The sequence below is a fragment of the Stenotrophomonas sp. 116085_Sma genome (assembly GCF_056479585.1).
The window spans coordinates 1,632,468-1,744,532 of the sequence record NZ_CM151057.1; the positions used below are offsets into that span (position 1 = coordinate 1,632,468).

104 protein-coding genes (2 of these 104 running past the window's edge) are annotated in these 112,065 nt (G+C 66.6%); 50 read left to right on the forward strand and 54 right to left on the reverse strand.

What is annotated here, in order from left to right; genetic code table 11:
* Both cydD and cydC read left to right on the forward strand, forming a co-directional pair.
* Window positions 1-791, forward strand: partial view of a thiol reductant ABC exporter subunit CydD gene (gene cydD / locus ACZK0Z_RS07575; protein WP_197632410.1) — the final stretch only. 955 nt of this gene lie to the left of the window's left edge; 791 of the gene's 1,746 nt are visible here — the last part of the coding sequence; its start codon lies beyond the left edge, outside the window; its stop codon occupies window positions 789-791.
* Window positions 788-2,461: a thiol reductant ABC exporter subunit CydC gene (cydC, locus tag ACZK0Z_RS07580; RefSeq protein ID WP_478449517.1), complete on the forward strand. Its 1,674-nt coding sequence runs from the start codon at window positions 788-790 to the stop codon at window positions 2,459-2,461. Before cydD ends, cydC begins: the two co-directional genes overlap by 4 nt.
* Window positions 2,462-2,561: 100 nt before the next feature.
* Here the strand turns inward: cydC and ACZK0Z_RS07585 are convergent, their stop codons facing one another.
* From ACZK0Z_RS07585 to ccmA, 11 genes are all read right to left on the reverse strand, one after another.
* Window positions 2,562-2,906: a DUF1294 domain-containing protein gene (locus ACZK0Z_RS07585; RefSeq protein ID WP_111202851.1), complete on the reverse strand. Its 345-nt coding sequence runs from the start codon at window positions 2,904-2,906 to the stop codon at window positions 2,562-2,564.
* The gene (gene metX / locus ACZK0Z_RS07590) at window positions 2,907-4,019 is read right to left on the reverse strand and encodes a homoserine O-acetyltransferase MetX (protein WP_197632412.1); all 1,113 of its coding nucleotides are present in this window, start codon (window positions 4,017-4,019) and stop codon (window positions 2,907-2,909) included. It abuts the gene before it with no gap.
* A 136-nt stretch (window positions 4,020-4,155) separates the two neighbouring features.
* The gene (locus ACZK0Z_RS07595; protein ID WP_197632413.1) at window positions 4,156-5,145 is read right to left on the reverse strand and encodes a tetratricopeptide repeat protein; all 990 of its coding nucleotides are present in this window, start codon (window positions 5,143-5,145) and stop codon (window positions 4,156-4,158) included.
* Entirely contained in the window at window positions 5,139-5,588 is a 450-nt protein-coding gene (locus ACZK0Z_RS07600; RefSeq protein WP_106550050.1) for a cytochrome c-type biogenesis protein, read from the reverse strand. Before ACZK0Z_RS07600 ends, ACZK0Z_RS07595 begins: the two co-directional genes overlap by 7 nt.
* A gap of 4 nt (window positions 5,589-5,592) precedes the next feature.
* Window positions 5,593-6,210: a DsbE family thiol:disulfide interchange protein gene (locus ACZK0Z_RS07605; RefSeq protein ID WP_197632414.1), complete on the reverse strand. Its 618-nt coding sequence runs from the start codon at window positions 6,208-6,210 to the stop codon at window positions 5,593-5,595.
* A gap of 8 nt (window positions 6,211-6,218) precedes the next feature.
* Entirely contained in the window at window positions 6,219-8,138 is a 1,920-nt protein-coding gene (locus ACZK0Z_RS07610; protein WP_197632415.1) for a heme lyase CcmF/NrfE family subunit, read from the reverse strand.
* Window positions 8,139-8,600, reverse strand: a complete 462-nt coding sequence (gene ccmE, locus ACZK0Z_RS07615) for a cytochrome c maturation protein CcmE (protein ID WP_049430568.1) — start codon at window positions 8,598-8,600, stop codon at window positions 8,139-8,141.
* Window positions 8,597-8,785 (reverse strand): heme exporter protein CcmD, encoded by a 189-nt coding sequence (ccmD, locus tag ACZK0Z_RS07620; protein ID WP_197620328.1) that lies wholly within the window; start codon window positions 8,783-8,785, stop codon window positions 8,597-8,599. Before ccmD ends, ccmE begins: the two co-directional genes overlap by 4 nt.
* The gene (ccmC, locus tag ACZK0Z_RS07625) at window positions 8,782-9,552 is read right to left on the reverse strand and encodes a heme ABC transporter permease CcmC (RefSeq protein ID WP_197620329.1); all 771 of its coding nucleotides are present in this window, start codon (window positions 9,550-9,552) and stop codon (window positions 8,782-8,784) included. Before ccmC ends, ccmD begins: the two co-directional genes overlap by 4 nt.
* Before the next feature lie 43 nt (window positions 9,553-9,595).
* Entirely contained in the window at window positions 9,596-10,291 is a 696-nt protein-coding gene (gene ccmB, locus ACZK0Z_RS07630; RefSeq protein WP_049430573.1) for a heme exporter protein CcmB, read from the reverse strand.
* Complete coding sequence (gene ccmA / locus ACZK0Z_RS07635) at window positions 10,288-11,031, reverse strand: heme ABC exporter ATP-binding protein CcmA (RefSeq protein WP_458998525.1); 744 nt, start codon at window positions 11,029-11,031, stop codon at window positions 10,288-10,290. Before ccmA ends, ccmB begins: the two co-directional genes overlap by 4 nt.
* 82 nt (window positions 11,032-11,113) lie before the next feature.
* Here ccmA and ACZK0Z_RS07640 point away from each other — a divergent pair, with 82 nt between their 5' ends.
* The 3 genes from ACZK0Z_RS07640 (at window position 11,114) to ACZK0Z_RS07650 (ending at window position 13,609) form a co-directional block, all read left to right on the forward strand.
* Entirely contained in the window at window positions 11,114-12,262 is a 1,149-nt protein-coding gene (locus ACZK0Z_RS07640; protein ID WP_197620224.1) for a pyridoxal phosphate-dependent aminotransferase, read from the forward strand.
* Between the two features lie 14 nt (window positions 12,263-12,276).
* A complete protein-coding gene (locus ACZK0Z_RS07645) occupies window positions 12,277-13,083 on the forward strand; it encodes an amidohydrolase (RefSeq protein ID WP_197632417.1) in 807 nt (268 codons plus the stop codon).
* A 91-nt stretch (window positions 13,084-13,174) separates the two neighbouring features.
* Window positions 13,175-13,609 carry a hypothetical protein gene (locus ACZK0Z_RS07650; protein ID WP_049430579.1) on the forward strand — a complete coding sequence of 145 codons (435 nt, stop codon included), beginning with the start codon at window positions 13,175-13,177 and terminating at the stop codon, window positions 13,607-13,609.
* Here ACZK0Z_RS07650 and ACZK0Z_RS07655 read toward each other — a convergent pair.
* A complete protein-coding gene (locus ACZK0Z_RS07655) occupies window positions 13,596-14,726 on the reverse strand; it encodes an MFS transporter (protein WP_197632418.1) in 1,131 nt (376 codons plus the stop codon). The two genes, ACZK0Z_RS07650 and ACZK0Z_RS07655, sit on opposite strands and share 14 nt — an antisense overlap.
* A gap of 90 nt (window positions 14,727-14,816) precedes the next feature.
* Between ACZK0Z_RS07655 and ACZK0Z_RS07660 the strand changes: the two genes are divergently transcribed.
* The gene (locus tag ACZK0Z_RS07660; RefSeq protein ID WP_197620227.1) at window positions 14,817-15,590 is read left to right on the forward strand and encodes an AraC family transcriptional regulator; all 774 of its coding nucleotides are present in this window, start codon (window positions 14,817-14,819) and stop codon (window positions 15,588-15,590) included.
* 50 nt (window positions 15,591-15,640) lie between these two features.
* On the opposite strand, the gene ACZK0Z_RS07665 is transcribed toward ACZK0Z_RS07660, so the two are convergent.
* Genes ACZK0Z_RS07665 through ACZK0Z_RS07675 form a run of 3 tightly spaced genes read right to left on the reverse strand, consistent with a single transcriptional unit; the run spans window position 15,641 to window position 19,065 of the window.
* Window positions 15,641-17,278 carry a pseudouridine synthase gene (locus ACZK0Z_RS07665; RefSeq protein WP_197620228.1) on the reverse strand — a complete coding sequence of 546 codons (1,638 nt, stop codon included), beginning with the start codon at window positions 17,276-17,278 and terminating at the stop codon, window positions 15,641-15,643.
* The gene (gene scpB, locus ACZK0Z_RS07670) at window positions 17,271-18,146 is read right to left on the reverse strand and encodes an SMC-Scp complex subunit ScpB (RefSeq protein ID WP_197620229.1); all 876 of its coding nucleotides are present in this window, start codon (window positions 18,144-18,146) and stop codon (window positions 17,271-17,273) included. The genes ACZK0Z_RS07665 and scpB overlap by 8 nt, the downstream gene beginning before the upstream one ends.
* A gap of 13 nt (window positions 18,147-18,159) precedes the next feature.
* Window positions 18,160-19,065, reverse strand: coding sequence for a segregation and condensation protein A (locus ACZK0Z_RS07675; RefSeq protein ID WP_049430585.1), 906 nt, complete (start codon window positions 19,063-19,065; stop codon window positions 18,160-18,162).
* A gap of 374 nt (window positions 19,066-19,439) precedes the next feature.
* On the opposite strand from ACZK0Z_RS07675, the gene ACZK0Z_RS07680 reads away from it, so the two are divergent.
* The 10 genes from ACZK0Z_RS07680 to ACZK0Z_RS07725 all read left to right on the forward strand — a co-directional run bounded on the left by ACZK0Z_RS07680 (window position 19,440) and on the right by ACZK0Z_RS07725 (window position 33,292).
* The gene (locus ACZK0Z_RS07680) at window positions 19,440-19,739 is read left to right on the forward strand and encodes a YciI family protein (protein WP_049430587.1); all 300 of its coding nucleotides are present in this window, start codon (window positions 19,440-19,442) and stop codon (window positions 19,737-19,739) included.
* Between the two features lie 20 nt (window positions 19,740-19,759).
* On the forward strand, window positions 19,760-20,011 hold the full coding sequence (locus tag ACZK0Z_RS07685) for a BolA family protein (RefSeq protein WP_197632419.1): 252 nt from the start codon (window positions 19,760-19,762) through the stop codon (window positions 20,009-20,011).
* Window positions 20,012-20,160: 149 nt separating this feature from the next.
* On the forward strand, window positions 20,161-21,198 hold the full coding sequence (locus ACZK0Z_RS07690; protein WP_012480808.1) for a LacI family DNA-binding transcriptional regulator: 1,038 nt from the start codon (window positions 20,161-20,163) through the stop codon (window positions 21,196-21,198).
* Window positions 21,199-21,274: 76 nt separating this feature from the next.
* Window positions 21,275-24,331, forward strand: a complete 3,057-nt coding sequence (locus ACZK0Z_RS07695; RefSeq protein WP_049430593.1) for a TonB-dependent receptor — start codon at window positions 21,275-21,277, stop codon at window positions 24,329-24,331.
* A gap of 249 nt (window positions 24,332-24,580) precedes the next feature.
* Window positions 24,581-26,185 (forward strand): glucoamylase family protein, encoded by a 1,605-nt coding sequence (locus ACZK0Z_RS07700; RefSeq protein ID WP_049430595.1) that lies wholly within the window; start codon window positions 24,581-24,583, stop codon window positions 26,183-26,185.
* A gap of 4 nt (window positions 26,186-26,189) precedes the next feature.
* A complete protein-coding gene (locus ACZK0Z_RS07705) occupies window positions 26,190-27,530 on the forward strand; it encodes an extracellular solute-binding protein (protein ID WP_197632421.1) in 1,341 nt (446 codons plus the stop codon).
* Window positions 27,527-28,408, forward strand: coding sequence for a carbohydrate ABC transporter permease (locus ACZK0Z_RS07710; protein ID WP_005410323.1), 882 nt, complete (start codon window positions 27,527-27,529; stop codon window positions 28,406-28,408). Before ACZK0Z_RS07705 ends, ACZK0Z_RS07710 begins: the two co-directional genes overlap by 4 nt.
* Window positions 28,405-29,241: a carbohydrate ABC transporter permease gene (locus tag ACZK0Z_RS07715; protein WP_049430599.1), complete on the forward strand. Its 837-nt coding sequence runs from the start codon at window positions 28,405-28,407 to the stop codon at window positions 29,239-29,241. The genes ACZK0Z_RS07710 and ACZK0Z_RS07715 overlap by 4 nt, the downstream gene beginning before the upstream one ends.
* A complete protein-coding gene (locus ACZK0Z_RS07720; RefSeq protein ID WP_459004503.1) occupies window positions 29,238-32,405 on the forward strand; it encodes a discoidin domain-containing protein in 3,168 nt (1,055 codons plus the stop codon). Before ACZK0Z_RS07715 ends, ACZK0Z_RS07720 begins: the two co-directional genes overlap by 4 nt.
* Before the next feature lie 2 nt (window positions 32,406-32,407).
* Window positions 32,408-33,292 carry an endonuclease/exonuclease/phosphatase family protein gene (locus tag ACZK0Z_RS07725; protein WP_049430603.1) on the forward strand — a complete coding sequence of 295 codons (885 nt, stop codon included), beginning with the start codon at window positions 32,408-32,410 and terminating at the stop codon, window positions 33,290-33,292.
* Between the two features lie 163 nt (window positions 33,293-33,455).
* On the opposite strand, the gene ACZK0Z_RS07730 is transcribed toward ACZK0Z_RS07725, so the two are convergent.
* Complete coding sequence (locus ACZK0Z_RS07730; RefSeq protein ID WP_197632423.1) at window positions 33,456-36,698, reverse strand: Rne/Rng family ribonuclease; 3,243 nt, start codon at window positions 36,696-36,698, stop codon at window positions 33,456-33,458.
* 407 nt (window positions 36,699-37,105) lie between these two features.
* On the opposite strand from ACZK0Z_RS07730, the gene ACZK0Z_RS07735 reads away from it, so the two are divergent.
* Entirely contained in the window at window positions 37,106-38,080 is a 975-nt protein-coding gene (locus tag ACZK0Z_RS07735; RefSeq protein ID WP_029550681.1) for an RluA family pseudouridine synthase, read from the forward strand.
* A gap of 182 nt (window positions 38,081-38,262) precedes the next feature.
* On the opposite strand, the gene zupT is transcribed toward ACZK0Z_RS07735, so the two are convergent.
* The 3 genes from zupT to ACZK0Z_RS07750 all read right to left on the reverse strand — a co-directional run bounded on the left by zupT (window position 38,263) and on the right by ACZK0Z_RS07750 (window position 39,934).
* Window positions 38,263-39,072, reverse strand: a complete 810-nt coding sequence (zupT, locus tag ACZK0Z_RS07740; RefSeq protein ID WP_197632424.1) for a zinc transporter ZupT — start codon at window positions 39,070-39,072, stop codon at window positions 38,263-38,265.
* A 98-nt stretch (window positions 39,073-39,170) separates the two neighbouring features.
* On the reverse strand, window positions 39,171-39,587 hold the full coding sequence (locus tag ACZK0Z_RS07745) for an energy transducer TonB (protein ID WP_049429105.1): 417 nt from the start codon (window positions 39,585-39,587) through the stop codon (window positions 39,171-39,173).
* The gene (locus ACZK0Z_RS07750; protein ID WP_049429106.1) at window positions 39,584-39,934 is read right to left on the reverse strand and encodes a 4a-hydroxytetrahydrobiopterin dehydratase; all 351 of its coding nucleotides are present in this window, start codon (window positions 39,932-39,934) and stop codon (window positions 39,584-39,586) included. Before ACZK0Z_RS07750 ends, ACZK0Z_RS07745 begins: the two co-directional genes overlap by 4 nt.
* Before the next feature lie 90 nt (window positions 39,935-40,024).
* Between ACZK0Z_RS07750 and ACZK0Z_RS07755 the strand changes: the two genes are divergently transcribed.
* Window positions 40,025-40,624 (forward strand): NfuA family Fe-S biogenesis protein, encoded by a 600-nt coding sequence (locus tag ACZK0Z_RS07755; protein WP_049429107.1) that lies wholly within the window; start codon window positions 40,025-40,027, stop codon window positions 40,622-40,624.
* Between the two features lie 10 nt (window positions 40,625-40,634).
* On the forward strand, window positions 40,635-42,398 hold the full coding sequence (locus tag ACZK0Z_RS07760; RefSeq protein ID WP_197632425.1) for a hypothetical protein: 1,764 nt from the start codon (window positions 40,635-40,637) through the stop codon (window positions 42,396-42,398).
* Between the two features lie 184 nt (window positions 42,399-42,582).
* Here ACZK0Z_RS07760 and ACZK0Z_RS07765 read toward each other — a convergent pair whose 3' ends face one another.
* Together ACZK0Z_RS07765 and ACZK0Z_RS07770 are read right to left on the reverse strand one after the other, a co-directional pair.
* Entirely contained in the window at window positions 42,583-42,996 is a 414-nt protein-coding gene (locus tag ACZK0Z_RS07765) for a barstar family protein (protein WP_049429109.1), read from the reverse strand.
* Window positions 42,996-43,448 carry a guanyl-specific ribonuclease gene (locus ACZK0Z_RS07770; protein ID WP_049429119.1) on the reverse strand — a complete coding sequence of 151 codons (453 nt, stop codon included), beginning with the start codon at window positions 43,446-43,448 and terminating at the stop codon, window positions 42,996-42,998. Before ACZK0Z_RS07770 ends, ACZK0Z_RS07765 begins: the two co-directional genes overlap by 1 nt.
* A 220-nt stretch (window positions 43,449-43,668) precedes the next feature.
* On the opposite strand from ACZK0Z_RS07770, the gene ACZK0Z_RS07775 reads away from it, so the two are divergent.
* A complete protein-coding gene (locus ACZK0Z_RS07775) occupies window positions 43,669-44,280 on the forward strand; it encodes a superoxide dismutase (RefSeq protein WP_005410310.1) in 612 nt (203 codons plus the stop codon).
* Between the two features lie 189 nt (window positions 44,281-44,469).
* Here ACZK0Z_RS07775 and ACZK0Z_RS07780 read toward each other — a convergent pair whose 3' ends face one another.
* Entirely contained in the window at window positions 44,470-45,318 is an 849-nt protein-coding gene (locus ACZK0Z_RS07780; protein WP_049429110.1) for an endonuclease/exonuclease/phosphatase family protein, read from the reverse strand.
* 162 nt (window positions 45,319-45,480) lie between these two features.
* On the opposite strand from ACZK0Z_RS07780, the gene ACZK0Z_RS07785 reads away from it, so the two are divergent.
* Window positions 45,481-47,046 carry a POT-type proton-dependent oligopeptide transporter gene (locus ACZK0Z_RS07785; RefSeq protein ID WP_049429111.1) on the forward strand — a complete coding sequence of 522 codons (1,566 nt, stop codon included), beginning with the start codon at window positions 45,481-45,483 and terminating at the stop codon, window positions 47,044-47,046.
* A gap of 7 nt (window positions 47,047-47,053) precedes the next feature.
* Window positions 47,054-47,680: a rhomboid family intramembrane serine protease gene (locus ACZK0Z_RS07790; protein ID WP_010486760.1), complete on the forward strand. Its 627-nt coding sequence runs from the start codon at window positions 47,054-47,056 to the stop codon at window positions 47,678-47,680.
* Between the two features lie 55 nt (window positions 47,681-47,735).
* On the opposite strand, the gene ACZK0Z_RS07795 is transcribed toward ACZK0Z_RS07790, so the two are convergent.
* Entirely contained in the window at window positions 47,736-47,897 is a 162-nt protein-coding gene (locus ACZK0Z_RS07795; protein ID WP_005413966.1) for a hypothetical protein, read from the reverse strand.
* Between the two features lie 209 nt (window positions 47,898-48,106).
* On the opposite strand from ACZK0Z_RS07795, the gene ACZK0Z_RS07800 reads away from it, so the two are divergent.
* From ACZK0Z_RS07800 to cfa, 3 genes are read left to right on the forward strand one after another with little or no spacing between them, the layout of a single operon-like run.
* The gene (locus tag ACZK0Z_RS07800; protein ID WP_197633619.1) at window positions 48,107-48,409 is read left to right on the forward strand and encodes an N-acetyltransferase; all 303 of its coding nucleotides are present in this window, start codon (window positions 48,107-48,109) and stop codon (window positions 48,407-48,409) included.
* Window positions 48,410-48,446: 37 nt separating this feature from the next.
* The gene (locus ACZK0Z_RS07805; RefSeq protein ID WP_049429120.1) at window positions 48,447-49,328 is read left to right on the forward strand and encodes a DUF3298 and DUF4163 domain-containing protein; all 882 of its coding nucleotides are present in this window, start codon (window positions 48,447-48,449) and stop codon (window positions 49,326-49,328) included.
* 19 nt (window positions 49,329-49,347) lie between these two features.
* Window positions 49,348-50,463 (forward strand): cyclopropane fatty acyl phospholipid synthase, encoded by a 1,116-nt coding sequence (cfa, locus tag ACZK0Z_RS07810; protein ID WP_049429113.1) that lies wholly within the window; start codon window positions 49,348-49,350, stop codon window positions 50,461-50,463.
* Between the two features lie 106 nt (window positions 50,464-50,569).
* Here the strand turns inward: cfa and ACZK0Z_RS07815 are convergent, their stop codons facing one another.
* Entirely contained in the window at window positions 50,570-52,738 is a 2,169-nt protein-coding gene (locus ACZK0Z_RS07815; protein WP_049429114.1) for a M3 family metallopeptidase, read from the reverse strand.
* A gap of 130 nt (window positions 52,739-52,868) precedes the next feature.
* Between ACZK0Z_RS07815 and ACZK0Z_RS07820 the strand changes: the two genes are divergently transcribed.
* Entirely contained in the window at window positions 52,869-53,348 is a 480-nt protein-coding gene (locus tag ACZK0Z_RS07820) for a glutathione peroxidase (RefSeq protein ID WP_049429115.1), read from the forward strand.
* A 94-nt stretch (window positions 53,349-53,442) separates the two neighbouring features.
* Here the strand turns inward: ACZK0Z_RS07820 and ACZK0Z_RS07825 are convergent, their stop codons facing one another.
* From ACZK0Z_RS07825 to ACZK0Z_RS07845, 5 genes are all read right to left on the reverse strand, one after another.
* Window positions 53,443-54,222 (reverse strand): ferredoxin--NADP reductase, encoded by a 780-nt coding sequence (locus ACZK0Z_RS07825; protein ID WP_049429116.1) that lies wholly within the window; start codon window positions 54,220-54,222, stop codon window positions 53,443-53,445.
* A gap of 80 nt (window positions 54,223-54,302) precedes the next feature.
* On the reverse strand, window positions 54,303-56,174 hold the full coding sequence (locus ACZK0Z_RS07830; protein ID WP_197633620.1) for an ATP-binding cassette domain-containing protein: 1,872 nt from the start codon (window positions 56,172-56,174) through the stop codon (window positions 54,303-54,305).
* A 125-nt stretch (window positions 56,175-56,299) separates the two neighbouring features.
* Window positions 56,300-57,115 carry a hypothetical protein gene (locus ACZK0Z_RS07835; RefSeq protein ID WP_019336725.1) on the reverse strand — a complete coding sequence of 272 codons (816 nt, stop codon included), beginning with the start codon at window positions 57,113-57,115 and terminating at the stop codon, window positions 56,300-56,302.
* 89 nt (window positions 57,116-57,204) lie between these two features.
* Window positions 57,205-57,654, reverse strand: coding sequence for a carboxymuconolactone decarboxylase family protein (locus ACZK0Z_RS07840; RefSeq protein WP_197633621.1), 450 nt, complete (start codon window positions 57,652-57,654; stop codon window positions 57,205-57,207).
* A gap of 36 nt (window positions 57,655-57,690) precedes the next feature.
* Window positions 57,691-58,587 carry an RNA polymerase sigma-70 factor gene (locus ACZK0Z_RS07845; protein WP_049429430.1) on the reverse strand — a complete coding sequence of 299 codons (897 nt, stop codon included), beginning with the start codon at window positions 58,585-58,587 and terminating at the stop codon, window positions 57,691-57,693.
* 148 nt (window positions 58,588-58,735) lie between these two features.
* On the opposite strand from ACZK0Z_RS07845, the gene ACZK0Z_RS07850 reads away from it, so the two are divergent.
* The 3 genes from ACZK0Z_RS07850 (at window position 58,736) to ACZK0Z_RS07860 (ending at window position 61,408) form a co-directional block, all read left to right on the forward strand.
* Complete coding sequence (locus ACZK0Z_RS07850) at window positions 58,736-60,253, forward strand: fumarate hydratase (RefSeq protein WP_049429429.1); 1,518 nt, start codon at window positions 58,736-58,738, stop codon at window positions 60,251-60,253.
* Window positions 60,254-60,375: 122 nt separating this feature from the next.
* Window positions 60,376-60,714, forward strand: coding sequence for a hypothetical protein (locus ACZK0Z_RS07855; RefSeq protein ID WP_049429428.1), 339 nt, complete (start codon window positions 60,376-60,378; stop codon window positions 60,712-60,714).
* Between the two features lie 58 nt (window positions 60,715-60,772).
* Window positions 60,773-61,408: a glutathione S-transferase family protein gene (locus tag ACZK0Z_RS07860; RefSeq protein WP_049429427.1), complete on the forward strand. Its 636-nt coding sequence runs from the start codon at window positions 60,773-60,775 to the stop codon at window positions 61,406-61,408.
* Window positions 61,409-61,501: 93 nt separating this feature from the next.
* On the opposite strand, the gene arsC is transcribed toward ACZK0Z_RS07860, so the two are convergent.
* From arsC to ACZK0Z_RS07875, 3 genes are all read right to left on the reverse strand, one after another.
* Window positions 61,502-61,843, reverse strand: coding sequence for an arsenate reductase (glutaredoxin) (gene arsC, locus ACZK0Z_RS07865; protein ID WP_049429426.1), 342 nt, complete (start codon window positions 61,841-61,843; stop codon window positions 61,502-61,504).
* Window positions 61,843-62,997, reverse strand: a complete 1,155-nt coding sequence (locus ACZK0Z_RS07870) for a phospholipase A (RefSeq protein ID WP_049429425.1) — start codon at window positions 62,995-62,997, stop codon at window positions 61,843-61,845. The genes arsC and ACZK0Z_RS07870 overlap by 1 nt, the downstream gene beginning before the upstream one ends.
* A 119-nt stretch (window positions 62,998-63,116) precedes the next feature.
* Window positions 63,117-63,602: a DUF456 domain-containing protein gene (locus ACZK0Z_RS07875; RefSeq protein ID WP_049429424.1), complete on the reverse strand. Its 486-nt coding sequence runs from the start codon at window positions 63,600-63,602 to the stop codon at window positions 63,117-63,119.
* Window positions 63,603-63,838: 236 nt separating this feature from the next.
* On the opposite strand from ACZK0Z_RS07875, the gene ACZK0Z_RS07880 reads away from it, so the two are divergent.
* Window positions 63,839-64,048, forward strand: coding sequence for a cold-shock protein (locus ACZK0Z_RS07880; RefSeq protein ID WP_005410290.1), 210 nt, complete (start codon window positions 63,839-63,841; stop codon window positions 64,046-64,048).
* Window positions 64,049-64,121: 73 nt separating this feature from the next.
* Here ACZK0Z_RS07880 and ACZK0Z_RS07885 read toward each other — a convergent pair whose 3' ends face one another.
* A complete protein-coding gene (locus tag ACZK0Z_RS07885) occupies window positions 64,122-64,616 on the reverse strand; it encodes a glycine zipper 2TM domain-containing protein (RefSeq protein ID WP_005410289.1) in 495 nt (164 codons plus the stop codon).
* A gap of 136 nt (window positions 64,617-64,752) precedes the next feature.
* Window positions 64,753-65,187, reverse strand: coding sequence for a cytochrome c (locus ACZK0Z_RS07890; protein WP_049429423.1), 435 nt, complete (start codon window positions 65,185-65,187; stop codon window positions 64,753-64,755).
* Window positions 65,188-65,267: 80 nt separating this feature from the next.
* Between ACZK0Z_RS07890 and ACZK0Z_RS07895 the strand changes: the two genes are divergently transcribed.
* On the forward strand, window positions 65,268-66,092 hold the full coding sequence (locus tag ACZK0Z_RS07895) for a tRNA threonylcarbamoyladenosine dehydratase (RefSeq protein ID WP_049429422.1): 825 nt from the start codon (window positions 65,268-65,270) through the stop codon (window positions 66,090-66,092).
* Window positions 66,093-66,156: 64 nt separating this feature from the next.
* Here the strand turns inward: ACZK0Z_RS07895 and ACZK0Z_RS07900 are convergent, their stop codons facing one another.
* Both ACZK0Z_RS07900 and ACZK0Z_RS07905 read right to left on the reverse strand, forming a co-directional pair.
* Window positions 66,157-66,930, reverse strand: coding sequence for a TatD family hydrolase (locus ACZK0Z_RS07900; RefSeq protein WP_197620240.1), 774 nt, complete (start codon window positions 66,928-66,930; stop codon window positions 66,157-66,159).
* Window positions 66,927-67,145, reverse strand: coding sequence for a DUF6116 family protein (locus ACZK0Z_RS07905; protein ID WP_005410285.1), 219 nt, complete (start codon window positions 67,143-67,145; stop codon window positions 66,927-66,929). The genes ACZK0Z_RS07900 and ACZK0Z_RS07905 overlap by 4 nt, the downstream gene beginning before the upstream one ends.
* 163 nt (window positions 67,146-67,308) lie before the next feature.
* On the opposite strand from ACZK0Z_RS07905, the gene ACZK0Z_RS07910 reads away from it, so the two are divergent.
* From ACZK0Z_RS07910 to ACZK0Z_RS07960, 11 genes are all read left to right on the forward strand, one after another.
* Window positions 67,309-68,151, forward strand: a complete 843-nt coding sequence (locus ACZK0Z_RS07910; RefSeq protein ID WP_049429434.1) for a glycine zipper 2TM domain-containing protein — start codon at window positions 67,309-67,311, stop codon at window positions 68,149-68,151.
* Between the two features lie 126 nt (window positions 68,152-68,277).
* Window positions 68,278-68,826, forward strand: coding sequence for a GNAT family N-acetyltransferase (locus ACZK0Z_RS07915; RefSeq protein ID WP_049429420.1), 549 nt, complete (start codon window positions 68,278-68,280; stop codon window positions 68,824-68,826).
* A 155-nt stretch (window positions 68,827-68,981) separates the two neighbouring features.
* The gene (locus tag ACZK0Z_RS07920; protein WP_049429433.1) at window positions 68,982-69,638 is read left to right on the forward strand and encodes a glutathione S-transferase family protein; all 657 of its coding nucleotides are present in this window, start codon (window positions 68,982-68,984) and stop codon (window positions 69,636-69,638) included.
* Window positions 69,639-69,700: 62 nt separating this feature from the next.
* Window positions 69,701-71,980, forward strand: coding sequence for a transketolase C-terminal domain-containing protein (locus tag ACZK0Z_RS07925; RefSeq protein ID WP_197633736.1), 2,280 nt, complete (start codon window positions 69,701-69,703; stop codon window positions 71,978-71,980).
* Window positions 71,981-71,983: 3 nt separating this feature from the next.
* Complete coding sequence (gene asnB / locus ACZK0Z_RS07930) at window positions 71,984-73,927, forward strand: asparagine synthase (glutamine-hydrolyzing) (protein ID WP_197633735.1); 1,944 nt, start codon at window positions 71,984-71,986, stop codon at window positions 73,925-73,927.
* 66 nt (window positions 73,928-73,993) lie between these two features.
* Window positions 73,994-74,554 (forward strand): NADPH-dependent FMN reductase, encoded by a 561-nt coding sequence (locus ACZK0Z_RS07935; RefSeq protein ID WP_197620681.1) that lies wholly within the window; start codon window positions 73,994-73,996, stop codon window positions 74,552-74,554.
* A 346-nt stretch (window positions 74,555-74,900) separates the two neighbouring features.
* The gene (locus ACZK0Z_RS07940) at window positions 74,901-76,331 is read left to right on the forward strand and encodes a replicative DNA helicase (protein ID WP_005410278.1); all 1,431 of its coding nucleotides are present in this window, start codon (window positions 74,901-74,903) and stop codon (window positions 76,329-76,331) included.
* A 172-nt stretch (window positions 76,332-76,503) separates the two neighbouring features.
* On the forward strand, window positions 76,504-78,747 hold the full coding sequence (locus ACZK0Z_RS07945) for a TonB-dependent receptor family protein (protein WP_197633734.1): 2,244 nt from the start codon (window positions 76,504-76,506) through the stop codon (window positions 78,745-78,747).
* The gene (locus tag ACZK0Z_RS07950; RefSeq protein ID WP_197633733.1) at window positions 78,747-80,339 is read left to right on the forward strand and encodes an alkaline phosphatase D family protein; all 1,593 of its coding nucleotides are present in this window, start codon (window positions 78,747-78,749) and stop codon (window positions 80,337-80,339) included. Before ACZK0Z_RS07945 ends, ACZK0Z_RS07950 begins: the two co-directional genes overlap by 1 nt.
* A gap of 173 nt (window positions 80,340-80,512) precedes the next feature.
* Window positions 80,513-80,725, forward strand: coding sequence for a hypothetical protein (locus ACZK0Z_RS07955; protein ID WP_010486834.1), 213 nt, complete (start codon window positions 80,513-80,515; stop codon window positions 80,723-80,725).
* Window positions 80,722-80,979, forward strand: coding sequence for a hypothetical protein (locus ACZK0Z_RS07960; RefSeq protein ID WP_197620686.1), 258 nt, complete (start codon window positions 80,722-80,724; stop codon window positions 80,977-80,979). The genes ACZK0Z_RS07955 and ACZK0Z_RS07960 overlap by 4 nt, the downstream gene beginning before the upstream one ends.
* 161 nt (window positions 80,980-81,140) lie before the next feature.
* Here the strand turns inward: ACZK0Z_RS07960 and lpdA are convergent, their stop codons facing one another.
* From lpdA to purB, 6 genes are all read right to left on the reverse strand, one after another.
* Window positions 81,141-82,577, reverse strand: coding sequence for a dihydrolipoyl dehydrogenase (gene lpdA / locus ACZK0Z_RS07965; protein ID WP_049429413.1), 1,437 nt, complete (start codon window positions 82,575-82,577; stop codon window positions 81,141-81,143).
* A gap of 63 nt (window positions 82,578-82,640) precedes the next feature.
* Entirely contained in the window at window positions 82,641-83,843 is a 1,203-nt protein-coding gene (gene sucB / locus ACZK0Z_RS07970) for a dihydrolipoyllysine-residue succinyltransferase (protein ID WP_005410272.1), read from the reverse strand.
* Between the two features lie 39 nt (window positions 83,844-83,882).
* Window positions 83,883-86,714: a 2-oxoglutarate dehydrogenase E1 component gene (locus tag ACZK0Z_RS07975; RefSeq protein ID WP_049429412.1), complete on the reverse strand. Its 2,832-nt coding sequence runs from the start codon at window positions 86,712-86,714 to the stop codon at window positions 83,883-83,885.
* A gap of 186 nt (window positions 86,715-86,900) precedes the next feature.
* Window positions 86,901-87,797: a GNAT family N-acetyltransferase gene (locus tag ACZK0Z_RS07980; RefSeq protein WP_197633613.1), complete on the reverse strand. Its 897-nt coding sequence runs from the start codon at window positions 87,795-87,797 to the stop codon at window positions 86,901-86,903.
* A gap of 8 nt (window positions 87,798-87,805) precedes the next feature.
* Complete coding sequence (locus ACZK0Z_RS07985) at window positions 87,806-89,221, reverse strand: cupin domain-containing protein (RefSeq protein WP_197633614.1); 1,416 nt, start codon at window positions 89,219-89,221, stop codon at window positions 87,806-87,808.
* 742 nt (window positions 89,222-89,963) lie between these two features.
* Window positions 89,964-91,331, reverse strand: a complete 1,368-nt coding sequence (gene purB / locus ACZK0Z_RS07990) for an adenylosuccinate lyase (RefSeq protein WP_049428323.1) — start codon at window positions 91,329-91,331, stop codon at window positions 89,964-89,966.
* Between the two features lie 294 nt (window positions 91,332-91,625).
* Between purB and ACZK0Z_RS07995 the strand changes: the two genes are divergently transcribed.
* Window positions 91,626-93,065 carry an aspartate ammonia-lyase gene (locus ACZK0Z_RS07995; protein WP_197633615.1) on the forward strand — a complete coding sequence of 480 codons (1,440 nt, stop codon included), beginning with the start codon at window positions 91,626-91,628 and terminating at the stop codon, window positions 93,063-93,065.
* A gap of 108 nt (window positions 93,066-93,173) precedes the next feature.
* On the opposite strand, the gene ACZK0Z_RS08000 is transcribed toward ACZK0Z_RS07995, so the two are convergent.
* The 7 genes from ACZK0Z_RS08000 to ACZK0Z_RS08030 form a co-directional block, all read right to left on the reverse strand.
* The gene (locus tag ACZK0Z_RS08000) at window positions 93,174-93,599 is read right to left on the reverse strand and encodes a hypothetical protein (protein ID WP_033833950.1); all 426 of its coding nucleotides are present in this window, start codon (window positions 93,597-93,599) and stop codon (window positions 93,174-93,176) included.
* 100 nt (window positions 93,600-93,699) lie between these two features.
* Window positions 93,700-94,311: a DUF2884 family protein gene (locus ACZK0Z_RS08005; RefSeq protein WP_197633616.1), complete on the reverse strand. Its 612-nt coding sequence runs from the start codon at window positions 94,309-94,311 to the stop codon at window positions 93,700-93,702.
* A gap of 30 nt (window positions 94,312-94,341) precedes the next feature.
* The gene (locus ACZK0Z_RS08010; RefSeq protein ID WP_049428329.1) at window positions 94,342-95,229 is read right to left on the reverse strand and encodes a DUF4097 family beta strand repeat-containing protein; all 888 of its coding nucleotides are present in this window, start codon (window positions 95,227-95,229) and stop codon (window positions 94,342-94,344) included.
* A 25-nt stretch (window positions 95,230-95,254) separates the two neighbouring features.
* On the reverse strand, window positions 95,255-96,283 hold the full coding sequence (locus tag ACZK0Z_RS08015) for an ABC-2 transporter permease (RefSeq protein WP_197633617.1): 1,029 nt from the start codon (window positions 96,281-96,283) through the stop codon (window positions 95,255-95,257).
* The gene (locus tag ACZK0Z_RS08020) at window positions 96,280-97,155 is read right to left on the reverse strand and encodes an ABC transporter ATP-binding protein (RefSeq protein WP_049428333.1); all 876 of its coding nucleotides are present in this window, start codon (window positions 97,153-97,155) and stop codon (window positions 96,280-96,282) included. The genes ACZK0Z_RS08015 and ACZK0Z_RS08020 overlap by 4 nt, the downstream gene beginning before the upstream one ends.
* Complete coding sequence (locus ACZK0Z_RS08025) at window positions 97,155-97,514, reverse strand: GntR family transcriptional regulator (protein ID WP_005410261.1); 360 nt, start codon at window positions 97,512-97,514, stop codon at window positions 97,155-97,157. Before ACZK0Z_RS08025 ends, ACZK0Z_RS08020 begins: the two co-directional genes overlap by 1 nt.
* A 2-nt stretch (window positions 97,515-97,516) precedes the next feature.
* Window positions 97,517-97,753 carry a hypothetical protein gene (locus ACZK0Z_RS08030; protein ID WP_005410260.1) on the reverse strand — a complete coding sequence of 79 codons (237 nt, stop codon included), beginning with the start codon at window positions 97,751-97,753 and terminating at the stop codon, window positions 97,517-97,519.
* Between the two features lie 367 nt (window positions 97,754-98,120).
* On the opposite strand from ACZK0Z_RS08030, the gene ACZK0Z_RS08035 reads away from it, so the two are divergent.
* The 5 genes from ACZK0Z_RS08035 to ACZK0Z_RS08055 all read left to right on the forward strand — a co-directional run bounded on the left by ACZK0Z_RS08035 (window position 98,121) and on the right by ACZK0Z_RS08055 (window position 102,051).
* A complete protein-coding gene (locus tag ACZK0Z_RS08035; RefSeq protein WP_049428335.1) occupies window positions 98,121-98,708 on the forward strand; it encodes a glutathione peroxidase in 588 nt (195 codons plus the stop codon).
* A gap of 96 nt (window positions 98,709-98,804) precedes the next feature.
* Entirely contained in the window at window positions 98,805-99,782 is a 978-nt protein-coding gene (locus ACZK0Z_RS08040) for an FKBP-type peptidyl-prolyl cis-trans isomerase N-terminal domain-containing protein (RefSeq protein ID WP_049428337.1), read from the forward strand.
* 23 nt (window positions 99,783-99,805) lie between these two features.
* Window positions 99,806-101,155, forward strand: coding sequence for a UDP-glucose dehydrogenase family protein (locus tag ACZK0Z_RS08045; protein ID WP_049428339.1), 1,350 nt, complete (start codon window positions 99,806-99,808; stop codon window positions 101,153-101,155).
* A complete protein-coding gene (locus ACZK0Z_RS08050) occupies window positions 101,148-101,390 on the forward strand; it encodes a SlyX family protein (RefSeq protein ID WP_005410256.1) in 243 nt (80 codons plus the stop codon). The genes ACZK0Z_RS08045 and ACZK0Z_RS08050 overlap by 8 nt, the downstream gene beginning before the upstream one ends.
* 10 nt (window positions 101,391-101,400) lie before the next feature.
* Entirely contained in the window at window positions 101,401-102,051 is a 651-nt protein-coding gene (locus ACZK0Z_RS08055) for a DUF2058 family protein (RefSeq protein ID WP_197633618.1), read from the forward strand.
* 48 nt (window positions 102,052-102,099) lie between these two features.
* On the opposite strand, the gene ACZK0Z_RS08060 is transcribed toward ACZK0Z_RS08055, so the two are convergent.
* The 4 genes from ACZK0Z_RS08060 to ACZK0Z_RS08075 form a co-directional block, all read right to left on the reverse strand.
* Entirely contained in the window at window positions 102,100-103,287 is a 1,188-nt protein-coding gene (locus ACZK0Z_RS08060; protein WP_049428343.1) for an MFS transporter, read from the reverse strand.
* 79 nt (window positions 103,288-103,366) lie between these two features.
* Entirely contained in the window at window positions 103,367-106,051 is a 2,685-nt protein-coding gene (gene metH / locus ACZK0Z_RS08065; RefSeq protein WP_197633582.1) for a methionine synthase, read from the reverse strand.
* The gene (locus ACZK0Z_RS08070) at window positions 106,048-107,142 is read right to left on the reverse strand and encodes a homocysteine S-methyltransferase family protein (protein WP_197633583.1); all 1,095 of its coding nucleotides are present in this window, start codon (window positions 107,140-107,142) and stop codon (window positions 106,048-106,050) included. Before ACZK0Z_RS08070 ends, metH begins: the two co-directional genes overlap by 4 nt.
* A 13-nt stretch (window positions 107,143-107,155) precedes the next feature.
* On the reverse strand, window positions 107,156-108,085 hold the full coding sequence (locus ACZK0Z_RS08075) for an ArsR/SmtB family transcription factor (protein WP_010480432.1): 930 nt from the start codon (window positions 108,083-108,085) through the stop codon (window positions 107,156-107,158).
* Window positions 108,086-108,238: 153 nt separating this feature from the next.
* Here ACZK0Z_RS08075 and ACZK0Z_RS08080 point away from each other — a divergent pair, with 153 nt between their 5' ends.
* Window positions 108,239-109,387, forward strand: coding sequence for an acyl-CoA dehydrogenase family protein (locus ACZK0Z_RS08080; protein ID WP_049428349.1), 1,149 nt, complete (start codon window positions 108,239-108,241; stop codon window positions 109,385-109,387).
* 130 nt (window positions 109,388-109,517) lie between these two features.
* The gene (locus ACZK0Z_RS08085) at window positions 109,518-109,805 is read left to right on the forward strand and encodes a hypothetical protein (RefSeq protein ID WP_197633589.1); all 288 of its coding nucleotides are present in this window, start codon (window positions 109,518-109,520) and stop codon (window positions 109,803-109,805) included.
* Window positions 109,806-109,993: 188 nt separating this feature from the next.
* Here ACZK0Z_RS08085 and ACZK0Z_RS08090 read toward each other — a convergent pair whose 3' ends face one another.
* Window positions 109,994-112,065: the 3' portion of a multidrug efflux RND transporter permease subunit gene (locus ACZK0Z_RS08090; protein ID WP_049428353.1), read on the reverse strand. The gene runs 1,102 nt beyond the window's last position; only the last 2,072 of its 3,174 coding nucleotides appear in the window; its start codon lies beyond the right edge, outside the window — the gene reads right to left on this strand; the stop codon is at window positions 109,994-109,996.

Genomic DNA, 112,065 nt, shown 5'->3' on the forward strand with positions numbered 1-112,065 from the left:
GCCTGGCCGCGCACTACCACGATCGTGCCAATGCACTGGCCGCTGCTGCCGAGGTGGAACGCCTGCTGCAGTCACTGCCCGAGGAGCATGGCCTGATCGAGAACGAGATCGCACTGCTGGCGGTGGAGCCGGCCGAAGCTGCATTGCCGCCGTTGCAGGCACAGGGACTGGTGCTTCGCCCGTTGGGCGCGCCGCACGATGTGCTGCACGATCTGGATGTGCTGCTGGAGCCGGGCCAGCGGCTGGCCCTGGTCGGTCCCAGCGGGTCCGGCAAGAGCACGCTGCTGGAAGCGCTGGCCGGTTGGCTGCCGCCGCGCGCCGGCAAACTGCAGCTGCGTCCTGGCGTGCAGGTGGCCTATGCCAGCCAGCGCCCGTACCTGTTCCACGGCAGCATTGCCGATAACCTGCGCCTGGCCGATCCGGGTGCCAGCGATGCGCGCCTGCGTGCGGTGGCCGAGGCCGCGCAGGTGCTTCAGTTCGCACAGCGCCTGCCACAGGGACTGGAGACGGTGATCGGCGAACGTGGCTTCGGCCTGTCCGGCGGCGAAGCCCGTCGTATCGGCCTGGCCCGGTTGTTGCTGCGCGACCCGCAGGTGCTGTTGCTGGACGAACCCACCGCGTTTCTCGACGCCGATACCGAGGCCGCACTGCTGCGCAGCCTGGCGGCCTATGCACGAGGCCGCAGTGTGGTGGTCGCCACCCACAGCCCGGCGGTGATCGCCTGGGCCGACCGTTGCCTGCTGTTGCCGGAAGGTCGCCTGGTGGAACCGGCGCAGGCGGTGCGCGCATGAGCCGCTCGCCTGATTCACTGCGCGCGGTGTTCCTGCGTCATCGGCCGCGCCTGCTGCTGACGATCCTGCTGTTGTGGACCACCATGCTGGCCGGCACTGCATTGCTGGGCCTGTCCGGTGGCTTCCTCACCGCCGCCGCATTGGCTGGTGCGGCCGGCCTCGGCCAGGGCTTCAACTTCTTCTCGCCGTCCGCGGGTATCCGCGGCCTGACGATGGCACGCATCGTGTCGCGCTACTTCGAGAAGCTGGTCGGCCACGATGCCACCCTGCGCATCGCCCGCGACCTGCGCGTGTGGTTCTTCCGCCGCGCGCTGCCGCTGGCACCGGCACGGCTGGGGGCTACGCGCACCGGCGATCTGCTGGCGCGCCTGCTCGGTGACATCGGTGAAGTGGACGGCCTGCTGGTGCGTGCGATCGGGCCACTGGTGGCGTTGGGCGCGCTGTCGCTGGTGGCGGTTGGATCGGCGGCGCTGATACTGCCGTCGTCAGCGATGCTGCTGGCGGTGCTGGCGCTGCTGATCGCCTTCGGCGTGCCGTGGCTGGGTGTGCGTGGCCGCGACGATGAAGAGGCCGACCGTGCCGCGCATCGTGCTGCACTGCGCACCGCCGCCTTTGAAGGGTTGGAGGGTGCGGGCGATCTGGCCGCGCTGCATGCCGATGCGGCCTGGCAGCTGAAGGTGCGGGTGGCGGCCAAGCAGCTGGCTTCGCGCGACCGGCGTCGTCGCTGGCGCCTGATCTCGGCATCGACCCTGCATGGCCTGGTCGCTGGGCTGGGCCTGGTGGCGATGCTGGCGCTGGCGCTGCACGCGGCCGAACAGCAGCGCATCGCGCCGGAAATGGCGGCGGGCCTGGTGTTCCTTACCGTGGCACTGATCGAACTGTGGGCGGGCATGGGCCTGGCCTGGCAGTCGCTGCAGGCCGGGCGCATCGCCGCCGATCGCCTGCAGGCCATCGTCGAGCAACCGCCGACGGTGGAGGATCCGCAGGCGCCGCAGGCAGTGCCGGAGGCCGCGCGCGTGCATTGGGATGACGTGCATTTCCAGTGGCCGGGTGCGGCGCGACCGGTGTTGTCCGGCCTGCAGTTGACCCTCGCGCCGGGCGAACGAATCGCCATCCGCGGCGACAGCGGCAGTGGCAAGACCACGCTGTCCAGCCTGCTGCTGCGCTTGTGGGATCCGCAGCAGGGGCGAATCACCTATGGTGGCCGCGACCTGCGTGATTTCTGTCAGGCTGATTGGCACCAGCAACTGGCGTGGCTGCCGCAGAACGCGCCGGTGTTCGCCGGCAGCGTGGCCGAGAACCTGCGATTGGGTGATCCCGATGCCAGCGACGCCGCCTTGTGGGCGGTGCTGCGCCGCGTGCGCCTGGGCGAGTGGGCCGAGGGCAACGGCGGCCTGCAGACCTGGGTGGGCGAGAACGGCGCGACGATGTCGGCCGGCCAGGCGCGGCGCCTGGCGCTGGCGCGCGCGTTGCTGCGCGATGCGCCGATCCTGCTGCTGGACGAACCCACCGAAGGCCTGGACGTGGATACTGCACGTGCGCTGCTGCAGGATCTTTCCGGGCTGCTGGACGGGCGCAGCCTGCTGATGATCACCCACGACGACCTGCCCGAAGGCGTGGTCGATGCGCAGTACCGGCTGCGTGACGGGGCCCTGGTCCGCGAACTTTGACCGATGCACAACCATGCTTGGCGTGGATCTACTGTAGAGCAGAGCCCATGCTCGGCTTCGTGCAGAGGCAGCCGAGCATGGGCTCGGCCCTACAGGTTGGCTATCGCGAGAACTCGCGCAGCATCACCGCGATCGAGGCCACGTTTGCCAGTACGCACAGCCAGAACGCCCACTGGAACGTGGCCTTGCGGTGCTTGTGCCGGAACACGGCCTGGCCCAGCAGCGCGCCGGGCCAGCCGCCGGCGAACGCCAGCAGCTGCAGGGTACGTTCGGGAATCCGCCACTGCTTTCGCTGCGCCGCGCGCTTGTCGTGACCGTACAGGCCGAAGGACACCGCGCTGGCCAGCAGGCACCAACCGCCCAGCCACAGTGGCAGCACGCCGCTGATCATCAGCGCGATCAACGCGCCGAACGCGGCCAGCGCCAGGTTGCGCCGCCAGCCCACTTACAGCGCGTCGAGGAAGCCGCGCACGGCCGGGCCGAAACGATCGAAGTCGACCAGGAAGGCGTCGTGGCCCTGCGGTGACTCCAATCCGATGAAATGCGCTTCAGCGCCTCCGGCACGCAGGCCGTCGGCGACCTGTTGCTGCTGCTGCACCGGGAACAGGATGTCGGTGTTGGCGCCGATGGCCAGCGCCTTCTCCACCCGGATCTTCGCCAGCCCCGCCAGCACATCGCCATCGGCGTACTCGGCCAGGTCGAACCAGTCCATCGATCGGCTCAGGTACAGATAGCAGTTCGGGTCGAAGAAACGCACGAAGCGCCGCGCGTGCCCTTCCAGATAGCTTTCCACCTGGAATTCCAGGCCGAACGGATCATCATCGGTCTGGTCCGAATCCAGCCGCACGCGGCCGAAACGGCCGTCCCATTCCAGTGCCGAGCGATAGGTGATCACGCCCAGCTTGCGCGCCATGCGCATGCCGGACTCGGGATACGCGTCGTCGTCGTAGTGGCCGCCGTTCCAGCGCGGATCAAGGCGGATCGCCTCGCGCTGCAGCGAGCGGATCGCGATCGAGAACGGCAACGCCTGCGCGCTGCCGGAAATGTTGACGTGGCTGCGCGCGATGCCCGGATGCAGCATCAGCACCGCCAGGGCGGTCATGCCGCCCATCGAATTGCCGATCACGCAGGCCAGCTGCTCGATGCCCAGCGCATGCACGACCTCGATGGCGGCGCGTGCGCCGTCTTCGATCGACAGCTCGGGGAAGTCGAGGCGATACGGTTCGCCCGTGGCCGGATTGAGCGAGGCGGGGCCGGTGGAGCCTTTGCAGCTGCCCAGCGAGTTCACGCACACCACGAACCAGCGGTTGGTATCGATCGGCTTGCCGGGACCAACCATGCCTTCCCACCAGCCCGGTGCCGGATTGGCATCGTTGGCCGCTGCGTGCGCATCCGGCGAAAGACCGGTCACGATCAGGATCGCGTTGCCTGCGTCGGCAGCCAGCGTTCCCCAGGTTTCATAGGCCACGCGGGCGCCGTGCAGGGCGCCACCGCGCTTGAACGAGAACGGCGAGGGCAGGGCATGGAAACGGGTGCCGGGTGGGATGAATTCAGTCATGCGGGCATTCTAGCGGGGCCGGATGTGCAGCTGGCGACATGCTGGTTTCCATCGGTGGCCGTATCCACGCATGGCGTGGATCTACTGTAGCGCCGAGCCCATGTTCGGCTGCCGAGCATGGGCTCGGCGCTACAGGTCAGGGAAACCGCAGCTCAACCACGCCGTCATGCGGCAGGCTCACCTTCACCGGCACGCTCTGCAGGTCGCCCTCGCTGCGGTTGGCGCTACCGGTACGCGAGATGCGTGCCAGCACTTCCACTTCGCGATGTGCCGACAGCGGTGCGGTCGGCATTGGACTGTCACCGTCGCCCAGCCCGACCGTGGCCGGGAAGCCGGCCAGCGGCAGCTTGCGCGCGGCCACCGGCATCGGCGGGCCGCCGACGGCACGGGCCAGCACGAACACCTGGGTGCTGGCTGGCCACTCGTTCGCCTTCATTGCAGGCAGCTGCACGCGCACCTGCAGCAGCGCCTGCGGCGTAGCAGCGGCAGCATCAGGTGCCTGGCCGGCAGCTTCGCGGGCGATTGCGATCTGTGCCTGCAGTGCCTGTGCGGCGCCCGGTTCCAGTCGCGGCAGCAGGCTGCTCCAGACGTCGGCGGCTTCGGCATTCCGGCCCCGCTGGCGCAGGGCGATGCCGAGCAGCCAGCTTGCGCGCTCGGCATCGGGTGCCAGTGTGCGCGCCTGCTGCAACCAGGCCATTGCGGTGTCATCGAATTGTTTGCCGGCGTCGGCCTGCGCACGTGCCTGCGCGGCTTCCACCAGTACGCCCGGATCATCCGGTGCCAATGCTGCGGCCCGCGCGAACGCGCCCGCCGCAGCTGAGGCATTGCCCAGTTCGGCCTGCGAACGACCCAGCAGGGTCCAGCCATCGGCCCGCTGTGGGTCACGCTCCAACGCATCCTGCAGGGCCTGCACGCCATCGCGCAGCGTCGCCACCGAGGGCGCCGGCTGCACCTGTGCGGCGCGCGGATCGCCCACCAGCAGGTAAAGGCAGGCACCGGCCACGCCAAGTGCAATCACGCCCACCGCGAAACCGCGGCGACCGTGGTGGCGCAGCGGCCACAGCACCAGCGCTGCCACCAGCGCAGCGACCAGGCCGGCCAGCATCGGCAGCCAGTGGCTCACCATCCATCTCCTTCATCGGCCTTGCCGGCCGGCGCGGCGCCGACCGTGCGTCCACGACGGCGGACGATCCCCAGCACCACCAGTGCGCCCGCACCCAGTACCAGAAGCGGCCCCCCCCACAACAGCCAGGTGCCTGGTTGCAGCGGTGGCTGGTAGAGAACGAACTCACCATAGCGCGCGACCAGGAACTGCTTGATCTGCGCATCGTCGTGGCCCTGCTGCATCAGCTGCAGCACCTCGCGGCGCAGGTCCTGGGCGATCTGTGCGTTGGAATCGGCCAGCGACTGGTTCTGGCATTGCACGCAGCGCAGCTGCGCGGCCAGGTCATGGAAGCGGCGTTCCTCGGCGCCATCGCGGAACTGCAGCGGCTGCGGATCGTGCAGCGGCTGCTGGGCCGGCACGGCCAGTGGCAGCATCAGGAGCAGCAGCGCCAGCAGCCAGCGCATGGGCTCAAGGCGCCGTGTGCAGGGTGTTGCCGGCATTGCCCTGGGCCTTCTCGATCTTCTCCAGCGCCGGGATCAGCTTCTCGTCGACCACGCGCTGGGTCATCGCGCCGCTGTATTTCCAGCGCACGACGCCACTACCGTCTACCAGGAAGGTTTCCGGTGCAGCGGTCACGCCCCAGTCGATCGCGGTGCGGCCTTCGACATCGCTGAGCACCACCATGAACGGGTTGCCCAGCTGTTCCAGCCAGTGCAGCGCGTCGGTGGAGTCATCCTTCCAGTTGTAGCCGATCACGCGCACGCGCTTGCTCTCGGCGAAGCGGGTCAGCACCGGGTGTTCCTCGCGGCAGGCCGCGCACCAGCTGCCCCATACGTTCAGCAGGTAGGGCGCACCGCGCAGGTCGTCGCTGTGCACGATCATTTCCGGGTCGTGCAGCACCGGCAGCGCGAACGCCGGCGCCGGCTTGTCGATCAGCGCCGAGGGCAGCACGTCGCGCTGCGGATCGCCCGATTTCATCACCCCGTAGATCATCAGCCCAAGCAGGCCGAAGAAGAACAGCACGCCGATCACGATGGCTACCGGCGGCAGCGGGCGGGAAGGGCGAGGGGCGGGGGACTCGGACATGGGAACTCCTACGGACGACGGAAACGGCGGTCGGCGGCGGTGATGAATCCGCCCAGGGCCATCAGCAGCGCGCCCAGCCAGATCCAGCGCACGAACGGCTTGATGTGCACCCGTACCGCCCATGCATTGTTGCCCAGCGGCTCGCCCAATGCCACGTAGACATCACCGTCGAAGCGTGCATCGATGCCGGCCTCGGTCATCACCTGGCCGCCACTGGCGTACTGGCGCTTCTCCGGATGCAGCAGGGCCTGCTCGCGGCCGTTGCGGAACACCCGCAGATGGCCGCGATCAGCGATGAAGTTCGGCCCTTCGCGATGGTCCACGCCTTCGAAGCGGACTTCGTAGCGACCGACCACCAGCTGCTGGCCCGGCGCCAGCGCCACTTCGCGCTGCACGTTCAAGGCTTCCACCAGCAGCGCGCCGGCCAGGAACACGGCGATGCCGGCGTGGGCGACGATCATGCCGAGCATCTCGGCGGTGAAGCGGCCGTTGCCGCGCAGGCGCTGCCAGACGAAGCGCGCGGTGCCGATTCCAACCCAGGCCGCCGCGGCGACGCCAAGGCCGGCCTTCCAGCCGTTCTGCGGCGCCTGCCACCAGGCCAGGGCGCCCAGCAGCACGGCCAGTCCCAGCCATGGCGCCAGCAGCGCGAATGCACGCGAGGGCTGGTCGCGTTGCCACTTCACCAGCGGGCCGAACGGCAGCAGCAGCACCATCGGGGCCATCAGCAGCAGGAACAGGCTGCCGAAGTAGGGCGGCCCGACCGAAATCTTGCCCAGCGACAGCGCATCGGCCAGCAGTGGATACAGCGTGCCGAGCAGGACCATCGCGCAGGCGGTGGCCAGCAGCAGGTTGTTGGCCAGCAGCAGGGTCTCGCGCGAGGTGGCGGTGAAGCCACGGCGCGGATCATCGGCGTCCACGCTGAGCTGGTTGGCACGCAGCGCGTACAGCAGCAGGCTGCCGCCGACCAGCACCGACAGGAACACCAGGATGAACAGGCCGCGCGACGGATCGGCGGCGAACGAATGCACGCTGGTCAGCACGCCGGAGCGCACCAGGAAGGTGCCCAGCAGCGACAGCGCGAAGGCGGCGATCGCCAGCAGCAGGGTCCAGCTGCCGAAGGTGCCGCGCTTTTCAGTGACGGCCTGCGAATGGATCAGTGCCGCACCGACCAGCCATGGCATGAAGCTGGCGTTCTCCACCGGGTCCCAGAACCACCAGCCACCCCAGCCCAGCTCGTAGTACGCCCACCAGCTGCCCAGGGCGATGCCCAGGGTCAGGAAGCCCCACGCAACGTTGGTCCAGGGCCGCGTCCAGCGCAGCCAGCGCGCATCCACGCGGCCTTCCAGCAGCGCGGCCACCGCGAACGCGAACGGCACCGCGAAGCCGACATAACCGATATAGAGCATCGGTGGATGGATGATCAGGCCCGGGTCCTGCAGCAGCGGGTTGAGATCGCGCCCTTCCAGCGGCGCCGGGTTCAGGCGCAGGAACGGGTTGGAGGTGAAGATCAGGAAGGCGAGGAATCCGACGCTGACGATGCCCATCACCGCCAGTACGCGCGCCTGCACCGGTCCCGGCAGGTGCCGGGAGAACAGCGCCACCGCGCCGGTCCACAATGCCAGCACCAGCGCCCACATCAGCAGCGAGCCCTCATGCGCGCCCCATACCGCCGAATAGCGGTAGATCATCGGCAGCAGCGAATTGGAATTCTCGGCCACGTAGCGCACCGAGAAGTCCTGCTGCACGAACGCGGCGGTGAGCGCCGCGAACGCACCGGCGAGCAGCAGCAGCTGCGCGAAGGCGGCCGGTCGTGCCACCGCCATCCACGCCGTGTTGTTGCGATGCGCGCCCACCAGCGGCAGGCCAGCCTGCAGCAGCGAGGCCAGCAACGCACACAACAGCAGGATCTGACCCAGTTCGGGCAGCACTCAGCGCACCTCGGGTGCCGTCACCGGCACGTCGTGCTTGCGATGGGCATCGCCCATCTTGTCCGCCACTTCCTTCGGCACGTACTTTTCATCGTGCTTGGCCAGCACTTCGTCGGCGACGAAGACACCGTCCTGCAGGCGGCCACTGGCGACCACGGCGGTGCCTTCGGCAAACATGTCCGGCAGGATCCGCGAGGTGGTCACCGCCAGCTGTGCATCGCCGTCGGTCACTTCAAAGCGCGCCTCCAGCGAGCCGACCGGCCGGTTGAAGGAGCCCTTCACCACCATGCCGCCCAAGCGGAAGCGCGACTGTGCATCGACATCGCCGCGCAGTACTTCGGCGGGCGTGTACAGGTAGGCAATGTTGCGTTCCAGCGCCATCGCCACCAGTGCGGTGGCCAGGCCGGAAGCGAGCAGGGCCAGCAGCACCCAGGCCAGGCGGCGACGCTGCACCGGCGTCATCGTTCCAGCTCCGTCGGCAGCGACGCCACTGCGTCCTGCCTGCCGGCGCGGGTCTGCTGCCGTTGTTGGCGGGCCAGTGCCAGCCGGCGTGCCACGCGCAGGCGCAGCCACGAACCGATGGCATCGGCGCCGAGTACCAGCACGAACACGGCGTAGGCGCCGATCACGTAAGGCAGGTGGGTCATGGCTGGGCCTCCCCGGCTGGGCGTGCGGCATCGACGCGGCCACCGACCCAGGCCTTGCCGGCCTCGCGGTCGAGGTTGTCGGCGCGTGCCTTGGCCAGCACCGAACCGGCGAACCAGAACTTGGTGCCGATCACCATCCACCACAGCGGCGCGATCATCGCGCTGCTGATCGCCGATTCACCGAATACGTTGATCGACTGGCGCTGATGCAGGCCACCCCACCAGTCCACCGAATAGCGGATCACCGGCAGCAGGCTGACGCCGACGATGGCCAGCAGGCCGGCCGCGCGCGCGGCGCTGCGGCGGTCCTCGATGGCGTGGTACAGGCCGATCACGCCCAGGTACAGGAACAGCAGCACCAGCTCACTGGTCATGCGCGGGTCCCAGTCCCACCAGGTGCCCCAGGTGCCCTTGCCCCAGATGCTGCCGGTCAGCAGGGTGATCAGGGTGAAGCCGGCGCCCATCGGCGCACAGGCCATGGCCAGGATCTCGCAGACCTTGATCCGCCAGATCAGCGCGATGGCCGCATACAACGCCATCAGCGCGAACACGAACAGGCTCATCCAGGCACTGGGCACGTGGATGTAGAGGATGCGGAAGCTGTCCAGCTGCTTGGCCTCCGGCGGCACCACCAGCAGCGCCTGCCACATGCCGACCAGCAGCACCGGCACCGCGGCGAGGTAGAACACCCGCGACCAGCGGTCAGCGAAACGGTCGAACGTGGGCGGTGAACCGAGTTGGTGGAACCAGCGGACAATCGGATTCATGCGTGGCGGCTATCCAGCAGGGGTGGATTGGCTCTCAGCTCGGTCAACTCAGAGAAATACGTATTGCAGCAGCAGTGGCCAGTGGTGCCAGCACCAGTGCGACCAGCAGGCCGGCGCCCAGCATCAGCAGCGCACCGACCGGATCCTGTCCGCGTCCGGCTGCCGCCAGGCTGCCTGCGCCGAACACCAGCACCGGCACGTACAGCGGCAACGACAGCAACGCCACGAGAATACCAGAGCGCCGGATGCCTACGGTCAGTGCTGCGACCACGCCACCGATCAGGCTCAGCAACGGTGTTCCCAGCAGCAACGATGCCAGCAACATCGGCAGCTGGTCATGCGGCAGATGCAGCATTTCCGCCAGCAACGGGCTGACGATGATCAGCGGCAGGGCGGTGGTCGCCCAGTGCAGCAGCACGCGCACCAGCACCAGCCAGGCCAGCGGTACCGGCGCCAGCAGCCATTGCTCCAGCGAGCCATCCTCGGCATCGGAACGGAACAGCGAATCCAGCGACAGCTGCCCGGCCAGCAGCACCGCCAGCCACAGCACCGCGCCAGCGGTGGCGCTCAGCAGTTTCGGTTCGCGGCCCTGGGCCAATGCGAACAGCACCACCACCAGCACCGCGAACAGCAGCGGCTGCAGCGCATCGCCGCGACGGCGCCAGAGCAGGCGCAGGTCGCGCTTGAGCAGCGCACCCGCAGTCTGCCACAGGCCCGGTTCGGTGCCCGGCGCGATCATGCGGCACCGCCGAGGTCGAGCTGGCGGGTACGCACGGGCGGTGCGGCATAGGCGCCGTGGGTGGTGACCAGTGCCGCGCCACCGGCGCGCAGGTGCGCCGAGATCATCCGGTTGACCAGGGTGATGCCCTCCAGGTCGAGGTTGGCATAGGGTTCGTCGAGCAGCCACAGCGGCGCCGGCGACAGCCAGATGCGCGCCAGCGCCAGGCGCCGCTTCTGCCCGGCGGACAGGTGACGCACGAGGGTGTCTTCGTAGCCGGCAAGGCCGACGATGGCCAGTGCGTTGCCCGGCATCTGCCGCGCACGACGGCCGTGCAGGCCACACAGGAAATGCAGGTTCTCCAGCGTATCCAGGTCCGGCTTCAAGGCCGGCAGGTGGCTGAGGTAGGCCACGTAGCGTGCACGCTCGGCATTGCTGGCCGCCTTGCCGTCGATCCGCACCTGACCGGCGCCGGGCCGGGCCAGGCCGGCCAGCACGCGCAGCAGGGTGGTCTTGCCGGCACCATTGCCGCCCTGCACCAGCAGGGCTTCGCCGGCGTCCACATGGAAGTCCAGCGGGCCGAACACCGGCTCGTCATTGCGGGAGAAGCTCAGGCCGCTGGCGGCCAGCAATGCAGGGGTGTTCAAGGGGCAGGGGTCTTCATGCCGGAGTGCGGCGGCAATTGTAGCGGTGAATGCTGTCCCGGTAGCGCCGGGCCATGCCCGGCGGCCGCAAGGCATATGCAAAGAGCCGCCGGGCATGACCCGGCGCTACCGGCTGAACCCACAGTCGCAGCGTGGATTTCGTACACTTCTGGGCCTCGTTCCCCCAGACTCCAGGCCGATGCAACCCAACACCAAGCTGCCCAAGGTCGGTACCACGATCTTCACCGTGATGTCCCAGCTCGCTGCCGAACACGGCGCGGTCAACCTCGGCCAGGGTTTCCCGGACTTTTCCGCGCCGCAGCGCCTGATCGATGAGACCGCCAAGGCGATGGCCGCCGGGTTCAACCAGTACCCGCCGATGACCGGCGTGGCGCCGCTGCGCCAGGCCATCGCGCAGAAGGCACTGGACTGCTACGGCGCGCAGGTCGATGCGGACAGCGAGATCACCGTCACCAGTGGCGGTACCGAGGCCATCTTCAACGCCATCCACGCCGTGGTGCGTGCCGGCGAAGAAGTGATCGTGCTCGACCCGGCCTATGACTGCTATGAACCGGCGATCGACCTTGCCGGTGCCAGGGCCGTGCACGTTTCGCTGGACCCGCAGACATTCGCGGTTGATTGGGACCGCGTGCGTGCAGCGATCACCCCGCGTACCCGCATGCTGATCGTCAACACCCCGCACAACCCGTCCGGTGCGATGCTGTCGGCCCAGGACATGCAGGCGCTGGCCGAACTGCTGCGCGGCACGCAGATCTACCTGATTTCCGATGAAGTGTATGAGCACATCATCTATGACGGCCGTCGCCATGAATCGGCGCTGCGCTACCCGGAACTGCGCGAGCGCGCGTTCGTCATTTCCAGCTTCGGCAAGACCTACCACTGCACCGGCTGGAAGATCGGCTATGCAATCGCGCCGCCGGCGCTGACCGCCGAGTTCCGCAAGGTGCACCAGTACAACACCTTCACCAGCTTCGGCCCGGCGCAGTACGGTTTCGCCGCGATGATCCGCGACGAGCCGGAACACCATCTGGAGCTGGGCGCGTTCTACCAGGCCAAGCGCGACCGTTTCCGCGAGCAGCTGGCCGGCACCCGCCTGAAGCCGCTGCCGGTGCCGGGCGGCTACTTCCAGCTGGTCGACTACTCGGCCATCAGTGACCTGCCGGACCACGAGTTCGTGAAGTGGCTGACCATCGAGAAGGGCGTGACCGCCATCCCGCTGTCGCCGTTCTACGAGAACCCGCCGGCCGGCCAGCGCCTGGTGCGCCTGTGCTTTGCCAAGAACGAAGCGACCATGGACGCGGCGATCGAACGCCTGCGGCTGCTGTGAGCGGAGCAGTGACCATGCAGGACCTGCGCATTTCCCTCGTCCAGGGCGATACCCGTTGGCATGACCCGGCGGGCAACCGCGCCTACTACGGCGCGCTGCTGGCACCGCTGGCGGGCACCACCGATCTGGTGATCCTGCCTGAGACCTTCACCAGTGGCTTCTCCAACGACGCCATCGCCCAGGCCGAAGGCATGGACGGCCCGACCGTGGCCTGGGTGCGCGAACAGGCGAAGGCGCTGGACGCGGCGGTGATCGGCAGCGTGCAGTTGCGTGATGGTGAAGGCGTCTACAACCGCCTGCTGTTTGCCACGCCTGATGGCGGGCTGCAGTACTACGACAAGCGCCACCTGTTCCGCTATGGCGGCGAGCACGAGCGTTATGCCGCTGGCCGTGAGCGCCTGAGCGTGGAATGGAAAGGCTGGCGGATCAATCCGCAGGTCTGCTACGACCTGCGTTTCCCGGTATTCTGCCGCAACCGCTACAACGTCGAGCGTCCCGGGCAATTGGACTTCGACCTGCAGATCTTCGTCGCCAACTGGCCGTCGGCGCGTGCCTACGCGTGGAAGACCCTGTTGCGTGCACGGGCGATCGAGAACCTGTGCTTCGTGGCGGCGGTGAACCGCGTCGGTGTCGACGGCAACCAGCTGCATTACGCCGGCGACAGCGCGGTTCTGGATTTCCTCGGCCAGCCGCAGGTGGAAATCCGTGAGCGGGAACAGGTGGTCACCACCACCATTTCGGCCGAGGCGCTGGCCGCACATCGCGCGCGCTTCCCGGCCATGCTTGACGCCGATGCCTTCCACCTCGACGAGCAGGCCTGAACGCTGCCGCACCAGCGCGCGCGCCTGCATCCAACCTGCACGCGCGCGCTGCTAGATTCGCCACCAGTCCGACCGAACTGGAAGTCCTGCCATGAACAAGTCCTTCGCACTGCTGCTGGCCCTGTCCGCCGCATCGTTGGCCCCGGCCGCACAGGCTGCCGGCAACCTCGATTGCGAGCTGCGTTACAACCTGTCCGGTTGGTCGCTGATCTACAAGACCGCATCCGGCAATGGCACGGTCACCTGCAGCAATGGCGCCAGCATGCCGGTGCGCATCGAGATGAAGGGCGGCGGCCTGACGGTCGGCAAGTCGAAGATCACCAATGGCCGCGGCAGCTTCACCGGCGCCGTGAGCGTCAACGAGCTGCTGGGCACTTACGCGTCGGTCGGCGCGCATGCTGGTGCGGTGAAGTCCAGCAATGCGCAGGTGATGACCAAGGGCGATATTTCGCTGGCCCTGTCCGGCACCGGCAAGGGCTGGGATCTGGGCGTGGACGGCGCCGCCTTCACCATCAGCCGGCGCTGAGCCGTGCCGGCCGCTGCAGCCACAGGGCCAGCAGGCCGCACAGGATGAGGGTCGGTGCCAGCAGTTGCAGTGCACCGACCACGGCCATCGCTGCGCCGATCAGCAGGTAGTAGAGCAGGCCGAACAGGGCGCCTGCGCTGCCCAGGCAGTGCGGGTATCCGCGCAGGGCCTGGCCCAGCACATTGGGAATGGCCAGGCCGAAACCGGCCACCACCGGTACCATCGCCGCGACCAGTGCCGGTTGATTGCGCAGCAATGCAGCCAACAGCCCGCCGGCCAGCACCAGTCCCGCGGCGAGCCGGATGCGCGTGGCCGAGGCAATGCCTGCGCGCAGCAGGCGAGCATTGCCCCATGCACCCAGCGCCGAGCCCAGTGCCAGCACCGCGCCGCTGGCACCGAACCAGGCCAGCGGCCAGTGCAGGCGTTCGAACACGAAGGGGCCCAGCGCGTACCAGCTGTACATGGCCACGTTGAACGCCATCACCAGCAGCGCCTGCGACCAGATCCAGCGATCACGCAGCAGTTGCCACAACAGTGGCAGCAGGGGCGTGTGCACGACTTCGGCAGGGCGGCTCTCCTGCAGGCCGGATGTGCATCCGAGCATCAGCAGGATGACCATCAGCAGCAGGCCGGCCTGCACGCCGGCATAGCCATGGCCGTTCACAAGCAGCACACCCAGTGCCAGCCCGATCGCCGGGCTCAAGGCCAGCGCCATGCCGATCCACGAGAACGCCTGCGCCAACGCGGGTCCCTGCAGGTGGTCGCGCAGTACGGTCTGGGTGACGACCGAGGCCGCCGCCGCACCCAGTGCGGCCAGTGCCTGTGCCAGCAGGACCTGGCCGAAGGTGCTGGCCAGCAGGCCGCCGCAGGCCGCCAGGGCGAACACGGCCAGGCCGCAGAGCAGGGCAGGGCGACGGCCGATATGGTCGGCCAGCCGCCCCCATAGCAGGACACCGGCGGCGAAACCGAACAGGTACAGGCTCATGGCCTGGCTGGCGGCGGCAGGGGGCAGTGCGAAGCGCCCGGCGAGGTCGGCCAGGGCAGGGCTGTACAGGGTCTGCGCAAGCTGGGGGAACATCAGCAGCGCGATGGTAAGCAACAACAGGCGACGCGACATGCGGGCGCTCCGCAAACAGGGCCGCGCATTGTGGTGGCGCGTGCAATGGCGCACTCTCTCTATCCTGTCATTGAATGTATGAAATCGGACATGGCCTGGTTGCAACCGGACGCGTATTTCGACGCCGATGCCTGGAGCGCTCCAGTGCTGGGGATCGCGGCCTCATTGGCAGATCACGACTCGGGTTGGCACCAGCATGCACGTGCGCAATTGCTGTACACCCGGCAGGGCTGTACGCGCCTCACCTACGGTGATCGCATTAGCCTGCTACCACCCGCCCGCGCGGCGTGGATTCCGGGCGGGCTGCGCCATCGCGCGCAGATGCGCCAGGCGGTCGACTACCGTTCGTTGTACTTCAACGCCACCCTGTCGGCCCAGCTGCCCCGGCAGCCGGCGATCATCGGCGTGGGGCCGCTGCTGCAGGCCTTGCTGGAACCGATCGCGCAGGCACCGTTCGACCATGACTGGCGGGCACCGCACGCGCACCATCAACTGGCGCTGTGCGTGCTGGAGATCGCTGCTGCACCGGTGGCGCCGATGGACCTGCCTCTGCCGCGTGATCCACGGATCGCACGTTGCCTGCCGCTGGCCGAGCAGTTGCCGCCCGAACTGGGCGAGCTCGCCGCGCGTGCGGGCCTGAGCGTGCGCACGGTCGGCCGGTTGATGCAACGCGATACCGGCATGGGCTATCAGGCCTGGCGCCAGCAATGGCGACTGATGCGGGCCATGGAGTTGCTGCTGCTCGGCCATCGCGTCGCGCATGTGGCGCAGGACACTGGCTTCTCCGCCGAGAGTCCGTTCATCGCCTTCTTCCGCAGCATGACCGGCACCACACCTGCCGCCTTCCAGCGCCACGCTCTTTAAAGAAAAACCCCGGCCTGCGCCGGGGTTTTTCATTTCATGCGTGCCAGCGATCAGCCGCCGCGCGGGCCGCTGCGGCGCGGGCCGCCCGGACCGCGGTTGCCGCCGGGGCCACCCGGGCCACGGTTGCCACCCGGACCGCCGGGGCCGCGATTGCCGCCCGGGCCACGGTTGTTGCCACCGCCCGGACCGCGACCGCCCGGACGGGCGCCGTGTGCCGGCTTGGGGCTGCCATACGGGTTGAAGCCCGGGGTGGCGTGGTCGGACGGGAAGCTCGGGGCGTTGCCCGGATGGCCGTACGGGTGCTTGTTGCCCTGGCCCTGCGAGCGGTTGCCGCTACCGGCCGGACGGCCCTGGCCGCCTGCGCCGCCACGGCCTTCACCGCCAAAACCGCCACGGCCCTGGCCGCCACCGGCGCCAGCGCCCGGACCCTTCGGCTTGCCGTACGGACGGCCCTGGCCGCCCGCGCCCGGACCACGGGCACCCGGGCCACGTGCGCCCGGACCGGCGTTGCGATGGCCGCTCGGGCCGGTGCTCACGCCGTCCGGCACGTACCAGGTGCGGAACGCGGCCGGGTTGCCTTCCGGCAGCGAGCGGTCGTTCTTTGGTGCGCGCTGCTTGAACGGTTTCTGCGACTGCTTGGCCGCCGCTTCACCGCTGACGGTCAGGCCGCCCTTGAAGCCGCCGCCCTTGCCGCCGCGACCACGGCCGCGGTCTTCGCGGACGTTGTCGAAACGACGCAGCTCGCGGCCTTCATCGGCCGTGTTGTGGCCATTGACGTAGGCATTGCCACGGCCACCTTCGCGCACGCGCACGGTGGTCTTGGCGGCGCGGCGCTGGCCGATCACCGGCTGCAGGGTCAGCGCCGACGGCGCGCCTTCTTCCAGCTTCAGCTGCGCACGCAGGGCTTCCACCTGGGTGGTGCCCAGTTCCACCGAATGGCCACGGGCCAGTTCGCGCGGCAGGCTCACCTTGCCGTAGCGGGTGCGCTTCAGGCGGCTGACCTGGCAGCCCTGCGATTCCCACAGGCGGCGCACTTCGCGGTTGCGGCCTTCCTTCACCACGACGCGGAACCAGTCGTGTGAATCGGTACCGCCGATGCGTTCGATCTCGTCGAACTTGGCCGGGCCGTCTTCCAGCGCCACGCCGCGGGCGAGGCGGTCGACGATGGCGTCGGAGACCTTCTCCTCGCCTTCCGGGGCACGCACGCGCACCACGTACTCGCGCTCGACCTCGAACGACGGGTGCATCATGGCGTTGGCCAGTTCACCGTCGGTGGTGGCCAGCAGCAGGCCGGTGGTGTTGATGTCCAGGCGGCCGATCGCGATCCAGCGCGCGCCCTTCAGCGGCGGCAGCGACTCGAACACGGTCGGGCGGCCTTCGGGGTCTTCGCGGGTGGTCACTTCGCCTTCCGGCTTGTTGTAGACCAGCACGCGCGACGGTTCGGCCAGGGCGGTGGCGACGAAGCCGCGGCCATCCAGCTCGATCTTGTCGCCGCTCTTGACCGACATGCCGGTCTGCGCGACTTCACCGTTGACCTTGACCAGGCCTTCGGCGATGCGCTGTTCCAGCGCGCGGCGCGAACCCAGGCCAGCCTGGGCCAGCACCTTGTGCAGGCGCTCTTCCAGCTTGAACTGTTCGGATGTGGCTTCACGCTTGAGCGAGAGCTTGTTACGGGGGGTGTCACTCATCAGTTTTGCTCCGGCCGACGGTTTCGAGGTCGGCCTCTGGTTCGGAATCGGCTTGGTCAACAGCCACGGTCGTCATCGCGACGGCGTTGTCTTCGCGTTCGTTCAGGGTCACCGCGCGCTCGCCCGGCGCGGAATCGGGGTGCCCATCATCGAGGGGCGAAGGTGCTTGCTCATCGGAAGCCGACGCAGACGCTGCATCGGCGGAATCGGGGGTGTCGCTGCCGGCCAGGCCGGTGTCATCGTTCGCGGCAGCGCCATCGGCGCGAGCCGAAATGTCTGGACCGTCGGCACTGGCGGCGGCCGGTGCATCACGGTCCAGGGCCAGCTGCGGTTCCAGCTCGCCCAGGTCCTTCAGTTCCGACAGCGGCGGCAGCTCGTCCAGGCGCTTCAGGCCGAAGTAGTCCAGGAAGCCCTTGGTGGTGCCGAACAGCGCCGGCTTGCCGGGCACATCGCGGTGACCGACCACGCGGATCCACTCGCGTTCTTCCAGCGCCTGGATGATGTTGCTGCTGACCGCCACGCCGCGCACCTGCTCGATCTCGCCACGGGTGATCGGCTGCCGGTAGGCAATCAGCGCCAGGGTTTCCAGGGTGGCACGGGTGTAGCGGGTCTTGCGTTCGGTCCACAGCCGGCTGATCCAGCCATGCACTTCGCCGGTCACCTGGTAGCGGAAGCCGGAGGCGACCTCGACCAGTTCCACGCCACGGCCTTCGCAGGCTTCGCGCAGGCGCTCAAGCGCACGTTCGATGCTGCCCGGCGGTGCCGGCTCCTCTTCCGGGAACAGGTCTTTCAGCTGGGCCAGGGTGAGCGGCTGGCTGGAGGCCAGCAGGGCGCCCTCGACAATGCGGTTGATCAGCGTTTGGTCCATCGGCAGTCAGCGCTCACTCGTTCTCGTTGGCGGCGTCGTTGTCGTCGAACTCGCTGCTGAACTGCAGCGGGGCATTGGTGTTGCCGGCGGCCAGGGACTTCACGTAGATCGGCGCCAGCGGTTCTTCCTGGACGATGTCCAGTAGCTGTTCCTTGGCCAGTTCCAGCACCGCCAGGAACGTGACCAGCACGCCCAGCTTGCCTTCTTCAGCAGTGAACAGCCCTTCAAAACGATAGAACTTGCCGTCTTCCAGACGACCCAGTACGTCGCCCATGCGCTGGCGCACACTCAGCGCCTCGCGCTTGATGGCGTGGCCGCTGAACAGCTCGGCGCGCTTGAGCACGTCGTGCAGGGCCAGCAGCATTTCCTTCAGGTCGACCGGTGGCGGCAGCTTCACCGCAGCGCGGTCGGGCATGAAGGCATGGGCCACGCTGGTGTCGCGGTCCTGGCGGGGCAGGGCGTCGATGTCCTCGGCAGCCTGCTTGAAGCGTTCGTACTCCTGCAGCCGGCGCACCAGCTCGGCGCGCGGATCGGCCTCATCGCCGTCTTCGCTGACCGGGCGCGGCAGCAGCATGCGTGACTTCACTTCGGCCAGGATCGCGGCCATCACCAGGTACTCGGCGGCCAGCTCGAAGCGCAGCTCGCGCATCACGGTGATGTATTCCACGTACTGCCGGGTGATCTCGGCCACGGGAATGTCCAGTACGTCCAGGTTCTGGCGGCGGATCAGGTACAGCAGCAGGTCCAGCGGGCCTTCGAAGGCATCCAGGATGACTTCCAGCGCATCCGGGGGAATGTACAGGTCCTGCGGAATCTGCAGGACCGGTTGCCCATGCACCACGGCCAGCGGCATTTCCTGCTGCTGGGGGGCGGGCGGCCGGGTTGGCGGGTTCGCGTCGAGCGCGAGTTCGGAAGTCATCTAATGGACATCAGGATTGCAACGGACCAGTCGCGGCACCGGGTTCGCCGGGCCAGGGCCACGGAGCCCCAGGGCACCAGACACGCCGGGATCGGCGCGATTCCACACATATCAAACAGCAGGACGCGCCGCAGGAAACGGCAGCGACGGAACTACGGGGAGGTCGTCTACGTGGCCCGGCCAGGTGGGCCGGTTTGAAGCAGCGGGACGGTCGTCGGGGGCTGCGTTGGCCGCAAAAACCGACGGGCTGCTGCATCCAGCCACGTGCAATGGAGCCTAGGGTAAGCCTTTGTCGCGCCAGTGTCCAGCCGGGCCGGCGCGGGGGCCGCATTGGCTAGAATCTGCGCACCCGACAACGCAAGCGAGGAAATGCCGTGTGGTATGTGATTGAAGGCTATGACGGCCAGGATGTGCTGGCGCAGCGGCTGCAGGCGCGGCCGGAACACCTGGCGCGCCTGCACGCGCTGCGCGACGAAGGCCGCCTGCTGCTGGCCGGGCCGTGCCCGGCAGTGGACAGCGAGGACCCGGGCCCGGCCGGTTTCAGTGGTTCGGTGGTGATCGCGCAGTTCGAGTCGGTCGTGCAGGCCCAGGCCTGGGCCGATGCCGACCCTTACGTCGCCGCGGGCGTCTACACCCATGTACAGGTGCGTCCGTTCCGCAAGGTCCTGCCGTGAACGCGGAGCGGATCGAGCGGATGCGTGACGCACTGCAACAGGCGCTGGCCCCCAGCGTGCTGGAAATCGAAGACGACAGCCATCGGCATGCCGGCCACGCGGGTGCGAGGGATGGCCGCGGTCACTTCAACCTGCATATCGTCAGCGAACGCTTCGCGGGACTGGGTCCGCTGGCCCGGCATCGCGCTGTCTATGCCGCGCTGGGGGTGATGATGGAGACCGACATCCACGCGCTGTCCATTCGCGCATTGACCCCGTCAGAACAGGGCTGAGCCCTTGTCCCACGCTGTCCTGGCGGGTCCCTCTGCGGGCCTGCCACAGACAGATTTCCGTGTCCATTTCAGGACATTCGCCTAACGGACTGTTTACAAGCCCAGATGGAAACGCTTACATTCCGCGCCAATGCTGGTAGGTCCAAGCCGTGGAGGGCGGCTTCGTGAACAAGGCAGCTATCACAATCAAAGACGTCGCACGCGAAGCCCGGGTCTCCGTGGCCACGGTTTCCCGCGCGCTCAACGGGCATGAAAATGTCGCCGAACCGGTCCGCCAGCTTGTGCTGGAGGTGGCCGCACGGCTGCGTTACACCCCGCACGCCGCCGCCCGCAGCCTGAGCAGCCGCCGCACCAATACGGTGGGCGTGGTGCTGCCTGACCTGTACGGCGAATTCTTCTCCGAGCTGATGCGCGGCATCGACAACGTCGCCCGCAACCGCCGCCAGCACCTGCTGGTGTCCAGCTACCACGGTGACCAGGAACAGCAGGGCGCGGCCCTGCGTGCCATGCGCGGCCGCGTCGACGGCCTGCTGGTGCTTTCGCCCTATGCCGAGAGCCCCGGCTTCCTGACCGACAACCTGCCGCAGTCGTTGCCGACGGTGCTGATCAACACCTATCTGCCCGGGCAGGACCACCCGGTGCTGAGCATCGATGACCATGCCGGTGCGATGGCGATGACCCGCCATCTGCTCGATGCCGGTCACCGCCGCATCGCTTTCATTTCTGGCCCGGACCTCAACTTCGACGCGCGCGAGCGCCTGCGCGGCTTCCGTGACGCGCTGGCGGCTTTCGGCAGTGACGCCGAAGGCATCGAGCTGCCCGGTGATTTCGACGAAGCTTCCGGCCATCGCGCCGGTCAGGAGTTGCTGGCAGCCGGAGCGCTGCCCGATGCCGTGTTTGCCGCCAACGACATGATGGCCCTGGGGTGCCTGTATGCCTTCACGCAGGCAGGGGTCCATGTGCCGTCCGATGTCGCCCTGGCGGGTTTCGATGACATTCCACTGGCGCGTTTCGTCCACCCGTCGCTGACCACCATGCAGGTCAGCATCGCCGAGCTCGGCGATCGGGCCATGACGCGCCTGATGCAGTTGATGGACGGCACCTCCACGGATGGGACAGGGGACAAGCAGACCCTGGTTCCCCGCTTGATAGTTCGCGATTCCACCACTCCGCCATCGGGCCGTTGAAGCCAGAGGCGTTCCTTCTTTTTTGATTGATCGCAGGGACCGCGCGAGCGGTCACCGCCACCCGGAGATTGAGTTGATGATGCATACCACCTTCCGCACGCCGGCGCGCCGGCTGCTGAGCACCGCACTGGTCAGCTGCCTGATGCTGGCCGCTGCTCCGAACGTCATGGCGCAGTCGGCCAACGCCAGCCTGCGCGGCCAGGTTGCCGGCGCCCAGGCTGGCTCTGAAGTCACCGCCACCAACGTGGCCACTGGTACCGTCCGTCGCGGCACCGTCCGTGCCGATGGCAGCTACTCGCTGATGGGCCTGGACCCGGGCACCTACGACGTGGTCGCCAACGGCCAGTCGCAGAAGGTCACCGTCACCGTGGCTTCGACCGCCACCCTGAACTTTGCCGGTGCCGCCAGCAGCACGCCGGGTTCGACCGCGGCGACCAACCTGGACACTGTCAACGTCGTCGCGCCGACCCTGCTGCAGGAAGTGCGCACGTCCGAAGTCGGCAAGACCGTCAGCCTGCAGCAGATCCAGACCACCCCGCAGGTCTCGCGCAACTTCCTGGAGTTCGCTGACGCGGTGCCGGGCATGATCTTCACCCGCGACGCCAAGGGCAACACCTCGCTGCGCGGCGGTGCCACCAACTCCGACGGCACCAACGTCTACATCGACGGTGTGGGCCAGAAGAGCTACGTCAAGGGCGGCGGCGTGGCCGGCCAGTCCGGCAGTGCCGGTAACCCGTTCCCGCAGCTGGCCATCGGCGAGTACAAGGTCATCACCGGCAACTACAAGGCCGAGTACGGCCAGGTGTCCAGTGCAGCGGTCACGGCCGCGACCAAGTCGGGTACCAACGAGTTCAAGGGTGAAACCTTCTACCGTTATACCAACGACAGCATGCGCGCGATGACCCCGGCCGAGCGTCAGCCGGGCAAGGGCAAGGAGGATTCTGCCGAGAAGGAATACGGCTTCGCCCTGGGCGGCCCGATCGTCAAGGACAAGGCCCACTTCTTCGTGACCTATGAAGCCAAGCGCTTCGATCTGCCGGTGACCATCGCACCGCATGGTGCGGTGACCAACAAGGCCAACCGCGTCCCGGCTGATGCCCAGGCCGGCCTGGGCCCTGCCAGCCAGCCGTTCCAGCAGGACCTGATCTTCGCCAAGGTCGACTTCGAGCCGACCGACAACGATCGCCTGGAACTGACCTTCCAGGACCGCGATGAAACCCAGCAGCAGTTCTCGGACCAGACCGCGCCGATGCACGGCAAGGAAACCAAGAACACCGACCGTCGTTACGCGCTGCGCTGGAACCACAGCGGTGAGCGTTACTACAACGAGCTGATGGTGACCCACGAGGATTCGTTCAACAATCCCAAGCCGCTGAGCATGGGCAACGGTTTCAACTACACCGCGCCGGACGGCAAGAGCGAGGAGCGCGCCATCGTCTCGATCGGTGGTTCCTCGGCGATGTCGTCGCAGGTAAAGGGCCAGAAGGGCTGGTCGATCGAAGACAACCTGACCCTGGACGGTATCGAGTGGGCTGGCGACCACACCATCAAGATGGGCGCCAAGTACAAGCAGATCGACCTGTACGCCTCCGATGCGGCGCAGATCAATCCGCAGTTCTATTACACCATCGACAACCCGGCCTTCCCTGACAGCATCCCGTACAAGGCGCAGTTCGTGAAGCCGGTCACCGGCGTGTCCGGCGTGTCGGGTGAAGTGCGTTCGAAGGTCAAGCAGATCGGCCTGTTCATCCAGGACGATTGGCAGGTCAACGACCACCTGCAGCTGAACCTCGGCCTGCGTTGGGACTACGAGAAGAACCCGTCCTATCTGGACTTCGTGACCCCGCCGGAAGTGGTCAATGCGCTGTTCGCGCAGGATCCGCGTGCCGCCGCTGGCCAGAGCTACGCCGACACGCTGGCGCTGAGCGGCCTGAACATCAACGATTACATCAGCAACGGCCACAACCGCAAGGCATTCAAGAATGCCTGGCAGCCGCGCCTGGGTTTCTCGTATGACATCAATGCCGACGAGCAGCACGTGATCCACGGTGGTGCCGGCCGTTCCTACGACCGTGACCTGTTCGACTACCTGCAGCTGGAAACCACCAAGCTGGCCCTGCCGCAGCCGACCATCTACTTCCGCAACCCAGCCACCGGCCAGTGCTTCCAGGGCAACGCCGCCTGCTATGACTGGAATCCGAACCTGCTCAACGGTATCGGCAACCTGCAGAGTCTGGTCGGTTCGACCAGCAACGCCGGCCTGGAAGTCGACCTGCTGAACAACAATCTCAAGGTGCCCTACGCTGACCAGTTCAGCCTGGGCATGAGCAACCAGATCGGTGACTGGCTGACCGACGCCACCATCGCGCGCACGCTGACCTACGATGGCTTTGCCTTCACCCTGGGTAACCGCTACCCGACCGGCAACTTCTTCGATGACCCGCGCCTGTGCGGTGGCACCGAGGCCGGCCTGAGCCAGGCGTGGAGCTGCAACGTGCCGGGCTTCGGCAGCCTGATCATCGGCCAGCAGGGCATCAAGACCCGTGCGACCCAGATCCTGTTGTCGGCGCAGAAGCCGTTCACCCAGGAAAGCGGCTGGGGCACCTCCATCGCCTATACCTGGACCACCGCCCGCCACAACCGTGACATCAACGAGCACTACGCGTTCGACCGTGGCGTGATCGGTGACTACCCGACCATCCGCTCCAACGGCGCGCCGCGTCACCGCCTGGTGGTGACCGGTTCGTATGCGGGCTTCTGGGGCATCACCTTCGGTGGCAAGATCACCCTGGCCACCCCGACCGCGATCAACGACTGGTACGGCGTGCCGCAGGCCAATGGCTTCGACCTGCCGACCCCGATGGCGGCGGTTCCGGGTGGCAACGGCAAGTTCCTGCTGGGTGGCAAGATCTTCGGTTATCGCTCGGTCGACCTGCAGGCGACGAAGACGTTCAAGATGCCGGGCGATACCGAGCTGTATGCGCGTATCGACATCATCAACGTGTTCAACTTCGACAATTTCTCGAACTACAACTACTACAAGAATGGCAAGTTGACCGCGAGCTACAACGAGACCGGCGACATCGTCGGTACGCCGCGCCAGGTCAAGGCCGAAGTGGGCTTCCGCTTCTAAGCCCGGATGTAGATGCACGACCCAGATGCCGCCGGTTCGCCGGCGGCATCGATCACGTGAAAACGGCAATGGCCGGCTCCGTGCCGGTCCATTGCCCACGCCGCTGCCGGCCAGGGGGCAGCGGCGTGGGCAATGATCGCGGTGTCAGGCCACGATGTTCGTGGTTTTTTAAGAACGCACCTTGTAAACGATTTCAGATCATTGGACGTTATGCTTTCCCATCGATCAGACCACCGGAGGAACCGCGCCATGCAGGCACGCCATCTGTTGTCCGCCGCAGCGTTGAGCCTGGCCGTGGCCGCCTGCCAGCCGGCCCAGCAGGAGCCTGCCAAGCCGCGCCCACCGGTGATCCTGATCGAGGCCGACGCACCACCGCGGCCGATGAAACCTGAGCTGCCGCCGCTGTTCGATGACATCGAGCGCCGCACCTTCCAGTTCTTCTGGGACACCACCAACGAGATCAACGGGCTGACCCCGGACCGCTATCCGTCGCGGCCGTTCGCCAGCATCGCCTCGGTTGGGTTCGCACTGACTGCCTATCCGATCGGCATCGAGAACGGCTGGGTCAGCCGCAACCAGGCGATCGACCGCACCCTGACCACGCTGAAGTTCTTCCGCGACGTGCCGATGGGCCCGCAGCGTACCGGCAAGGCCGGCTACAAGGGTTTCTACTACCACTTCCTGGACATGCAGGAAGGTCGTCGCTACGACAGCTGGGTCGAACTGTCCTCGGTGGATACGGCGCTGCTGATGATGGGCGTGCTGTTCGCGCAGTCGTACTACGACGGAGACGATCCGCGCGAGAAGGAGATCCGCCAGATCGCCGACACCCTGTACAAGAAGGTCGACTGGCCCTGGCTGCAGCAGCGTGCGCCGCTGATCTCGATGGGCTGGTTCCCCGAGAGTGGCTTCATCGACCATGACTGGATGGGCTACAACGAGGCGATGATGGTCTACATCCTCGCCCTGGGGTCGCCGACGCACCCGGTCAGCCCGGACGCGTGGACGGTCTGGACGCGTACCTATGACAACGACTGGGGTGTCTACCAGGGCCAGGAATACCTGTCCTTCGGCCCGCTGTTCGGCCACCAGTACAGCCACGTCTGGATCGACTTCCGCGACATCCAGGACGCGTACATGCGCGAGCGCGGCAGCACCTACTTCCTCAACAGCCGCTCGGCCGCGCTGGCCCAGCGCGAATACGCCATCGCCAACCCGATGCAGTGGAAGGATTACGGCGAGAACGTGTGGGGCCTGACCGCCAGCGATGGCCCGCAGAACACCACGCAGGAGTATCGTGGCGAGCAGCGCCAGTTCCGCCATTACTCTTCGCGCGGCGCCGGCCTGCGCGAGAACTTCGATGACGGCACCATCGCGCCGACTGCCGCGATCGCGTCGGTGGTGTTCGCGCCGGAACAGGTGATCCCGGCCACGCTGGAGATGCACAAGCGATACGGCGACTACATCTATTCCAGCTACGGCTTCCTGGATTCGTTCAACCCCAGCTTCAACTACGACATCCCGATCAAGACCGGCCGCGTGGTGCCTGATCGCGGCTGGGTCGCCAGCGACTACATCGCCATCGACCAGGGCCCGATCCTGACCATGATCGCCAACTACCGCAACGACTTCGTCTGGGAAGTGATGAAGAAGAACCCGTACATCCGCAAGGGGTTGGAGCGGGCCGGATTCAGTGGTGGCTGGCTGGCGCCGGAGGGGTCGTTCCAGCCGCTGGAACTGCAGAAAGACGAAAAGGCCGCGGCGGCACGCGCGGTGGGTATCGCCGAATCACGCGCGGCTGCCGCGCAGGAACAGAAGAACAATGCCAACCGCACCACAGGCCAGGGCAAGTAACCCGATGCCGAACTGGATCGACCGCCTGCGCCGCTGGACGCTGCCCGCCCTGGCCGCATTGGCCGTGGCCGGCTGCGCCGGTACCGAACCGGGCACCACTACCGTGCGCTTCTGGGCGATGGGCCGCGAAGCCGAGGTGGTCAGCGAGCTGATCCATGAGTTCGAAGCCGAAAACCCCGGCATCAAGGTGGACGTGCAGAACATCCCGTGGACCGCCGCGCACGAGAAGCTGCTGACCGCGTTCGCCGCCGATGGCCTGCCGGATGTCTGCCAGCTCGGCAACACCTGGGTGCCGGAGTTTGCCGAGCTCGATGCGCTGACCCCGTTGCAGCCGTTCGTCGATCATTCGGCCGTGGTCGATGAGAAGGATTATTTCCAGGGCATCTGGGATACCAACGTGATCCACGGCGAGCTGGTCGGCGTGCCGTGGTATGTCGACACCCGCCTGATCTACTACCGCAAGGACCTGCTGGCCAAGGCCGGCTACGACCACCCGCCGCGCACGTGGCAGGAATGGGACGAGCAGATGGCGGCGATCAAGCGCATGCAGGGCCCGAACCGCTATGCGGTGCTGATGCCGATCAACGAATTCGAGCAGCAGCTGTCGCTGGCGCTGCAGCAGCCCGACCCGCTGCTGCGCGACGACGACACCCGCGGCAACTTCGCCAGCCCGGGCTTCCGCCGCACGCTGGCCTTCTACGCCAACATGTTCGAGCAGGGCTGGGCGCCGAAGATGTCCGAGACGCAGATCTCCAACGTCTGGGACGAGTTCTTCCGTGGCTTCAACGTGTTCTACATTTCCGGCCCCTGGAACATCCGCGAGTTCAAGAAGCTGCAGCCCAAGGAACTGGAAGGGCAGTGGGGCACGGCCGCGCTGCCGGGGCCGGACGGCCCAGGGGCCGGCATCGCCGGAGGCACCAGCCTGGTGATCTTCCGCAAGTCGCAGCAGAAGGAAGCGTCGTGGAAGCTGATCGAGTTCCTGTCGCGCCCGCAGATCCAGGCACGTTTCCATTCGATCATCGGCGACCTGCCGCCACGTCGCAGCACCTGGAGCGCGCCGTCGCTGGCCAACGATCCACTGGCCGCAGCGTTCCGTGACCAGCTGGAGCGGGTCAAGCCGACGCCGAAGGTGCTCGAATGGGAGCGCATCGTGCAGGAAATGCGCATCGTCACCGAGAAGGTGGTGCGTGGTGGTCTGCCGCAGGACAAGGCCGTCGAAGAACTCGACCAGCGCGTGGACAAGGTGCTGGCCAAGCGCCGCTGGATGCATGAACAACAACGCCTGCAGCAGCGCGTATCGTCGCCGCGATCCAGCAGTGCCGTCGCCGCCGGGAGCGCGCAATGAAACGTACTTCGCTTGCCGGCTGGATCTTCGCCGGCCCCTCGCTGATCGTGCTGGGCGTGTTCTTCGGCCTGCCGGTGGCCTCGGCGCTGGCGCTGAGCGTGACCGACTTCGACCTGTATGCACTGGCCGACAGCAGCAACCTGCGCTTTGTCGGGCTGGGCAACTACATCGACCTGCTGCAGACGCCGATGTTCTGGAAGTCGCTGTGGAATACCACCTACTTCGTGTTGATCGGCGTACCGTTGTCGATCGGCGTGTCGCTGGGCGCAGCGATGCTGCTCAATGCGCCGGCCGCACGCTTCAAGGCACTGTTCCGCACCGCACTGTTCGCGCCGGTGGTGACCACGCTGGTGGCGGTGGCGGTGATCTGGCGCTACCTGTTCCATACCAGCTACGGTCTGGTGAACTACGGGCTGGGCCATCTGGGCATCAGCCCGATCGACTGGCTGGGTGATCCCAACTGGGCGATGCCGACCATCATGCTGTTCGCGGTATGGAAGAACTTCGGCTACAACATGGTGATCTTCCTGGCCGGCCTGCAGGCGATCCCGCATGACCTGTACGAGGCCGCGCGCATCGATGGCGCCTCGCGCTGGAAGCAGTTCCTGCACATCACCCTGCCGATGCTCGGCCCGGTGCTGCTGGTGGTCGGGGTGATCACCGTGTCCGGCTACTTCCAGCTGTTCGCCGAACCGTACGTGATGACCCGCGGCGACCCACTGCAGAGCACCGTCAGCGTGCTGTATTTCATGTTCGAGGAAGGCTTCAAGTGGTGGAACCTGGGACGCGCCTCGGCTGTGGCGTTCCTGCTGTTCCTGATCATCCTGGCGGTGACCACCGTAATGCTGCGTTTCGGCCGCAAGAGGCAGTTGGTATGAGTCGTGAAATCGGCCAGTCGCGCTGGTACCCGTGGATGATCAATGGCGCGTTGCTGGTGCTGGCCCTGGTCAGCCTGGCGCCGCTGCTGTGGATGGTGTCGGTCTCGTTCATGCCGCAGGGCGAGGCCAGCCATTTCCCGCCGCCGCTGCTGCCTTCCAGCGTCACCACGCACAACTACCATGAGCTGTTCGCGCGCACCGGCATGGGCGGCAACTTCGCCAACAGCCTGCTGGTGTCGCTCGGCATCACGGTCGGTTCGCTGCTGCTCAATACCATGGCCGGCTATGCCTTCGCCAAGCTCAACTTCGTCGGCCGCGAGCGCCTGTTCCAGGTGCTGATGGCGGCGCTGGTGATTCCGGCGCAGGTGGCCATGCTGCCGCTGTTCCTGCTGATGAAGCAGCTGGGGCTGGTCAACAGCTTCGGTGGCGTGATCGTGCCGGCGCTGGCCAGCGTGTTCGGCATCTTCCTGGTGCGCCAGTACGCGCGTTCGATTCCGGACGAACTGCTGGAGGCGGCGCGCATCGACGGGGCAGGGGAGCTGCGTATCTTCTTCCAGATCGTGCTGCCGATGCTCAAGCCGGTGCTGGTGACCCTGGCGATCTTCACCTTCATGGGCGCATGGAACGATTTCATGTGGCCGCTGATCGTGTTGACCGACCAGGAGCACTACACTTTGCCGGTGGCGCTGGCCACCCTCTCGCGCGAGCACATCATGGACGTGGAAATGATGATGGCTGGCGCGGTGGTCACCGTGGTCCCGGTGCTGGCGCTGTTCCTGGTGCTGCAGCGGTACTACATCCAAGGTCTGTTGCTGGGGAGCGTCAAGGGATGAAGCGAGCGATCGCCGTTGGACTGGGCCTGTTGTGGACCTCCCTGGCGATCGCCGCACCCCCGGCGCTGCCGGCACCGAAGGTGCTGGACGACTTCGACGACATCGCGGCCTGGAAGTTGGTGCTGTCCGACCAGGTCAGCGGTTCGCTGCGTCCGGTCAGCGGCGCCGGCGGTGGCCGCGCGCTGTGCCTGGACTACGATTTCCACGATGTCTCCGGCTACGTCGGCATCCGTCGTGCGCTGAACATCGAGTACCCGGTCAATTACCGCTTCGGCTTCCAGCTGCGCGGTGATTCGCCGGGCAACGACCTGCAGTTCAAGCTGATCGACGCCAGCGGCGACAACGTCTGGTGGGTCAACCGTCCCGGCTACAGCTTCCCCAGGGCATGGACGCCGGTCGAGTACCGGCGTCGGCAGATTGACAAGGCGTGGGGGCCGTCGCCCGGGAAGGACATGGCGAGCAGCGCCGCCGTCGAATTCACCATCTACAGCAAGGTCGGCGGCCGCGGCACGGTGTGCTTCGACAAGCTGACCCTGCAGGGCCTGCCGCCGCAGGATGATTCGGCGCTGGTGCCGTCGGTGATCGCCGATACCGCCACCGCGCTGCAGGACCGCATGATCGATGGCAAGAGCGATACGTTCTGGATCAGCGGTGGCGTCAAGCAGCAGACCATCAGCCTGGACCTGCACAAGAGCCGCGAGATCGGCGGTGCGGTGATCGACTGGCTGCCGAATCTGGAAGCGCGCCGCTACACCGTGCGTACCTCGGAAGATGGCCGCGACTGGCGCACTGTGCGCGAGGTGACCAGCGGCGCCGGTGGCCGTGACTGGCTGGCGCTGCCGGATACCGATGCACGCTACGTGCGCTTCGATCTGCAGGATGGCCCGAACTGGCGTTACGGCATCCGTGACATCGCACTGAAGCCGCTGGCGTTCGCCGCCACGCCCAATGCCTTCCTGTCCTCGGTGGCCGCCGATCTGCCGCGTGGCTCGCTGCCGCGTGCCTATGTGGGCGAACAGCCGTACTGGACCCTGCTCGGCCTTGATGGCGGCCAGGAACAGGCGCTGATCAGCGAAGATGGCGCGCTGGAGCCGGCCAAGGGCAGCTTCAGCATCGAGCCGTTCATCCGCCTCGATGGCAAGCTGCTGGACTGGTCAAAGGTCGCGATCACCCAGTCGCTGCAGGATCACTACCTGCCGATCGCCAATGTCGACTGGGTGCATGAAAAGGCCGGCCTGGCGGTGACCGGTTTCGTGCAGGGCACACCGGAGCGTGCGCAGCTGATCGGCCGCTACCGGCTGAGCAATCCGGACAAGGTCGCACACGAATACACCCTGGCACTGGCGATCCGGCCGTGGCAGGTCAATCCGCCCACGCAGTTCCTCAATACCGTCGGTGGCTTCAGCCGCATCGATGCACTGGATGTCGGCGAGCAGCTGGTGCGGGTCAACGGCGAGCCGCGCATCTACCCGCTGCAGGTTCCGGATGCGCGCTTTGCCAGCACGTTCGATGGCAAGCTCGATGCGATGCATCTGGCGGACGGCAAGTACCCGGCAGCCACCGCAGTGAAGGACAGCACCGGCATGGCGTCGGGCGCGTTGATCTACACGATCAAGCTCGAGCCCGGCCAGAGCCGCGAGGTGGCGGTGGTACTGCCGCAGACCGGTGGCTGGGCGCCGAAGGCGCTGGACGTGGCCAAGGCGCAGGCGCAGGTGGCCGAGCAGTGGCGGCAGAAGCTGGGCGTGGTCTCGCTGCAGGTGCCCGCTGCGGGCCAGCCGCTGGTCGACACCCTGCGCACGGCAGTCGCGCACATGCTGATCTCGCGCGTCGGGCCGCGCCTGCAGCCGGGCACGCGTTCCTATGCCCGCAGCTGGATCCGCGATGGCGCGATGATTTCCGAGGGCCTGCTGCGCATGGGGCGCAGCGATGCGGTGCGTGACTACATCAACTGGTATGCGCCGTACAAGTTCGAGAACGGCAAGGTGCCGTGCTGCGTCGACGCGCGCGGCAGCGACCCGGTGCCGGAGAACGACAGCCACGGTGAGCTGATCTACAGCATCGCCGAGTACGGGCGCTATACCGGCGACAGCACCTTCACCGAGCTGATGTGGCCGCACGTGCAGGGCGCTTACACCTACATGGAGCAGCTGCGCGCCAGCGAGCGCACCGAAGAGAACCGCGCGCGCAACCCGGCCTTCTACGGGATGATGCCGGCCTCGATCAGCCACGAAGGCTATTCGGCCAAGCCGATGCATTCGTACTGGGACAACTTCTGGGCGCTGCGCGGCTACAAGGACGCGGCGCTGCTTGCGACCCAGCTGGGCAAGGTCGAGGCGATGCAGATCGCTGAATCGCGTGACCAGTTCCGTGATGACCTGCAGGCATCGCTGCTGTCGGCGATGCAGCAGCACACCATCGACTACCTGCCGGGCTCGGCCGAACTGGGCGATTTCGATGCGACCTCGACCACCATCGCGCTGGCGCCGGGCGGCGAGCAGGGCCGACTGCCGCAGCAGGCGCTGGAGGCGACCTTCGAGCGCTACTGGAAGGAGTTCGTGGCCCGTCGCGATGGCAAGCGGGAGTGGAAGGACTACACCCCGTACGAGTGGCGCAACGTGGCCGCTTTCGTGCGCCTGGGCTGGCGTGACCGCGCCTGGCAGGCCACCGAATTCTTCTTCAAGGACCGTGCGCCGCAGGCCTGGAACCAGTGGGCCGAAGTGGTCTCGCGCACCCCGCGCAAGCCGTTCTTCGTCGGCGACCTGCCGCACGCGTGGGTGGCCTCGGATTTCGTGCGTTCGGCGCTGGACATGTTCGCTTACAACCGCGACATGGACGATGCGCTGGTGCTGGCCGCTGGCGTGCCGACCGCGTGGCTGCAGGGCGAGGGCATCGCCGTTCAGGGCCTGCGCACCCCGCAGGGCCAGCTCAACTACCGCCTGCAGCGCAGCGACAAGCAGCTGGTGCTGGAGGTGCAGCCGGGCCTTCTGCCACCGGTCGGTGGCGTGGTGTTGCCGTGGCCGTACGCCGGCGATCCGGGCGAGGCGACCATCAACGGTGAAGCGGTCGAATGGGTCAACAAGGAACTGCACGTGCACCAGCTGCCGGCGCGGGTCGAGATCGATGTACCGGGCGCGGTGCGCCGCGCCGAGCGCAAGGGGCAGTAACGATGAAGCAGCAAGGGGCAGGGGTGCGCACGACCGTGCGTGCCCTGGGGCTGGCAATTGCATTGGCATTGCCGGGTGCGCTGATGGCGGCCGAGCCGGCCACCGCGACAGCGGCTGACGTTGCCTCCGCGCCAGGCATGAGCATGGTCACCTTCAACCTGCATCATGACCGCGAAGACTGGCCGAGCCGGCGCCGCACGATCCTGGCCGAGCTCAAGCGCCTGCAGCCGGATGCGGTTGCCCTGCAGGAGGTGATCCAGCGCCGCAACGTGCGCAACCAGGCGCAGTGGCTGGCAAGCCAGCTCGGCTACAAGTACGTGTTCGTGTCCACCGATCCGGTGGGCGCGCCCAAGCGCTATGGCAATGCACTGCTGACCCGGCGACCGATCCTTGCCCACGGCGATCATCTGCTGCAGCCGTTGGACGACTACCGCACGGTTGCTCACCTGCGCATCGACGTCGACGGCACGCCAGTGAACGTCTACGCCACGCATCTCAACGAGCGCAGTGACGAGAGCGGGCAACGCATCCGCCGCAGCCAGGTCGAGGACCTGCTGCGCTTCATCGCTGCGACGTCGGCTGGTGCTCCGGTGGTGATCGCCGGCGACTTCAATGCACTGGTGGATGCCGGCGACCTGAGCGAGCTGCGCAGCCACTACGGCGACAGCTACGGCAGCGTGCACGTGAACACCGACCTTGCCGGGGTCAGTACGCTCAATCGCCACTACTACCAGGCGCCCTCCCGGATCGACCACATCTTCTTCCAGCAGGACGAGATGGTTGCGCGCGAGGCGAAGATCCTGTTCGACCAGCCCGACGACAGCGGTCGCTGGGCCTCGGACCATTACGGCGTGTGGACCCGCCTGCAGTTCGCGCCGAAACCCTGAGCAAACCTGCTTCGGTAGGTGCCAACCTTGATTGGCACGGACGTATCCGCGTGCGTTGAATCAACGCCGCCGACCAAGGTCGGCAACCACCACGGCACGGCACAAACAGAAACGGCGGGGATCATCGATCCCCGCCGTTTCGTTTCAGGCGATCAAAGATTGATCAGTTCGCCGGCGGCGTGCGCTTGGCGGCCTCTTCATCTTCTTCGTCGGCCTTGGCTTCGGCCGCCTGGGCGGCAGCGTCGGTGTGGCCGTCGGCGACCGGGTCGATCGACGGCGTCACCACCGCTTCGGCGACCGGGGCGGCGGCTTCGACCGGCGCGGCTTCCACCGCCACCGGCGCGACCGGCTGTTCGGCGACCACGACGGGCTCGGCGACCGGCTTGGCTTCAACCACCGGAGCAGCCTCAACGATCTCCGGCTTGGCTTCTACCACCGGAGCGGTTTCGGTAACGGCCGGCTTGGCTTCAGCCACCGGTACAACCTCGACTGCCGCCGGCTTGGCCTCGATCACCGGAGCGACTTCCGCAGCCGGGGCTGCTTCAACCGCGACCGGCTTTGCTTCGACCGCCGGAGCAGCAGCGGCCACCGGCTGCGCCGGGGTTGCTGCGTCGATGGCATCGAGCATGCTGGTCTGCACCGGCGAGGACACCGGCTCTGCCTTGGCTGCGGTTTCGATCGGCGCCGGCACTTCGGCGGTGATCGGTGCGGCAGCCTCGACCACGGCGCTGCTCACCACCGCGACCGGCGCGGCGACAACAGCGGCGGCAGCGCGGGCCGGCTTCTCGGCTTCGACAGCGACCGGTTCGGCTTCGTCATCGAAATCGAACTCCGGCTGCGAACGGGTCGGCTGTGCGGCGGCGGCCGGCGCAGTGCCGGCAGGGTTGTCGATGTTCGGCTCAGCGCCATCGGCGTCATCACCGTCATCACCATCGTCCTGGTCATCACTCAGGGAATCGCTGCCGGCGGCGTTCTCGGCGCCACCGCGACGACGACGACGGCCACCACGACGGCCACGGCGACGGCGGGTCGCGCCTTCGCCTGCCTGCTCGCCATTGGGGTCGGTTGCAGCCTCTTCACCGGCAACCGCAATCACCTCGGCCTCGCTGGCAGCGTTGGCAGCGGTCTCGACCGGTGCTGCGGCGTCCACCGGAGCGGCGGCCAGCGGCACAACCGGCGCAACCGGGGCAGTGGCTTCCTGCGCGGTCACCACATTGGCGGCGACGGCGGTGGCGGCCACGGCTGCTGCCGCGGTCACGGCTTCGGCCGGTGCATCGGCGGCGTTGCGCTGCGGCTTCTCGGCCGGCTTGTCACCGTCCTGCTGCTGCGGACGCGGCTGCTTGGGCTGCTTCAGCTTCGGCTGCTGCTGGTTCTGGCCCTGCTGCTCGTTGCGCGACTTGTTCTGCTGCTGCGGCTGCTGCTGGCCATCCTTCTGCTTGGCCTGCTGCGGCTGCTGCTGGGCATTGCCGTTGTTGCCGTTGCGGCCGTCCTTGTTGCGCTGCTCAGCACGGTCCTTGCGGTTGCCGCCATCCTTCTGCTGCTGCGCGTTGCCGTTTCCACCGTTGCCACGGTTTTCGTCGCGACGGTCCTTGCGGTCCTTGTTGCGATCCTTGTTGCGGTCCTTGCGGCCGCCGTCCTGCTGCTGGCGGGCGGCGGGAGCCGCGGCTGCCGGTGCCGGGGCCGGTTCGCCACCGAACACGCGCTTGAGCCAACCGATCACGCCACCGCTCGGTGCCGCTGCCACCGGCGCTGCGGCGACCGGGGCAGGCGCCGCCTTGGCCGGTTCTGCTTCCTCGCGCACCGGGGCCGGGGAGGTGTGCTTGACCTGGGTCACGGCCGGCGGCGGGATATTCAGCTGGCCCTTGGTCAGGGCGTGCACCGGCAGCTTGCGCGGGGTGCCGCGCTGGTAGCTGGGCTTGCTGCTTTCTTCACCCAGCTCGTTCTCGCGCAGGCGGGTGACGGTGTAGTGCGGGGTGTGCAGCTGCTCGTCGGCGACGATCACGATCGGCGCTTCGTGGCGCTGTTCGATCTCGCGCAGGGCGCTGCGCTTCTCGTTCAGCAGGTAATTGGCGATCTCCACCGGGGCCTGCACCAGCACCTGCCCGGTGTTCTCCTTCATTGCATGCTCTTCGGCAACGCGGATGATCGACAGCGACAGCGACTCGACGCTGCGCATGCGGCCGTGGCCGTCACAACGCGGGCAGACGATCTGGCTGGACTCGCCCAGGCTCGGGCGCAGGCGCTGGCGGCTCATTTCCAGCAGGCCGAAGCGCGAGATGCGGCCGACCTGGACCCGCGCGCGGTCGTACTTCAGCGCGTTGGCCAGGCGGTTCTCGACCTCACGCTGGTGCTTGTTGGAGGCCATGTCGATGAAGTCGATCACCACCAGGCCGCCCAGGTCACGCAGGCGCAGCTGGCGGGCCACTTCCTCGGCCGCTTCCAGGTTGGTCTGGAAGGCGGTGTCCTCGATGTCGCTGCCCTTGGTGGCGCGCGAGGAGTTCACGTCGACGGCGGTCAGCGCTTCGGTCTGGTCGACCACGATCGAGCCGCCCGACGGCAGGCGCACGTTGCGCTCGTAGGCGCCTTCGATCTGCGATTCGATCTGGAAGCGGTTGAACAGCGGGATGTCGTCCTTGTAGTGCTTGAGCTTGCGCAGGGTCTGCGGCATCACCTGCTGCATGAACTCGCGGGCGTGCTCGTACATCTCCTCGGTGTCCACCAGGATCTCGCCGATGTCGGCACGCAGGTAGTCACGCAGGGCGCGCACGATCAGGCGCGATTCCTGGTAGATCAGGAACGGGGCCGGCTTGCTCAGCGCGGCCTCGGCGATGGCGCGCCAGACGTTGAGCAGGTAGTCCAGATCCCACTGCAGCTCTTCCGCATCGCGGCCGACGCCGGCGGTACGGATGATCACGCCCATGTCATCAGGGATATTGAGCTTGTCCAGGGCGTCCTTCAGGGCGGCACGGTCTTCGCCTTCGATGCGACGGGACACGCCGCCAGCGCTGGGCGAGTTCGGCATCAGCACCATGTAGCGGCCGGCCAGCGAGATGAACGTGGTCAGGGCAGCGCCCTTGTTGCCACGCTCTTCCTTGTCGACTTGGACGACGATCTCCTGGCCTTCCTTCAGCAGCTCGCGGATGCCGGCCTTGTTGTGGTCGACGCCGGCCTGGAAGTAGTCGCGGGAGATTTCCTTCAGCGGCAGGAAGCCATGGCGGCCACCACCGTATTCGACGAAGGCCGCTTCCAGCGAGGGCTCGATACGGAAGATCCGGCCCTTGTAGATGTTGGACTTCTTCTGTTCCTTCGACGGCTGTTCGATGTCGATGTCATACAACGACTGGCCATCCACGATGGCAACACGCAGCTCTTCAGCCTGCGTGGCGTTGATCAGCATTCGCTTCATTGTTGCGTTCCTCGCAAGCGGCTACCGCGCGGAACGCCATGGGGTTTCGCCTCTGGACACGGTTCGCCGCCCATTCGCGCAAGCGCGGGGAGGGCGGCTTGGGTTTCCAGCGCTACGACACCACGGCAGGCCGCGGGAGCGCTTCACTCTTATGGGTTTTGGGGTGTTACAGGCCGCAGGCAGCTGTCAGCCAGGCTGGAGCGCCACGCGGGACATGTTCAGCACGGTTGCGTGTCAGGCATCCGGCGATGGCCGGGAAGGCCGGTGAGCCGCTAACATGGCCGCCCCGCGGGCGGTGGTCGCGCACTGTGCCGGATTCGTCGGAAGCTGGGCTTCTGGCCCTGAGTAACTTCCAACGAAATCAATCCCTTATCTCGCCCCCCGAGTGTAACAGAATAAACAGCCTGATGACCGCCCAAGACCCGACCAAACCCGCTGGCGACAAGCCTTCCGTGCGCATGATCACCGTTCCCGCCGACCGCGCCGGCCAGCGCCTGGACAACTTCCTGCTTGGCCAGCTGAAGGGCGCCCCGCGCAGCCTGGTCTACAAGCTGGTGCGCAGCGGCCAGGTACGGGTGAATGGCGGCCGTGCCAAGGCCGAACGCAAGCTGGAGGCGGGTGACGAGGTGCGTGTGCCGCCGGTCCGTCTCAGCGAAGAGGGAGACAAGGCCGGTCCTCCGGAGGCGTTCATGCGCCGCCTGGAGCAGGCCATCGTCTTCGAGGACGCCCGCCTGCTGGCCCTGAACAAGCCCACCGGGGTGGCCAGCCACGGTGGCAGCGGCATCAGCTTCGGCGCCATCGAGACCCTGCGCGCGCTGCGCCCGGGGCAGACCCTGGAACTGGTCCACCGGCTGGACCGCGACACCTCGGGCCTGCTGATCGTGGCCAAGAAGCGCTCGGCGCTGAGCGAACTGCAGGCCCTGCTGCGTGAAGACCACGGTGCCGGCATCCGCAAGCGCTACCTGACCCTGCTGGCCGGGCGCATGCCCGACGGCGTGATGACGGTCGATGCGCCGCTGCATGTCGGCCTGCGCCAGGGTGGCGAGCGCCATGTGCAGGTCAACGCGATCGGCAAGGAATCGATCAGCCACTTCCGGGTGCTGGAGCGCCGCGGCGGCCATTCCTACTGCGAAGTGCGCATCGAGACCGGCCGGACCCACCAGATCCGCGTGCATGCCCAGCACCTGGGGCATCCCGTGGCCGGTGACGACAAGTACGGCGATCCTGCTGTCAACAAGCGGCTTCGTGAGCAGATCGGGCTGAAGCGACTGTTCCTGCACGCGGCCTCGCTGGAGTTCGCACTGGACGACGGCAAGAGCCCGTATGTGCTGAATGCGCCGCTGGCGGATGAGCTGGTCGAGGCGCTGGACCGGCTGAAATAACCCCTTCGGGGCCGACTGGCCAACCGGCGCAGCCCCTCGCGGCTGGCGTCCAACGTGGGATTCCGGTTTTGGTCGGTTCGGATGGGTTGGCGGGGGACGCCGTGAACCCACCTCGCTCGGCCCAACCCCGGAATCTCGCTCCGCCAGCCGCGAGGGGGCTCAGCCCGTTGGCCGGGAACCCCTCACCACTTGAACAGCACCAGGCTGATCGCCAGCGTGCCCATGCCGGCCACCAGCCCGTACACGGTTTCGTGGCCCTTGGCGTAGCGCTTGGCCGCAGGCAGCAGTTCGTCCAGCGCCAGGAACACCATCACGCCGGCGATCAGTCCGAACACCCAGCCAAACGTGGCGTGCGACAGCGATCCTGACAGCAGCCAGTAGCCCAGCGCCGCGCCCACCGGCTCGGCCAGGCCGGACAGCAGGCTGGCACTGAACGCATGGAACTTGTTCTGGGTGGCGAAGTACACCGGCACCGCGATTGCGATGCCCTCGGGAATATTGTGGATGGCGATGGCGAAGGCCAGCGGCATGCCCACCGACGGGCTTTCCAGCGTAGCGAAGAAGGTCGCCAACCCTTCCGGGAAATTGTGCGCGGTGATCGCGATCGAGGTCAGCAGCGCGACGCGCTTCAGGTACTCGCGGCTGTTCTCGCGGAATGCGGGATCCTGCTTGTCCAGGCTGTCATGCGGGTTGGGAATGAAGTGGTCGATCAGCACGATGACGATCACGCCCAGCAGGAAGGCCAGGGTGCCGTAGGTGAAGCCGGTGCGCTCGCCATAGGCCAGTGCGAACGAGGCAATGGACTTGTTGAGGATTTCCGACAGCGAGACGTAGACCATCGCGCCGCCAGCGAAGGCCAGGCCGAAGGCCAGCAGGCGCGGGTTGGGGCGGCGCGAGAACAGCACCAACAGGCTGCCGATCGCGGTGGCAAGGCCGGCCGCGAGGGTGACCGCCAGCGCGATCCAGATGTTTTCGGGGGGAATCTGCAGCATCTACCGACGCGGTCCTGGTCAACAGACAACCGCCCCGGTCAGGGCCGGGGCGGCGAGGGCGAGGCGGGCGTCGGCGGGCCTCGTCGGGGTACGGGCGATCAGCCGCCGCGACGCAGGCGTTCTTCGATGGCGAAGCACTGGTCCGGCTTCGGCTGCGGCGGGTTGAAGCTGACCGGCACCTGGATGGTGGCCGGCACCGGCTGGCCGTTGCGGGTGGCGGCATTGAACTGCCAGCCCTGAACGGCGGTCTTGGCCAGTTCATCCAGCTGCGGGTTGCCGGCGCCGGTGAGCAGCGCAACCTCGCTCGGCTTGCCGTCGGTGCCGATGGTCACCTTGAAGGTGCTGGTGCCGCCCACGCCCATGCAGGCCAGTTCAAGCGGGTACTGCGGCGGCGGCGTCTTCACCGCTGCGACTTCGGTCGGCGCGGGCGGTGGTGGTGCCGGCGGCTCGGACGCGCCACAGCCGGCCAGGCCGGTCGCAGCGATCAGGGACAGGCTCAGCAAACGTACGTTCATGGCAGTTGCTCCGTCAGGGCCGAAGTCTTTGCAGCGCAGATGAAGTCGTTCTCGCTCAGGCCGCCCACGTCGTGGGTGGAAAAGCGCACGACCGCTCGGTCGTAATGCACGCCCAGGTCCGGATGGTGGTCCTCGTGGTGGGCAATCCAGGCCAGCGCGTTCACGAAGGCCATGGTGGCGTAGTAATCCTTGAAGCGGAAGGTGCGCGTCAGGGCCTGCCCGCCCTCGCTCAGCTCCCAGCCGGGAATCTGCGGCAGCAGTTCGGCCAGGCGGGCCTCGCCCAGCTTGTGGTCGCTGCCCTTGCGCGGCACGCAACGGGCCTGGGCCAGCGGAATCAGGTCGGCCATGGGAATCTCCACCTCGTGTTGACTGAACAATGCGCCGGACGGTGTATAAACCGTATGAGCGGCTGACGCTTACTTGGCTAGAATAGCCTGATGATCCAGATCTCCGACACTGCCCAGACCCATTTCCGCAAGCTGATCGAACGCGAGGGCGTGCCCGGCATGGGCGTGCGCCTCAGCGCGGTCGATCCCGGTACTCCGCGCGCTGACGCCCGGCTGGAGTTCGCCGAGCCGGCCGATCTGCTTGGCGACGAGTGGGCGGTGGACTGCGATGGCTTCACTCTCTACGTCGACGCGAGCAGTGTCGGCTGGCTCGACGGTGCCGAGATCGATATCGTCGCCGGCAGCGCCGGTACCCAGCAGCTGACCATCAAGGCGCCGCGCATCAAGGGTGAAGCACCCGGCGATGCCGCCTCGCTGGTCGAGCGCGTGCACTGGGTTGTGGAGAATGAAATCAATCCGCAGCTGGCCTCGCATGGCGGCAAGGTGGCCGTGCAGGAAGTCTCGGCCGAAGGCGTGGTGCTGCTTCGCTTCGGTGGTGGCTGCCAGGGCTGCGGCATGGCCGACGTGACCCTCAAGCAGGGCATTGAAAAGACCCTGATGGGCCGCGTGCCGGGCGTGACCGCCGTCCGCGACGCGACCGACCACGACAGTGGCCACGCGCCGTATATCCCTCGCGGCAACGCCGCCTGATCGCTGACGCGTGCCTCTGACCCGGGCCGAGCAATTCATCGACCTGCTGCTGGCCCGCCAGCAGCCCAGGGCCGTCCTCGAGAAGACCACGCGCCTGCCGTATGGCTGGGCGCTGTGGCTGCGCTCGCTGGGTCCGTTGCCGCGGCCGCTGCACGCCAGCGAGTTGATCGCGGTGCTGTTGCCGCGCCCGCTGCCGGGGCCTCCGGGGCAGCTGCCCCGGTTGTCGCCGTGGCAGGCGGTGCGTCGTCTGTTCTGGCAGGACTGGGATGCCGCGCCGCGCGACCAGCGCTGGATGCGCTGGATCTCGGCATTGGCCAGTGCGCTGCTGCATCTGCTGTTCTTCATGCTGCTGCTATGGGTAGCAGTGATCCGCACCACGGCACCGGAAGAAGAAGGCGCCGAAGGCCAGCGCGTGCAGGTGGAGTTCGTCGGTCGCGCCACCCAGGAAGGCGGCGGCGATCAGCCAGGTGCCGAAGCGGCGGCGGCTGCACCGCCGGGGCAGGTTGCAGCTGGCCAGGACGCAGGGGCCGCAACGGCGCCTGAGCCGCGCCCGGCGTCCGCGTCGGCAGCGGCGTCTGCATCCGCTCCGGCGGTGACGGCTAGCGTGCCACCGCCACCCGCCGAATCCGAGCCGGCGCCCGTCGCGGCACCGCCACCGTCACCGGTGCAGGCCACTGAAGTAGCCGAGGCCAGTACGGATTTCGTGGTGCCACCGGTCAGCGTGCCGCGCACGGAGGTCAGCATCGTGCCGCGCGACACCACGCCGACGGTGCGCGAGCGCAGCGTGCAGCCGGTGCAGGCGCCACCCACCCCGGCTCCGGTACGCACGCCTGAAGTCGCGGTGCGTGCGCCGTCGTTGCGTGACATCCAGGTACAGGAGCGCGAAGTCAGTACGGTCGATGCACCGGCGGTATCGCAACCGCTGCGCACGGCCGATGTGCAGGTCCGTGTGCCGCAGCGCGACGTGCAGGTGCGCGAGCGCGAAGTGCAGGCCGTGGTCGATCCGCAGGTGCGGATGGCTGCTGTGGCCGGGCGCGAGCCGACCGTGCGTGCGCCTGCCGGCCGTGACGTGCAGGTACGCGAGCGAGAAGTTGCGTCGGCACCCGCGGCGGCGCCCTCAACGTCCAGCGGCAGCGCGCCAGCGGCAACGGCGGCGTCTGCGGCCGGCACTGCAAGCCAGGCCAGCAGCAGCACGCCACGGTCGTCCGCCTCCAGCACGACACCGGCCCAGGCCGGCGCGCGTCCGGCTCCCAACCCGGGCAACTGGGCCACGCCTGCCAAGGGCGACGACTGGGGCGCGTCGAGCCGCAACCACGACGGCGCCAGCAGGGGTGCAAGCCAGGCCAGTGTGGCCGGCAAGGGCAATGGCCTGTTCAATGCCGATGGCAGCGTGCGCGTGCCGGGGCAGCAGGGTGACGGTCACGCCGAGCGTGGCGCCCCCGGCGGCGCCAATGATGGCTGGAGCAAGGAGCGCATCGCGCAGTCCGGCACCTGGTTGAAGCGGCCACCGTACGATTACACGCCGACCTCGTTCGACAAGTACTGGGTGCCGCAGGAATCACTGCTGGCCGAATGGGTGCGCAAGGGCATCAAGTCGATGGAGATTCCGTTGCCGGGCACCGGTACGAAGATCTCCTGTGTAATCTCGATCCTGCAGGCGGGTGGAGGCTGTGGCCTTACCAATCCGAACATGCAGGACCAGCCGGCCGTGGCACGGCCGCCGCCGGACATTCCCTTCAAGAAAGAGCTGCAGGAAGACAACGGCAGCCGCTAGCGGCTGCCGTTGTCCACGCATGTTCCCTATCCCCGCGCCGTTGGCGCGCCCCCTTGAACAACAAGGCGGCTTTTCGCTGGACCCACCGCGGGATGTGGCGGTCGTGCTGGCGTGCTTTGGTGGGTGCCAACCTTGGTTGGCGCAGAAGCGCCGACCAAGGTCGGCCTCTACCAGGGCGTTGCGCTTACGCGCTCTGCGACAGGAACACCCAGAACGGCACATCGCGGCCGACCCAGTCACGGCTGGCCTCATCCATCACATCCAGCAGGGTGTCGAAGTCCTTCTGGGTGGCGGCACGCAGTGCATCCACGTCGGCCAGGAACAGCGCGTAGCCGTTGGCCGGCAGCCATTGCAGGTCGCGCAGGTTGTCCGACAGCGCATCCCAGTTGCCGCCGAAGCCCGCCGGGAAATCCAGCTGCGCCGCCAGCCGTGCCAGCAGGGTGCGCTTGTCGGCCACGCCTTCCAGATCGATGCGGATCACCTTCAGGCCGGCGTCGCGCATCGCGGCGGCCAATGCGCTGATGTCGTCGCTGTCGATGGCGTAGACGCCAGCGTTGTTGATGTCATGCAGGCCGAGGCCGAAATCGTCATGGCTCATCACTGCGCTCCCTGGGCCGGTACGGTGAAGCTGCGGAATGATTCGTAGTGGTCGTCGGTGTAGTACCACGCCTCCGCCGGATCACCGCCGGTGACGATGCGGCGCGTGCCACGGGTGCGTGCGCCGGGGGTGTCCACGGTGTATTCGCGGTAGTAACCGCGCGGGCGCTGCGGCAGCTGTTGTTCGCGGTTGCCGAAGGTACTGCCGTCCTGGCGGTGCGGGAACGGCCCGCCGCGCTGGATCAGGGCGATGGTCTGCCGGGCTTCGGCGGGCAGGAAGGCGGGCAGGCCACTGTCATTGCCTGCGCCGGCAGCGGCCGGCGCACGCGCGGCGGGTGTGCCCTGCAGTTCCGGTGCGAACTGTGGCGCCGGAGGGCGCTGCATGAAATGGTTGACGACCAGGCCGAGCAGCAGCAGGGCGATGGCGGTGATCAGCAGCCGGGGGTTGCGCATGGGCAGGGGCGGGCAGGGGTGGTGGCAGGCACTGTAGCGCTCCTGCGCTGCACGGTGCATGAGGAGCGCGGTGCGTCACCGGTGCGTAACAATTGCCGTCGTGCTCACTGGCAGGACGCAATTTCCTTTACATCCCCCTTGGTAATCTGGCGGTCTGTCCCCATCATTCACCGCGCAACGCCCGACACCGTCGGGTGCCCTCGCAATCAGGAGATGCATCATGGCCTACACCCTGCCCAAGCTGTCCTACGCCTACGACGCGCTGGAACCGCATATCGATGCGGCGACGATGGAAATCCATCACACCAAGCATCACCAGACCTACATCAACAACGTCAACGCGGCGCTGGAAGGCACCGAGTACGCTGACCTGCCGGTCGAAGAACTGGTGAAGAAGCTCAAGTCGCTGCCGGAGAACCTGCAGGGCCCGGTGCGCAACAATGGTGGCGGCCATGCCAACCACTCGCTGTTCTGGACCGTGATGGCGCCGAACGCGGGCGGCAACCCGGTGGGTGACGTGGCCAAGGCCATCGACAAGGACCTGGGCGGTTTCGACAAGTTCAAGGACGCCTTCACCAAGGCCGCGCTGACCCGTTTCGGCAGTGGCTGGGCATGGCTGAGCGTGACCCCGGACAAGAAGGTCGTGGTCGAGAGCACCGGCAACCAGGACAGCCCGCTGATGGAGGGCAACACGCCGATCCTGGGCCTGGACGTGTGGGAACACGCGTACTACCTGAAGTACCAGAACCGCCGTCCGGAATACATCGGCGCGTTCTTCAACGTCATCGACTGGAACGAAGTCGAGCGCCGTTACCAGGAAGCGATCGCCTGATTGCCGTAATGGGATGAAGCGAAGAGGCCGGGGGAAACCCCGGCCTTTTTTGTTTCCCGGATTCTGGACGTCGGGTAGGACCTGGTGGGTGCCGACCTTGGTCGGCACGGAGGCACCTGCGCGCGCGGCAGGGATGTTCCGACCAAGGTCGGCACCCACCGTCGGCACCCACCGGGGCCGGAGGCGGGGTTACTCGGTCGTGGCCGTATCACCCTGCAGGCGCAGGGTGGCCATCACGCCCAGGCGCAGGCCGGGCAGATCGCCGTCGGCGGGCAGCAGGATCGGCTGCTGGCGGATGCCGCCGAAGTGCTTGACCTGGAACAGCACGTCCAGGCCGTGACCACTGGCGCCGCCGCCGCTGGCCGCCGGGGGCTCGGGGCGACCGCCAGGATTGCGCCGGGCCGGCTGGAAGCCGGGGGTGCTGCGTACCAGTTCCACCGTGGTCGCGGAGAAATCACCGGCGATCAGGCTGGGCATGCCCTCGGCGGTGGCGCCGATCCAGGTCATCAGGTCGCTGGTTTGGTGCTGGCGCGCGGTGGTCTCGTCCGGGTCCGGGCGCAGCCGCGCCACATAGATGTTGACCAGCGCCTCGCCCAGCTTCAGCCGCATCATGCCGGCCGCACTGAAGGTGCCGGGTGGGTGCAGCAGGGTCACGCCATCCTCGCTGACCGGCAGCCGGGTCAGCATGGCGTTGCCATGCCGCAGCGGCTGGCTGGGCGGGTCGGCGGTAACGAAGTCGCAGCTGTAGCGCAGCCGGCTGGCCAGCCAGCAGGCCGGATTGCGGCCCTGCTGCTGCAGCACCTGCTGCACCGAGATCACGTCAGGCCGCAGCTCGGTGAGCAGCTTTGCCACCTGTTCGCGACGCAGCTTCCACTGCGCGTCATCGCGACTGGGCAGTTCCAGTGCGGCCACGGTCAGCTGGCGCGGCTCGGCGTCACCGTTTGCGCTGGCCGGCACCTGCGTCCGAGCCTGGGCCGGCAACGCCAGCACCATTGCGAGGCAGCTGAGCAGGAGACGGGCGTGGGCGAGGGGGCGCATAACGATAAGTTTACGCTTTTGTCGTGGAGGTGCCGTGACTTCCGGCAGGGCCCAAGCTGCCTGCCATGGATTGGCACCGTTGTCATGCAGCCCTGCAGCGTGCTTCGCAAGCCCCGGTTCCGGTAACCTTGCGCCTTTCGCTTTGCAGGATTGCCTTACAGGATGAGCCACGACGCAGTTGCCCCCATCGCCGGCCAGGGAAAGATGCCGCGCCAGATCCCGTACATCATCGGCAATGAGGCCTGCGAGCGGTTCAGTTTCTACGGGATGCGCAACATCCTGGTGCAGTTCCTGATCACCTCGCTGCTGCTGCAGGAAATCACTGCGGAAGGGCGTGCCGGTGAAGCCAAGGACATCATGCACAGCTTCATGATCGGCGTGTATTTCTTCCCGCTGCTCGGTGGCTGGCTGGCCGACAGGTTCTTTGGCAAGTACCACACCATCCTGTGGTTCAGCCTGGTCTACTGCGCCGGCCACCTGTGCCTGGCGCTGTTCGAGAACAGCCGCGAGGGCTTCTTCCTCGGCCTGGGCCTGATCGCGCTGGGCGCCGGTGGCATCAAGCCGCTGGTGGCCTCGTTCATGGGTGACCAGTTCGACCAGAGCAACAAGCACCTGGCCAAGATCGTGTTCGACGCGTTCTACTGGATCATCAACTTCGGCTCGCTGTTCGCCTCGCTGCTGATTCCGCTGGTGCTGAAGAACTGGGGCCCGCAGTGGGCGTTCGGTATCCCGGGCATCCTGATGTTCGTTGCCACCTTCGTGTTCTGGCTCGGCCGCAAGCGCTACGTGCTGGTGCCGCTGCCGCCGAAGGATCCGCATTCGTTCGCCAACGTGGTGCGCACCGCGCTGACCGCGCGCGTGGCGGGCCAGGGGCGTCCGGGCCTGGTGATCGCGGTGCTCGGCCTGGTGCTGGCAGTGGCTTCGTTCGGCCTGGTGGGCTCGCTGGGCATCGTGATCTGCCTGTGCCTGGCGCTGGTATCGATCCTGGCCGGTATCGGTGGTGGCACCTGGCTGCAGCTGGATCGCGCCCGTGGCCTGCATCCGGCCGAAGCGGTTGAAGGCGTGCGCTCGGTGCTGCGCGTTCTGGTGATCTTCGCCCTGACCACGCCGTTCTTCTCGCTGTTCGACCAGAAGGCCTCGACCTGGGTCCTGCAGGGCCAGCAGATGCAGATGCCCAGCTGGTTCACCGCCTCGCAGATGCAGGCGCTGAACCCGCTGCTGGTGATGATCCTGATCCCGTTCAACAACCTCGTCCTGTACCCGGCCCTGCGCCGCTTCGGCTTCGAGCCAACCGCGCTGCGCCGGATGACCGCCGGTATCGCCTTCAGTGGCCTGGCCTGGATCGTGGTCGGCGGTATCCAGGTGGTGATGGACGGGGGCAACGCCATGTCGATCTTCTGGCAGGTGCTGCCGTACGCGCTGCTGACCTTCGGTGAGGTGCTGGTCTCGGCCACCGGCCTGGAATTCGCCTACAGCCAGGCGCCGCAGGCGATGAAGGGCGTGGTGATGAGCTTCTGGAACCTGACCACCACCATCGGCAACCTGTGGGTGCTGCTGTCCAATGCCGCCGTGCGCAATGACACGGTGACCCACAAGATCGCCAGTACCGGCCTGAGCGAGGCGGCATTCCTGATGTTCTTCTTCGCCGGTTTCGCCTTCGTCGCGGCGTTGGCCTTCGGTTGGTACGCGAAACGCTATCGTATGGTCGACAACTACCGTAGCGCCTGAGCCTGACATGACCCCCGTCAATCTGCTGTTGATCGCCATCACCGCCATCCTGTCGTGGATGGCGTTCAACAACCGCAAGCTGGCCGACCGCCTGATCCTGTGGCCGCCGGCCATCGACCGTCACCGCCAGTACGACCGGCTGGTGACCTATGGCTTCATCCACGCGGACTGGTCGCACCTGATCTTCAACATGATCACCCTGTTCTTCTTCGGGGGATTCATCGAGAGTGTGATGGTGCAGCTCACCGGCAGCTACCTCACCTACCCGGCGTTCTACATCGGAGCGCTGCTGGTCTCGATCCTGCCCAGCTACCTGAAGAACCAGAAGAACCCGAACTACCTCAGCCTCGGCGCGTCCGGAGCGGTGTCGGCGGTGCTGTTCGCCTTCATCCTGATCAAGCCGTGGTCGATCATCCTGGTGTTCTTCATCCCGGCACCGGCGATTGTCTATGCCGCGTTCTACGTGGGCTACAGCATCTGGATGGACAAGCGCGGTGGTGATCGCATCAACCACAGCGCGCACCTGGCCGGTGCAGCGTTCGGCGTGATCTTCATGCTGGCCATGCAGCCGAGCATCTTCACCCACTTCCTGCGCGAACTCTCCAACCCGACCTTCCGCCTCGGCGGCGGTTGAGGGGCCGGGGTCGGATCCGCTGGATCCGATCCCGGGGCAGGGCCTCCGCTCCTGGTCAGGCGCGGGTCTGCTGGCCGTAGGTGTCCAGCAGACGGGCGAACACTTCTTCGCCGATGCGCTGGAAATCCTGGTCTTCGGTCTGCCCTTCCACCGCCAGTTGCAGCAGGCCCTCCAGCAGGGCGCGGTCGGTATCGGAATGGGAATCGCTGGGGTGCATCGGGGCCTCCGCGGTGATGCGCATGGTCAACGGTCGCAAGGGCCGTGCCAGCCTGGCCGTACCCCTCCACAGGCGATAGCGGCCGTCCTCCCTCCAGCTTGAGGGTCGAAATCTGACGTGAATGGATTGGACTTGCCCCTGTTCAGGCTTCACGCGATCATGGCGCCCGGCTGCGCACCATCCACGCAGTCGCCGCAGGAGACAGTTCCATGGCTTCGGTCACGCCCCCCGGTCTGGCCTACGAGGTCGATCACGACCTGGCCAACCATCGCTTCACCGCCCGTGTGCGCGGACAGCTGGCGGTGCTCGATTACCAGATCAAACGCAAGCGCATGGTCATCACACATACCGAAGTGCCCGAGCCGATTGCCGGCCGTGGCATCGCAGGCGAGCTGACCCGTGTGGCGCTGCGCTTTGCGCGCGAGCAGAAGTACAAGGTGGTGCCGGCATGTTCGTATGCCGAAGCCTTCCTGCAGCGGCACGAGGAGTACCACGACCTGCTCGTTGGCTGAATGCCAGCGGGCCACGCTTCAGCCATGGCAGGCGATGATGTACAAACATGAACAGGGGATCCCGATGAAGATTGGAAACAACCGGCCATTGCGCGGCAGCGTGCTGGCCGGCGTGGTGGGCGTGCTGTTGCTGGCCGGTTGCCAGCGCGAGAGCGAGCCGGCACCGGCGACCGATGCGGCCCCCGCCGCCGAGGCCAGCGCTGCAGGTGAGACGCCGGCCACGGAGGCGCCGCTTGACCTGCGCGACGTGATCGAGAACAACGAACGCGAGGTGGTGGGCATCAGCTACCCGGCCGGCATCGACCGTTACCCGGGCCTGGCGCGCGCGCTGCAGGACTATGCCACCAGCGCGCGCAGCGACCTGCAGCAAGCGCTGGACGGACTCGGCAACGACAAGCCGACCATGCCCTACGAGCTGTCACTGAGTTTCGAGAAGCTGCTGGAAACCCCGCAGCTGGTGGTGGTCAGTGCCGATGGCAGCCGCTACACCGGTGGCGCCCACGGCGAGCCGCTGGTGGCCCGCTTCGTATGGCTGCCGCAGCACCAGCAGATGCTCAGCGCGGAGAAGCTGGTGGCCGATGCCAAGGGCTGGAAGGCAATCAGCGATTTCGTCGCCGACCAGCTGCGCGAACGCGTGGCCACCCGCCTCAGCGGCGAGGACATGGACCCCGCCCAGCTGCAGGAATCACTGCGCAACGCATCGCGCATGATCGCCGACGGTACCGGCCCGCAGGCCGACAATTTCAGCCAGTTCCAACCGCTGACCGACGACAAGGGGCAGATCACCGCGCTGCGCTTTGTGTTCCCGCCGTACCAGGTGGGCCCATACTCGGACGGCACCCAGACCGCCGATGTACCGGCGGCGGTGCTGTTGCCGCACGTGGCCAAGGACTACGTGGAGCTGTTCGCACGCGGTTGACCGCAGTCGAGGAGGTGGCGTGGATACAGGGTTGCAGGAGCGGGTCGCCGGCCTGCTGCAGGAAGCCGGGGTCCGCATCGGCGGTACCCAGCCACAGGACATCCAGGTGCATGACCCGCGCTTCTTTGCGCGGGTCATGGGCCACGGCTCGCTGGGTCTCGGCGAGAGCTACATGGAGGGTTGGTGGGATGCCAACGTCCTCGATGAATTCCTTGTCCACCTGATGCAGGCGCACCTGGACGAACGGGTACATGGCTGGCGCGAGGTGGCCGATGCCCTGAAGGCGCGCCTGTTCAATCTGCAGGCCGGGCAGGGCAGCTACGAAGTTGGCCGCCGCCATTACGACCTCGGCAACGACCTGTACCAGGCCATGCTCGGGCAGCGCCTGGTGTACAGCTGCGGCTACTGGCGCACTGCCGATGATCTGGACGCCGCGCAGGAGGCCAAGCTCGACCTGGTCTGCCGCAAGCTGGGACTGCGTCCGGGGCAGCGCGTGCTGGACATCGGCTGTGGCTGGGGCGAGGCGCTGAAGTTTGCCGCCGAGCGCTATGGCGTCAGCGGTGTCGGCGTGACCATTTCGCAGGAGCAGGCCGAATTCGCCCGCCAGCTGTGTGCCGGCCTGCCGATCGAGATCCGCCTGCAGGACTACCGCGAGCTGGACGAACCGTTCGATGCGATTTTTTCGATCGGCATGTTCGAGCATGTCGGCGACAAGAACTACGCCAGCTTCTTCGAGGTGGCCCGGCGCTGCCTGTCGCCGCGTGGCCTGCTGCTGTTGCACACCATCGGCACCAACATCTCCCGGCATCGCACCGATCCGTGGATCGCGCGCTACATCTTCCCCAACTCGATGCTGCCTTCGGCGGTGCAGATCACCCGGGCGTTCGAAGGTCGGTTCGTGCTGGAAGACTGGCACAACTTCGGCACCGACTACGACCTGACCCTGCAGGCCTGGCGACGCAACGTGGAAGCCGCGTGGCCGCGGCTGGATGCCCGTTACGACGAGCATTTCCGCCGCATGTGGCGCTTCTACCTGGCCGGGTCGATGGCCACCTTCCGCTGCCGGCATGCGCAGCTGTGGCAGCTGGTGCTGTCGCCGGAAGGCGTGCCGGGCGGGTACGTGGCGCCGCGCTGAAGAGCGGGGTCAGATCCCTTTTCGCAGAAGAGGGCTCTGACCCAGCCACAACAAAAAACCGCCCGGTCTCCCGGGCGGTTTCCGTTTCAGGCCGGTACGCGGGCGATCAGTTGCCAGCGCCGGTCAGGCCACGCTTTTCCAGCAGCGGTTCGATCTGCGGCTCGTGGCCGGCGAAATCGCGGAACAGCTGCATCGCATCCACGCTGCCGCCCTTGGACAGCAGGGTGGCGCGGAAGTGGTCGCCGTTCTTGCGGCTCAGGCCACCGTTGTCCTTGAACCACTTCTGGGTGTTGGCGTCGAGCACTTCCGACCAGATGTAGGCGTAGTAGCCGGCCGAGTAGCCGCCCATGATGTGGCTGAAGTACGGGGTCTTGTAGCGCGGCGGAACCGGCGCGTAGTAGATGCCGTCCTTCTCCAGCGCGGCGCGCTCGAAGGCCATCACGTCCTTGGCGGCCGGCACCTGGTCGGCGCCGATCTGGTGCCAGCGCTGGTCCAGCATGGCCGCACCCAGGTACTCGGTGGTGGCGAAGCCCTGGTTGAACTTGGCGGCAGCCAGCACCTTGTCCAGCAGTGCCTGCGGCATCGCCGAACCGTTCTGGTAGTGCTTGGCGTAGTTCTTCAGGATGACCGGGTTGTCGGCCCACATCTCGTTGACCTGCGAGGGGAACTCGACAAAGTCACGCGGCACCGAGGTGCCCGAGAAGTACGGGTACTTCACGTTGGAGAACATGCCGTGCAGGGCGTGGCCGAATTCGTGGAAGGTGGTGTTCACCTCATCCCAGGTCAGCAGGGTCGGCTGGCCCGCCGGCGGCTTCGGGATGTTCAGGTGGTTGGCGACCACCGGCTTGAAGCCGGTCAGCTTGGACTGCGAGACGTAGGAGTTCATCCACGCGCCACCGCGCTTGGAGGCACGCGCATACGGGTCGAAGATGAAGATCGCCAGCTGGCTGCCGTCGGCGTCGAACACGTCGTAGACAGTGACGTCATCGTGGTAGACCGGCAGGTCGGTGCGCTGCTTGAAGGTCAGGCCGAATTCCTGACCAGCGGCGTAGAACACGCCGTTCTCAAGCACGTTCTTCATTTCGAAGTACGGCTTCAGCTGCGACTCGTCGAAGTTGTACTTGGCCTGGCGTACCTTCTCGCTGTAGAAGGCCCAGTCCCACGGTTCCAGCTGGAAGGTCGGCTTGCGCGCAGCCTTCTGTTCCTTGTCGATCATCGCCTGCAGGTCGGCGGCTTCGCGCTTGGCGTTGGCCACGGCGGCCGGAGCCAGCTTGCCCAGCATCGCGTTGACCGCTTCGGGCGTCTTGGCGGTCTGGTTGGTCAGGTTGTAGGCGGCGAAGTTCGGGAAGCCCATCAGCTTGGCCTTGTCGGCACGCAGCTGCATGATGCGCGAGACCAGCGCGGTGTTGTCGAACTCACCGCCGCGGCTGCCACGGCTGACCGACGCTTCGTAGATCTTCTGGCGCAGGGCGCGGTTGGCCAGGTTGGTCAGCGGCGGCTGCCCGGTGGTGTTGAGCAGAGTGATCACGTACTTGCCGTCCTGGCCGCGGGCCTTGGCGGCTTCGGCGGCGGCGGCGATCTGCTCCTTGGACAGGCCGTCCAGTTCCTTGACGTCATCGACGGTGATCGCCGAAGCGTTCACTTCCGACTGCACGTTCTGGCTGAACTTGGTGCCCAGGTTGGCCAGCTCGGCGTTCATCTCCTTCAGCTTGGCCTTGTCGGCCTCGGACAGCTTGGCGCCTGCGCGCACGTAGTTGTCGTAGTACTTCTCGACCAGGCGCACGCCTTCGGCGTCCAGGCCCAGCTGGCTGCGGGTGTCGTACAGCGCCTGGATGCGGGCGAACAGCTTGCCGTTCAGCGCGATCGCATCGCTGTGCGCGGCGAACTTCGCCGAGTAGTCGGCCTGCAGCTTCTTGCGGGTGTCGTTGGTATCGGCGCCCACCAGGCTGAAGAACACGGTGGTCGCGCGGTCGAGGATGTCACCGCTCTTTTCCAGGGCGATGATGGTGTTGTCGAAGGTCGGCTTGGCCTTGTTGTTGGCGATGGCCTCCACCTCCTTCAGCTGCTGCGCCATGCCAGCGTCGAAGGCCGGGGCGAAGTCGCTGTCCTTGATCTTGTCGAACTGCGGGAAGTGCAGCGGCAGCGGGCTTTCGGCAAAGAACGGGTTGGCCTGCTGGGCGGCGGTGCTGGCGGCCGGGGTGGCGGCGCCGGCCGAGAAGGCGGGCAGGGCAAGGCCGAGGGACATGGCCACGGCAAGGGCAAGGCGAGTGGTCAAGGTAGGAACTCCGGTAAGGCAGGCAAGGGCCCGAGGTTAACCCGACCGGCGGCGCCTGCACTTGTGTCAAAAGGCATGTTGCCGGCTCGGGTCGCGGGTACCATGCATTCACCGCCCACGGCCGGCCATCATGACCAGCGCCTACGATTTCAGCTTCCGTGACCTCGACGGCCAGCCGCAGGCGCTGGCCCGTTATCAGGGCCACCCGTTGCTGCTGGTGAACGTCGCCAGCCGCTGTGGCTTCACCCCGCAGTACACCGGCCTGGAACAGTTGTGGCAGGACTACCGCGAGCGCGGCCTGGTGGTGATCGGCTTCCCGTGCAACCAGTTCGGTGCGCAGGAGCCGGGGGACGCGGCGCAGATCCGCCAGTTCTGTTCGCTGGACTATCCGGTCAGCTTTCCGCTGTCGGAGAAGATCAAGGTCAACGGCGAGGGCGCTGATCCGTTGTGGGCCTGGATGACGCACGAAAAACGTGGCCTGCTCGGCAGTGCCCGCATCAAGTGGAATTTCAGCAAGTTCCTGGTCGATCGCCAGGGGCAGGTGGTGTCCCGGCATGCGCCCAACACCAGGCCGGAGCAGTTGCGCAGCGCGATCGAAGCGCTGTTGTAGAGCCGAGCCCACGCTCGGCTGCTCGTCCGGCCGACATTGAGGGCGCGCGGTGCGCGCGAGCCGAGCGTGGGCTCGGCTCTACAGGCGCAACGGTTTACTTCTCGACGAACGCGCGCTCGAACACGTAGTGGCCCGGTTGGCCGATGCGCGGCGAAACCTGGAAACCCCGGGCATCGAGCACGGTGCGAAGGTCGGCCAGCATCTGCGGGCTGCCGCAGATCATCGCGCGGTCGTTCTCCGGGCTCAGTTCCGGCAGGCCGAGGGTGCGCTGCATCTCGCCGCTCTCCATCAGCTGGGTCAGGCGGCCCTGGTTGGCGAACGGCTCGCGGGTAACGGCCGGGTAGTACAGCAGCTTGTCGCCGATCATCTCGCCGAGGAACTCGTGCTCGCGCAGTTCCCTCTCGAAGTAATCGCGGTAGGCCAGGTCCTTTTCGTAGCGCACGCCGTGGCACAGGATCACCTTCTCGAAGCGCTCGTAGGTTTCCGGGTCCTTGATGACCGACAGCCACGGCGCCAGGCCGGTGCCGGTGCCCAGCAGGTACAGGTTCCTGCCGGGATGCAGGTCGCTGATCAGCAGGGTGCCGGTGGGCTTCTTGCCGACCAGTACCTTGTCGCCCGGCTTGATGTGCTGCAGGCGCGAGGTCAGCGGGCCGTCCTGCACCTTGATGCTGAAGAACTCCAGCTGTTCTTCCCAGTTGGCACTGGCAATGGAATAGGCGCGCAACAGCGGTCGCGCCTCGGTTTCCAGGCCGATCATCACGAACTGGCCGTTCTCGAAGCGGAAGCCGCTGTCGCGGGTGAGGGTGAAGCTGAAGTAGGCGTCGGTCCAGTGGCGGACCTCAAGCACCGTTTCGGCGCCGAAAGCGGAGGACATGGGCGTATCTATCGAAAGTCGTCGGGGATGATTCTATCTCAAATGAGACAGGTTCTCATTAGGCGGAACGAGAGGCGTTCTCAGCGGTAACCCGCTGCCTGCAGCTCGAACAGCTCGGCGTACCGCCCTCCCTGGGCCATCAGTTGTTCATGGGTGCCGCTGGCCTCGATCCGGCCATCGGCCAGCACCAGGATGCGGTCGGCCATGCGTACCGAGGAAAAGCGGTGGGAAATCAGTACTGCGGTGCGATTATCCGCCAGTTCCCTGAACCGCTGGAACACCTCGAACTCACTGCGGGCATCCAGCGCTGCCGTTGGCTCATCCAGGATCATCACCTGCGCATTGCGCATCCATGCGCGGGCAATGGCGATCTTCTGCCACTGGCCACCGGACAGGTCCACGCCCTGCTTGAAGCGGCGGCCGATCTGCTGGTCGTAGCCGCCGGGCAGGTCGTCGATGACTTCCTCGGCCATGCCGCGTCGCGCCGCGTCAGCGATGCGTGCCTGGTCGTCCATCGCCTCGACCTGGCCGACGCCGATGTTCTCGCCGGCGCTGAGGTTGTAGCGCACGAAGTCCTGGAAGATCACCCCGAGGTTGGCACGCAGGTCATCCAGGTCGTAATCGCGCAGGTCGCGGCCATCGAGCAGGATGCGGCCTTCGTCCGGTTCGTACAGCCGCGCCAGCAGCTTCACCAGGGTGGTCTTGCCGGCGCCGTTCTCGCCGACCAGGGCCAGCACTTCGCCGGCGTGCAGCTGGAAATCCAGATGGCGCACCGCCCACTGTTCGGCATCGGGGTAGCGGAAGCCAACGTTCTCGAATACGAAGCCCTGGCGGATCGGTCGCGGCACGCGCACGGCCCCATCGCGCGAGTGGATTTCCGGCTGGATCTGGAAGAACGAGAACAGGTCATCCAGGTACAGCGCCTGGCTGGCCACCTGCGAGAAGCCGATCAGCAGGCCTTCCAGCAGCTGGCGCAGGCGCAGGAAGCTGCCGGCGAGGAAGGTCAGGTCGCCGATCGAGAAGTCGCCGCGCACCGTGCGCCACGCGATGTAGGCATAGGCGGTGTAGTAGCCCAGCGTGCCGAGCGCAGCCAGCAGCGTGCCCCAGAACGCGCGGCGCCGGGCCAGGGCGCGGTTGGCCTGGAACAGCGCCACCGACAGCCGCCGGTAGCGTTCCACCAGGAAGCGGTGCAGGTTGTAGATCTTCACTTCCTTGGCCGTTTCCACGCTGGCGCCGAGCTGGCGCAGGTAGTCGAGCTGGCGGCGCTCGGGCGTCCACTGGAAGTTGAGGCTGTAGCCGGCCGCATTGAAGTGCGATTCGCCGATGAAGGCCGGCACCAGTGCCAGCGCCAGCAGCAGGATCAGCCACGGCGCATACACCAGCAGGCCGACGGCGAGGCTGGCCACGGTGATCGCATCCTGCACCTGGCCGAACAACTGGCTCATCAGGTTCATCCGGCCCATGGTCTGGCGCCGCGCACGGTCCAGCTTGTCCTGCAGGTCCGGGTCCTCGAAGTCCTCCAGGTCCAGCGTTGCGGCGTGCTCCATCAGCCGGATGCTGGTGACGTTGGCGAACAGTTCCGAGAGCAGCGCATCGGCATAGCTGACCATCCGGCCAAGCAGGTCCGAGCCGATGGCCAGGCCGAACTCCACCGCCAGCAGGCCCAGCAACGGATTCAGCACGCCGCTGGACAGCGCTTCGCCCAGCGGCGGGAAGCCAGCGTCGTGCTGGCTCAGGTGCAGGGCGCTGTCGATGATCAGCTTGCCGACGTACAGCATTGCCACCGGCAGCAGGGCACGGATCAGGCGCAGGCCAAGGCTGGCCAGGGTAAGCGCGGGGCTGGTCTTCCAGACCATGCGCAGGAACGGCGGCAGGTTGCGCATCGCCCTGAAGCGCTGGCGCAGGCTGGGTTTCTTCGCGGCGTCGGCGCCAGCGGTGGGGGGAGCAGGCATGCCCGTATTGTGCGCGCCTGATACGTGCAGAGGGGGTCAGTGCAGCCGTGAGGCAGCGCCGGGGTCAGAACCAGTTGCGGCGCGAAGGGCTCTGACCCCGCAAGGGAGTGCGGCAATGGGTGGCATTAACGCGGCTGGATGAGACCATCCAGCAGCTCGGGATAGCTCGAAAACCAATAGTGCAAGGCATCGTCATTGAACCCATCAGCGCCTGTCCAGAACGAAATGGGGTAACCCCAATCCGACGAATGGTGCTTTCGAGGTGCAGTTTCCGCATTGACGAATGCCTGAGCCAGGCCTTGATGTCCCCCGGATTGAAGAATTCCCGCATGACCCAAGGCAGTAAGCAAGCCACGCGCCTCATAGACGCTCATTTGCACCCCTGGAATTCTGCGGATGCTGCGTTGTAGTGTGTTGGGCGTGTCGTCTGGACTAGCGTTTCTGATTTCCTGGAGAATTCTTGACAAGGTGGTCAGGCTACTGGGAGTACGCCTTGGTGTCCTGGAGTGTTCAATCAAGAATTGCGTCAGGTGAGTTGGTGAATTCCCTACCATGCAGCCGGCCTGAAAGCGGATGGCGTTTATGAAGGTTGGGTCGACAGTAACTTCCCTGAACTCTCCGCAGATCTTGCAGACGACGCCGTCATCGCTTGAGAAGGTGTGAGTGGGGAAGTTGATCACGAAGGAGTAGGCCGATAGACCTGCTCTGAGCGACGGCGAATTTTCAGCTATGCCCAAGATGAAGTTGTCCACAACATGATCTTTCCGGGTCCCGCTGAAGACATTCAGTAAATCCCTTATTGCAGTGTCGTGTTCGACCCGGAACTTGGGCGAAAAAAGGTCATGAAGCGACAGCAGGCGGACCACGTCGTCTGGTTTCGGGTCGTCCGATTGGTAATAGTCACGCAGCGCTTTCAGTACGGGGGCGGGCAGTTTTCCCATAACGACGTTCTTGTGGGTTCTCGGCAACGACTACCACTTTCCATTGGAATTGGGGCATGGGCAACAGTGTTACCCATGCCTCGTTCGGCTTACGGCAGCGGCGGCAGCAGGCCCGCACCCAGGCGGTTCCAGGCATTGATCACCGCAATGCCCATGCTCAGATCACTGATGCCCTTCTCATCGAAGTGTGGCGCCAGCGCGTCGAACGCTTCCTGCGACGGTGCACCGTCGGTCAGCCGGGTCAGCGCCTCGGCCCAGCCGAGCGCTGCGCGCTCGCTTGCGTCGAAGAAACGACTTTCGTGCCAGGCGGGCAGGGTGTCGAGCTTGCGCGGCTCGATGCCGCCCTTGCGCAGGGCCGTGCCGTGCATGTCCATGCAGTAGCCGCAGCCGTTGAGCTGCGACACGCGCAGGAACAGCAGTTCCATCAGGGTCGGATCAATCGAGCTTTCATGCACCGCCTTGCTGGTGGCCAGCAGGCCCTTAAAGGCCTCGGCGGCCAGGCGGGTGTACGGAACGCGGGGAGAGGCGTGGTCGGACATTTTCGGCTCCACGGCGGCCACAGTGGCCGCCTTTCACTACCAGGACGCCGTACCGTCGCCGCGCGTGACAACATCCGGCAGCTTTTCCGGATTCAGCACGCTGTACACATTGGCAATACGGCCATCGACCACCTCGATGGTGGTGACTGAGTGCAGGCGGTCGCCGATGAAACGCAGGATCGCCGGCTCGCCGTTGACGTAGCCCAGCTGCGCTGGATGCACCGCGCCACGACGTGCGATCGCCCAGAACAGGCGGCCGATGCGCTCGGCGCCCAGCAGTGGACGCACTGCCGCGGTGACCACGCCGCCGCCGTCGGACACCAGCAACGCGTTGGTGTGCAGCAGGGCCTGGATCGCCTCGCTGTCGCCACGTTGCGAAGCATCCATGAAGCGCGCCAGCAACTGCCGGTGCTGGCTGGCGTCGGCGTTGAAGCGGGGCCGCCCGGACTGCAGGCGCTGTTTCGCTCGGTGCACCAGCTGCCGGCAGTTGGCCTCGCTGTGGCCGATCAGGTCGGCGATCTCGCGATAGTCGTGGTCGAAGGCTTCCTTCAGCAGGAAAGCGGCGCGCTCTTCAGGGCCCAGCTGCTCAAGCAGGGTCAGGAAGGCGACCGAGACATCGTCGGCCAGCGCGTGCAGCTGGGCCGGGTCGGGCGCAGGATCGGGCTCCAGCGTGACTGCCAGCGGCTCCGCGAGCCAGGGGCCGACGTAGTGCGCGCGCTCACGCTTGGCGGCACGAAGGCGGTCCAGGCCGAGTCGTGTGGTGGTGGTGACCAGCCAGGCCTCGGCATCGCGGACCCCGGTCGGATCGGCGCCGGACCAGCGCAGCCAGGCATCCTGGACCACGTCTTCGGCGTCGGCGCGGCTGCCGAGCAGGCGGTAGGCCAGCGCCATCAGGCGCGGGCGGTGGGTCTGGAAAGCGGTTTCGGCGTTCATGTAGGCAAGGACGCCGCAGCGGCGCGTGGCGTGACAGGGGGCCAGGGTCAGATCTTGCCGGCCAGCGGCCGGCACTACCACCCTGCGGCCGGGGGAGGGGGTAAAATGGGTGGATTACCCCCGCCAGCCTCGAGCAAGCGAGCAAGCCGTGACATCGATCAAGCAGGAAGACCTCATCCAGTCCATCGCCGACGCGCTGCAGTACATCTCGTACTACCACCCGGTCGACTACATCAAGAACCTCGCCGCCGCCTATGAGCGCGAGGAGTCGCCGGCCGCGAAGGAAGCGATGGCCCAGATCCTGATCAATTCGCGCATGTGCGCCGAAGGCCACCGTCCGATCTGCCAGGACACCGGCATCGTCACCGTGTTCCTGGAAATCGGCATGGACGTGCGCTGGGACGACGCCACCATGGGCGTGGAAGACATGGCCAATGAAGGCGTGCGCCGCGCCTACATGCACCCGGACAACAAGCTGCGCGCCTCGGTGCTGGCTGATCCGGCCGGCAAGCGCATCAACACCAGGGACAACACCCCGGGCGTGGTGAACGTGAAGGTGGTGCCGGGCAACACGGTCGATGTGATCGTGGCCGCCAAGGGCGGTGGTTCGGAAGCCAAGACCAAGTTCGCCATGCTCAACCCGTCCGACTCGATCGTCGACTGGGTGCTGAAGACCGTGCCGACCATGGGCGCTGGCTGGTGCCCGCCGGGCATGCTTGGCATCGGCATCGGTGGCACCGCCGAGAAGGCGATGCTGCTGGCCAAGGAAGCGCTGATGGAGCCGATCGACATCACCGAGCTGCAGGCCCGTGGTGCCTCCAACCGCATCGAAGAGCTGCGCCTGGAGCTGTACGAGAAGGTCAACGCCCTGGGCATTGGCGCCCAGGGCCTGGGCGGCCTGACCACCGTGCTCGACATCAAGATCAACGATTACCCGACCCACGCGGCCAACCTGCCGGTGGCGATGATTCCGAACTGCGCTGCGACCCGCCATGCGCATTTCACGCTGGATGGCAGCGGCCCGGTGATGCTGGACCCGCCGTCGCTGGAAGACTGGCCGAAGCTGACCTACGACGCGTCCAAGGGCACCCGCGTGGACCTGGACACGATCACCCCGGAAGACGTGGCCAGCTGGAAGCCCGGCCAGACCCTGCTGCTCAACGGCAAGCTGCTGACCGGCCGCGACGCCGCGCACAAGCGCATGGTCGACATGCTCAACAAGGGCGAGGAACTGCCGGTCGACCTGAAGGGGCGCTTCATCTACTACGTCGGCCCGGTCGATCCGGTGCGCGATGAAGTGGTGGGCCCGGCAGGTCCGACCACGGCGACCCGCATGGACAAGTTCACCCGCCAGGTGCTGGAGCAGACCGGCCTGCTGGGCATGGTCGGCAAGGCCGAGCGCGGCCCGGCGGCCATCGAGGCGATCCGTGACAACAAGTCGGCCTACCTGATGGCCGTCGGTGGTTCGGCCTACCTGGTGTCCAAGGCGATCAAGGCGGCCAAGGTCGTCGGCTTCGCCGACCTGGGCATGGAAGCGATCTACGAGTTCACCGTGCAGGACATGCCGGTGACCGTGGCGGTTGATTCCACCGGCGAGTCGGTGCACAAGACCGGCCCGCGCGAATGGCAGGCCCGCATCGGCAAGATTCCGGTAGTGGTGGAGTAAGCCTTCCGCCGCGGACCAGGAAACGGCGCCCGTGTGGCGCCGTTGTTGTGTGGGCAGAAGGATTAACGCTCCTGTAGCGGTTACTCTGCTACGGTCGGCGCACGCTCGCACAGGACGTGTCCATGGCCCTGCATCGATTCATCGTGGTAGGCGTGCTGCTGGCCCTGGCCGGCTGCAGCACCCCTGCGTCGTACGAAGGCGCGGATTTCCCCGCATCGGCGCAATGCCGTGTGCAGTGCCAGGCCGGCTATCGCAGCTGCATGGCGCAGAATGACTCCCTCGGCAGCCGCCAGGGCAATTGCGAGCAGCAGGTGGTGCCGGCGCCGGACAAGCGTTGCAAGGACGTGGACAACCCGGACCTGCGCCGTGCCTGCGAACTGAAGGCGCATGACTGCACGATGCGCGCACCGATGATGTCCTGTGGCGAACGCCGGGATTCCTGCATGAGCAGCTGCGGCTGAGCAACGATCGCGCGCGTGGGCGCATAATCGGCTGATCCACCTGCACAGGATCTTCCGCATGAGCACCACGCTGTATGGTTCGACCAGTACCGCCGCCCTGGTTGTGCACTGGCTGCTGATCGAGCTGGGCATCGAGCATGAACTGGTGCTGCTGGATTTCGATACGCGCGAGCACAAGTCGGCGCAGTACCTGGCGCTCAATCCGGCCGGTGTGGTGCCGACACTGCTGATCGATGGCCTGGTGCTGACTGAAGCGGCGGCCATCGCGCTGTATCTGGCCGATCGCCATCCGGACGCCGGCCTGCTGCCCGCGGTGGGTACACCGCAGCGCGCCGATGCCTATCGTTGGATGTTCTGGTGCGCCAATACGCTTCAGCCGGCCTACCGTGCCTGGTTCTATCCGAACGAGGTGGCGGGCGAGGCGAACGTCGAGGCCAGCCGCGAGATGGCACGTCAGCGCCTTGAAGCGGCCTGGCAGCATGTCGCCACGCACCTGCAGTCACATGGTCCCTACCTGCTGGGCGCCACGCCCTGCGTGGTCGATTACATGCTGGTGATGCTGATGCGCTGGTCGCGCAACATGCCCAAACCCAGCGACACCTGGCCGGTACTGAAGGCGCACGCCGCGTCGATGAAGGCGCGCCCGGCGTTCGCCGAGGTGTATCGCCGCGAAGGCATCACCGACTGGCTGTAGCCGTTCTGTAGAGCCGAGCCATGCTCGGCTGCATTCACGGGTTGCACGCGAAGCGCAGCCGAGCATGGCTCGGCTCTACCAGAGCGGTGCGGGTTACAGGATCTCCAGCACCGTTTCCGGTGGACGGCACAGGCGCGTGCCCTTGTCGGTGCGCACCACGGGGCGGTTGATCAGCCGCGGGTGTTCGGCCATCGCCGCCAGCAGCCTGGCCTCGTCCGCATCTTCCAGGCCCAGTTCGGTGAACTGCGCTTCCTTGCTGCGCACCAGCGCCTGCGCGTCCAGCCCGGATTCGGCCAGCACCTGGCGCAGCGCGGCGACGTCCGGCGGGCTGTCCAGGTAGTCGACCACCACCGGCTCGAAGCCCGCATCACGTATCAGCTTCAGTGCGCCGCGCGAGTTGCTGCAGGCCGGGTTGTGCCAGATCGTCACGTGCATCAGAACCACTCCAGCAGGGATACGCCCACGCCCACGTAGGTGGCCTTGTGGTTGTAGTCGATCAGGCTTTCGCCGTAGCCGTCGAACACCTGTACATGGCCGCGCAGCAGGTTGCTGATCGGGAAGCCGTAATCCAGCTGCAGGGCACCGTGCGAGCGGCTGCCGGTGCGCAGCGAGTGGCGCGCCATCAGCGAGACCTCATGGCCGTTGCGGTTCCAGGTCAGGGTCGCATCACCGCGGCCCATGTAATCCTCGATGTCCGGGTTGTTGTCGTCGCTGCGGGTCTCGGGAATGCGGTACCAGGGGCGCAGCACCAGCGCCCAGTTCTCACGGTCCAGGCCGATGTTGAGCATCACCCGGTTCCAGCTGCGCGACAGCGGGTCGGCGCGGCCATTGGACTGGTGGTTCAGCGCGATGCCGGTCATGCGCCCGCGCCAGCCACCGATCGAGTAGCCATTGCGGAACACCATCATCACTTCCGGCTCGTAGTTGGTTTCGCGGAACGGGCGCGAATCCTCGCCGTTGTAGGCCTGCCAGCGCGAGCTCTGGGTGTAGCCGGCCCAGATGTCGCCGTTGTCGCCGAACAGGTTCTCGGCGATCTTGGTCTTGAAGCTGATCTGGAATTTCAGTTCGGCACTGTCCAGCACCTGCGGCGTGGTGACCGTGTTGGCCGGGTTCGGCGAGTGCGGCGTGGTGTTGCGGTCGCTGGTCCAGAACGCCGGCAACAGGTACACCGGCTTGTAGGCGCGCAGCTGGAACGGGCCGAGCTTGGAGTCTTCGGCCAGCTCCCAGCGGCTGTCCAGCAGCGAGCCACGGCCGGCATTGGCCAGTGCGCTGTCAGGGGCCGCTGGGCGGAACAGGTCACTGACCCGCTCGCGCAGTTTCTCTTCGCCCTGGCTGACGCGTGCAGTCTGGCGTTCTTCGCGACGGGCCTGCGCGGCTGCCTCGGCCGCAGCGTCGGCCTCGGCGGTGGCCTGCGGGGTACGCCCGAACTGGCGGTCATAACAGGCCAGGCGGGCAGCGTCGGTGGTAATTGCCGCGCACGCGGCCGGCGAGGCGTCGGCACTGGGCGCGAACTCCTGCGCGGCCAGTGGCGCACTGGCCAATGCCAGCGCCAGCGGCGCGAAGCGGGGAAGCAGCGGAGACAGGGTCATTGCAGCAGGCCCTTCGGTGAATACGGGAATCGCACAGTGTGGAGGCTGCACCGGATCACGGCCAGCCCCCACGGTTTATGCACGGCCACCGCGTGCGCGTGGCGTGAAGGAGAGGTTGGTCACAGGAACCAGGCGAACGCAAACAGCCCCAGCATCGCGATCACCACCGCCAGCTTCAGCGCCAGGCCGAGCAGGATGCCAAGCCATGTGGCCAAGCCTACCTTGGTCGAGCGCCCCAGTTCGCGGGTGTGCCAGTACTCGCCCAGCAGGGCGCCGATCAACGGGCCGGCGAACAGGCCGATCGGCATGAAGAACAGGCCGACGATGCTGCCGACGAAGGTTCCCCACAGTGCCTTGCGGCTGGCACCGACCCGCTGCGCCCCCACCACGGTGGCCAGCACGTCCACCAGCAACGAGAGCAGGGTCAGTACCCCCAGCGCAACCAGGGTCGGCCAACCAACGTGGGCGAAGCCGTCCGCCCACGCTGCCAGCAGCAGTCCGATGAACACCAGCGGGATGCCGGGCAGGGCCGGCAGGATGATTCCGGCGATGCCGACAAGGACGAAAATGACCGCTAGCAGATATAAGATGAATGAGAGTCCCATGCTGTCCCGTATGGTGGCCGTTTTGGGGTTGACAGTGAAAGATTTTGCCAGTTGCTTTTTCGTTTTGGGCGGGTTAAGTTGCAGTCGCTGAGCTTGGCAAGGTCACCGTGGATCGTGGCCTGATGAAGCAAGATCTTCCCGATCCGCTGCATCGATGCACCTCGCTTCCCCCTTGCTTGTCAGCCGCCCACCAGGCGTTTCCTACAACAAGAGAGAGTCACCAGGGAGTTAGTGAGATGTCTGATCGCGAGACCGGTACCGTCAAGTGGTTCAACGATGCAAAGGGCTTCGGCTTCATCAGCCGTGAAAACGGCGAAGACGTGTTCGTGCACTTCCGTGCCATCCAGACCCAGGGCTTCAAGAGCCTGAAGGAAGGCCAGAAGGTCACCTTCACCGTCGTGCAGGGCCAGAAGGGCCTGCAGGCCGACGCCGTGCAGCCGACCTGATCGCGCTGCAAGCCGTCACATGAAAAAGGCCCGCGCAAGCGGGCCTTTTTCTTTGCCGTCGGCCCGGTGCAGGTCAGCGCAGGATGACCTTGCCGTTGACCACGCGCACATAGGTGTTTTCGCGGATGCCGCCGAGGTCGCGCTGGTTGACCACGATGGTGCGGCCATCATCCATGCGCACGCTGATGTCGTAGGTATCGCTGGTGACGTTCTTCTGGATCTGGTTGCCCGCCAGCGCACCGCCGACCGCGCCTGCGGCCGCGGCGATGTTCTTGTTGCCACGGCTGCCGCCGGTGTGATCGGAGATCTCATGGCCGGCCACGGCACCGACGATGCCGCCGAGGATGGCGCCGGTCGCGCTGGGCGCGGTGCGGCCCGAGGGCACGGTGTTGATGCGGGTGACGATGCCACAGTCGGCGCAACGGCCCTGATTGTAACCGCCGTTGTTGCCGTAGCCGCCATTGTTGTAGCCGTTGTTGTAACCACCGCCACCGTAGCCGGGCGAGGTGGCACAGCCAGCCAGGGCGAGGGTAGCGATGGCGCTGGCGGCAATGAGCTGGATCTTCATGGGGCGTCTCCTGGCCGTGAAGGCGGGTGCGTTGGGTGGTACTGCGTCATGCAGCAGGGTGGACGAATCCTCTCCTTTCGAACGTGAACAAGGTGCCAACCAGGCGTGGCTTGCCCGGCTACAGGATGAATGCGCGTCAGCGGAAGTCCTGGTGGCAGGCCCGGCAGTCGGCCTGCACGGTTTCCACCACCTTGGCCAAGGCGGTGCAGTCACTGGGCGGCGCCGCCAGCGCGGCGTTGAGGTTGCCGCGCAGCTGGCTGGCGTGCTGCTGGAACCGGCTATTGTCCTTCAGCCCGGGAAAGGCCAGGTCGAGGTCGTTGGACAGAAGGCGCAGGGCCTGCAGCCGCGGCACGCTGTCGGCCAGGCTGCAGCGGTTCTGCTGCTGGGCCTGCTGCAGCAGCTGCGATTGCCGCTGCATCACCTGCATCAGGCTGTCCGGGAACGGGTCGCGGCGGGCCTGCAGGGCGCGGCCGACCATGACCGTGGCAACCAGGCCGATCAGCAGGCCCAGGCACAGCACGAACAGGTAGCGATGGGCAGTGGACGGGCGGCGGGGCGGGCTGGCGTTCATGGCGGGCTCTCCGGGCGTGCAACGGTGGGTTCGATGCCGGCGCGCTGTAGGCGCTGACGCCTGCACGTTAAAATAGCCGGATGAACGAACAGGTCAAACAACGCTTCGCCGGCATCGAACGGCTGTATGGCGTAGGTGCGCTTGAGCGCCTGCAGGGCAGCCGCGTGGCGGTGGTGGGCATGGGCGGGGTCGGCTCGTGGGTGGTGGAAGCGCTGGCGCGTTCGGCGGTCGGCCACCTGACCCTGATCGACGCCGATGACATCTGCGTGTCCAACACCAACCGGCAGCTGCCGGCGATGGAGGGCAACTACGGCCGCAACAAGGCCGAGGCAATGGCAGAGCGCTGCCGCGCGATCAACCCGGACATCGAGGTCGATGCCGTGCAGGCGTTCCTGACCGTGTCCAACATGGCCGAGTTGCTGGACCGTGGATTCGATCTGGTGATCGATGCCTGCGACAGCTTCCGGGTCAAGGTCGAGACGATCGCCTGGTGCCGTCGCCGCAAGCTGCCGCTGCTGACCGTGGGGGCTGCCGGTGGTCGCACCGATCCGACCCTGGTGCGGATCCGCGATGTCTCTCGCACCGAGCATGACGCCATGCTGGCGCTGATCCGCAAGAAGCTGCGCAGCGAGTTCAATTTCCCGAAGAACGCCAAGCGCTATTTTGGCGTGCCGGCGGTGTACTCGCTGGAAAACGTGAAGTATCCGCAGGCCGATGGCAGCGTCTGCGGCATCCGTCCGAACCTGGGTGCGGATGCAGCACTGAAGCTGGACTGCGGCGCAGGCCTCGGTGCGGCAACGCACATCACCGGAGCGTTCGCGTTCGCTGCGGTGGGCAAGGCGCTGGAAATGCTGCTGGAGCCGAAGAAGGTGAAGGCCGGGGTGGCTGAGGCCAGCGAGGCCTGATGGATCGTGCCGGCCGAGGTCGGCACCTACCGGATGGCGTGCCGGCCAGCGGCCGGCACGACCGTCAGATGGCTGGCAGGCCGAACAATCGGCGCGCGTTCTCAGTCGTGGCATGTGCCACGGCTTCAACATCCATTCCGCGCAGTGCGGCCACGTGGCGGGCGATGACCGCCAACCGCGCCGGTTCGTTGCGCTGGCCGCGGATGCCGGCATCGGGCTGATCCGGTGCATCGGTTTCCAGCAGCAGTTGTTCCAGCGGCATCCCGCGCACCAGGCGCTGCAGCCGTTGCGCGCGTTCGTAGGTCAGTGGACCGCCAAGACCAAGCAGGAAGCCTTGCCGATGCAGTTGCGCGGCCTGTTCCGGGCTGCCGGAAAAGCTGTGCACCACGCCACGCAGGCCGCCGATGCGACGGATCGCGGCGATCACTGCGTCCACCGCGCGTCGCGCATGCACGATCACCGGCAGCTCGAACTCGCGGGCCAGTTCCAGTTGGCCGATGAAGTACGCCTGCTGTGCCTCTGCGTCCAATCCCTCGACGAAGAAATCGAGCCCGCATTCGCCGATCGCACACGGTCGTTCGCGCTCTATCCACTCGCGCAGCAGCGGCAGATGCTCGGGCCGGTGCTCGGTCAGGAACATCGGATGCAGGCCGTAAGCCGGGTACAGCCCCGGTGCCTGCCGGCAGACCTCGCGCAGCTTCGGCCAGCTGGCGGCGGTGACGGCCGGTACCACCTGCTCGCGCACGCCTGCGGCGCCTGCGCGCTCGATCACCGCCGTGCGGTCAGCATCGAATTCACTGGCATCCAGATGGCAGTGGCTGTCGACCAGCGGGGTCAACGCTGTTCCAGCGGCGGCGGGGCCGGGACTGTATTGCGGCTCTTCCAGTTGGCCAGCAGCAGGGTACCGAAGCCCAGTACCAGTTCGTCGACGAACGGGATCGGGTCGGGGATGAACAGGGTCAGTACGAACAGGCCGGCGGTGAGCTTGAACAGGGTGGGGTAGCGCAGCCGGCGGGCCCACTGCAGTACCGGCAGCAGCATCGGGTTGGCCATGGCGTGGATCCTCCTGGGGAATATGCAAACGCTACCACGGGCCCAGCATTTCCCGATGCTGAATGGGTTACAGGAATGAGCAGGAAATGTGGAGATTCCGTTCAGGCAGTGCATGCTGCAATCTGGCCCGAGAACGTTGCGGATGGTCCGCAAGGAGCAGGTCATGAAAAGCACAACTACAACTGTCCTGGTCGCAGCGGGCGCGCTGCTGGTCGGTGGCATCGCCACCGCCGCCTTCATGAAGAGCGGCGACAAATCGCCAGATTCCATCAGCGCCGGAACCCCCAACGGTGAATCACGCCTGGTTGACGGCAACGCCGTTGACGATGGCGCACGTGGTGACAAGCTCGACCCGTCTGCGCCGCGCGGGCTGGAATATGCCGACGTGCTGAAGGTCGACCCGATCACCGAGAAGCAGAAGGCCTACGCCACCGTGATCGGCACCGATGCCGTGCGCGAGACCTCCACCACCCAGACCCCGCACGAGGTCTGCCAGGACGTGACCGTGCAGGAGCGCCTGCCGGAGCGTGACGGCAATGTCGGCGGCACCGTGGTCGGCGCGGTGGTCGGCGGCCTGCTCGGCAACCAGGTTGGCGGTGGCAACGGCAAGAAGGCCGCGACCGCCGCCGGTGCCGTGGCCGGTGGCTTCATCGGCAACCAGATCGACAAGCGCCACGTGGGTGGCCGCGTGGTCAACCGTACCGAGCGCCAGTGCCACACCGAGACCGCCACCTCCGAGTCGAGCCGTGTTACCGGCTACAACGTGACCTACCGCAACGAGGACGGCACCACCGGCACCATGCGAATGGCCAGCAAGCCGGGCAACCGCATCGCCATGGGCACCAATGACGTGGTGAAGGGGTACAACGTGACCTACCGCTACGACGGCGCCGAGAAGACGGTGCGCATGGACAACAAGCCGGCCAGCGATCGCCTGCCGGTGGTCGATGGCCAGCTGGTCACGCAGACCGCCGCTGCCGGCGCCACTGCGGCCACGCGCCAGTAATCCAGAACACCCCCTGCTGTACCCGACGGGCCGGCTCATGCCGGCCCGTTCTTTTGTGAGCGCGGGCATTCATCCGTGTGGACGCGGAATCCACCATCATGGTGGCCCCTTCGACATGGAGTCGGCATGAGCATCTTCGACCTGCGCATCGAAACAGAGCGCCTGATCCTGCGCCCGCTGCTGCGCGAGGACTACGAACCTTACCTGGCGTTCTGCGCCGACGAGGAAACGATGCGCACCCTGGGTGGCGTGCAACCGGCGTCGGTGGCATGGCGCGGTTTCTGCAGCCTGGCCGGCGCTTGGCAGCTGTTCGGCTTCTCGATGTTCAGCGTGATCGAGAAATCCAGCGGAGACTGGATCGGGCGGCTGGGCCCCTGGCAACCGCAGGACTGGCCGGGTACCGAGGTGGGTTGGGGCATCCGTCATGCCAGCTGGGGCCGGGGCTATGCGCCGGAAGCTGCCGTGGCGGCGATCGACTGGGCCTTCGACACGCTGGGTTGGGTCGAGGTGGTCCATACCATCGCCGAGAACAACGACAACTCGCGGGCGGTCGCGCGCAAGCTCGGCAGCACGCTGTTGCGGATGGGCGAACTGCCGCCGCCGTACAACGACAAGCCGATGCAGATCTGGGGCCAGTCGCGCGAACAGTGGCGGCAGCGCCGTTCACCGTTGTAGAGCCGAGCCCATGCTCGGCTGCTGTCCGCCAAATGCAGCCGAGCATGGGCTCGGCTCTACAGATTGTCGGCATGCTGCACCCGCGCTTGGCATTCCCTGGCGCACTTGCCAGACTGCACGCAGCCGGCCGCCGGCCGGATTCGATGGAGCAGGCAATGGTGGAAGCGCGCGTCCCACTGACGGTGCATGGCATGTCGGTCTCGGGCAATTGCCACAAGGTCCGGCTGCTGCTTGAGCAGCTCGGCAGCCGTTACCGCTGGGTGGAGGTGGACAGTGCCCACGGCCAGACCCACACGCCCGAATTCCTGGCGCTCAACCCGAATGCCAAGGTGCCGCTGATCGTGCGCGACGACGGCCGCGTGCTGACCGAATCCAACGCGATCCTGTTCTGGCTGGCAGAAGGCACGCCGTACCTGCCCAACGATGGCTGGGAGCGCGCGCAGGCATTGAGCTGGATGTTCTTCGAGCAGTACACGCATGAACCCTGTGTGGCAGTGGCGCGCTTCATCCGCGGCTGGACCGCGCCCGATTCGCCGCGTCGAGCCGAACTGCCGCGCCTGCACGAGCGTGCCGCCACTGCACTGGCAGTGATGGAGCAGCACCTGCGCCAGGCACAGTGGTTCACTGGCGGCGAGTACGGCATCGCCGATATCGCGCTGTTCGCCTATACCGATGTGGCGGGCGAGGGCGGCATCAGCCTGGAGCCGTTCCCGGAAGTTCGCGCCTGGCTGCAGCGCGTGCGCGAGCAGCCACGCTTCCTGCCGATGCCGGCAGTGACGGCCGAGGTGCGCGCGCGCTTCGAAGCCGCGTGATCCGAACAGGGTAACGCCGGGGCAGGCCCGGCCGAACGCAACAACGACACGGAGGGTGTTCGATGTTCGCTGTGGTTCCCGATCCGATCCCCGCACGCATGCGCGTGCTCAACCGCGCCGATGTGTGCGATGTCAATTTCCTCGAGGCGGTGCGCGGTTGGCGCGGTACGCCACGCCCGCGACCCGCAGCGGATGCACCGATCCTGCCGGGCAGTACGCTCAGTGCCGCCGCGTTCGGTGAACTGTTCGAGTCGCAACTGGTCAGCCGCCAGCTGGACCTGATGGCACGCGTACTGCGCGTGCAGAACAAGGTCTTCTACACCATCGGTTCCTCCGGCCATGAAGGCAACGCGCTGCTGGCGCGGGCCTGCCGTCATACCGATCCGGCCCTCCTGCACTACCGTTCCGGCGCCTTCATGGCCGAGCGTTCGCGGCAGGTGCCGGGCATCGACCCGCTGCGCGATGCCGCGCTCTCGTTCGCCGCCAGTGCCGAGGATCCGGCCAGCGGTGGCCGCCACAAGGTGTGGGGCAGCAAGCCGTTGTGGGTGCTGCCTCAGACCTCGACCATCGCCTCGCACCTGCCCAAGGCGCTGGGCACCGCGCTGGCCATCGAGAGTGGCAAGCGCTTGGGGCAGGCGCTGCCGGTTCCGCCCGACAGCATCGTGCTGTGCTCGTTCGGCGATGCTTCGGCCAACCACGCCACCGCGCAGACCGCCTTCAATACCGCGATGTGGTCGGCCTACCAGAAGCTGCCGGCGCCGATCCTGTTCGTCTGCGAGGACAACGGCCTGGGCATCTCGGTGAAGACCCCTGACGGCTGGATCGCCGAGCGCTTCAGCCATCAGCCGGGGCTGGACTATTTCTTTGCCGATGGCCTGGATCTGGCCATCGGCCACACGCAGGTACAGGCGGCGGTGGAGCACTGCCGGCGCACCCGGCGGCCGACCTTCCTGCATCTGCGCACCACGCGCCTGATGGGCCATGCCGGTACCGACTTTGAAGTGGAATGGCGCGCGCTGCCGGAGCTGTGTGCAGCCGAAGCCCAGGACCCGCTGCTGCGTTCGGCGCAGATCGCACTTGAATCAGGCTGGATGGATGCGGCCGCCATCGAAGTGGCCTACGAGACGATGCGCGCGCGCTGCATGGCCGCCGCCGCCGATGCCGAAGGCAGTGCGAAGCTGCAGTCGCTGCGGGAGGTGATGGCGCCGCTGGCACCGTACACGCCCGCAGCGGTGCAGGCCGAAGCGCAACGCGAGGTCGCTGCCGAAGCGCGCGAGGCACTCTATGGCGATGCCGAGGCATTGCCCGAACGACAGGCGCCGCGGCATCTCGCGATCCAGATCAACCATGGCCTGCAGGAACTGCTGGCCAAGTATCCGCAGAGCCTGTTGTTCGGCGAGGACGTGGCGCAGAAGGGCGGTGTCTACACCGTCACCAAGGATCTGCTGCGCCGCTTCGGGCCGCGCCGGGTGTTCAACACCCTGCTGGACGAGACCATGATCCTGGGCATGGCACAGGGCCTGGCCAACATGGGCATGCTGCCGATTCCGGAAATCCAGTACCTGGCCTACCTGCACAACGCCATCGACCAGCTGCGCGGCGAGGCCTGTTCGCTGCAGTTCTTCTCCAACGACCAGTACCGCAACCCGATGCTGGTGCGGGTGGCCGGGCTGGGCTACCAGAAGGGTTTCGGTGGCCATTTCCACAACGACAACTCGATCACCGCGCTGCGCGACATCCCCGGGCTGGTGGTCGGCTGCCCATCGCGCGGCGACGATGCCGTGATGATGCTGCGCACGCTGGCGGCGCTGGCGCGGGTGGATGGGCGCGTGGCCGTGTTCCTGGAGCCGATCGCGCTGTACATGAGCAAGGACCTGCACGCACCCGGCGACGGCCAGTGGCTGTTCGACTACCCGGCCCAGGGCCAGGCGCTGGTGCCGGGCGAGGGTCGTGTGTACGCGCCGGAGGCTGGCGACCTGGTGGTCTACACCTACGGCAATGGCGTGCCGATGGCGTTGCGTGCGGCGCGGGCCATCGAGCAGCAGCTGGGCTGGGAGGTGCGGGTGGTGGACCTGCGCTGGCTGGTGCCACTGGATGCCGGCTTCATTGCCGCCCAGGCCGCCAGTGCGCGGCGGGTGCTGGTACTGGACGAAGGACGCCACAGCGGCGGAGTAGGCGAGGGGGTGGTCACCGCACTGGTCGAGGCCGGTTTCGGCCACCTGCCGCTGCGCCGGGTCTGCGGTGCCGATACCTATACCCCGCTGGCGGGGGCAGCAATGTTCGGGCTTCCAAGCGACAATGCAGTGATTGGCGCCGCCCTTGAACTGGCGCAGGAACCCTGATGCATGTGTGGATTGGCGGGAATGTTGTTGCCGGCGCCGGTGGCGTCGGCCGAGGTGCTGCAGGCGCAGGTCCTGGCCATGGGCGAGGCACTGCACCACCGCGGGCCGGATGATGGCGGCAGCTGGGTCGACGCCACGGCCGGCATCGCGCTGGCGCATCGCCGCCTGAGCATCCTCGACCTGTCGCCGCTGGGGCATCAGCCGATGGCCTCGGCCGATGGCCGTTACGTGATGGCCTACAACGGCGAGGTCTACAACTTCGCTGCCCTGCGTGCCGAACTGGAGCCGCTGGGGCACACCTTCCGTGGCCATTCGGATACCGAGGTGCTGCTGGCAGCGATCCTGCAGTGGGGTATCGAGGACACCCTGCAGCGCTGCAACGGCATGTTCGCCATCGCCCTGTGGGACCGCCAGCAGCAGTGCCTGTGGCTGGCCCGCGACCGCGTCGGCAAGAAGCCGCTGTACTACGGCTGGGCGGGTGACACGCTGGTGTTCGGCTCTGAACTGAAGGCGCTGTGGCAGCACCCGGCGTTCGACAACGACATCGACCGGGATGCACTGACGCTGCTGCTGCGGCTGGACTACATTCCTGCACCGCACAGCATCCACCAGCGCTGCTACAAGCTGATGCCCGGGCGCGTGCTTCGGCTGGACGCCGAAGCCGTAGCGGCGGGTGCGGCCGCGCACCGCCCGGACCAGGCACAGCGCCCCTACTGGGATGCGCGTGCGCGCATGCAGGCCGCGCTGGCGGCCCCGTTCCAGGGTCGCATCGAGGAGGCCGAGGAACAGCTGGACACGCTGCTGCGCGATGCGGTCGCGCTGCGAATGGTGGCCGACGTGCCGGTGGGCGTGTTCCTGTCCGGTGGTACCGATTCGTCACTGGTGGCCGCGCTGATGCAGGCGCAGAGCGGGCAGCCGGTGCACAGCTTCAGCATCGGCTTCACCGATTCGGGCCACGACGAGGCACCGCTGGCCAGGGAACTGGCCACGCATCTGGGTTGCGACCACACCGAGCTCTACGTCAGCGGCGCGGATGCACTGGCAGTCGTGCCACAACTGCCGGCAATGTTCGACGAACCTTTCGCCGACGCTTCGCAGGTGCCGACCGCGCTGGTCGCGCGCCTGGCGCGTCAGGGCGTGACTGTGGCGTTGTCGGGTGACGGCGGTGATGAGCTGTTCTTCGGCTACACCCGCTACGTGCGCGCACTGCGCAACTGGCAGATGCTGGGCCGCGTGCCGGGCCCGCTCCGGCGCTGGATGGGCGCGCGCGCGCAGCAGCAGGGCGAGGCCTCGCGGACCGGCGGACTGGCCGCGCTGCTGGCCGAGTCCGGCGCGCGTGGCATCGGCGACGTGTACCGCAACCGCATCTCGCGCTGGCGCGATCCGGCGGCGGCAGTGCCGGGCGCGCAGGCTGCCGGCAGCTTCTACGACCTGGCCGATCCGTTGCACGGCGCCGGCACACCGGCCGACGCGATGATGCTGGCCGATTACGTGACCTACCTGCCGGATGACCTGCTGTGCAAGGTCGACCGCACCTCGATGGCAGTCAGCCTGGAGGCACGCGCGCCGCTGCTGGACTGGCGCGTGGCCGAGTTCGCCTGGTCGCTGCCGCTGGGCTTCAAGCGCAGCGAAACCACCAGCAAGGTGCTGCTCAAGCGGGTTCTTGGCCGCTACGTGCCGCAGTCGATGGTGCACCGGCCCAAGCGCGGATTCGGTGCGCCGGTCAGCGACTGGCTGAAGGGCGACCTGCGGCCGTGGGCCGAAGACCTGCTGCAGCCGGCACGCCTGGAGCGCGAGGGAGTGCTGTCGGCGTCGGCGGTGCAGCCGCTGTGGCAGCAGTTCCTGGGGGGGCAGCGCAAGTGGCATACCCACCTGTGGAACGTGCTGATGTTCCAAGCCTGGCAGGCGCATTGGCGGCAGGTGCGGGCCGGCGTGACCGGCGGCTGATCTTCACCGGACGACACGGGCCCGGCGTCTAGGCTGGGCCTCCCGCACCGTGAGGAGTATGTCCCGATGTCCGTCCCTACCATCGCCGTGTTCGTCGGCAGCCTGCGCAAGGATTCCTGCAACCGCAAGCTGGCCCATGCGCTGGAGAAGATCGCTGGCGACCGCGCGCGCTTCCAGTACGTGCAGATCGGCGATCTGCCGCTGTACGACCAGGATTTCGATGGCCAGTACCCGCCGCAGGGCACCCGGCTGAAGGATCAGGTGCGTGCTGCCGACGCGGTGCTGTTCGTGACCCCCGAATACAACCGGTCGGTGCCGGGCGTGCTGAAAAACGCCATCGACATCGGCTCGCGCCCGTACGGTGACAGTGCGTTTGCCGGCAAGCCGGCGGCGGTGATCGGCGCCTCCATCGGCCAGATCGGTACCGCCGTGGCCCAGCAGCACCTGCGCATCAGCCTGGCTTTCCTGGACATGCATGTGCTCGGCCAGCCCGAAGCGTTCATCCACTTCAAGGACGGCCTGATCGATGCCGACGGCACGATCCACAACGAGGGCACGCAGAAGTTCCTGCAGAGCTACGTGGACCGGTTCCTGGCACTGATCGCGGTGCACGTGAAGGGCGATTGAGGCCGATGGGTCAGAGCGCTCTGCGTTGCAGAGGGATCCGACCCCAACCACGCCCGGGGTCGGATCCCGGCGCGCAGCGACGGGCTCTGACCCCACGCCCCGCTGAGCGGGCCAGAGCGCGTACGCTGCACGGAATCCGACCTTGGTGGCCTGATCTGCGATAATGCTCAACTCGGGCGTCGCAACGGCGCCCGTCGCAGGCACTGCGACGCCCCCGCGCCAGAGTGGCCAGGCACTGGCGGATATCCCCCGTTTCTCCACGGCTTATCCACAGGCTTGTCCATGGCTGCCGGGGTCGGCGCATGACTACACTCGTCCGGCCCACTTTTGCAGGAAACACCGCAGCATGTCCGCTCGTTCCGGCTTCCGTTCCAACCGCAGAGAGCGCGGTGATGGCTTCGATCGCGATCGCGACGAATCGCGTATCGACCAGCTGCGCGTGCCGCCGCATTCGGTGGAAGCCGAGCAGGCGGTGCTGGGGGGCCTGATGCTGGCGCCGGAGGCCTATGATCGGGTCAACGATCAGCTGACCGAGGGTGATTTCTACCGCCGCGACCACCAGATGATCTACCGCGCGATCCGCGAACTGTCCGAGCGCGAGCGGCCGTTCGACGCGGTGACCCTGGGCGAGTGGTTCGAATCGCAGGGCAAGCTGGAGCTGGTGGGCGATGGCGCCTACCTGATCGAGCTGGCGAGCACTACGCCATCGGCGGCCAACATCGTGGCCTATGCCGAGATCGTGCGTGACAAGGCGGTGCTGCGGCAGCTGATCCAGGTCGGCACCGACATCGTCAACGATGGCTTCCAGCCCGAAGGCCGTGACAGCAGCGAGCTTCTGGCATCGGCGGAAAAGAGCGTGTTCGCCATCGCCGAGCAGGGTGCACGCGGACGTACCGACTTCGTGGCCATGCCTGGCGCGCTGAAGGATGCCTTCGAGGAGCTGCGCAACCGCTTCGAGAACGGCGGCAACATCACCGGCCTGCCGACCGGCTACAACGACTTCGATGCGATGACCGCCGGCCTGCAGCCGACCGACCTGATCATCCTCGCCGCGCGCCCGGCCATGGGCAAGACCACGTTCGCACTGAACATCGCCGAGTACGCGGCGATCAAGTCGAAGAAGGGCGTGGCGGTGTTCTCGATGGAAATGTCGGCCTCGCAGCTGGCGATGCGCCTGATCTCCTCCAACGGCCGCATCAACGCGCAGCGCCTGCGTACCGGCCAGCTGGAAGACGAGGACTGGAGCCGCGTCACCAGCGCGATCAAGATGCTGAAGGAAACCAAGATCTTCATCGACGATACGCCAGGCGTGTCGCCGGAAGTGCTGCGTTCCAAGTGCCGCCGCCTCAAGCGCGAGCACGACCTGGGCCTGGTGGTGATCGACTACCTGCAGCTGATGAGCGTGCCGGGCAACAGCGAGAACCGCGCGACGGAAATCTCGGAAATCTCGCGTTCGCTGAAGGGCCTGGCCAAGGAACTGCACGTGCCGGTGATCGCGCTGTCGCAGCTCAACCGCTCGCTGGAAACGCGTACCGACAAGCGCCCGGTGATGGCCGACCTTCGCGAATCGGGCGCAATCGAGCAGGATGCGGACATGATCGTCTTCATCTACCGCGATGATTACTACAACAAGGAAAATTCGCCGGACAAGGGCCTGGCCGAGATCATCATCGGCAAGCACCGTGGTGGCCCGACCGGTTCGTGCAAGCTGAAGTTCTTCGGCGAATACACCCGCTTCGACAACCTGGCCCACGACTCGGTGGGTTCGTTCGAGTAACGACCGTGCCGGCCGCCGGCCGGCACCACCTCCTGGTCGGCAAACCATTCGAAACGCCAATCTTCCGTATGTGGCGTGTAAATGACATGTAACGCGACGCTTCTACGATTCCGCCGCTGCTGCCCTTCGACGCCGCCCTTCGGCGTCCAGCGTGCCCAAGGAATCCGCCCCCATGTCGTCCCACGCTCCGCTCCGCCGCAATCTGCTGGCCTTGCTGGTCTGTGCTTCGCTCCCCTCATTGGCCGCTGCTGAAACCGCCCCCGGCACTGATGCCCAGTCGGCCACCACGCTCGATTCGATCTCGGTGATCGGTCGCGGCGAAGCCCGGCAGGTGCAGCGCGTGACCGCCGAGGACATGAAGGTGCTGCCGCCCGGCGCCAACCCGCTGAAGCTGCTGGCGACCAAGCCGGGCGTGCATTTCGAATCGGCCGATGCCACCGGCGCCTACGAATGGTCCACCACCATCAGCCTGCGTGGCTTCAACCAGAACCGCCTGGGCTACACGCTCGATGGCATTCCGCTGGGCAACATGGCCTACGGCAACAGCAATGGTCTGCACATCAGCCGCGCGGTGATCAGCGAGAACCTGGGCGGTGCCGAAGTCTCCACCGGCATCGGTGCGCTGGGCACGCCGTCGACCAGCAACCTCGGCGGCGTGTTCCAGTTCTATTCGATCGATCCGTCCACCGAGTATGGCGTGGTGCTGGCACAGAGCTTCGGCAGCGACAGTGCGCGCCGCAGCTATGCGCGCCTGGAGACCGGTGAACATCAGGGCTTCGCTGCCTACCTGTCCGGCGTGTATTCAGAAGGCGACAAGTGGAAGGGCAAGGGTTCGCAGGAGCTGAAGCAGTTCAACGGCAAGGCCACCTACAACTTCGGTGCGGACAGCAGGATCACCGCACTGTTCAACGCATCGCGCCGCGTCGAGGCCGACTACCAGGACCTGTCGCTGGAGATGATCGATCGCCTGGGCTGGGACTGGGACAACTACGCCCCGGACTGGGATCGCGCGGTGGCCGCCGCACGCGGCACGTTCAGCGGCGGCGTCAACAGCCCGTGGGACGCGTATTACTCCGGCCACGGCCTGCGCAATGACGATCTGTCCAGCATTGCCGGCGATTTCGGCCTGAACGAGTCGATGCGCCTGAAGGTGAACGTCTACAACCACAGCAACCGTGGCCAGGGCCACTGGTTCAGCCCGTCCAATCCGTCGAACCCGGGCACCAGCCGCGAGATCCCGATCTCGATCCGCACCACCGAGTATGCGATCGACCGCACGGGCGTGACCTCGGCGTTCACCTGGAACGTGGCGGGCCACGAACTGGAAGCGGGCCTGTGGTACGAAGACAACGGCCACAGCGTGCAGCGCAACTTCTATTACATCGACGGCCCGATCACCGACGATTTCTTCCTGCGCAATCCGGACCAGCGCGTGTGGCACCAGCGCTACACCACCATCACCCGCCAGTTCTACGTGCAGGACCGCTTCCGCCTGTTCGATGACCGCCTGACCATCGACATCGGTGCAAAGTCACCGAACACCCGCACCCGCGTGCGCACGCCGCTGGGCAGCTATGCCAGCAACAGCAGCCTGACCTCGAAGAAGGGTTTCCTGCCGCAGGCCGGCTTCAACTTCAAGCTCAACGAAGGCAACGAGATCTTCGGCTCGTTCGCCAAGAACATCGCCGCCTATGCGCTGGGCGTGGGCAGCCCGTTCAACGTACCGCAGGCCGCATTCGATGCCAGCGCGAAGAACCTGAAGCCGGAACAGTCGCGCACCCTCGAGCTGGGCTGGCGCGGCTACGGCCAGGGCTATGAAGCCTCGGTGGCGGTGTACGACGTGAAGTTCGACAACCGTCTGCTGGCCATCGCGCAGTGCGTGGGCATCCTCGGTTGCCCGGCGCTGTTCTCGAACGTCGGTTCGGTGACCAGCCGCGGCGCCGAGGCGACCCTGCAGCTGAAGCCGATGCAGGGCCTGACCTGGTCCAACGCGCTGTCGTGGAATGACAGCACCTACGACAACGACTACGTGAACAACGGCGTGGTGCCGACCCGGGGCAAGAAGACCGTCGACACCCCGGAATGGATGTTCGCCAGCACCCTGGCCTGGACGCCGGGCCCGTGGGACCTGCGCCTGGCCGCCAACCATGTCGGCAAGCGTTACGTGACCTATACCAACGACGTGTCGGTGCCCAGCTACTGGCTGGTCAACGCTTCGGCGGCCTATGACTTCGGCAAGCTCGGCCCGGCACAGAACCTGACCGTGGCGCTGAACCTGACCAACCTGACCGACAAGCGTTATCTGTCCTCGATCAACACCAACGGCACCTACGCCGCCGACCCGACCCGCAGCCTGGCGACCATGCAGGTGGGCGCGCCGCGGCAGGTGATGGCGACCGCTACCGTGCACTTCTGATGCGCGGGCCAGTCGATCCGGAAAGCCGTCGTCGCCTGCTGCGCATGGCGTGGCAGGGTACGGGAGCGGCGATCGCGCTGGCAGCGATGCCGGGGCTGGCTACGGCCGGCCCACGCCCGCGGTTGGGACGTGATCCGTTCACCTTGGGCGTCGCCGCCGGCGATCCGGATCCGCAGGGAGCGGTGCTGTGGACGCGGCTGGCGCCGGACCCGCTCAACGGCGGCGGCATGCCGTCGCGGGCGGTGCCGGTGCGCTGGTTCGTGGCCGAAGACCCGGGCATGCGCCGGCTGGTGCAGCGTGGTGTCGCCGCGGCGGTGCCCGAGCTGGCGCACTCGGTACATGTGGAGGTCAACGGCCTGCGCCCGGGCCGTGACTACTACTACCGTTTCGCCTGCGATGGCGATGAGGAAAGCGCGGTCGGTCATTTCCGCACCGCGCCGCTGCTGGACACGCAGCTGCAGCAGCTGCGGCTGGCACTGTGCACCTGCCAGGCCTGGAACAGCGGCTACTACCCGGTGCTGCGTGACATCGCGCAGACCGACGTCGACCTGGTGCTGCATGCCGGTGACTACCTGTACGAATACAGCCCGCTGCAGAATGCGCGCGGACGCACGCTGGATGCCGGGCGCTTCAGCGGCGAGACCGTCAGCCTGGAGCGCTATCGCAACCAGTATGCGCTGTACAAGCTCGATCCCGATCTGCAGGCCGCGCACGCCGCACACGCGTTCGCGGTGATCTGGGACGACCACGAAGTGCAGAACGATTACTCCGGCATCCATCCGGAGAAGCCTGGCGTCTCGACGGAGGACTTCATCGTTCGCCGCGCGGCGGCCTACCGCGCGTTCTACGAGCACCTGCCGATGCGCGGCACGCCTGCGGGCAACGGTGGCCTGCGCGTGCATCGGCGCCTGCGTTACGGCGATCTGGCACAGCTGACCCTGCTCGACTGCCGCCAGTTCCGTCCGGCCAACCCCTGTGGGGTGGGCGAGTCGCCGCGCTGCGAGGCGGCCCTGGACCCGCGCATGAGCATGCTGGGCGTGGGCCAGGAAGCCTGGTTCGCGCAGTCGATGGCGGCCGCACGCGGCACGCGCTGGAACGTGGTGGTGCAGCAGCTGCTGATGGCGCAGCTGCGGCTGGACGGCGGCAAGCCGCGCGAACGTTTCTGGAACGATGCCTGGGACGGTTATCCGGCGGCACGCAACCGTCTGCTGCAGGCGATGCAGGCGGGTGGGCAGGGTAATGCCATCGTGCTGGGCGGGGACTGGCATTCCACCTTCGTCAACGACCTGAAGCTGGACTTCGATGCCGCCAGTGCGCCGGTCGTGGCCACCGAATTCATCGCTCCGGCGATCAGCAGCGGCGGCGACGACACACCGTATGGACCGTATTACGGGCCATCGATTCCGCAGAACCCGCACATCCGTTACTTCGACGGCGACCGCCGCGGCTGGTGGAAGCTGCAGCTGAACCGGCAGACCGTGGACGCCGAGCTGCGCTTCGCCGACAGCGTGCTGCGCGCGGATGCGCCGGTGCGTACTGCGGCGCGCTTCCAGGTCACCCACGGCCGTCCGGGCGCAGTGCAGCTCCTGTAGAGCCGAGCCCACGCTCGGCTGCTTCTGGAAAGCCGAGCGTAGGCTCGGCTCTACAACGGCGCTGGATCGCTTTCATCGCCCCCAGCCCGGTTTCGTCGCAAACCATTTGCGGCCGCCGGGGCAGGGCGCCAAGGTGGTCCCAGGCGGCAGGGTGCCGCCCCAAGGAGACCGTGATGAAGACCCTGTTCGCGCTCGGTGTGTGGTGCCTGCTGTTCGTGCTGTGCTGGCCGCTGGCGATCCTCGCCCTGATCGCCTGGCCGTTCGTCTGGCTGCTGAGCCTGCCGTTCCGCCTGGTCGGCATCACCTTCTCGGCCCTGTTCGCCTTCCTGCGCGCGCTGTTCATGCTGCCGGCGCGGTTGCTGGGTGGCCGGGCGGTGGCCGCATGAGGATGGTGCTGCTGGTCGGTCTGGCCCTGTTGTCAGGCCCGGTGCTGGCCGCACCGCCCGCGCCACCGTCGGCGTGGCTGGAGCGGCAGCAGGCAGCCGGTGCTGATGAAGCGAATGCTGCGGGGGCGAAACCCTCGACGGTACCGAAGGCCAAGGAGCGCTGCCGGGTCACGAAGGAGTGGAAGGTCGGCGAGACGGTGGTGCAGCACAGGGTCTGCGACGATCCACCGAAGAAGCCGGCTGGAAAGGTGTAGCGCCGAGCCGATGCTCGGCTGTGCCTTCACGGACCGCCAAGTGCGCAGCCGAGCGTAGGCTCGGCTCTACATGAAGAAGGGCAACAAAAAGCCCCGCCGAGGCGGGGTTTTCTGTTTGCAGGAGTGTGCCGACCAACGGTCGGCACGCACCCGGATGCAGGTCAGTTCGCCTTGTGGATGGCGCGCTTGCTGACCGCCATCGCCGCGTCGTGGATCACTTCCGACAGCGACGGGTGGGCATGGCAGATGCGGGCCAGGTCATCGGCCGAGCCGCTGAACTCCATGGTCAGCACACCTTCGTGCACCAGCTCGGAGACGTTGGCGCCGACCAAGTGCATGCCGAGGATGCGATCGGTTTCGGCGTGGGCCAGGATCTTCACGAAGCCGGCCGGTTCGATCATCGCCACGGCACGGCCGTTGGCGGCGAACGGGAAGCTGCCAGCCTTGTACGGAATGCCTTCGGCCTTCAGCTGGGCTTCGGTCTTGCCGACCCAGGCCAGTTCCGGCTCGGTGTAGATGACCCACGGGATGGTGTCAAAGTTGACGTGGCCCGGCAGGCCGGCGATCAGCTCAGCCACCGCGATGCCTTCCTCGAAGCCCTTGTGCGCCAGCATCGGGCCGCGCACGCAGTCGCCGACCGCCCACACGCCGTTGACGCCGGTGTGGCAGTGCGCGTCGACTTCGATCTGGCCGCGCTCGTTGATCTTGACGCCGGTGCCTTCGGCCAGCAGGCCCTTGGTGGCGGCGCGACGGCCGACGGCCACCAGCAGCTTGTCCACGGTCAGGGTCTTTTCGCCTTCAGCGTCGGTATAGGTGACGATGACTTCCTTCTTCTTGCCCTTGCCGGTGATCTCGGTCTTGGAGACCTTGGCGTTGAGCTTGATGTCCAGGCCCTGCTTCTTGAATTCCTTGGCAGCGGCCTTGGCCACTTCGGTGTCGGCAGCCGCCAGGAACTCCGGCATGGCTTCGAGGATGGTGACTTCAGCACCCAGGCGCTTCCACACGCTGCCCAGTTCCAGGCCGATCACGCCGGCGCCGATCACCGCAAGGCGGTTCGGCACTTCGGTGAAGTCCAGGCCGCCGACGTTGTCGACGATGGTCTCGCCGTCGAACTTGGCAAACGGCAGTTCGATCGAATCCGAACCGGCCGCGATGATGACGTTGGTGCCCTTCAGCTCGACGACGGAACCGTCATGCTGGGTGACCTTGACCACGTTGCCCGGCTGCAGTTCGCCGAAGCCGTAATAGGCGGCGACCTTGTTGGCCTTGAACAGCATGCCGATGCCGCCGGTGAACTGCTTGACGATCTTGTCCTTGCGGCCAACCATCGCCTCGACGTCGATCTTGGCATCCTTGAAGCTGATGCCGTGGTCGCCAAAGATGTGGCCCATGTTCCAGAACTGGCGCGAGGAATCCAGCAGCGCCTTGGACGGGATGCAGCCCACGCGCAGGCAGGTGCCGCCGAGGGCCGGCTTGCCGTCCTTGCCCAGCGCTGCGTCGATGCAGGCGGTCTTCAGGCCCAGCTGGGCCGCGCGGATGGCAGCGTGGTAACCGGCCGGGCCGGCACCGATGACGACGACGTCGAATTGTTCAGCCATTGAATTATTCCTTGATGCATTACCAGAACCCCTCCGCGCAGGCGCGGAGGGGCGGGAGGTTTCTTACAGGCCGAACAGCATGCGGCCCGGGTTTTCCAGCTGGTTCTTGATGTCCACCAGGAACTGCACCGAATCCTTGCCGTCGATGATGCGGTGGTCGTACGACAGCGCCAGGTACATCATCGGCGCGATCACGACCTGGCCGTTCTGGGCGATCGGACGCTCCTTGATGGCGTGCATGCCCAGGATGGCGCTCTGCGGCGGGTTGATGATCGGGGTCGACAGCAGCGAACCGAAGGTGCCGCCGTTGGTCACGGTGAAGGTGCCGCCCTGCAGTTCATCCAGGCCCAGCTTGCCGTCACGCGCCTTCTTGGCGTAGTCGGCGATGGTCTTCTCGATGTCGGCGAACGACATGCGCTCGACGTTGCGCAGGACCGGGGTGACCAGGCCCTTCTCGGTCGACACGGCGATCGAGATGTCCGAGTAGCCGTGGTAGATGATGTCGTCGCCGTCGATCGAGGCGTTGACCAGCGGGAAGCGCTGCAGCGCATTGGCCGCGGCCTTCACGAAGAAGCTCATGAAGCCCAGCTTGATGCCGTGGGCCTTGACGAACTCGTCCTGCAGTTCCTTGCGCGCCGCCGACACCTTGGACAGGTCGACTTCGTTGAAGGTGGTCAGCATGGCAGTGGAGTTCTTCGACTCCATCAGGCGCTCGGCGATGCGCTTGCGGATGCGGGTCATCGGCACGCGTTCTTCCGGACGTGCGCCACCGGCCTTGCCGGCGCCGCCATTGCGAGCGAAGTTGACGATGTCTTCCTTGGTGACCGCGCCGCGACGGCCGGTGCCGTCGACGTCGGCCGGGTTCACGCCTTCGGTGATGGCGGTGAAGCGGGCGCCCGGCGGCAGGGCATCGGCAGCCGACTTGGCAGCCGGGGCCGGAGCGGCGGCAGCCGCCGGAGCAGCAGCGGCCGGGGCAGCGGCTGCTGCCGGAGCGGCTTCAGCAGCCGGAGCCGGGGCAGCAGCCACGGCGCCTTCTTCGATGATCGCCACGACCTGGCTGGAGGTCACGGTCGAGCCTTCGGCGAACTTGATTTCCTTGAGCACGCCGTCGACCGGCGACGGCACTTCCAGGACGACCTTGTCGGTTTCCAGGTCAAGCAGGTTTTCGTCGCGCTTGACGGCGTCGCCCACCTTCTTGTGCCAGGTGGCGATGGTGCCGTCGGCGACGGATTCGGGCAGTACCGGGGCTTTGACTTCGGTGGCCATTGCGGGAGCTTCCTGGTTTGTCTTCTAAATAGGGGAGGATTATTCAGCGAACGTGTCGTTGAACGGGTTGACCAGTGCGTCGGCGACCAGCTGTTGCTGTTCGCGGACGTGGTCAGCCATGTGACCGGCAGCCGGCGAAGCCGAACGTGCGCGACCGGCGTAGTGCAGGTTCTGGCCATCGGCCAGGCAGAACTGCAGGTGGTGGCGGATCTGGTACCACGCGCCCTGGTTCTGCGGTTCTTCCTGCGTCCACACCACGTCGGTGGCCTTGCCGTACTTCTTCAGTTCGGCAGCCAGCAGCGCACGCGGGAACGGATACAGCTGCTCCACGCGGATGATCGCCACGTCGTCCTGGCCACGCTTGGTCTGGTCTTCCAGCAGGTCGTAGTAGACCTTGCCCGAGCACAGCACCACGCGCTTGACCTTCTTGGCGTCCGCGTTGGCGTCGCCGATCAGGTGCTGGAACTCGCCGTTGGCCAGCTCGTCCAGGGTCGACACGGCCAGCTTGTGGCGCAGCAGCGACTTCGGCGACATCACCACCAGCGGCTTGCGGGTGGTCATGTGCAGCTGGCGACGCAGCATGTGGAAGGCCTGCGCCGGGGTCGACGGCACGACCACCAGCATGTTCTCCAGCGCGCACAGCTGCAGGAAGCGCTCCAGGCGCGCCGAGCTGTGTTCCGGGCCTTGCCCTTCATAGCCATGCGGCAGCAGCAGGGTCAGGCCGGAAATGCGGCCCCACTTGGCTTCACCGGCGGCGATGAACTGGTCGATCACCACCTGGGCGCCGTTGGCGAAGTCGCCGAACTGGCCTTCCCAGATGCACAGCGTGTTCGGATCGGTGGTGGAGAAACCGTACTCGTAGGCCATCACCGCTTCTTCGCTCAGCAGCGAATCGATGACGGTGGCCTTCTCCGGCGAATCCACCAGCTGCCGCAGCGGCATGTAGTAGTTGTCGGTCTTCTGGTCGTGCAGGATCGCGTGGCGGTGGGTGAACGTACCGCGGCCCACGTCCTGGCCGACGAGGCGCAGTGCGTTGCCCTCGTCGAGCAGGGTGGCGTAGGCCAGGTTCTCGGCAAAGCCCCAGTCGCCCGGGATCTCGCCGGCAGCCATCTTGCGGCGGTCGTCGTAGACCTTGGCCACGCGCGAGTGCAGCTGCACGTCTTCGGGAATGGTGTTGATCAGCTTGGCCAGCTCGACCAGCTTGTTCTTCTCGACCTTGGTCGAGATCGGATCGGACAGCTTGCCTTCCAGCAGCTTCGGCCAATCGACGAACAGCGGGCTCGTCGGCGGGGTCTTCTCGACCTTGGCCAGCTCGGTGGTCACTTCACCGGCATCCAGCTTCTCGCGGTAGGCATCGACCATCGCCTTGCCGGCGCCGGCGGCGATCACGCCTGCCTTTTCCAGCTGCTCGGCGTACATCTCGCGGGTGGTGGCGTGCTTGCGGATCACCTGGTACATCAGCGGCTGGGTGATCGCCGGCTCGTCGGCCTCGTTGTGGCCCCAACGGCGGTAGCACATCAGATCGATGACCACGTCCTTGGCGAACTTCTGGCGGAACTCGAAGGCCAGCTGCGCGGCGAACACGACGGCTTCCGGATCATCACCGTTCACGTGAAGCACCGGGGCGGCGATCATCTTCGCCACGTCGGTGGCATAGCGCGTGGAGCGCGTATCCAGCGGGTTGGAAGTGGTGAAACCGACCTGGTTGTTGACCACGATGTGCACGGTGCCGCCGACGGCGAAGCCGCGGGCCTGCGACATCTGGAACAGCTCCATGACCACGCCCTGGCCGGAGAAGGCCGCGTCGCCGTGGATCAGGATCGGCATGACCTGCTTGCGGGCAGTGTCCTTGCGGCGCTCCTGGCGCGAACGCACGGAACCGGCCACGACCGGGTCGGCGATTTCCAGGTGCGACGGGTTGAACGCCAGCGCCAGGTGCACCGGGCCACCGTCGGTAGCCACATCGGCCGAGAAGCCCATGTGGTACTTCACGTCGCCGGCCGAGGCGTGCTCGTCGTGCTCGAACTTGCCTTCGAACTCGTCGAACAGCTTGCGCGGGTTCTTGCCCAGGGTGTTGACCAGCACATTCAGGCGGCCGCGATGGGCCATGCCGATCACCACGTCCTTGACGCCATCCTTGCCGGCGCTGCGGATGATGGTGTCCATCATCGGGATCAGCGAGTCGCCGCCTTCCAGCGAGAAGCGCTTCTGGCCGACGTACTTGGTGTGCAGGTAGCGCTCCAGGCCTTCGGCCGCAGTCAGGCGCTCCAGGGTGCGGCGCTGGGTGTCAGCGTCCAGCTGGTAGTTGCCACCGGCCGCTTCCAGCTTCTTGTAGATCCACTGGCGCTGCTCGACCTCGGAGATGTGCATGAACTCCGCACCGATCGAGCCGGTGTAGGTCGCCTTCAGGCGTGCCAGCAGGTCGCGCAGCTTCATGCGCGGCTGGCCGCCGACGCCGCCGGTGCTGAACTCGGTGTTGAGGTCGCCATCGGACAGGCTGTGGAACGGCAGGCCCAGGTCCGGGGTGTTGACCGGCGCGGCCAGGCCCAGCGGGTCCAGGCGGGCGTCCAGGTGGCCGCGCGAGCGGTAGGCGGTGATCAGACGACCGACATTGCGTTCACGCTCGTCGCCCGCACCGTTGCCGGTGCCGGCCTTCAGCGCTTCCTTGGCCGCGTCCGCAATGTGGGAGATGACGGCCGAGTGCGGAATGTCGCCTGCTTCGCGGCCCTTGAAGCCGTCGAAGTAGGTCTTCCATTTGGGATCGACACTGTCCGGGGAGACCAGGTACTGCTCGTACAGGTCCTCGACATAGGAGGCGTTGCCGCCGGCGAGCTGCGAAGATTGCGCAAACTGCTTCAGTTGATTGTCCACGATGGAGGGTGTTGATTCGCTTTGTGGGGTATGGCTTCAGAAGGACCCGGCAGGAAGATGAATAGCCCTGCGCGGGCGCGTTCAAACAGCCAAATTGTACCCCCATCCGGACAGGAAGGGGCACCAAAACGGGCATCCCGGGTCCCCCGGTGCCGCTTCCAGACAGGTTGAGTGGGCGGTACCCGCTCAGATGCCGAGCGCACGCAGTTCGCTGCAATCGCGCGAACGGTCCCAGACGCGCTGCAATTGCTGCTCGAACGGCTGCGAACGTGCAGGCAGCGCAATGCCGGCCTCGCCGTCGAGGCGATGACCGATCAGACGAAAGTAGAAGTCGCCTGCATCGTTGAGCAGGCAGGCCGAGGCCAGCGCACGGTCGACCCGGTCGGTGACCTCGCGGAACTGGATCACACTGGGCAGGCGCTGGGCCAAGGCCAGCAGCGGTGCACCGGCGGAGGCGATCGCCGCTGCATCGTGCACGATCACCCGCAGCAGCTTGTCGTGGCGGGCGGTGACGAAGCGGCGCAGGGCGGCCTGTACCGGCGGCGCGTCCAGCAGGCCGGGGTCCAGCTGGCGGCTGTGCAGCCACAGCTGGCGACGGGCGCGGTGGATGATGGCCGTGGTGATCGCCACCGCCGCGGCGCGGTCGTCGATGGCGCTGGCCGCGCCCAGTCGGCGACGCATCTGCTGGTGGCCGATGCCGGCCTCGTCGAACACCCCGCCCTCCGGCAGGAAGCCCTGGCGGGCGTAGAAATCACGCGCCGGCAGCTGCGCGTGCAGGTGCAGCTCGTCCAGGCCGAGCCGGCGCCCGGCCTCGACCAGCGCCTCCAGCAGGGCTTCACCGACGCCGCGGCTGCGATGGCTGGCCAGCACCGCCATGCGGCCGATGCGACCATCCGGGGCCAGCCGGCCGGTGCCGATCGGTTCGCCGTCGGTGTCCAGCGCCAGCACGTGGGCGCTGACCGGGTCCAACGCATCGCGTTCCAACTCGGCGGCGATGCCCTGTTCCTGCACGAAGACGCGCTGGCGTACCTCGTGGATGGCGAAGTGGGCGTCGGCGTGGCTGACCTGCTGGACCCGGATCATGGCAAGGCTCAGGCGCGGCCGTCGTCGCTGTCGTCTTCGTCGTGGTCTTCGAAGTTGACGATGACCTCGATGCCGTCGTCGTGCACGGTCACGGTGTGGACATCGTCGGATACCGCATCGGCGTCGATCGCGTCGACACGGTCACGGCCCTCGACCACTTCGCCGAGCACCACGGCGTCCTCGCCGTCGTCCTCGTCTTCAGCGTCATACGTCTCGTTCGGATCGATCAGCTGGAACACACCACCGACCAGCAGCTGCTGGACCACCGCGCGGCCCTTGTCGGACAGGCCGCGATAGGCGGCGGCGTCGAGCTGCTCGGCACCGGCCAGGCGCTGTGCGTCCTTCACCGGCAGCGCGAAATCCTGGCCGCTGACATACAGGCTGGCGCCACGCTTGGCCCGGCGCCAGGCCAGGCGCGCCCACGGGTGGCGCTGCAGCAGCAGGCCGGACGCCAGTGCTTCGACGACTTCCTCCTGTGCCGGTGCGGCCTGATGCGCCATCACCTCACCGGCAGCGCGGTAGGTGGTGATGAAGCGGCCGAACCAGTCGCCCAGCTTGTCCGGGTCGTTCATGCGGATGGCGTTGAGCGCAGCGATCACGCGCGCCATCGCCACCGTGTCGATTTCGTTCGGGTCGGCCGGCACCTTCAGGTCGGCATCCTGGTAGCGGATGTTCTCGTCGGCATCGGCGATCAGGGTGTCCAGGTAGTCGCTGATCAGCTCGGCCGAGGCCGGTGCGCGCATGCCGAACGAGAAGGTCAGGCACGGATCTTCGGCGACACCGTGGTGCGGCACGTTCGGCGGCAGGTACAGCATGTCGCCCGGCGCCAGCACCCAGTCGTGGGTCGGCTTGAACACCTTCAGCAGCTTCAGTTCCACGTCCGGGCGGAAGCCCAGCGGCGGCTGCTTGCCCTTGATCGATTCGCTGGCATCGATCTGCCAGCGGCGGTGGCCATGGGCCTGCAGCAGGAACACGTCGTACTGGTCGACATGGGCACCGACCGAGCCACCGGTGGCGGCGAAGCTGATCATCACGTCATCCATGCGCCAGCGCGGCAGGAAGCTGAAGTGTTCGATCAGGGCGCGCACGTCCTTGTCCCACTTGTCCACGTCCTGCACCAGCAGGGTCCAGTCGTGGTCGGGCAGGGCGGGGAAGATGTCTTCCTGGAACGGGCCGCTGCGCACGCGCCAGCTGTCCTGGGCCTTGTCGTGTTCGATCAGGCGCGCCAGCACGCCCTCCTCGCAGGCCAGTCCGGCCAGGTCTTCCGGCTGCACCGGGGTCTGGAAGTCCGGGAAGGCGTTGCGGATCAGCAGCGGGCGTTTCTGCCAGAAATCGCGCAGGAACACGGCCGGGGACATGCCCAGCGGTTGGCCGCGGCGGGCGGTAACTTCGATGAGCGGAGCGGAGGACTTGCGGGCGGCCATGGGGGAATCCTTGCAGCGGAAAGCGGGAGGGGCGGCGCGGCGGGCCGCCAAGGCCTCCATTGTCCGACGTTCGCTGGGATTGCGCACGTGTGGTGGTTTGTCGCGGGGTTCCGGCCAACGGCGGACCCCCTCGTGGCGGGGTGGGTTCACAAGCAAAAGCCGCGCTTGGCCGGGCGGGTGGGCTGCGCGGGGGACGCTGCAAGTACGTCCATGTAAGCTCGATCGCCGCATCCATGCGGCTCACGCCCCCGCGCAGCCCACCCGCCCGGCCCCTGACAGTTTCCTGCGCGGCCCGCCACGGAATGGAAGAAGAAAATCAAAGGCAACGGCGGGTCGCGCGCTGCGCTTGCTCACGCCCTTGTAGAGCCGAGCCCACGCTCGGCTTGCTGTTGCCCCTGCGAAAAGCAGCCGAGCATGGGCTCGGCTCTACAAACCCCCCACAAACAAGGAGGGACGCGGCGAAGCCGCGTCCCTCTCAATTCCGCCCCGATAACGTCATCCACGCATGGCGTGGATCTACTCATCCGTCACCGGGAATCTGTCAGAGGTGGGGCGGGTTGGGTTCGCGGGACCGTTGGCGCCATGGATGGCGCCATCGAGCCCCCAGGGATGGGTTTACGGCGTGTCCCGCGAACCCAACCCGCCCCGCCAAGCGAGCAATAACCCAGAGCCGCCTTTGACGTTGCCGTTGCAGTTGCCTGCCGCAGGCAGCGCCCGCGGCCGCCGCCGCAAAGGAAACCCTTTAGATCTTCTTCGCCAGCGACTCGGCCAGGCCGGTGTAGCTGCCCGGGGTCATCTCCAGCAGGCGTTGCTTCGCCTCCGCCGGCAGCTCCAGCCCCTGCACGAACGCACGCATCGACTCGGCCGTGATGCCCTGGCCACGGGTCAGCGCCTTCAGCTGCTCGTACGGGTTCGGCAGGCCGTGGCGGCGCATCACCGTCTGCACGGCTTCGGCCAGCACTTCCCAGGCCGCATCCAGATCGGCGTCCAGGCGCTGCGGGTTCACTTCCAGCTTGCCCAGGCCCTTGGCCAGCGAATCCAGCGCCACCTGGCTGTGGCCGAACGCGGTGCCCAGTGCGCGCAGCACGGTGGAATCGGTCAGGTCACGCTGCCAGCGGCTGATCGGCAGCTTCGCGCTGAAGTGCTCGAACAGCGCATTGGCGATGCCGAAGTTGCCTTCGGCATTCTCGAAATCGATCGGATTGACCTTGTGCGGCATCGTCGACGAGCCGACTTCGCCTTCCTTCAGGCGCTGCTTGAAGTAGCCCAGTGAGATGTAGCCCCAGATGTCGCGGGCCAGGTCGATCAGGATGATGTTGGCGCGGCGCGCGGCATCGCCGATCTCGGCGACGTTGTCGTGCGGCTCGATCTGCGTGGTGTACGGATTGAACACCAGGCCCAGGCCGGTCACGAAGCGCTCGGCGAAGGCCGGCCAGTCCACGTCCGGGTAGCTGGCGATGTGGGCGTTGTAGTTGCCGACCGCGCCGTTGATCTTGCCGGTCAGCTCGACTGCGGCGATCTGCCTGCGCTGGCGCTCCAGACGGGCGACCACGTTGGCCAGCTCCTTGCCCAGGGTGGTCGGCGAGGCGGTCTGGCCGTGGGTGCGCGACAGCATCGGCTGGCCGGCCTGGGCGTGGGCCAGGGTGCGCAGGGTGGTGGCAATGCCGTCCAGGGTCGGCAGCAGCACCTCGCGGCGGGCCTGTTCCAGCATCAGGCCGTAGCTGAGGTTGTTGATGTCTTCGCTGGTGCAGGCGAAGTGCACGAATTCCAGCGCCGGTGCCAGCTCGGCGTCGTCCTTCAGCTGTTCCTTGATGAAGTACTCCACCGCCTTGACGTCATGGTTGGTGGTGCGCTCGATCTCCTTCACGCGCGCGGCCTGGGCCGGGCTGAAGTTGGCGGCCAGGGCGCGCAGGCGGGCGATGGCGGCGTCGGAGAACGGCGCCAGCTCGACGATGCCCGGTTCGGTGGCCAGGGCCAGCAGCCATTCCACCTCGACCACGATGCGGGCCTTGATCAGGCCGTATTCGGAGAAGATCGGGCGCAGGGCGTCGACCTTGCCGGCGTAACGGCCATCGAGCGGGGACAGGGCGAGCAGGGCGGAATCGGACATGTCGGCAGGGCGGGGACGAGCGGCGGGGCCGATATTCTACGACGTGCCGGGCGGGCGTGCCCTGTAGAGCCGAGCCCACGCTCGGCTGCCCCGTGGGCACCGGATTGCCCGAAACAGCCGAGCATGGGCTCGGCTCTACGCACAAGGGCCCTGCGGATGAAACGATCTGGCCCGTACTCGTCATCCCACCCTGCAGGCAACGGAGTATCGTTGTCGCAGCCGCCAGCCCGGGAAGCGACACCCTGCCAGCCGCCGCTTCCCTTTCCCCAACTGAAGTAGTGCGGAGTCGATGCAATGAGCAAAGCTGCAAGCAAGGGTGGAACCACCGGGTTCCGGATCGAACACGACAGCATGGGCGAGCTGCAGGTGCCTGCCGATGCCCTGTGGGGCGCGCAGACCCAGCGTGCCGTGCAGAATTTCCCGGTCTCGGGCCAGCGCATGCCGCGCGGTTTCATCCGCGCGCTGGGCCTGGTCAAGGGCGCCGCTGCCGGCGTCAATGCCGAGCTGGGCCACCTGCCCAGGACCGTGGCCAAGGCCATCCAGACCGCCGCCGCCGAAGTGGCTGCCGGTGACTGGGACGCGCATTTCCCGATCGACGTCTACCAGACCGGCTCGGGCACGTCGTCGAACATGAATGCCAACGAGGTCATCGCCACCCTGGCCAACCGTGCCGGCAAGGCAGGCAAGACCGTGGTGCACCCCAACGACCACGTCAACCAGGGGCAGAGCTCCAACGACGTGATCCCGACCGCGCTGCGCGTGTCGGCGGTGCTGGCCACGCACGAACAGCTGCTGCCGGCGCTGGTGCACCTGCGCAAGACCCTGGACAAGAAGGGCCGCAGCCTGCGCAAGGTGGTCAAGACCGGTCGCACCCACCTGATGGATGCGATGCCGCTGACCTTCGAGCAGGAATTCGGCGCGTGGTCGGCACAGCTGGCCTCGGCGCAGGAGCGCATCGAGGACAGCCTCAAGCGCGTGCGCCGCCTGCCGCTGGGTGGCACCGCCATCGGCACCGGCATCAACGCCGACCCGCGTTTCGGCGCGCAGGTGGCCAAGGCGCTCAAGCAGCAGACCTCGGTCAAGTTCGACAGTGCCGAGAACAAGTTCGAAGGGCTGGCGGCGCAGGATGACGCGGTGGAGCTGTCCGGCCAGCTCAATGCACTGGCCGTGGGCCTGATCAAGATCGCGAATGATCTTCGCTGGATGAATGCCGGTCCGCTGGCCGGGCTGGGCGAGATCGAACTGCCGGCACTGCAGCCGGGCAGCTCGATCATGCCGGGCAAGGTCAACCCGGTGATTCCGGAAGCGACCGTGATGGCCTGTGCGCAGGTGATCGGCCACCACACCGCGATCACCGTGGCCGGTCAGACCGGTAACTTCCAGCTCAACGTCACCCTGCCGCTGATCGCGGTGAACCTGCTCGATGGCATCGGCCTGCTGGCCAATGTGTCCACCCTGCTGGCCGACAGTGCCATCGCCGGCCTGAAGGTGCGCGAGGACCGCGTGGCTGAGGCGCTGGCGCGCAACCCGATCCTGGTCACCGCGCTGAACCCGATCATCGGCTACGAGAAGGCCGCGGCGATTGCCAAGCGCGCCTACAAGGAACAGCGCCCGGTGCTGGATGTGGCGCTGGAAGACAGCGGCCTGGACGAGGCCGAACTGCGTCGCCTGCTGGACCCGACTGCGCTGACCGCTGGCGGCATCCAGGCCGGTGGTGGTGGCGCTGGCGGTTGATCTGCCGGTTGTAGAGCCGAGCCCATGCTCGGCTACTGCCTGGAACCTGAGCCGAGCATGGGCTCGGCTCTACAAAAGGAAACGCCGCCCTTGGGCGGCGTTCCTGCTTCAGCGACGGTCGGCGACGATGTTGCCGAAAGTGTCGGTGTAATCCTTGAACTCGGGGATGCGCTGGATCAGGTCGGCCGGGATCACCTCCATGCCCTCCGGCGGCTGGATCTTCACCGGCTGCATGTTCGGGTCGGCCGGTGCAGCCACCAGCGTGTTCTGGCGCAGCACCTGCAGCTTGCCGAACATCGTCTGCAGCATCTGCTTCTGTCCGTCGTCCAGCGGAATCTGGATCTCGTCCACCTTCATCGTTCCATCGCCGAGGATGATGATGTTCGGTGCGGGCGGGCGGCGCACGGTCACCATGCCTTCGCTGACGGAAATCTTGGGCTTGCCGCGCTCGGCGCGGTGGTTGCGGTAATCCTTGTCGCAGCCGACCAGGCCCAGGCAGAGCAGGGCGGCCAGCAGCAGGAACAACTTCTTCATGGCGTTCGGTTCGGGGGCATCCGGGGCCCCCATTGTAAGCCTGCCGACGCAGCCGGACCGGCAACGGAAAGCCGCTGCCGGTCGGGTGCGTCGATTTGTCTCAGTTGGAGAACGTGACCGAGTTGTTCTTGCCGCAGTCGTCCACGTCGCTCTGGTCCATGGTCGCGTAGGGCTTGAACGCCGGCAGCTCGCGCGCCAGTGCCTGCTGGCTGGCCAGCATCGCCGGCAGGCGATCACAGATGCGCTTGGCCTGGACCTCGATCTTGGCGGCTTCGGCGTTGATGCGCTTCTCCACGCCTTCACTGTCGCCGCTGAAGATGCCCTTCAGCGCTTCGCCGGCCGCATTGGCACCGAGCTTGGCACCGGCCAGGCCGACGTCCATGCCCGCCATCGCAACGGCAACCACGTGGCCGCGGTACTCCTGCAGGTGGCGGCGCTGGGTGTCGTTGGCCGCGACCTCCTTGCCGGCGATCAGCAGGCGGCCGTCGGGCGTGATCTCCGCACGCGGCTGCTGGTCGGCCGAGATCTTGATGTTGCCCTGGGCGATGTCCTTGCGGGCATCGTCCATGGCTTCCTTGACGGTCTGGCCGACGCCGCTGGTGGCTTCGGCGACGCTCTTGCCGACGGTCTTGTCGGGGGCGGAGGACGTGCCGCCGCAGGCGATCAGCGGCAGGCACAGCAGGGTGGCGGGCAGCAGGCGCAACAGATTCATGATGTTCCCCTGGACGTGTCTGGAAGAGGATTACTTGCTGCGCGGCAGGGTGACCCGGCCGCTGACGTTGCGGTGTTCGACATCGCCGCTGCCGCTGTGATCGACGGTCAGGCTGCCGCGTACGCCGTCCACCTGGATGTCGCCCGAGCCGTGGCTGCGCACATGCACGTTGCCGCCGATGTCGGCCAGGTCGACGCCACCGGAGCCGACCACGCCGACTTCGACGCTGCCCTGCACGCGCTTGAACTCGATGTCGCCCGAGCCGACCGTGTCCAGGCGCGCGTTGCCACGCACATCGGTGATCTTCAGGTCACCCGAACCGACCGTGCCGGTTACGGCGTCGCCGCCGATGTTGTGGGCATTGACGTCGCCCGAACCCAGCGACAGCAGGTTCAGCGAACTGCCGCCGTCGATGTTCAGGTCGCCCGAGCCCACCGCGGCGTGGATGCTGCCGCGCGTACCGCGGGCGACCGCATCACCGGAACCGACATCCACGCTCAGCGACTGTGCGTTCTCCACGCTGGCATCGCCGGAGCCGACCTTGAGCTGCAGCGGCAGGTTGTCCGGCACGCTGCCGTGGATGTCCAGCCAGGCGTAGCTGTTGCCCAGGCTGATGCCACTGTGGCGGCCGTCGCGGCGCAGGCTGACGACCAGCTTGTCGCCTTCCCTGCGCTGGTCCAGCACCAGCTGGTCCAGCCATTCCTGGCTGGAGGCGCAGGCGCGGCCATCCAGCTGGCCACCGCCCTTGCTGGCGACGACCTTCAGGTCGTGCTGGTTCACCTCGATCACCACCGCCCTGGCACCGGCCGTATCCAGCTTCAACGTGCGCGCAGCAGTGAACTTGCAGTTCGGGGCATCGGCAGCGAGTGCCGACAGCGGCAACAGCAACAACGCGGAACAGGCGAGCAGGGAACGCATGGGTGGTGCCTCCGGGTGGATGGAATCAGATCTCGCCGGCGCGCTTGCGCAGGCGGATGGCGAGGAAGATGAACACTGCACCGACGGCCGCACCGATCCACAGTTCCGGCATCGCCAGCGACTTCAGCTGCGAGGCGGGAGACATCAGGCTGACCACCGAGTCCAGGTCGCGGCGCGACCCTTCACCGGCGCCGAGGCGATACAGCAGGTCCATGCCGGGCACGCCGCCCAGCAGCAGGCGGCCGACGATGTTCTGCCAGAACCAGCCGGTGGTCAGGCCGAACAGCGGCATGATCTTGGTGGTGCTGACGATGACGCCGGCAAACAGCGGCAGCATCACCGCCCACAGGAACGGCTTGCTCTTGGCCCAGGCCGAGCACAGCAGCAGCCAGCCTGCAGTAGGCAGGGCCCACAGGGCGTAAACCGGAATCCAGCTCAGGTGGCCAGCGGCCAGGGTCAACGGGCTGGCGGGCCCCCAGATCAGCGCCATCGGGCTGCCGCCGTGCATCAGCGCGACGATGCTGATGATCAGCATGAAGCCGAACATGGTGATGATGCCGGCGACCACCGCGATCAGCGGCGCCACGATCAGTGCGCTGATCAGCTTGGACAGCACGGTCTGGGTGTCCGACAGCGGCAACGACTTCCAGAACAGGATGCTGCGGTCGCGGCGGTCGTCGTACAGGGCGCCCAGGCAATAGAAGAACACCACGAAGGCCAGCACCAGGAACGGCCAGGCCGAGCTGAGCACCAGGGTCAGGTCGAGGCCGTTGCCAAGGTCGGCAAGGTCCTTGCTGTCGATGTTGCGGGTCAGCAGGGCCAGGTCCAGGCCATTGACGTTCACGCTTTCGCCATCGACATGCAGTGCGCCGTTGCGCGCCGCGCGGTTCAGAGCGAACAGGCCGAAGGCGATGCCGACAGTACTCATCACCAGCGAGATCAGGCCGGCGATCAGCGGGGCATACAGGAAACCGCCGCGGTTTTCCCAGTACTCGCGCTTGAGCAGCCAGCGCAGGGTGCCGAGGGGGCTGACGGGGTGGTTGACGGCATTCATGCGTAGGTCCCCTTCATGACGGCGACGAACAGGTCGGCCAGGCCCGGGCTGCGGGTCTCGCCAAGAGTGGAAAGCTGGGCGCGCGGTACGCCGTCGAACAGCATCACGGTCTTGCCGAACGCCAGGCTGCGTTCGTCGATCGGCTTCAGGGCGCGTGCGGTCTCCAGCTGGTCGGCGTTGACCAGCAGTTCGGTGTAGCGCTGGCCGACTTCGTCCATTTCCGCGTCGAGCACGATGCGGCCGTCGCGGATGAACATGACGTCGCTGAGGATGTGCTCGATCTCTTCCACCTGGTGGGTGGTGACGATGATGGTCTTCTGCTCGTCGAAGTAGTCCTCCAGCAGGCGCTGGTAGAACTCCTTGCGGTACAGGATGTCCAGGCCCAGGGTAGGCTCGTCCAGCACCAGGATGCGGGCATCGATGGCCATCACCAGCGCCAGGTGCAGCTGCACGATCATGCCCTTGGACAGTTCGCGCACGCGCTGCTTCGGTTGCAGCTTGGTGTTGGCCAGGAAGCGCTCGCAGCGGGCGCGGTCGAAACGCGGGTGCACGCCGGCGACGAAGTCGATCGCCTCGCGCACCTTCAGCCAGCGCGGCAGCACGGCAACGTCGGCGATGAAGCAGATGTCATTCATCAGTTCGTCGCGGTGCAGCCGTGGATCGCGGCCAAGCACGCTCAGCTCACCCTCCACCGAGGTCAGGCCGAGCAGTGCCTTCAATGCCGTGGTCTTGCCGGCACCATTGGGGCCGATCAGGCCGACGATGCGCCCGCTCGGAATGCTGAAGCTCGCATTGTCGAGGGCGACGGTGGACTTGTAGGCCTTGCGCAGGCCGCGGGCGGTGATGACCGATTCGCTTGCGGTGCTATTCATCAGACTTTCCCCTGGGGCAGCAATTCGTCGAGGCTCAGGCCCAGGCGCTGGATGCGCTCCAGCACGGCCGGCCATTCTTCATTGAGGAAGCGCTCGCGCTCGCTGCTGCGCAGCTGCGTGGCGGCCTGCTCGGTCATGAACATGCCCAGCCCGCGGCGCTTCTCGACCAGGCCTTCGTCGGCCAGTTCCTGGTAAGCGCGCGAAACGGTGATGGGGTTCAGTTGGTAATCGGCGGCCACCTGGCGCACCGAAGGCAGGGCATCGCCCGGCTTGAGGATTCCGTCGAGCATCATGGCGATCACGCGCTCCTTCAACTGACGGTAGATGGGAGCGCCGTCGCTCCACTGGATGTCGCTCATATTCAGCTCCGTGGGGTCAGCGGCTGGGCGAACGAGAAATACGGCATGGACAGGGAGCTGTGCAGCCGACGCGGGGGAGGGGGGGAGGAATCGGCGTTCCCGGCCGGTGTAGCGATTGCATCCTGCGCACTGTCGGGCGAGGCGGGGGCGGTGGGCGTGGCCAGCCAGGCCAGCACGATCAGGGTCGAAACAGCAGCGGCCGCGGGTGCGGTGAGGTTGCGACGGATCCGGGCGTTCATGGCTTCCCCCTGTCTCAGGTGACTGGTGTTGTATGCAACTATAACACCGGCACGCCCGTGTGCAACCCCCTGCCGGCCCCAACTGATGGCAGGGGCGGTCAGATCGTTGAAATATCACCTTATTCAATTGATTCTAAAGGGAAATAAAATTGTCGCATTGGCCGGTTCAGGCCGACCTTCCATTCAGCGATGTCCATACCATGTCATCACTTTGCCAACGAAGATCGGCGAAGGGCGCAGTCGCCACGCCGCGCAAAGCCTGGTCCGCGCCCTGCCATCTGGGTCATCGAAGCCCGGTGCTATAGTTCGGCCGATTCCCGGCCGCTGCTGGCCGGGCCCTGTGACTGGCTACCGCGGACCGCTCCTGATGCCCCTGTCGACCGTTACTCCGCGCCGCCTGCGCGGCCTGTCCCTGCTGGCCCTGATGGTGGCCGGTGTCGCGGGTTCCGCCAGCGCCCTGGCCGCCGACCTGCTCGACCTGGACTACCGGCCGCTGGCCAGCAAGCAGCAGGTCAACCTGCAGCAGCGCTATCACGGCCAGGTGCTGCTGGTGGTCAATACCGCAAGCAAGTGCGGCTACACGCCGCAGTACGAAGGACTGGAGGCGCTGCAGAAGCGCTACGCAGGCCGTGGTTTCGCGGTGCTCGGTTTCCCCTCCAATGATTTCAAGGGGCAGGAACCGGGCGACGAAAAGCAGATCCAGGATTTCTGCACGCTCACCTACGGGGTCAAGTTCCCGATGTTCGAGAAGGTGCATGTGGTCGGCGCGGAGGCGACGCCGCTCTATCAACGGTTGACCGCGGCCACCGGCGTGGCACCGGGCTGGAATTTCCACAAGTACTTGGTCGGCCGCGATGGCAAGGTCATCGCCCAGTTCGCCAGCAAGGTGACGCCGGATGATCCGCAGCTGACCGCGGCCATCGACAAGGCGCTGGCTGCAGCCGCCGCACATTGATATCCGGCACGGATGCCTCGACATCGACGGCATGCGTGCGACAATGTCTCTTTTCGCGCCGACGTCGGCGCCCAGACACTTCCAGGAATGCAGCGAATGAAGATGGGAATGCGCGGCGCCGCGGCGTCGGTTCTGATTCTGGCGATGGGCACTTCGGGTGTCGCTCTGTCGCAACAACCGGCTGCCCCCGCAGCCGCCAAGGAGACCGCAACCTTGAATTCCCCGAAGCAGAAGCTCGGCTACGCCATCGGCCTGGACGTGGCCAAGTCGTTCACCCCGATCGCCGATGAGATCGACGTGGCCGCGCTGCGCACCGCCGTGGAGCGTTCGTTCGAAGGCCTGCAGCCGCAGATCACCCAGGAACAGGCCAAGGCCACCGATGCGGCCCTGCGCCAGGTCGTGATGGCCCGCAGCGGCCAGCAGGTGCCGGGCATGGCGCCGGGTTCGCAGCCGCCGAAGGTCGATCGCGTCAAGGTGTCGCAGATGATCGGTTCCTATTCGGTGGGCCCGTCGCTGGCGCAGCTGAAGGACGACATCGATGTTGCCTCGCTGTTTGACGCGATCAGCACCGGCCTGACCAAGGGTCAGCCGAAGATGACGGAAGCTGACGCGACCGCCACCATCCAGGCCTTCATGGGCAGCAAGCAGGCTGAAATGCAGGCCAAGGCCGCCGCTGCTGCGCAGACCAACCGCGAAGAAGGCAATGCCTTCCTGGCCAAGAACAAGACCCAGCCGGGCGTCGTGACGACGGCCTCGGGCCTGCAGTACCAGGTCATCCGCCCGGGCAGCGGCGAGCGCCCGCTGCCGAGCAGCAAGGTGCGCGTGAACTATGAAGGCAAGCTGCTCAACGGCACCGTGTTCGACAGTTCCTATGGTCGTCAGCCGGCCGAGTTCGGCCTGGACCAGGTGATCAAGGGCTGGACCGAGGGCGTTGCGCTGATGCCGGTCGGTTCGAAGTACCGCTTCTGGATCCCGGGCAATCTGGCCTATGGCGAGAATGGCACCCCGGGTGGCCCGATCGGCCCGAACGCGACTCTGACGTTCGACGTCGAGCTGCTGGGCGTCCTGCCGTAAGCCACCACGGAGCCTGCACGGACATGCGCGTTGCGATTTTCGGTACCGGTTATGTAGGTCTGGTGACCGGTACCTGCCTGGCCGACGTCGGTCATCAGGTGGTCTGCGTCGATATCGACCAGGCCAAGGTGGATGGCCTCAACCAGGGCATCATCCCGATCTATGAGCCCGGCCTGGAGCCGATGGTGAAAGCCAACCATGCCGCGTCGCGGCTGGCATTCACCACCGATGCCGCGTCCGCGATCGCGCATGGCCAGGTGCTGTTCATCGCCGTCGGTACTCCGCCGGACGAGGACGGCAGCGCTGACCTGCAGTACGTACTGGCCGTGGCCCGTACCATTGGCCGGCACATGAGCGTGCCGACCGTGGTGGTCAACAAGTCGACGGTGCCGGTGGGCACCGCCGACAAGGTGCGTGCCGCCATTGCCGAGGAACTTGCCGCGCGTGGCGCGGACATCGCCTTCGACGTGGTGTCCAACCCGGAATTCCTGAAGGAAGGCGACGCGGTCGCCGACTGCATGCGCCCGGACCGCATCATCATCGGTGCGACCAGCGAGGAGTCGGTGGCGGTGATGCGTCGCCTGTATGCGCCGTTCAACCGCAACCACGACCGCGTGGTGGAAATGGACGTGCGCTCGGCCGAGCTGACCAAGTACGCGGCGAACGCGATGCTGGCGACCAAGATTTCGTTCATGAACGAAATCGCCAACATCGCCGAGCGTGTCGGTGCCGACGTCGAGCAGGTCCGCCAGGGCATCGGTTCGGACCCGCGCATCGGCTGGCACTTCATCTATCCGGGCGCCGGTTACGGTGGCTCCTGCTTCCCCAAGGACGTGCAGGCGCTGGCCCGCACCGCGCAGCAGCATGGTCTTGAGCCGAAGCTGCTGAACGCCGTGGAAGCGGTCAATGATGCGCAGAAGGGCCACCTGTTCGCCCTCATCCAGCGTCATTACGACAAGGGCGAGGACGAAGGCGTGCGCGGCAGGACGTTTGCCGTGTGGGGCCTGGCCTTCAAGCCGAATACCGACGACATGCGTGAAGCCTCCAGCCGTCGCCTGCTGGCACAGCTGTGGGAGGGCGGTGCCACGGTGCGTGCCTATGACCCGGAAGCGATGCATGAATCGCAGCGCATCTTCGGCGAGCGCGATGACCTGGTGTTCTGCAACAGTGCCGACGAAGCGCTGCAGGGCGCCGACGCGCTGGTGGTGGTCACCGAGTGGAAGCAGTTCCGCAGCCCCGATTTCCAGAAGCTGCGCGAGCAGCTGAAGGACGCGGCGGTGTTCGACGGGCGCAATCTGTACGATCCGGCCGAAGTGGAAGCTGCCGGCCTGGCGTACTACGGCATTGGCCGGGGGCGTTCGCTGCATGTCTGACCTGCTGCCGACCGAACGCGAGCAGGCGCTGGAAGCGCGCCTGGTCGAACTGGAAATGCGCGTGTCCTTCCAGGAACAGGCGCTTGCCGAATTGAGCGATGCGCTGGCCGATGCCCGCATGCAGGGCATGCGCAACGCCGACGTGCTGCGCGTGCTGCTGGAGGACCTGGGCAAGGTCCGCAACGCATTGAATTCTTCCGATCCGGCGAGCGAACCGCCGCCGCCGCACTACTGATCCGAATCCTATGAGCGATACCCTCCGCGACCAGCTGATGGGCCTGGGCTTCAAGCCCGCGCCCAAGCCCGAGCGCAAGAATGATGGCCCCCGCCGTGATGGCCGCCCGCAGGGCAAGGGTGGCACTGGCAATGGAAAGCCGCAGGGCGCAGGCCGGGGCGAGCACAAGCCTGGCGAGCGCCGTGGGCCGGGCGGTCCGGGCAAGTCCGGTGGCCCGCGCAAGCCGCGCAGCGCCGAAGAGATGGATCTGGCCAAGGCCTATGCCATCCGTGCGCAGCGCGAGAAGGAAGAGCGCATCGAGACCGAGCGCCTGAAGCAGGAAGAGGCACGCGTGCGCCGCGAGGCGAAGGCCAAGCTGGAAGAACTGCTGAAGGACAAGAGCCTCAATGCCGAGGCGGCAGACATTGCCCGCCACTTCCTGTATGGCGGCAAGATCAAGCGCATCTACGTGACCGCCGAACAGCTGACCGCGCTCAATGCCGGTGAACTGGGCGTGGTCCAGCTCAATGGCCGTTACCTGCTGGTGACCGCCGAAGTGCTGGCACAGTCCGAAGCGGTGTTTGCCGCATCGGTGGCACTGAAGGTCGACCCGAACGCACCGGCCGAGGAGGATCCCTACGCGGATCCGCAGTACCAGGTACCGGACGACCTGGTCTGGTAACTGCACCTGCTGCACGATGAAAACGCCGGGCATTGCCCGGCGTTTTCGTTACCGGGCGCGCGCAGCACTGCGGCGTGCACGGATCAACGGCAGGCTCAGCGCGAAGAAGCACAGCAGGGCGCCGACCAGGGCGAACCCGCTACCGGCGAGGAAGGCCGTGCGTCCCTCGTCGATCTTCCACAATTGGCCGGCGATGAGCGCGCCCAGCACGCCGCCGACACCGGACGAGAATCCGTACAGCAGGCCCTGGCCATGGCCGTTGAGGCGACCCGGGAAGTAGGTCGCCAGCATCTGCATCGCCGCCGCGAAGAACGCGGCAAAGCCCAGCGCGTGCGCGGTCTGCGCAAGCAGCATCACCGGCAGGTTTTCCGGGAACAGCGCGGTCACCGCCCAGCGCAGGCAGGAGCTGACCAGGGCGATCAGCAGCATCCAGCTGGCGTCATAGCGGCGGAAGAAACGGCCGATGGTGAAGAACACGCCCACTTCGAACACCACGCCGATGGTCCAGAGCAGGCCGAGCGTGGACGTGCGATAGCCGTGGTGGTCCATGTAGACCGAGAAGAAGGTGTAGTACGGGCCGAACGAGAGCTGCTCCATGAAAGCGGCGAGGAAGAACGCCAGCACCGGCGGGCGCCGCACGATCTGCCAGAAGCCGCTGGCGTCGCCGCCGGTCCTGCCGATGTTGCGTGCGTAGTGGTTGCTGAAGGCCGAGGCAACCAGCAGGACGAACAGCGGCAGCATCATCCAAGGCAGCAGCCCCGCGCGGCTGGCAGTGCCGTCACCTTCGATCAGCCAGCCGAACAGGGTGACGATGGCGATGAAGCCGAGCGAACCCCAGACCCGGATCAGGCCGTAGCGATGGCTGTCGCTGCCGAGATGGGTGAGGGTGATCGACTCGAACTGCGGCATCACCGCGTTGTAGAAGAAGCAGAACACGATCATCGCTGGATACATCCACGGCTGCGGCAGGGGCAGCAGGAATGCGGCAAAGCTGATCAGGGTCAGCACGCAGCCGACGCGCAGCAGGCGGATCGGCCGCGGTGAGGTGGCCGCCAGCGAGGTCCAGGCACTGGGTGCGACCACGCGGGTGGCGTACCACAGGCCCATCATCACGCTGATGGCGGTCACGCTCATCCCGCGCGCGGTGAGGAACAGGCTCCAGTAGGGCGTGAAGGCGCCCAGCGCCGCGTAATAGAACAGGTAGAAGCTGGACAGGCGGGCAGCGGGAACGGTCATCGCGGGAATCATGCACGGTAGCGCCGGGCCATGCCCGGCGGACGGGAGATGACGCCGGGCATGGCCCGGCGCTACCGCCTCATTCGGGATCGTAGTCGAGGTTGGAGGCCAGCCAGCGTTCGGCCTGGGCGCGGTCCACGCCCTTGCGCCGGGCGTAGTCGCTGACCTGCTCGCGGCTGAGGCGTCCGACCACGAAGTACTGGCTTTGCGGATGGCTGAAGTAGTAGCCCGACACTGCGGCGGTCGGCAGCATCGCGAAGCTCTCGGTCAGTTCCATGCTGGCGTTGGTTTCGGCCTGCAGCAGATCGAACAACCGGCGTTTCTCGCTGTGCTCGGGGCAGGCCGGGTAGCCGGGGGCCGGGCGGATGCCACGGTACTGCTCGTCGATCAGGGCCTCGTTGTCCAGGTTTTCGGCCTGGTCGAAGCCCCAGAATTCGGTGCGCACGCGCTGGTGCAGACGCTCGGCCAGCGCTTCGGCGAAGCGGTCGGCCAGGGCCTTCAGCAGGATCGCGTTGTAGTCGTCATGCTCGGCTTCGAAGCGTGCGACATGCGCGTCGATGCCGATACCGGCGGTGACTGCGAACGCGCCGATCCAATCCTGTTTTCCGCTGTCGGCTGGTGCAATGAAATCGGCCAGGCAGAAATCCGGGCGCTCGGCCGGCTTGTCCACCTGCTGGCGCAGAAAGCGCAGCGTGGTTTCGCCCTGCGGGTGCTGCACGCGCACATCGTCGCCGATGCTGTTGGCCGGCCACAGGCCGAACACCGCCTTGGCGGTCAGCCACTTCTCGCCCACGATGCGGTCGAGCATCGCGCGGGCGTCCTTGTACAGATCGCTGGCCTGGGTGCCGACGATCTCGTCGGTGAGGATGGCCGGGAACTTGCCGGCCAGTTCCCAGGCCTGGAAGAACGGCGTCCAGTCGATGTACTCGACCAGCTCGGCCAGCGGATAGTCATCGAATACGTGCAGGCCCGGCTGTTTCGGTGCGGGCGGCGTGTAGCTGTCCCAGCCGCCCTGGAACTTCTGCCCGCGCGCGTGCTCCAGCGAGACCAGGCGCTTGGCATCACCACGGTTGCGGTGACGCGCACGGATCTCTGCATAGTCGGCCTCGTTGGCGGCAACGAAGGCGTCGCGCAGGTCGCGCGAGATCAGCGACTGGGCCACGCCGACCGCGCGCGAGGCATCCTTCACCCAGACCGTCGGTGCGTGGTAATGCGGGTCGATCTTCAGGGCGGTATGCGCGCGCGAGGTGGTGGCACCGCCGATCAGCAACGGCAGGTCGAAGCCCTGGCGCTGCATCTCGCGGGCCACGTGGCTCATCTCCTCCAGTGATGGGGTGATCAGGCCGGACAGGCCGATCAGGTCGGCGTTGTGTTCGCGCGCGGCATCGAGGATCTTCTGCGCCGGCACCATCACGCCGAGGTCGACCACGTCGAAGTTGTTGCAGGCCAGGACCACGCCGACGATGTTCTTGCCGATGTCATGCACATCGCCCTTCACCGTAGCCATGATGATCTTGCCGTTGCTCTTGGCGGTGTCACCGCTGCGCGCCTTTTCCGCTTCGATGTAAGGCAGCAGGTAGGCCACGGCCTTCTTCATCACGCGCGCGGATTTCACCACCTGTGGCAGGAACATCTTGCCGGCGCCGAACAGGTCGCCGACGATGTTCATGCCGTCCATCAGCGGGCCTTCGATCACATCCAGTGGGCGGCTGGAGGCCTGCCGGGCCAGTTCGGTGTCTTCCTCGACGAAGGCATCCAGGCCGTGCACCAGTGCATGCGCCAGTCGCTGTGCCACCGGCTTTTCGCGCCAGGCCAGGTCTTCGGTCTTCGCCGCGCCCTTCTTGCCCTTGTAGCGCTCGGCGATCTCCAGCAGGCGCTCGGTGGCGTCGCTGCGGCGATTGAGGATCACATCCTCCACGCGCTCGCGCAGCTCCGGCTCCAGCTCATCGTAGATCGGCATGGCACCGGCGTTGACGATACCCATGTCCATGCCGGCGGCGATCGCGTGGTACAGGAACACCGAATGGATGGCCTGGCGCACGGTCTCGTTGCCGCGGAACGAGAAGGATACGTTGGAGACGCCGCCGGACACGTGGCAGTGCGGCAGCGTCTGCTTGATGATGCGGGTGGCTTCGATGAAGTCCACCGCATAGTTGTCGTGCTCTTCGATGCCGGTGGCGACGGCGAAGATGTTCGGATCGAAGATGATGTCCTGCGGCGGGAAGCCGATCTCGTCGACCAGGATGCGATAGGCGCGGGTGCAGATCTCGACCTTGCGCGCGCAGGTATCGGCCTGGCCACTTTCATCGAAGGCCATCACCACCGCAGCGGCGCCATAGCGCAGCACCTTGCGCGCATGCTCGCGGAACAGCGCCTCGCCTTCCTTCAGCGATATCGAGTTGACCACGCTCTTGCCCTGCAGGCATTTCAGGCCGGCCTCGATCACGCTCCACTTGGACGAGTCGACCATCACTGGAATGCGGGCGATGTCCGGCTCGGACATGATCAGGTTGAGGTAGCGGGTCATCGCTGCCTCTGAATCGATCAGGCCCTCGTCCATGTTGACGTCGAGGATCTGCGCGCCGCTGGCCACCTGCTGGCGGGCCACGTCCACCGCCTCCTCGTAGCGGCCTTCCTTGATCAGCTTGCGGAACTGCGCGCTGCCGGTGACGTTGGTGCGTTCGCCGACATTGATGAACAGCAGGTCCGGGGTGATGACCAGGGGTTCCAGGCCGGACAGGCGGGTGAAGGGCGTGCTGCTCATGCGGCGTGCTGCTCCTGTGCGCCGGCGATGGCGCGCGGTGGCAGACCGGCCACGGCCTCGGCGATGGCGCGGATATGGTCCGGGGTCGAGCCGCAACAGCCACCGACCAGGTTCAGCAGCCCATCCTCGGCGAACCCCCGTAGGGTGGCTGCCATGTCCTCTGGCGTCTCGTCGTACTCGCCGAAGGCATTGGGCAGGCCTGCGTTTGGATGCGCACTGACATAGCAGTCCGACACCTGCGACAGGGTTTCCACGTGCGGGCGCATGGCATCGGCGCCCAACGCGCAGTTCAAGCCGATCGACAACGGGCGCGCATGTGCCAGTGACGCATGGAAGGCCTCGGCGGTCTGACCGGACAAGGTGCGACCGGAGGCATCGGTGATGGTGCCGGAAATCATGATCGGCAGCCGCCCACCGCGTGCGTCGAAGGCTTCTTCAATGGCATACAGCGCGGCTTTGGCATTGAGCGTGTCGAAGATGGTCTCGACCATGATCGTGTCGGCACCGCCGTCGATCAGGCCGTCGATGGCTTCGCGGTAGGTGTCGCGCAGCTCGTCGAAGCTGGTATTGCGGAAGCCCGGATCGTTGACATCGGGGCTGATCGAGGCGGTGCGGCTGGTCGGCCCGATCACCCCGATCACGAAGCGCGGCTTGCCCGGCGTGGCCGCAGCCACGGCATCACAGCAGGTTCGCGCGACAGCGGCACCGGCCTTGTTCAACTCGTACACCAGGTGTTCGAGGTGGTAGTCGGCCTGGCTGACCGAAGTGGCGTTGAAGGTGTTGGTCTCGACCAGATCCGCGCCCGCTTCCAGGTAGGCGGTGTGGATGTCGGCGACGATCTGCGGCCGGGTCAGCAGCAGCAGATCGTTGTTGCCCTTCAGGTCATGCCCTTCCGGCGCCGCATGGTCACAGCCCGGGCCGTGCGCGTGGTCGTAGCCACCGGCGAAGCGCTCGCCGCGGTAGTCGTCTTCCTGCAGGCCGTGGCGCTGGATCATCGTACCCATCGCACCGTCGATGATCAGGATCCGCTCGCGCAGGGCGTCGAGCAGGGCGTTGGCACGATCAGGATGCAACCAGGGCAGGGCAGACATGGCGGTTTCCGGCTCAGGGCTTGTTGGCGATCAGCGAAATCACTTCGAAGTGCGGCGGGCGCTTTTCGCGGGTGACCGTTTCCAGGCTCGAGACCTGCAGGCCGGCCTTGTCGACGAACCTGCGCAGTTCCTTGTCGCTGAAGCCAAGGTTGACGTGGCCATAGGCCTCCACCGCCGCCTTGTGCTCATGACGGGCCAGGCTGCACAGTAGGAGGCGGCCTCCCGGGCGCAGCACGCGCGCGGCTTCGGTCACGGCCTGCGCCGGCTTGCTGGCATAGGTCAGCGCGTGCATCAGCACCACCAGGTCGAAGCTGCCGTCCTTGAACGGCAGGGCATGCATGTCACCTTCGCGGACTTCGACGTTGGGCAGGCGACGCAGCCGCTCGCTGGCCGCGGCGACCACTCGCGCGCTGGTGTCGATGCAGATGTAGCGCTTGGCATGCGGGGCCACCAGTTCGGCCAGCACGCCGTCGCCGGAGGCGATGTCCAGCACGTCGCCGGTTTCCAGCAGCGGCAGCGCGGTACGCGCCAGTGCCTCCCAGGTCCGTCCGGGAGAGTAGTGGCGTTCCATGTCGCCGGCCACGCTGTCGGCCCAGTTCTGGTCGGAAGCACGGTGGGCCAGAACCGCGGCCACGCGCTCGGCATCCTGGCGCAGCAGGGGGTCGTCGCTTCCGTTGCTCAAGGCATGCCACAATGCACGCTGCGCCGGGTCCAGCTGGGCCTCGTCGAAGCGGTAATAGGCCGACACGCCGGCGCGGCGGTCGCGAACCAGGCCGGCTTCCTTCAGTCGCGCCAGATGGGTGGACACGCGCGGCTGGGCCAGCCGGGTGATCGCCGACAGTTCGGCCACGGTCAGTTCCTCCTGCTCCAGCAGCGCCAGCAGGCGCACGCGGGTGGCATCGGCGAACACCTTCAGGCGGGTCGACCAGTCTTCAAGATCCATAAATATCTACCTATCGCGATATAGAGATATATTCGCTGAGAAGGCCTGCCGCGGTCAAGTCGCTGGCGTACGGAAGCTGCCGGGCCCCGGTACAATCGGTGCACCTGGGCACGCCGTGCGCGGCCCATAACATCATGTACCCGGGAGGGTGTTGTGGATTTCAGCTTTACTGAAGAGCAGTTGATGTTGCAGGACGTGGCGCGGCGCATCGCGCAGGAAAAGATCGCCCCCAGCGCAGAGCACCATGACCGTACCGGCGAGTTCCCGCTGGACAACATCCGCCTGCTGGGCGAGAACGGCCTGATGGGTATCGAAGTGCCCACCGAATACGGTGGTGCGGGCATGGACCCGGTTGCGTACGTGCTGGCGATGGTGGAGGTCGCCGCCGCCGACGCAGCCCATTCGACCATCATGTCGGTCAACAATTCGCTGTTCTGCAACGGCATCCTCACCCACGGTACCGAAGCGCAGAAGCAGACCTACGTGCGTGCGATCGCCGAGGGCGAGGCCATTGGCGCGTTCGCGCTGACCGAGCCGCAGTCGGGTTCGGACGCTACCGCCATGCGCTGCCGCGCGGTGAAGCAGGCCGATGGCACCTTTGTGATCAACGGCAAGAAGAGCTGGATCACCTCCGGCCCGGTGGCCAAGTACATCGTGCTGTTCGCGATGAGTGAGCCGGACAAGGGCGCGCGCGGCATCACCGCCTTCATCATCGATACCGACAAGGCGGGTTTCGGTCGCGGCAAGACCGAGCCGAAGCTGGGCATCCGTGCCTCGGCCACCTGCGAGATCGAGTTCAACGACTACGTAGCGCAGCCTGAGGATGTGCTGGGCCAGGAAGGCGAGGGCTTCAAGATCGCCATGAGCGTGCTTGATGCTGGCCGTATCGGCATCGCCTCGCAGGCCATTGGCATCGCCCGTGCGGCCTATGAAGCGACCCTGGAGTACGTGAAGGAGCGCAAGGCGTTCGGTGCGGCCATCGGTACCTTCCAGATGACCCAGGCCAAGATTGCCGACATGAAGTGCAAGCTGGATGCGGCGTTGCTGCTGACCCTGCGCGCGGCGTGGGTGAAAGGCCAGGGCAAGCGCTTCAGCACCGAAGCGGCGGTGGCCAAGCTGACCGCTTCTGAAGCCGCGATGTGGATCACCCACCAGGCGGTGCAGATCCATGGTGGCATGGGCTATTCAAAGGAAATGCCGCTGGAGCGCTACTTCCGTGATGCCAAGATCACCGAGATCTATGAAGGCACCTCGGAAATCCAGCGCCTGGTGATCGCCCGCAACGAGACCGGGCTGCGCTGAGTGGCAAGGGCCGCGCCACTGCAACGGTGGCGCGGCCAGTAGATCTGCGCCACGCGTGGATGCGCCGTGCTCTTGGCCGAACGATGCCGGATCTGTTCCAATGCAGGCCGTTTCCATACGGTCTGCACAGATGATCTATCGTGGTTGGGGAATCCTGACACTGGTCACGCCGATCGCAGCGATCCTGCTGCTGGCGTATTTCTTCCCGCACGCAGGCCCCAGGGGCAACATCCCGCTCTCGCAGGTGTTGCTGGGTGCCGGAATTGGCGCGGCGGTGAACGTGCTGCTGGGCCTGTGGCTCAACCGTGCACCCCGGCAGAAGGGTGAAGTCGCGCCCCATCATTTCTTCTTCGTGCCGATGCAGTGGGCCGCGCTGGTTCTGGTGGCAGTGTGCATAGTGGTTGCGCTGCTGCGCTGAGACGTTGCCCTGGAGAGCGCCAACCGAGGTTGGCGGCTACCGGGCATGCCGTTGCTCTGGTGGATGCCAACCTTCGGGCATGTCCTTGCTCTGGTAGATGCCAACCTTGGTTGGCATGGATTCAAAAGCGGCAAGAAAAAAGGCCCCGGATCGCTCCGGGGCCTTTCTCGTTTCAGCTCACGACCAGATCAACGATCCGGACGGTGTGCAGCATCCGCGTCCCGCTGGCGTTCCATGAACTCCTTCGACGGTTCATCCAGCTTGTCGCCCAGCATGCGGCGCACGACCACGAAGAACACCGGGATCATCAGCAGGCCGAGCAGGGTGGCGAACAGCATGCCGCCGATCACGCCGGTACCGATGGCGTGGCGGGAGTTGGCGCCGGCGCCGGTGGAGATCGCCATCGGGATCACGCCCATGATGAACGCAAACGAGGTCATCAGGATCGGGCGGAAACGCAGGCGGGCCGCCTCGATCGTGGCATCGCGCAGGTTCTTGCCGGCTGCGCGCTGCTCCACCGCGAACTCCACGATCAGGATCGCGTTCTTCGCCGCCAGGCCGATCACGGTGATCAGGCCGATCTTGAAGAACAGATCGTTGGGCAGGCCACGCAGCATCGACAGGCCCAGTGCACCCAGCACGCCCAGCGGCACCACCAGCAGCACAGCCACCGGGATCGACCAGCTTTCATACAGCGCGGCCAGGCACAGGAACACCACCACGATGGACAGCACCAGCAGCAGGGTCGCGGCGTTGCCGGCCAGGATTTCCTGGTAGGACATGCCGGACCAGTCGTAGCCGAAGCCGGCCGGCAGGTCGTCGTTGACGATGCCTTCCATGGTCTGCATCGCTTCACCCGAGCTGGTGCCCGGCGCCTGCGAACCGACGATGTTGATCGCCGAGTAGCCGTTGTAACGGCTCAGCGACGGCGGCGCCGACACCCATTCGGACTTGACCACCGTGTTGAGCGGGATCATCGCGTTGGTGCCGTCGGCATTGGTGGTCAGGCTGGACGGGCTGTAGAAGCTCTTCAGCGACTCCTGGCCGGTGCGGTAGGGGCCATCGGCCTGCATGGTCACGCGCTTGATGCGGCCTTCGTAGAAGAAGTCGTTGACGTACACCGGGGCCAGCATCAGCTGGATGGTGCTGTACACGTCCGACACCGACATGCCCATCGACTGCGCCTGCACGCGGTCCACGTGCAGCTGGAGCTGCGGTGCGTTTTCCAGGCCGTTCGGGCGTACGCCGACCAGGTGGTCCGGCTTCTGCGCGGCCTGGCCGAGCAGGATGTTGCGGGCCTGGGTCAGCTGCTCGTAACCGGCGCCGCTACGGTCCTGCAGCCACATGTCGAAACCACCGAACTGGCCAAGGCCCTGCACGGTGGGCAGGTTGACCACGAAGATCTGCGCTTCCTTGATGCCGTAGAACGCGCCGTTCATGTTCTGGATGAACTCCGGCGCGGTGAACTTGCGTTCCTCCCACGGCTTCAGGCGGATGAAGCCCATGCCCACGTTCTCGCCGGAACCGACGAAGCTGAAACCGGCGACCTGCAGCATGCCTTCATAACCATCCTGCTTTTCCAGGATGCCACGCATCTGCGCGAACACTTCGTTGGTCTGGCCCTTGGTCGAGCCCGGCGGCAGCTGCACGATCGCCAGCGCATAGCCCTGGTCTTCTTCCGGCAGGAAGCTGCCCGGCATGCGGGTGAACAGGAAGCCGCACAGTGCGGTCAGCACCACGAACAGGATCATCCAACGCGGCGCATGGCGCACCGCCGAGGTGATGTGGCCCACATAGGTGTGGCTGATCTTGTCGTAGTACTTGTTGAAGGTGCGGTAGACGATGTTCGGGTTGTCGTTGTGCGTCGGCTTCAGGAAGGTCGCGCACAGCGCCGGGGTGAAGCCCAGCGCCAGGAACGCCGAGAATGCCATCGAAATGGCGATGGTCAGCGCGAACTGCTTGTAGATCTCACCGGCCGCGCCGCCCTGCAGGGCGGACGGAATGAACACCGCGGCCAGCACGACGGTGATCGCCACCACCGCGCCGGTGATCTGGGTCATCGCCTTCTGCGTGGCCGGCTTCGGCGCCAGGCCTTCCTCGGTCATGATGCGTTCGACGTTCTCGATCACTACGATCGCGTCATCGACCACGATGCCGATCGCCAGCACCATCGCGAACAGGGTCAGCTGGTTGATCGTGAAGCCGATCATCCACATGCCCAGGAAGGTGCCGAGCAGGGCAACCGGAATGACCAGGGTCG

Bases quoted from the DNA above. Each gene is read 5' to 3' on its own strand.
- ACZK0Z_RS07770 (WP_049429119.1), bottom strand. From the start codon at position 43,448: ATGCGCAACCCCCGGCTGCTGATCACCGCCATCGCCCTGCTGCTGCTC.
- ACZK0Z_RS07945 (WP_197633734.1), top strand. From the start codon at position 76,504: ATGTCGTCCCACGCTCCGCTCCGCCGCAATCTGCTGGCCTTGCTGGTC.
- ACZK0Z_RS07695 (WP_049430593.1), top strand. From the start codon at position 21,275: ATGATGCATACCACCTTCCGCACGCCGGCGCGCCGGCTGCTGAGCACC.
- ACZK0Z_RS07755 (WP_049429107.1), top strand. From the start codon at position 40,025: ATGATCCAGATCTCCGACACTGCCCAGACCCATTTCCGCAAGCTGATC.
- ACZK0Z_RS07825 (WP_049429116.1), bottom strand. From the start codon at position 54,222: ATGTCCTCCGCTTTCGGCGCCGAAACGGTGCTTGAGGTCCGCCACTGG.
- ACZK0Z_RS07725 (WP_049430603.1), top strand. From the start codon at position 32,408: ATGAAGCAGCAAGGGGCAGGGGTGCGCACGACCGTGCGTGCCCTGGGG.
- ACZK0Z_RS07715 (WP_049430599.1), top strand. From the start codon at position 28,405: ATGAGTCGTGAAATCGGCCAGTCGCGCTGGTACCCGTGGATGATCAAT.
- ACZK0Z_RS07985 (WP_197633614.1), bottom strand. From the start codon at position 89,221: ATGGCCGCCCGCAAGTCCTCCGCTCCGCTCATCGAAGTTACCGCCCGC.
- ACZK0Z_RS08020 (WP_049428333.1), bottom strand. From the start codon at position 97,155: ATGAATAGCACCGCAAGCGAATCGGTCATCACCGCCCGCGGCCTGCGC.
- ACZK0Z_RS07805 (WP_049429120.1), top strand. From the start codon at position 48,447: ATGTACAAACATGAACAGGGGATCCCGATGAAGATTGGAAACAACCGG.
- ACZK0Z_RS08085 (WP_197633589.1), top strand. From the start codon at position 109,518: ATGATCTATCGTGGTTGGGGAATCCTGACACTGGTCACGCCGATCGCA.
- ACZK0Z_RS07980 (WP_197633613.1), bottom strand. From the start codon at position 87,797: ATGATCCGGGTCCAGCAGGTCAGCCACGCCGACGCCCACTTCGCCATC.
- ACZK0Z_RS07705 (WP_197632421.1), top strand. From the start codon at position 26,190: ATGCCGAACTGGATCGACCGCCTGCGCCGCTGGACGCTGCCCGCCCTG.
- ACZK0Z_RS07880 (WP_005410290.1), top strand. From the start codon at position 63,839: ATGTCTGATCGCGAGACCGGTACCGTCAAGTGGTTCAACGATGCAAAG.
- ccmE (WP_049430568.1), bottom strand. From the start codon at position 8,600: ATGACGCCGGTGCAGCGTCGCCGCCTGGCCTGGGTGCTGCTGGCCCTG.
- ACZK0Z_RS08010 (WP_049428329.1), bottom strand. From the start codon at position 95,229: ATGCGTTCCCTGCTCGCCTGTTCCGCGTTGTTGCTGTTGCCGCTGTCG.
- ACZK0Z_RS07895 (WP_049429422.1), top strand. From the start codon at position 65,268: ATGAACGAACAGGTCAAACAACGCTTCGCCGGCATCGAACGGCTGTAT.
- ACZK0Z_RS08035 (WP_049428335.1), top strand. From the start codon at position 98,121: ATGCCCCTGTCGACCGTTACTCCGCGCCGCCTGCGCGGCCTGTCCCTG.
- ACZK0Z_RS07665 (WP_197620228.1), bottom strand. From the start codon at position 17,278: ATGAGTGACACCCCCCGTAACAAGCTCTCGCTCAAGCGTGAAGCCACA.
- ACZK0Z_RS07915 (WP_049429420.1), top strand. From the start codon at position 68,278: ATGAGCATCTTCGACCTGCGCATCGAAACAGAGCGCCTGATCCTGCGC.
- ACZK0Z_RS07935 (WP_197620681.1), top strand. From the start codon at position 73,994: ATGTCCGTCCCTACCATCGCCGTGTTCGTCGGCAGCCTGCGCAAGGAT.
- metH (WP_197633582.1), bottom strand. From the start codon at position 106,051: ATGAGCAGCACGCCCTTCACCCGCCTGTCCGGCCTGGAACCCCTGGTC.
- ACZK0Z_RS07905 (WP_005410285.1), bottom strand. From the start codon at position 67,145: ATGGCCAACCCGATGCTGCTGCCGGTACTGCAGTGGGCCCGCCGGCTG.
- ACZK0Z_RS08050 (WP_005410256.1), top strand. From the start codon at position 101,148: ATGTCTGACCTGCTGCCGACCGAACGCGAGCAGGCGCTGGAAGCGCGC.
- ACZK0Z_RS07595 (WP_197632413.1), bottom strand. From the start codon at position 5,145: ATGGTGAGCCACTGGCTGCCGATGCTGGCCGGCCTGGTCGCTGCGCTG.
- ACZK0Z_RS08045 (WP_049428339.1), top strand. From the start codon at position 99,806: ATGCGCGTTGCGATTTTCGGTACCGGTTATGTAGGTCTGGTGACCGGT.
- ACZK0Z_RS07650 (WP_049430579.1), top strand. From the start codon at position 13,175: ATGAACAAGTCCTTCGCACTGCTGCTGGCCCTGTCCGCCGCATCGTTG.
- ACZK0Z_RS07600 (WP_106550050.1), bottom strand. From the start codon at position 5,588: ATGCGCTGGCTGCTGGCGCTGCTGCTCCTGATGCTGCCACTGGCCGTG.
- ACZK0Z_RS08070 (WP_197633583.1), bottom strand. From the start codon at position 107,142: ATGTCTGCCCTGCCCTGGTTGCATCCTGATCGTGCCAACGCCCTGCTC.
- ACZK0Z_RS07820 (WP_049429115.1), top strand. From the start codon at position 52,869: ATGACCAGCGCCTACGATTTCAGCTTCCGTGACCTCGACGGCCAGCCG.
- ACZK0Z_RS07750 (WP_049429106.1), bottom strand. From the start codon at position 39,934: ATGGCCGACCTGATTCCGCTGGCCCAGGCCCGTTGCGTGCCGCGCAAG.
- ccmB (WP_049430573.1), bottom strand. From the start codon at position 10,291: ATGATCGCGCCGGGCACCGAACCGGGCCTGTGGCAGACTGCGGGTGCG.
- ACZK0Z_RS07955 (WP_010486834.1), top strand. From the start codon at position 80,513: ATGAAGACCCTGTTCGCGCTCGGTGTGTGGTGCCTGCTGTTCGTGCTG.
- ACZK0Z_RS07700 (WP_049430595.1), top strand. From the start codon at position 24,581: ATGCAGGCACGCCATCTGTTGTCCGCCGCAGCGTTGAGCCTGGCCGTG.
- ACZK0Z_RS07605 (WP_197632414.1), bottom strand. From the start codon at position 6,210: ATGTCCGAGTCCCCCGCCCCTCGCCCTTCCCGCCCGCTGCCGCCGGTA.
- ACZK0Z_RS07840 (WP_197633621.1), bottom strand. From the start codon at position 57,654: ATGTCCGACCACGCCTCTCCCCGCGTTCCGTACACCCGCCTGGCCGCC.
- arsC (WP_049429426.1), bottom strand. From the start codon at position 61,843: ATGCACGTGACGATCTGGCACAACCCGGCCTGCAGCAACTCGCGCGGC.
- zupT (WP_197632424.1), bottom strand. From the start codon at position 39,072: ATGCTGCAGATTCCCCCCGAAAACATCTGGATCGCGCTGGCGGTCACC.
- ACZK0Z_RS08055 (WP_197633618.1), top strand. From the start codon at position 101,401: ATGAGCGATACCCTCCGCGACCAGCTGATGGGCCTGGGCTTCAAGCCC.
- ACZK0Z_RS07795 (WP_005413966.1), bottom strand. From the start codon at position 47,897: ATGCACCCCAGCGATTCCCATTCCGATACCGACCGCGCCCTGCTGGAG.
- ACZK0Z_RS07875 (WP_049429424.1), bottom strand. From the start codon at position 63,602: ATGGGACTCTCATTCATCTTATATCTGCTAGCGGTCATTTTCGTCCTT.
- ACZK0Z_RS07835 (WP_019336725.1), bottom strand. From the start codon at position 57,115: ATGGGAAAACTGCCCGCCCCCGTACTGAAAGCGCTGCGTGACTATTAC.
- ACZK0Z_RS07645 (WP_197632417.1), top strand. From the start codon at position 12,277: ATGCAGGACCTGCGCATTTCCCTCGTCCAGGGCGATACCCGTTGGCAT.
- scpB (WP_197620229.1), bottom strand. From the start codon at position 18,146: ATGGACCAAACGCTGATCAACCGCATTGTCGAGGGCGCCCTGCTGGCC.
- metX (WP_197632412.1), bottom strand. From the start codon at position 4,019: ATGACTGAATTCATCCCACCCGGCACCCGTTTCCATGCCCTGCCCTCG.
- ACZK0Z_RS07800 (WP_197633619.1), top strand. From the start codon at position 48,107: ATGGCTTCGGTCACGCCCCCCGGTCTGGCCTACGAGGTCGATCACGAC.
- ACZK0Z_RS07870 (WP_049429425.1), bottom strand. From the start codon at position 62,997: ATGACCCTGTCTCCGCTGCTTCCCCGCTTCGCGCCGCTGGCGCTGGCA.
- ACZK0Z_RS07675 (WP_049430585.1), bottom strand. From the start codon at position 19,065: ATGACTTCCGAACTCGCGCTCGACGCGAACCCGCCAACCCGGCCGCCC.
- ACZK0Z_RS07830 (WP_197633620.1), bottom strand. From the start codon at position 56,174: ATGCCTGCTCCCCCCACCGCTGGCGCCGACGCCGCGAAGAAACCCAGC.
- ACZK0Z_RS07940 (WP_005410278.1), top strand. From the start codon at position 74,901: ATGTCCGCTCGTTCCGGCTTCCGTTCCAACCGCAGAGAGCGCGGTGAT.
- ACZK0Z_RS07655 (WP_197632418.1), bottom strand. From the start codon at position 14,726: ATGTCGCGTCGCCTGTTGTTGCTTACCATCGCGCTGCTGATGTTCCCC.
- ACZK0Z_RS07735 (WP_029550681.1), top strand. From the start codon at position 37,106: ATGACCGCCCAAGACCCGACCAAACCCGCTGGCGACAAGCCTTCCGTG.
- ACZK0Z_RS07855 (WP_049429428.1), top strand. From the start codon at position 60,376: ATGGCCCTGCATCGATTCATCGTGGTAGGCGTGCTGCTGGCCCTGGCC.
- ACZK0Z_RS07960 (WP_197620686.1), top strand. From the start codon at position 80,722: ATGAGGATGGTGCTGCTGGTCGGTCTGGCCCTGTTGTCAGGCCCGGTG.
- ACZK0Z_RS07640 (WP_197620224.1), top strand. From the start codon at position 11,114: ATGCAACCCAACACCAAGCTGCCCAAGGTCGGTACCACGATCTTCACC.
- lpdA (WP_049429413.1), bottom strand. From the start codon at position 82,577: ATGGCTGAACAATTCGACGTCGTCGTCATCGGTGCCGGCCCGGCCGGT.
- ccmC (WP_197620329.1), bottom strand. From the start codon at position 9,552: ATGAATCCGATTGTCCGCTGGTTCCACCAACTCGGTTCACCGCCCACG.
- ACZK0Z_RS07720 (WP_459004503.1), top strand. From the start codon at position 29,238: ATGAAGCGAGCGATCGCCGTTGGACTGGGCCTGTTGTGGACCTCCCTG.
- ACZK0Z_RS07790 (WP_010486760.1), top strand. From the start codon at position 47,054: ATGACCCCCGTCAATCTGCTGTTGATCGCCATCACCGCCATCCTGTCG.
- purB (WP_049428323.1), bottom strand. From the start codon at position 91,331: ATGTCCGATTCCGCCCTGCTCGCCCTGTCCCCGCTCGATGGCCGTTAC.
- ACZK0Z_RS07660 (WP_197620227.1), top strand. From the start codon at position 14,817: ATGGCCTGGTTGCAACCGGACGCGTATTTCGACGCCGATGCCTGGAGC.
- ACZK0Z_RS07890 (WP_049429423.1), bottom strand. From the start codon at position 65,187: ATGAACGCCAGCCCGCCCCGCCGCCCGTCCACTGCCCATCGCTACCTG.
- cydC (WP_478449517.1), top strand. From the start codon at position 788: ATGAGCCGCTCGCCTGATTCACTGCGCGCGGTGTTCCTGCGTCATCGG.
- ACZK0Z_RS07710 (WP_005410323.1), top strand. From the start codon at position 27,527: ATGAAACGTACTTCGCTTGCCGGCTGGATCTTCGCCGGCCCCTCGCTG.
- ccmD (WP_197620328.1), bottom strand. From the start codon at position 8,785: ATGACCCACCTGCCTTACGTGATCGGCGCCTACGCCGTGTTCGTGCTG.
- ACZK0Z_RS08025 (WP_005410261.1), bottom strand. From the start codon at position 97,514: ATGAGCGACATCCAGTGGAGCGACGGCGCTCCCATCTACCGTCAGTTG.
- ACZK0Z_RS08030 (WP_005410260.1), bottom strand. From the start codon at position 97,753: ATGAACGCCCGGATCCGTCGCAACCTCACCGCACCCGCGGCCGCTGCT.
- ACZK0Z_RS07860 (WP_049429427.1), top strand. From the start codon at position 60,773: ATGAGCACCACGCTGTATGGTTCGACCAGTACCGCCGCCCTGGTTGTG.
- ACZK0Z_RS07885 (WP_005410289.1), bottom strand. From the start codon at position 64,616: ATGAAGATCCAGCTCATTGCCGCCAGCGCCATCGCTACCCTCGCCCTG.
- ACZK0Z_RS07925 (WP_197633736.1), top strand. From the start codon at position 69,701: ATGTTCGCTGTGGTTCCCGATCCGATCCCCGCACGCATGCGCGTGCTC.
- ACZK0Z_RS08005 (WP_197633616.1), bottom strand. From the start codon at position 94,311: ATGAATCTGTTGCGCCTGCTGCCCGCCACCCTGCTGTGCCTGCCGCTG.
- ACZK0Z_RS08015 (WP_197633617.1), bottom strand. From the start codon at position 96,283: ATGAATGCCGTCAACCACCCCGTCAGCCCCCTCGGCACCCTGCGCTGG.
- ACZK0Z_RS07845 (WP_049429430.1), bottom strand. From the start codon at position 58,587: ATGAACGCCGAAACCGCTTTCCAGACCCACCGCCCGCGCCTGATGGCG.
- ACZK0Z_RS07730 (WP_197632423.1), bottom strand. From the start codon at position 36,698: ATGAAGCGAATGCTGATCAACGCCACGCAGGCTGAAGAGCTGCGTGTT.
- ACZK0Z_RS08040 (WP_049428337.1), top strand. From the start codon at position 98,805: ATGAAGATGGGAATGCGCGGCGCCGCGGCGTCGGTTCTGATTCTGGCG.
- ACZK0Z_RS07910 (WP_049429434.1), top strand. From the start codon at position 67,309: ATGAAAAGCACAACTACAACTGTCCTGGTCGCAGCGGGCGCGCTGCTG.
- ACZK0Z_RS07920 (WP_049429433.1), top strand. From the start codon at position 68,982: ATGGTGGAAGCGCGCGTCCCACTGACGGTGCATGGCATGTCGGTCTCG.
- ACZK0Z_RS07685 (WP_197632419.1), top strand. From the start codon at position 19,760: ATGCGTGACGCACTGCAACAGGCGCTGGCCCCCAGCGTGCTGGAAATC.
- ACZK0Z_RS07785 (WP_049429111.1), top strand. From the start codon at position 45,481: ATGAGCCACGACGCAGTTGCCCCCATCGCCGGCCAGGGAAAGATGCCG.
- ACZK0Z_RS07995 (WP_197633615.1), top strand. From the start codon at position 91,626: ATGAGCAAAGCTGCAAGCAAGGGTGGAACCACCGGGTTCCGGATCGAA.
- ccmA (WP_458998525.1), bottom strand. From the start codon at position 11,031: ATGCCCGGCGGCTCTTTGCATATGCCTTGCGGCCGCCGGGCATGGCCC.
- ACZK0Z_RS07950 (WP_197633733.1), top strand. From the start codon at position 78,747: ATGCGCGGGCCAGTCGATCCGGAAAGCCGTCGTCGCCTGCTGCGCATG.
- ACZK0Z_RS07745 (WP_049429105.1), bottom strand. From the start codon at position 39,587: ATGAACGTACGTTTGCTGAGCCTGTCCCTGATCGCTGCGACCGGCCTG.
- ACZK0Z_RS07775 (WP_005410310.1), top strand. From the start codon at position 43,669: ATGGCCTACACCCTGCCCAAGCTGTCCTACGCCTACGACGCGCTGGAA.
- ACZK0Z_RS08075 (WP_010480432.1), bottom strand. From the start codon at position 108,085: ATGGATCTTGAAGACTGGTCGACCCGCCTGAAGGTGTTCGCCGATGCC.
- ACZK0Z_RS08000 (WP_033833950.1), bottom strand. From the start codon at position 93,599: ATGAAGAAGTTGTTCCTGCTGCTGGCCGCCCTGCTCTGCCTGGGCCTG.
- ACZK0Z_RS08060 (WP_049428343.1), bottom strand. From the start codon at position 103,287: ATGACCGTTCCCGCTGCCCGCCTGTCCAGCTTCTACCTGTTCTATTAC.
- ACZK0Z_RS07765 (WP_049429109.1), bottom strand. From the start codon at position 42,996: ATGAGCCATGACGATTTCGGCCTCGGCCTGCATGACATCAACAACGCT.
- asnB (WP_197633735.1), top strand. From the start codon at position 71,984: ATGTGTGGATTGGCGGGAATGTTGTTGCCGGCGCCGGTGGCGTCGGCC.
- sucB (WP_005410272.1), bottom strand. From the start codon at position 83,843: ATGGCCACCGAAGTCAAAGCCCCGGTACTGCCCGAATCCGTCGCCGAC.
- ACZK0Z_RS07780 (WP_049429110.1), bottom strand. From the start codon at position 45,318: ATGCGCCCCCTCGCCCACGCCCGTCTCCTGCTCAGCTGCCTCGCAATG.